This window comes from Paraeggerthella sp. Marseille-Q4926, from assembly GCF_916618935.1.
Taxonomy (GTDB): Bacteria; Actinomycetota; Coriobacteriia; order Coriobacteriales; family Eggerthellaceae; genus Paraeggerthella; species Paraeggerthella hominis.
In genome coordinates this window covers 634,388-749,730 of the sequence record NZ_CAKAKF010000001.1, presented here as the reverse complement: position 1 = coordinate 749,730, position 115,343 = coordinate 634,388, and the positions used below count along the sequence as shown (strand labels likewise).

Genomic DNA, 115,343 nt, shown 5'->3' with positions numbered 1-115,343 from the left:
ATCCTGAGCGTGCTTGCGCGCAACGCCGGCCGCATCATCACCATCGACGCGCTCTGCGAAGCATGCTGGGGAACGTCCTTCGGCTACGACAACTCGCTCATGGCCCACATTCGCCGACTGCGCGAGAAGATCGAAGCGGACCCGTCCGCACCCGCTTCGCTGGTGACGGTGCGCGGCCTTGGGTACAAGCTGGTGAAGCGCTGAGCATGGCTGCCTCGAAACACGAACGCCGACGCCCGCGCCCCGAGGGGTTCGCGCGATTCTTCACAAAGCAGCTGCTTCTCTTCGTAGCCTGCGCGCTGCTTGTCATCGTGGTCGACCTGGCGCTGTACATCGTCATCGCCTTTCAAGAATCGAACGCCAACTTCAACACCGGATCGCCGGCATCGCTCGTGCGCACGGTGGACGAGCAGCTTGCGCGCACGGACGATGGCACGTTCTCGCTTGAAGAAGAGGCGTCGCTGCAGTTGGCGAGCAAAGGCGCTTGGGGCCTGCTCGTCGACGAGGGCGGTACGGCGATCTGGTCCCAAAACCTGCCCGCGGACGTTCCCCGCTCGTACTCCCTGAACGACATCGCGATAGCATCGCACTACGCAGCCATCGCCGACTACCCCGCGTTCTTCTGGGATCGAAGCGACGGCCTGTTGATCGTAGGCCTGCCGAAGGGCGAGTTCTGGACGATGTCGCTCACCTACCCCGCTTCGACGATGCGCAATCTTCCGCTGTACATCCTGACCATATTCGCAGTGGACGTCGGCATCCTGTTCTTGCTGTACGCCCTGTCCCGTCGGCGAACCCAAAACGCCGTCGGCCCCATAGCAGACGCGCTCGACAAGCTGTCAGAAGGAAAATCGGCCCAGGTGGACCTCAAGGGCGACCTGCAAGGAATCGGACGGCAGATCACCGAGACGTCGGCGCTCATCGAGCAAAAAGACGCCGCGCGGGCGAACTGGATACGCGGCGTGTCGCACGACATCCGCACGCCGCTTTCGATGATCCTGGGATATGCCGACGGCATCGCGCAGGACGAGGAAGCGCCGGACGATGCGCGCGCGAGGGCACGCATCATACGCGCGCAGGGCCTGAGGATCAAGGACCTGGTCACCGACCTCAACACCGCATCGCTTTTGGACTACGCCGCCCAACCGCTCAACCTGGAGCGCGTACGCCTTTCGAAGCTTCTGCGCACCGTCATCGCCGCGCACATGAACGCCCAGATCGACGACGCGCACCCGGTAGACCTGCACGTCGATGAGCGCGCAGCCGACGCGACGGTTCTCGGCGACGAGCGCTTGCTGACGCGCGTGGTGGAAAACGCCCTGGCCAACGCACGGCTGCACAACGAAGCGGGCTGCCGCATACGCGTATCGCTCGCGCTTTTGAACAGGGAGGCGAACTGCGCCGTCATCTGCATTGCCGACGACGGCGCGGGCGTGACGCGCGACGAGCTGGCGGCCCTCGAAGCGCGCCTGGCGCGCTCGCGCACGGCGCGAAGCGCGGCGGGATCGTACGGAGAAGAGCACGGCTTGGGGCTTGCACTGGCAGATCGTATCGTCCGAGCGCACGGCGGCTCGCTTTCCCTGGAAAGCGAGCCTGCACACGGGTTCACCGTGAAACTCATGCTTCCGATTACCGAACCCAAAGCAGGTTCCGCAACGTAAGCGCTGCGGAACAGGAAGCCGCTGTCAAAACGGACGAGTTTTGCGGCGGTTTTCACCCTTCCAAGAGGGCTCGCTCCGCACGTGGTTTTTATTTTCCCAGGTCAGACGAACGGAACTTCGAATTATCCTGGTTCGAGGACCAGCAAAACTCGATCGTTTTGACACGACGGGCGAAACGCGTGCGCAAAACGGGCGCGATGGGGAGAGACGCCGGGCAGACGGGACGCGCGGCGCGAGGCGCCAGGCTGGACACAACGCGCGACGCGAGGCGCAGGCTGGACGCAACGCGCGACGTGGAACGCAGCAACCCCGCCCCTAGCACTCCCCCTGCACGCCTATGCCGATCAGGCCAGGACCGGTATGCACCACGAGAACCGGGCTGATCTGCCCCTCGTACCACGACTGCACGCCGCTCATCCGCGATGCAAGCTCGGCCTTCACCTCGACCGCCTCGTCCGCCGCATCCCCGTTCACCACGGCAACCGTGCTGCGAGGGAACTTCGCAGCGAACTCCTCGACGCACTGCATGGCCTTCTTGAGCGACTGCCGACGCCCCTTGGCCTTCGTAACGGTATAGTATACGCCCGCTTCGTTGCAGCTGATCACGGGACGCATGTCGAGCAAGCTGCCCACGCGGTAGGTCACCTCGCCGATGCGGCCGCCCTTGCGCAGGTACTCAAGCGTGTCGACGCAGAAGTACACCCTCGTATTCTTCGCTATCTGGTCGCCTTCGCGCTTGATGTCCTCGAACGACGCGCCCTCGGCCAGCCTTCGCGCAATTGCAAGAGCAACCAGGCCCGCGCCCATCCCGATGTTCTTCGTGTCGACCAAGCAGCAATCAAGCTCCGGCATTCCCGTCGAAAGCGAGCGCATCAACTCGTACGTAGCGGAAAGCCCGCTCGAAATGGTCACGATAACCGCGCGATCGTACCCGTCGGCCACCACGCGCTCGAGCACGTTTCGCGCAACGGCGGGAGTAGGCGTAGACGTTGTGGGAATTTCCTGAGAGAAGCGATCGTACACCTCTTGAGGAGTGATGGTCACCTTGTCCAAAAACGATTCGTGTTCGTAGTTCACCTGCAAAGGGACCACGTACATGCCGTACCGGTCGATATCCTCGGGAGGAACGTCGGTGCAGGAATCCACCACGAGCGCTATACGGCTTGCATTCATACTATCCTTCTTTCAAAGTTTCAATAGCTTTATGATATGGTTTTCATTACTAGATTATAAGGAGCATAGCACCGTGTCAAGCAACAACGAAGATTGACTGACCTCGTACGGATTGTTATTCTCATTCGTACGAATACCGTGGAAAGGAATCCATGAACCCTTCATCCATCAGCATGTCGCCCTACGCGCAAAAACTCGTCAACCTGCGCTTGCCGCGATACCAGGAGATACCCCGCATCGACCTGTACATGGACCAGCTCATCGGATACCTCGAGGAAACGCTCGCCCCGCTCTACCAGGAACACGAGAAGATCATCACGCGCTCCATGGTGAACAACTACGTGAAGCAGGGAGTCCTCTCGTCGGCTTCGGGCAAGAAGTACACGCGCTCCCATGTTGCGTACCTCATCGTTATATGCACGCTCAAGCAAACGTTCTCGATCGCCGAAATCGACCGCCTCATTCGCATGCAGATCGCAAGCTTCGACACGCATGTGGCCTACGATTACTATTGCGACGCGTTCGAAGCGGCGCTCGAAGCCCTGTTCTCCGCCGAACCCACCAGCCCGGCAGGCCTTACAAGCGGCGCGAACAAGGGAGACTTCGAACGGGACCTCGTGCTTTCAACAACATCGGCCATCGCCTACACCCTCTACGTGAAGGCAAGCATCTTGGCCACCGACGCCGGCGCACGTTAGGGCGCGCGCGAAGGACGTAAAACCCGACTTCCTAGCTTTCCGTTGAAATCGCGTGAAACATCGCCGTTGCGCCTATAAGGGTGACCTTATCCCGATACAATAAGGCGACCCGTTCGCTACAACGCAAGGAGATCGCCACGTGGAAGCCCTCATGTTCGCTCTACTCATGTTGGCAGCCGTCCTCGTATCCTCCATCATAGACCAGCTTGTCCCCAAGGTATCCTCCCCTCTTATCCAAATTGGACTAGGCCTGATCATCGCCGTGGTCGCAGGCGGTCAGATCGACATCCTGTTCGACGAAGCCGATTTGTTCTTAGTTCTGTTCATCGCCCCGCTGCTCTACGACGAAGCGAAAAGCGTCGACAAAGCGGCGCTCTGGCGCAACAAAAGGCCCGTCGTCTCGCTCGCCATCGGACTGGTGGTGGTCACGGCTCTGGTGGTCGGCTTTGCGGTCAACTGGGTCGTACCTTCCATCAGCTTAGCCGCCGCTTTCGCCCTGGGCGCCGCCCTGGGCCCCACCGACGCCGTTGCCGTCGCCTCGCTTTCCAAGGAAACCGACATCTCGCCCCGCGCCAAGAGCATTCTGGAAGGGGAATCGCTCATCAACGACGCATCGGGCATCGTTGCCTTCCAGTTCGCGCTGGCCGCAGCCGTTACCGGCACGTTCTCCCTGGTCAACGCAACCGTCGAGTTCCTGTTCTCTTTTTTGGGAGGCATTTTCATCGGCATAGCGCTGGGCTACCTGGGCAACTTCATCGTGCGCAAAGTGCGCTCCTGGGGCCTGGAGAACACCACATTCCACGTGCTGTTCGAGGTGTTCACGCCCTTCATCGTGTACCTGGTAGCCAACCAGGTGGGCGCGAGCGGCATTTTGGCAGTGGTCGCAGCAGGACTGGTGAACGTCATATCCCCCCGCACGCTGGGGCCTTCGATATCGCGCATGAACATCGTTTCGGCCAGCGTCTGGCAGGTGCTGTCCTTCACCCTTAACGGGATCGTGTTCGTTCTCTTGGGCACGCAGCTTCCCCGCGCCATGCAGCAGACCTGGGCTAACGTGTACATCGACAACGGCTTGCTCATATCCTATGTCCTGGGCATCACGCTCATACTCATCGCAGTGCGCTTCGTATGGATTCTCATCATGGAGCGCTCGCGAAGCCGCAAAGGCAAAAACAAGGAAGACGGCACGGCGAAGCAGCGCAGGCTATCGAAAACCGATATGCTATCGGCGGCCATCATGACGCTGGCAGGTCCAAAAGGAACCATCACGCTCGCCGTCATCCTCACGCTGCCGCGCGCCATCCCGCAGCAACAGCTCATCATGTTCCTGGCATGCGGCGTCATCGTGGTCACGCTTCTGCTGGCTACGTTCGTGGTTCCCCTGCTAGCTCCGCGCAAGCCGACCACCGAAGAAGATCAGCGCTGCGACGAAACGCAGGTGAGCCTTGAGATCCTGCGCAACGTCATCGAGGAGTTGTCGGCTCGCCAAACACCCGAGAACCGCGCTGCCACGCAAATGGTCATCCATTCTTACAACGACCGCATTGCGCGCATCAAAGAGCAGCACAACATCGACGACGAGCCGAACCTCGAGCTGCGCCTGAAAACGCTGCGCTGGGAACAGGAATTCGTCTTCGAGCTCATCGAGCATGAGGAAACGTATCCTTTGGTAGGCTACCAGTACTTAAGCCGGCTCTCGCATATAGAGAACCTTCTGCGCCACCACGCCGATCATTGGTCGCCGCAAAGGGCCGCCTTGCGCATGCGCACAGCGCTGAGGTCCGGATGGTATCGGTTCGTGCAGGGCATGCCCGGAGCGAATCTGACCGAAACCGCGCAGGCCATCCGCGATCTGCAGATACGATCGTGCGAATTCGTCATCGAGAAGCTGCAAGGGGAAATGGCTCCCGGCGTATCGGAGGAAAACGCCGAGGACCTATCGTCTCTGCTCCTGGAGTACCAGCGCACGTTGAGCGCATTGCGCTCGAAAGCCCCCTCCATCACGGCCATAACCAGCACGGCGGATGCCGCGGTCGACATCAAGCGACTTGGACTGCACCTGGAGCTGGAGCAAATACAAACGCGCTACGAGGAAGACGACCTGTGCCGCGCCACCGCGAAGCGCCTGCGCGAGAACGTGTACCTTATGCAGATCGACCTCGAAGACAACGTGTAACGCGCGAAGCACGGTTTTCGCAGCCTCGCTCCGCACCGCAACGCTCCCCTGCATAAAAAGGCCCGCAAGCTCTGCGACGAGCTTGCGGGCCTTTCCGTGTGCCGTATGAGCAGGAAGCGTTACATCTTGGCCGGAGCGCTCACGCCCAGCAGACCCAGCGTGGTCGCCAAAACAATGCGAGTCGCATCGGCAAGCGCCAGACGCGCGTTCTGAACGGCCTCGTCCTCGCCGATGATGTGGCAGTTGGTGTAGAACGAATGGAACAACGCCGCCAGATCCTGAGCGTAATGCGTCAGGCGGAACGCAGCGCGATCGCGCGCAGCCTGCGACACCAGGTCGGCGAAATCGTCCATCTTGCGCATAAGGGCCAGCTCGGACTCGTGCGTCAACGGGGACAGGTCCACGCCCGCAGGCACGACCTTAGCCGCCAGCTCGTCCATGGAAAGCTCGCCGGCCTCGGCGGCAGCCGCGTCGGCGGCGTCGGCGGCCTTGCGCAGGATGGAGCATATACGCGCATGAGCGTACTGCACGTAGTACACCGGGTTGGAAGCGTCCTTCTTCTTCGCCACCTCGATGTCGAAGTCGATGGGCTGATCGGAAGAGCGCGACAGCATCAGGTAACGCGTCGCGTCCACGCCCACCTCGTCGATGAGCTCCTCGAACGTGATCATCTCGCCGGTACGCTTGGACATACGAACGGCTTCGCCGTCGCGGAACAGGTTCACCAGCTGGCCGAGCATGATCTCGAGCGCGCCGGGACGGCCCCACGCCGCAAGCATGGCCTCGCAACGGGCGATGTAGCCATGATGGTCGGCGCCCCAGATGTTGATCAGGTGGTCGAAACCGCGCTCAAGCTTGTTGTAGTGGTAGGCAACGTCGCTCATGAAGTACGTGTACTCGCCGTTCGCCTTGATCAGCACGCGGTCCTTCTCGTCGTCGAACGCGCTCGACTTGAACCACGTGGCCCCGTCCTGCTCGTAGATGTAGCCCTTCTCGCTCATGGCCTTCAGGCTGCGGTCCACGGCGCTTTCGCCCGACTCGTCCTTCACGTACAGGGAGCGCTCCGAGAACCAGCAATCGAACGTGGTGCCGAAACGACCGGTCACGCGATGCTGCTCGGCGAGCATCATCTGGTAAGCGCGCTCGCGGAAGTTCTCCATGCGCTCCTGCGGATCGGCGTCAAGCCAGACGTCGCCGTCCTCGTCGATGATGACCTGCGCGATGTCGTTCACGTAGGAACCGGCATAGCAAGCCTCAGGCATTTCGACGTCGCGACCGAGGATCTGCTGATAGCGCACGGCCACGGATTCGCCGAAGTTGTCCATCTGCGTGCCGGCGTCGTTGATGTAGAACTCCTCGTACACATCGTAGCCGGCATGGCGCATCACGCGCGCCGTGGCATCGCCCAAAGCAGCCCAACGGCCATGTCCCACGTGCATGGGACCCGTGGGGTTGGCGGAGATGTACTCGAGGTTAATGTAGCGCTGACCCTCGGGGATGAACCCGTGACCGAAGCCTTCCTTCTCCTCGCGCACCTGGGAAACAACGCCCTGAAGCACGGTGGAGGACAGGCGGAAGTTGATGAAGCCGGGGCCGGCGATCTCGGCGGAGGCGATAATGCCGTTCTCCGGAAGATGGTCGACAATGATCTGAGCGATCTCGCGGGGGTTCTTCTTAGCCTGCTTGGCGGAACGCATGGCTACGGTGGAGGCCCAGTCACCGTTGCTCTCGTCGCGCGGGCGCTCCAGCGCCGCCGCGGGAGCCTCCTCGAGCTCGAGCGATCCGTCCTCGCACGCGGCCGCAACGGCTGCGTCGATCAGCTGTTCAAGTTGTTCGCGAATTTGCATGGTATGCATCTTTCTTTGTGGGACTCGTGTAAATACATGTTGGACAAGTCTACCACCTTTTTCCGGCGCGCGGGCACGCGTCGAGCGAACGAACGCCCCAAAAAAGGACGTTATGCAGAAAACGTACACACGACCTCGCAAAAAGCTTCTGCAGTTGGGCGCTTTTATGCTATTGTTCGCTCATTGTAGATTCCCGGGCACCCCCGGTTGCGAGAGAGGACGAAACCGCATGGCCATGATGTTCCAGCAAGGAAACTTCGACGACGCGCGCATCGTGCGCACGCGCGTGTTCATGGAAGAGCAGGGCTTCCAGGACGAGTCCGACGACATCGATCAGGATCCCCGCACCATCCATGTCACGTTGTACGTGGACGAAAAACTGGCTGGATGCGCGCGCACCTTCCCCGATTTCGAGCGCCCCGAAGAACCCGGCCGCTGGATCTTCGGTCGCCTGGCCGTCTTGCCCGAAGCGCGCAAAGGCGGGCTGGGAGCCGCCCTTTTAGCGGAATCCGAGCGACTGGCCCAAGCGGCGGGAGCCACGGAAATGCACCTGCACGCACAGTGCCGCGTCACGCCGTTTTACGAGCGTTCGGGATACCGGCAATACGGGCCCGTCGAACTTGACGAACACGTCGAGCATATCTGGATGAAGAAGGCCCTGTAAGGACCCCTCCCCCTCTCGCAGCATTCCAACCAAGCGAAGACGGCCCCCGCCGAAGCGGAGGCCGTCTTTTTCGCCTGCTTTGCGCCTATTGCCGAAAAACCGGAATCAGGATCAAGCAGCGCCTGGAATCAACATCATCGCAACGGTGAGGATGACCACGCAGGCAACGCCAAGCACGACGAACAGTTTGCCGCCGAACTTGAGCCACGTCGAGTACTCGATCTTCGCAAGCGCCAAGCCGCCCATGATAGCGCCGCTGGTCGGGGTGAACAGGTTCACCAAGCCGTTGCCGGCGCTGAAGATCATGATCATAACGTCGGTCGAGAAGCCCAGCGAGTTAGCCAACGGACCCATGATGGGCATGGATACCGTAGCCATGCCGGACGAGGACGGAATCAGGAACGACAGCACGATGTAGAGCAGGAACGACAGCGGAGCGAAGATGATCGCCGACAAGCCGTTCAGTGCAGCTGCCGCATTCTCGAGAATCCACATGTCCAGGCCGGTCTCGCCCATAAGCACCGTAATAGAACGAGCCATGGCGATGATCAGCACGACGCTCATCATATCGGCCGTACCGTTGATGAACGCTTTCACGAAACGGCTCTCGGACACGCCACCGACGATGCCGATGATGATAGCCATGATGAGGAACCACGTGGAAGCCTCGTCGAAGTACCACTGCCCCAGCGGAAGGCCCGTCAGGAATGCGGACCAGCCGTCCGAGATCTGCTCTTCAGTGGTAACCGTGCCCTCGACGTTGCCGTCGAACGCGATCTCGCCGCCAACCTTCTTGTCGACCCACTTAGCAGAGATGTCGTCGCCGGTAACCTGCGTCGTCACCTCTTCTGTAGCGGAACCAGCATCGAATATCTCGACGCCGAAATCGCCCCAGGGGATGAACCCGACGATCATGATTACAAACGTCAGCGCGAACACGACAAGCGTGGCTTTCTGACGCCCCGTCATAAGCTTCTCGGATGGATTCGCCTCGGCATCCTGCGTTTCCTGCTGAGCTTCGCCGAACTCGGCCTTCATGACTTCCTGCTCTTGCAGCGAAAGAATCGTGGAGCCCTTGTCGGCCTTGACCTTCTTCGCGTAACGCATCACGAACACGATGGATATGGCCAAGGTGACCAGCCACAAGATGACGCCGAGCATGATGATGGTGCCCTGGTTGATGGCAAGCCCCGTAGACGACAGCGAGTCAACGGCTGCGCCGACCGCGAACGGGTTAACCGTCGAGCCGAGCACGCCGCAACCGGCGCCCAGCAAAACGACCGCCGCGCCGACCACGCTGTCGAAGCCAGCGGCTACCATCGTGGCAGCCAGCAGCAGGTAGAACGGCACCGTTTCCTCGCACATGCCGTACGTCGTGCCGCCAATCGAGAAGATGAACATCAAGATGGGAATGAGTATGAGCTCGTTACCCTTGAGCTTTCTCACCAGCGCGGCAATGCCGGCGTCCAAGGCGCCCGTTTCCGTGACGATGCCCAGGAAACCGCCCAGGATCAGCACGAACAAGCAAACGGGGAGCGCATCGGTGAAGCCTTTGACGGGTGCCGTCGCCACATTGGCAACGGTAGCTCCCGTTACACCTTCCACACCCATGAACGACATGACAACCGTAATCAGCGCCAGTGCGATCAGGATGATCAACAGGATGGTGAACGAAGAGATGGAACGCTTCTTTCTGCTTTTTTCCTTTTCTTTCTCGGTCATACAAACCCTTCCTTTTTGAGGATCGAGGTGGATAGACAGGTGCGAACGAGAAATTGATAGACGAATCAGTGGAAGCATAACCGCATGATCCGACAGTACCCCAGTTAACGGCGACGCCCGCGCTACACAGGCGCCGCCGCTTAGAACAGTTTCGGATTCCCAAAGCCCTCAGCGGGCCTCAGTACTCCAAACGGCGGGAACTACGCCGTGATGATGGTGCCGGTCTTGCCCTCGAGGCCCGCGGCGGCGCACTCGAGGCTGGTGATGAGGGCCTTGCCCTCGGGGTAGGCGCGCACGTACTCGATGCAGGCCTCGACCTTCGGCAGCATGGAGCCGGGGGCGAACTGGCCCTGGGCGATGTACTCCTCGGCCTGGGCGATCGTCATGGTGGAGATCTCCTCCTGCTCCGGCTTGCCGAAGTTGATGCAGACCTTCTCCACGGCCGTGAGGATCACCAGCATGTCGGCGCCGAAGTCGGCGGCCAGCTTGGCGCTGGAGCGGTCCTTGTCGATGACCGCGGGGACGCCCTCGTACAGGCCCTCCTTCTCGAACACCGGCACTCCGCCGCCGCCCGTGGACACCACGATGTAGCCCGCGTCCATGAGGTCCTTGACCGCGTCGAACTCGACGATGCGGACCGGCTTCGGGGAGGCGACGACCTGGCGCCAGCCGCGGCCCGCGTCCTCCTTGTAGGTCCAGCCGGTCTCGGCGGCCTTGGCCTTGGCCTCCTCCTCGGAGAGGAAGGCGCCGACGGGCTTGGTGGGGTTCTGGAACGCCGGGTCGGCGGGGTCGACCACGGTCTGCGTCACGACGCAGGCCGTCGAGCGGTCGATGCCGCGCAGCTTCATGTCGTTGAGGATGGCCTGGGACAGCTGGTAGCCGATGTAGCCCTGGCTCATGGCGCCGGCCTCGGGGAAGGGCATCTCCGGGGTCTTGCCGTCGTTGGCGCTCGCGTAGGCGAACGCGTTGTTGATCATGCCGACCTGCGGGCCGTTGCCGTGGGACACGATGACGTTGGTGCCCTCCTCGACCATGTCGACGATGTTCTTGGCGGTGTCCTTGACCAGCTGGAGCTGCTCCTGGGGCGTGTTGCCCAGGGCGTTGCCGCCCAGCGCGATGACAACGGACTTGCCGTCACCCTTCTGATAAGGCATGCTAATTCACCTTGTCTTTCTTTAGGAGAGGGTGGCGTACATGACAGCCTTGATGGTGTGCATGCGGTTCTCGGCCTCGTCGAACACCTTGGACTGCTTGGACTCGAACACCTCGTCGGTGACTTCCATCTCGGTGACGCCGAAGCGCTCGGCGATGTCGGCACCGATGGTGGTGTTGGTGTCGTGGAAGGCCGGCAGGCAGTGCAGGAAGATGGCGTTGGGGTCAGCCACAGCCATGAGCTCGGAGGTCACGCGATACGGCTCGAGCAGACGGATGCGCTCGGTCCACACCTCGTCCGGCTCGCCCATGGACACCCACACGTCGGTGTAGATGGCATGCGCGCCCGTGCAGGCGGCCTTGGCATCTTCGGTCAGCGTGATGGTGCAGCCGTTCTCGGCAGCGATTTCCTTGCAGGTCTCGACCAGCTCGGCCTCCGGCATGTTCTCCTTGGGGCCGCAGGCAACGAAGTTCATGCCCAGCTTGGAGCACACGACCATGAGCGAACGAGCAACGTTGTTGGCAGCGTCGCCCATGAACACCAGGGTCTTGCCCTTGATGTCGTAGTTGAAGTTCTCCTGCACCGTCAGGATGTCAGCGAGCATCTGCGTGGGATGCCACTCGGTGGTCAGGCCGTTCCACACCGGCACGCCAGCGTTGGCGCCGAGTTCCTCGACGTCGGTCTGAGCATAGCCACGGAACTCGATGCCGTCGTAGAAGCGGCCGAGCACGCGGGCGGTGTCCTCGATGGACTCCTTCTTGCCCATCTGCGAGCTGCCGGGATCGAGGTAGGTCACGCCCATGCCCAGGTCCATAGCGCCAACTTCGAACGCGCAACGCGTACGGGTGGACGTCTTCTGGAACAGCAGGACGATGTTCTTGCCCTCGAGGTAGCGATGGGGGGTACCCGTCAATTTCAGGTTCTTGAACTCGCGGGACAGCTTCAGGAGGTACTCGATCTCCTCGGTCGTGAAGTCGAGGAGCCTCAGAAAGTTGCGACCGCTCAGGCTAGTAGGCATAGTTCATTCCTTTCGTCGTTACTGACAACAAACTTGAAAATCGGCAGGCGGCGCCAAGTTTTCCACCTGCCCCTTTTCGGTGCGCCTCGACCGCTTCGCACAGTCTTGGCGCACCGTAAAAGACAGAAACCGGATGGAACTAGATTATCGCACGAGCGAGGGTAAGACTAGTCCTCGCGGATCAGCGGCATGCTCATGCAGCGCGGGCCGCCACGGCCGCGGGACAGCTCGGCGGAGGGCATCTCCAAAACGTTGAGACCCTTCTCCTTGAGCAGCGCGTTCGTCACGTCGTTGCGCTCGTACACCACGATGGTGCCCGGAGCGATGCACAGCGTGTTCGAGCCGTCGTTCCACTGCTCGCGCTCGGCCGCGATGCGGTCGCCGCCGCCGCAGGGGATGAGCTCCACGGGGTTGCCGACGTACTTCGCCAGGATATCCTCAAGCGTGTCGTTCATTTCCTTGACCTTGATACCATCGCCTTCGGCGGTGATCTCGAACACGGTCAGCGGGCCCATGATGCCCGGGTGGATGGTGAACTTGTCAACGTCGATCTGGGTGAACACCGTGTCGAGGTGCATCATGGCGCGGTTGTTCGGGATGTAGAACGCCAGGATGGTGTCGACCGGGCTGGTTTCATCGTTGAAGATGTTGTGCGCGATCGCGTCGATGGCGTCGGGCTCCGTGCGCTGCGAGATGCCGATGGCCAGCACGTGATCGTTGATGTTGAGGATGTCGCCGCCCTCGATGTGGAACGTGTTGTAGCGGCTGTAGTACTCAGGGGTTCCCTGGAAATCGGGATGGTACTTGAAGATGTACTCGGCGTAGATGGTCTCGCGGTTACGCGTGACGGAGTACATGCGGTTAATGGACACGCCGTTGCCGATGGACGCGAACGGGTCGCGGGTGAAGTACAGGTTCGGCATCGGGGCGACGACCATCTTGGAAGACTCGGAAACCAGGTCAACCAAGGAGTTCGACTTGTCCGTATGCAGCTCGGTAAGGTTGATGCCCTCCATCGTCTTCATGACGAAGTCCTTGGCATCGGGGAAGTTCTCCTGCAGGTAGTCGAAGATGATCTTCTGGTAGCGCTCCGTGCGGATGCCGGCCTCTTCGATCCACTGCTTCAGGAACTGCTCGCGCAGCGCAGGGTCAGACTCGAGCACCTCAGCCGTGAGGTCCTCCAGGTAAACGACCTCGACGCCGTTGTCACGCAGAATCTGCGCGAAAGCGTCGTGCTCCTCCTGGGCGACCTTCAAGAACGGGATGTCGTCGAACAGCAGCTCTTCGAGCGTGTTCGGCGTCAGGTTCAGAAGCTCTCGGCCAGGGCGATGGAGCAGAACTTTCTTCAAGGGCTTGATCTCGCTCTTGACGTTCACGCCAGCCATAGCAACCCTCCTTTTCCTTTTATGCATTTACAGATTTTCGACTTGCGGCAGCGCCCGTTGCGCACCGGGCGTCCGTTCGACATCGCCAAAATCTCATGGTTCGAAATAAATTGCAACCACAAAACCGAAACAAAACGGACCCCCTCACAAAGGCACGTGCTTTTTCGGCGAATGGTAAGGTAAATCTACGCATTTCTTCACATTTTGAACACATTTACTAGCGCAAACTAAAGCGTTTGGACGCTCAAAAACGGCCTTATTCGCACAAAAACAAGCGTGCCTCCCCCCTTTCGCACCCGGACCTTGTTTCGTGTTTATGCATAAATATTCAAAAAGATGCAATTACCCTGCAAACAGGTCGACGCTTTGCGCTCCAGCGCGGGCGCTTTAGGAGCCATTCATGCTTTCGAATCGGGTCTGAGCTATATAAAACCCCTGGTCTACGGCTATTTTTACCACGAGAGAAGCTCTATTGCCCCATTGGCTCATAGTTTGTCCCGCCCGGCTTCATTTAAGGTATAATACCGATGCTCAATGAAACGCGCCCATGGCTCAATGGATAGAGCAACGGACTTCTAATCCGTCGGTTGCAGGTTCGAGTCCTGCTGGGCGCACCAGATTGCTCCAGCCGTTTCGCTTTCGCGAAACGGCTTTTTACTGACTCCATTTTAAAAAACTTTGAATTATTTCAAATTTCTTTTTCTATTGCAATAGTTTTCGCGCATTATTTTTCTTTCCAACAACAGGCTGGAAACCCCGCGCCCATTCGACGCCCGTTCGGGAAACCGATTGGCAACAGCTGCGTCGCAGGGCGCTTCCCCTAAAGATGATAAGTTAGAATAGTAATCTAAATCACCAACAGAAACGCTCGCCCTTGCTCAGCGCATCGAGAGGAGCCGCACATGCCCTACCTGGAAAACCACACGCTTTACTACAAGAAATCCTGCCCGTACTGCCAAAAAGTTCTACGATTCATGGACGCGAACAAGATCACCATGGACACGCGCGACACGCTGCAACCGGGAAACCAGAACGACCTTGTGCGCATTGGAGGCAAGAAGCAAGTCCCCTGCCTCGTTATCGGCAACCGTCCGCTGTACGAATCGGACGACATCGTCTCGTACCTGCGGGGCATCGTATCCTAAAGCGGTGCCCCGACTTCTCGTCTGCGCACTCAGAATCGCTTGCGCAGACGAGCGGCACGCTCGCACAAGTACTCCACCAGCTCGTCTTCAGCAGACGTGGGAGTTCGCGTTTTCAGACGAGACGCCCCGAATCCCCACGTAAATCCGCGTAAAGGCACGGCGCGCACGTCCTCGTTGCCCTTGAACACTTCCAAACACGCCAAATGAGGCAGCGTGAACCCGACGCCCCTCCCGTGCAGCACGAACTCGTATATCCAGAAAATCTCGGAGTACTTCACGATCTCGGGCGGATTCGCTCCGGCGCGCGCGAACCAATCCGACAGCGCGCGGTAGCATTTGAAATCGTCGCCGGGCATGGCGATGCGTCGGCCCGCAAGGTCCTCGGGACCGATGGATTCGCAATCGCCGAGCGGATCGTCGCGGCGCACCCAATACCATACGGGAGACGTGTACAGAAGCCGGGATTCGAACTCCTCGTCGCACGGCACGACGGTCAAAGCCATGTCGTAGAGACCCTCTCTCAGCGCGGCCTCGCACAGAGCGTCGGGCATTTCGCACAGCGATATGGACACGTCTGCATGGGTTTTGAGGTAATCCTGCAAGAAATCGCAGCCGAGAAAACCGGGGATGCCGAGCGAGCAGGCAATACGCAGCTCGACGTAGCCGCTCGAAGCTATGCGATCGAACGCAGCTGCCAGCAAATTGCGCTCGGCTCGCACGCGTTTGGCGTACTCGTAGAACTCATGGGCGTACGGCGTGGCAACGCGCGAGCCGTCCTCATCCATGGTGAACAGCGAAACTCCCAGTTCGCGCTCCATACTGCGAATAGCCTTCGTGAATCCCTGAGGAGACATGGGAACCTTGGCGGCGGCAGCGCTGAAGCTGGGCGATTCGTACGCCAGTATGAAGTAGTCGCACCTGTCCTGAAGCATGGAGCCCTCCCTCCCCTTCTCCAGATCGAACCTTATTGTACTACCAACCGCGTACGAACGGGTGAAACCAAACGTTTCAAGGGGCATCGGCTAGCTGGCTGCGAATCCATTGCGCAACCCGATCCCGAAGGGCCAAACTGAAGGCACGCCGCAGGAGGGCGGCTGGAATCGCTTCTCAGGGAAGCGACGTACAAGGAGGATCATCATGTCCGAAGCAACCAGCAACTTGAGTCGTCGATCGTTTCTCGCAGGGGCCGGCATTCTGACCGCAGGATTCGCCGGAGCCGCGCTGACCGGCTGCAGCCCGAGTGCGCCCGCCACAGGCAGCAAGGACCCGGCTTCCGCGCCCGAAGCGGGCGGCAACGAGCCTGCCGCAAACGGCAGCGACGCTTTGTGGAACATCCCCGAACTGGGAGAGCCGAAAGAAACCGTCAAGGCGGACGTATGCATCGTCGGTGCGGGAGGAACGGGCACAGCAGCGGCCATCCAAGCCATTGACCTGGGTCTCAAGCCAGTTGTGATCGAGCGTCTTTCCGGATACGGCGGATCGTTCATCGGAACCGAAGGCATGACGGCCCTGGAAACGCATTTCACCAAGGCAGACGGCGACATCATGTTCGCCGGCGCCTACAATCCCAACGCCCCGTACGATGTGAAGAACGCCACGAACACGTGCCTGAACTACCATCACTGGATTCCGCAGCACAAGCTGTACGAGAACTTCTTCGGGCAGACGTCCGAAACCATCGATTGGTTGGAAAGCCACGGCATCGAATTCGAAGGGAACATCTCCATCGGCGCCGGTCCGAAGGTATGGCACGTCTACGACAAGGGAGACAACGCCAGTCCCGGCGGCTACTTCATGCAGTGCTTCGGCAAGGAGGCCGAGAAACTAGGCGTTGAAGCTCACTTCAACACATTCGGCCGCAAGCTGATCCTGGAAGACGGCAAAGTGGCCGGCGTTCTGGCCGAAAAGGACAACGGCGACGTATTGAAGGTCGAAGCGCCCGTGGTCATGATATGCACGGGCGGTTACGCGAACAACCCCGAAATGCTCTACAGCGTATCCGAAACGAAAAACGAGAACATCCAGGCGCTTGGCATGGACTGCCGGGCAGGCGACGGATTGAAGATGGCCAAGGACGCCGGCGCCGAATTCGCCGAAGGCCTGGGCACCGTCATGTGGTGCGGACCCGTCACTATAGGAGCCGTTACGGCAACGTGGACCACCGACGCGTACTCCGTAGGCGTGCAGCCCACCGTATGGCTCAACGAAAAGGGCCAGCGATTCTGCAAAGAAGACCTCTGGCTGGACGACTTCTCGGGCGCTGGCATGTGCGTACGCAACCAGGATAAAACGTTCGCCCTGTTCACCGAAGCAGATATGAAACGCTGGGAAGCCGACGGCCCCGATGGGCAAGTGTTCTCGTTCGGCACGCCGGGAACGCCGCTGGCAAAAGCGCGCGAGGTCCTGCAAAAAGCCGAAGGCTGCCACGTGGGCGATTCGCTGGAAGACCTCTGCGCCAAAGTCGGGCTGGACCCCGCCGCCGTCAAGGCGACCGTCGAGCAGTACAACGCCTACTGCGACGTCGCGGCGGGCCTGGACGGAGAAGACCCCAGCGCCGACGAGGAATTCGGCAAGCGATCCAAGTTCATGCACAAGGTGGACGCAGGCCCCTATTGGCTGTGCGAAACCGCTGACGGGTTCTACACCACGTGCGGCGGCATCAAGGTGAACGAGAAGATACAAGTCCTCGACGACAAGGACCAGGTGATTCCGGGCCTGTACGCCGGAGGCTCCGACGCAGGCGGACTGTACGGCGACTCCTACGACGTCAAGTTCGCACCTGGCTCGCAAGCCGCCTGGGCCGTGAACTCCGGGCGCCTGGCAATGAAGGACGCCAAGGAGTACCTGGGCAAGTAAGCCGTTTCGCCCGGTGCAGACGATTTTGCAGCCGCCAAGCATCCCTTCCAAACGCTTGGCGTCGAACGCACCGGGCACATCTTTGCGCTGCGGCTTCGGCGCCGCCCCCTCCCCCGCGCCGAAGTCGCAGGACCCCGTGCACCGCGACCCGATCTCAATTCGACCGAGTCGCGGTGCGCTTTCGAGCAGGCGTTTCGCGACGATGGCTCTTGCGCGATGAATTGGGATGTTGCCGCAAACCGCTTCGCATGCGGTAAAAAGCATCGATTCCTGCCAAAATTTCCGGTTTCCACCGCACAGGACGGCAAGCATCGGGGCGAAAGCGGCTCGATTCCCGCTTTGGGTTTTCGCGTCAATGGCCGGGTTCGACCGGATTCGTGGATTCCCTGGGATAATTTTGCGCGCATCGGAGAAACTTGCGGTACAATAGGCGCCGCGCTTAATGCGATATGCGGGTGTGGTTCAATGGTAGAACCTGAGCCTTCCAAGCTCATGACGCGGGTTCGATTCCCGTCACCCGCTCCACGAACGCTCAAGAAGCCCGATCATCGCGATCGGGCTTCTTTTTTCCTTCGCTTCCCTTGAGTCAGCAAGGCTACAATTCCAGCATTGCGCGGAACCCGCGCGCCGCATAGTAGGAATCGGCTCCGTTGTGAAACGTGAACACGCGGTTGTAACGACGGTCGCAGAACAGCGCGCCGCCTAAAGCGCGCACGTCGTCAGGAGTATCTATCCAGCTCGACGTCTTGAGGTCGAACGCACCGACCTCCTGCAAGCCCCGGTATTGAGCTTCGGTGAGAATCTTCGCGCCCATGGCATCCGCCACGCCAAGCGCGCTCCCTTGCGGCTTGTTGCGCTTGCGAGCTTGAAGCGCTGCGTCGTCGTAGCACAAGCCTCTTCTCCCGGCAGGACTTTCAGGCGAGCAGTCGAAGAACGCGAGCGCATCGCCAGCGGCTCGATCGCGCACGACGTCAGGTTGGCCGCCGGATGCCTCCATGGCCTGCAAGACGGCCAGCTTCCCGGGAGCCGCCGCAAGGCGAAGACGCACGTCGTCCCATGACGCATCAAGATGACGCTCGGGATGTTGTTCGAAACGGACGCGCAAGGTTGTCAGCAGATCGCCGAACTCACGATCAGCTTCGGAATGGACGGATTCCATCGCTATCGCCCCTTATCTAGTCTCATGCTCATTTGAAAACATGGTAGGACAAGAAGGCGCGCGCGGCGCACAGGACGCGAAACGGGAAGGAAACGGTTGCCGACGGCGTTTGCGCTTGTGACGAGAATGCCGAGATCTTGCAAGATTGCGAGCCACTTGCACAGACGCCGATCCGATTCAAAAAGAAAAATGGTCGGGATGACAGGATTCGAACCTGCGACATCCTGCTCCCAGCGCCACGTGAATAATCTCATTCTGAAGCGGCATTATAACGCCTGATGGTAGCCTGTGTGCATAGTAGTTGCGCCGACTCGCTCAATTTGCACCCATGCAATTTTTCCCAATCGGCGAGGCTCCCACCTGCGTAAATAACTTCTCAAAAATGAAACCTGAGCCATTTTTGGCTAGAGAGATGCTTTGCGATTTCGGTTACGAGTTTTGCAATCAGAGTTTAGCGATTTCTCCAGCATCTGCAAAATCTCGGCGCATCTTTTGCATCCCTGGCGTTGTTGGTTGATAGTATATTTTCGTATTCTTATTGAATTTACCGACAACACTAAGCATCGATATACACGCTATCAAAACCAAGGGCACGGCAGCAACGCAGACCATGACCACGTCGCTGCTCTAATCTATCGACTTCTATGTAATTGCTAAAATCAATTTGCGACTCAATTGAATTCTAGCTTGCAATGTTTATTGCAATTGGCCTTCCGAATAATCAACTCTCATCGTGATTGCTACTGTATGGTGACAGGTTCCTATTGGCCTTTGACCGCTGATACGTTCACTAATTTCCACTTTTCAATACGTTTTTCGGCTGCTGCTTTATCGATTCTATCTTCACCGAGGCCATAACACTTTCCCTCAACTCCAATCGAAAAAGCTGCGACGCGCTCAATTAGGCCAATTGGCAATTCCCAGAACGATTCTTGCAGCACTGTCTTCGAAATGCCATCCAGAATCTCTTCTTCAGAAATGTATTCTTTGAAGCTTTCGTCGACAGTCCAACCATATGTATGCCCACCATACCACGTGGATGTAAAAAGCTGAGCAATAAGTGCTTTGCCCATCGGCAAACCGACGGCTTCTCTCAAACACTTTTCATAAGACTCGGCATCGAATTTCTCCCACAGATACATAGAGATCCGAATGCCCTCTTTCGTTAGAACTAAAAGACCATCCATACCTTCTTTCATCGTAGAAGCAAGTTTTCTTTCGATGTATTCAAGGGTATCTTGGTCAACGAGCTGTTTATACGAACCACCTCCTTTCAAACCATATCTATCGAAAGCACGCTCTTGCTCGCTTATAAATGGGGCAATCGCGATGAGGCCATCGATGTCTAATTCGGTGATAGTGTTTTTTGCTAGCTGTGAAGCTCCATCAACTCCGATAACTTCCAGCATTGCGTTCAATAAATCAATTGTCCGCGAGTTTTCGGAATACAAGCCACCAATGTCACAGGTCTTTCCTATATAAAACAAGAAGGAGTGGAAAATAATGGATGCTCTTGAAGCGCCAATTTCGTCCGCTATGCCGAGAAACCCTTCCAATAGCTCGCCATAATTGCCTTTTTCGAATGAGTTTTCAATTATTCCGGTTATTGCCTCCTGATCGTATTCAAAAGCCATATTCATAATTTGCGAATGCGGAAAGGTGTACGCGTCAATGGCTCCCTTAAAATAGGCATCGAATATATCACCGTGAGCCAGCATTTTTTTCATACGAAGAGACTCTTCGGAAATGATCGCATGAGAGAGGCCAACCGTTTGCCCAAAAACGGGAAAAAGCTTCGCAAGCGACTTCACGACTGTTGTAGCTCTGGATTGATCGCTTCGGAGAAGGTTAGCAAATTCAGCCTCATACTCCTTTTTTAAACCTTCAGCTTTTTGGGGGACGTAGCCACCTCCACTCCTCCCGCATAGCACCCCTTTACTGGCGACGATCCAGGGGATCAGTTCCGGTACAAACGAGGTAAATGACGCAATTGCGGCTATATCAAGGGGAGATACTTTGTTTTTTGACCCGGACAGCTCAAACTCAAGGACGTTCTTATATCGCTTAAGATCGCGCATCGTTTCAACATACGGGAAAACGCAATAGCGCAGCAATTCCGCTCTCTCCATCATGAAAGACAGTTCTTTCTCTGACGAAACGTATCTCAAGAGATTGCCAAGTTCTTCACTCAGCAAATCAGCTACTTTATTTCGATTTATCTCAGGTATTCGAATTGGAACCTGAATCACTTTCTCAAGATATTCTGAGCCATTGCACCCTTGAATCACTGAAAGAGCATTTTCAACAATATCCTTATCATAAGAAAGAAGATAATTCACACTAGGAAAATCAGCAATAGATGCTACAAGCTGAAATATTAAACGAATTTGAGCGTCGGAAAGGCGATCAATATCATCAATAACAATCAGAATTTTCATCTCGTATGCCGACAGAAGACTCGAAACTCTTTCTTTTCTCTCCTCAATGCTGCCAAACCACCTGCTAGATTTTTCAGCTAATCGCCTAGACATCCACCCCGCAAACGCTTTCTCTTTACCGCCTTTAAGCGTTGTTGAGTAATCATCTAATGCTTTGCTTAGCTCTTTGAGCCTCCTTCCCTTGTAGTTCGTTTTCTTCAGCTTCTTGTCGATGTTTTCTTTTAATACCTGAAAGTACTCCGTAGTAAGATTCGCATCCTCAATTCGATTCCACGGGTAAAATTGAACGATAAGAATATCAGGATCGAAGGACCCAAGCTCCTCGACTACCATATTTATCACGGAGGTTTTTCCTGATCCCCACGCACCATGAAGCCCGAGCACTATTGATTCATCAGTTTGTATTTCGGAAATTGCCCCAGCTATTCTCTTTGCGAAAACGTCTCTTCCAAGAAGATCTTCGTAGATATTACCGATGGGTCGATCTGAGCTAAACATTTGTCTCCTATTTTAATCTACTAAAAGTTGGGAGTAGCGCAAGCCTTTATCCATTTAGGACATGCAACAGCTAGCGAGTTACTGGATCGCTTCCCATCGACTCCCCATTTCTATCTGCCACCACAACACCCATCATATCATCAAGCCGCTTGCACTCTTCCGCTCTTCAAGGGTGATCTTCGCGAGGACACAATGGAGCCTCTCGGGGCAATCACAGACCTAACGCAAAGATTTGCCGAGCAGAAGCAAATAGGAAAATAGGTATATTTATGATGAAATGACCTGAAAAGTCCACGAGGTTTTGTCAGAAAACAAGACGAAAAATCAGGGCGGAACTGCTCAACGCAACCCCACCCCGCAAAAAGCGTCCGAAACGCTTTTTATCTGCTTTCATTATTGCATACCGGAACCACAAGCTAGATAACTTCTTCGAGATGACAGCAAGAACTGTGAGAGAGATTGAATGGCGCGGTCGAAATGATGCAGAAAGGACCGACACGTCGATTCTGAATCTCACACATGCTGTCCGTTAAACGATTCGGCTATATTCCTGCCCTCAAGTCGCATCTGCACGGCATATGATAAGTGTTTACGCATAAACCTTGGCGATAGTATTCAAGCAAAATATCGTTGTCTGAAAAGTTGATTTCATAATAGACCCCTAATACATACCTGCAAACATGCTCAGGAAACGAATACCCGTCATAAACCCACACATCATCGTACGAGTCTTTCGTTAATGCCCTTAAGCGTTCGCGATCTTTATCCTTGTCTTCCGGATGACCTGAAGACTTCTTCATTTCCATAGCGATTAAATTGTCTTGTTCCGGATGGTGACCCCGACTATGCAGAATCAAGTCACAGGTGATTCGAACTACTCCACCATCCGCCCCTCGCATAGTTTTGCATATAGTCTTAAGATCCCCCTCATTGCGATTATATTCGACATCGGCATAGTATCCGCTATATGCCCCATTCCGTGATATTAGCTCATGAATACATATCATGAGCGCACCGCATAATGTACGCTCCGACACTTCCACCTCGAATAGGTCTTGGTTAGCAAACAAAAAATCTTTGTTTGCCTGCTCGAATAGGGCTACCATTTCCTCAAACGTTTTCACAAGCTCCCCTCCTGTTTTCCCTGATTATTCCATTGCAGAGTAAATAAGCAGAGTCTCATCTGCGTGGATCCTTGGACATTCTTGTAGTATATTACTATTTGGTTGTAGAATTCACTATCACATGTTATCATCGCGGCATGGAAGACTTCGTCAACATACTCACACAAACTTTCGGAACGGACCGTCCCATCCTCCTCGACGAGATCAGGGATACCTTCCCGGAGATACCCGAGGCGACACTCTACCGTCATCTTCGCAGCGCCGTCGCCTCTTCGAGGCTGACAAAGCCCCGCAAGGGTGTCTACTACATCCCCACCAAGACGCGGTTCGGCCCGTCGACGATCAGCGATACAAAGATACTCGAAAAGAAATACCTGACGGACGGCGGCGAGGTGTATGGCTACGTCACCGGCCTGGCTCTCGAGAACCAGCTCGGCATCTCCAACCAGGTTCCCGGTACGCTCGAGATTGTCACCAACCGCGAGTCCACCCGCTCACGCAGGATAGAGCCGCACGGAGGCTACCGGGAGATCACCCTGCGCCGCCCAAGGATCCCCGTGACCGCCGAAAACGTCGAGGCGCTGCAGCTGCTCGACATCTTGACCTACGCGCCCGTTGACAGCCTCGCCTCGGACGAACTCGCACGCCTCAAGGAGTTCGCCTCGAAGGTGGACAGGCGAAAGCTGGTCGAATGCGCGAGATGCTATCCAGGTAAAACAGCCTTAAGACTCCTCGAAAGCGAGGCGAACGGTGTACTTGCATGAAAACCAGGAGGATTGGGGCGAACTCGTCGCGAGGGCGGCAAAACGGTACGCTCTCGCAGAAGCATTCGTCGTCAAGGACTACTTCATATACCTGGCATTGAAGCTCATCACGCGCGAGAACCCAGAGATCGTCTTCAAGGGAGGAACCTGCCTCTCCAAATGCCACAACGCCATATCGCGGTTTTCAGAGGATGTCGACCTCGGCCTGGAAGTCGAACACGCGACCGAAGGGCAACGCAAGCGCATGAAAGCCGCGGTCACGCACGCCGTCGAGGAGATGGGACTCGCCATCGAAAACCTCGACGAAACCCGCAGCCGCCGAGAATTCAACAAGTACCTCATTCCCCTTCCCTCGACAGGAATCGGATTCAGCAGCGACACTCTGATAATCGAGACAGCGGTCATGACCCCCGCATCCCCGGCAGTTGCCAAAACAGTTGACAGCTATCTCTACCGTCTTTGCATCGACGAAGGCTTCCACGATATTGTCTCGGAATATGAGCTCGAGCCATTCAAGCTCATAACGAACTCTATCGAACGCACCTTCGTCGACAAGGTGTTCGCCCTATGCGACTACTACATGGCAGGTCCAATCCCGCCCCGGCAGTCGAGGCACATCTACGACCTCTACAAGCTGTCGTCCATCATATCCTTCGACGAAACGCTCGCCGCCCTTTTCGATACGGTACGCCAACAGCGTAAGAGTGCGCACGGATGCCCCTCCGCGCAAGATGACGTAGATGTCCCACTCGTCCTCGAAGCCATCATCAAAGATGATGCGTATCGCAACGATTACAGGGACATCACTGCTCCCCTACTCTTCGAGGACGTCCCTTACGAGGAAGCGGCTATACCCCTTCAAGCAATAGCGAAATTCATGCGAAGTCATGCAACATCAGGGTAATTCAATCTCGTAAAACAATCGAGCAATTCCGACACGAATGAAGTAGCAAGTTTTTTCCTACACTCCGCTCCAACAAGGAGACTCAACACCTCTACAGGATACGGTCACACATGCAGGCCTGCGCAAACCCGTATATACACTATTGCAAAGTGGATAGTTGGATGCGAATCCAATATGGAATTTGCGCAATCTCTTTACGAATTGCACCTTTGATGTCTTCGTAAAGAGATTCGGAGGTGCCATCAAGCCTATTAAGGTAGTTTTCCGTAAGATATATCGAAGTCTCTCTAGGAATCCCTATTTCAATGAGTTTTCTTGTAACGGGCCTATATGCTCCGGATTCAATGAAAGTTAGGAATACCGACTCTTGCGCACGGAGGTCATAAATTGGCCTTAAAAGAACAGGCAGATCGAAAGCCACTGCATTCTGCAGAAGTGATATAGCGTCGTCAATATACTCGGGGTTGGTGTTGTAGTAATTTGTATCTAGTATTTTCTTCAGCGGCTTCTCACCAGCCCAGCTTACTGTCAGCGAACATAGTATAGATAACATTATATCGTTATGGTATCTACTTGGTATTCTATCAATGAAAAAGCTGGAGTATCGATCATTGTTTCTCAGATAACCAAGAAGCTGCTCCAACATCTTAGCATTGTTTCTATCACCAACCCTTGTAGGAACGGGAGGCAAATCTTGATCTTTATGCAAAGCGTCTAGCACAAGAGGATCCCAGTACCGATTTTTTGCACATATTTCCCGTGAAACCCCTATACCGCGTAGTGACTTGAGTGTATTTTCAAAATCCTCTTTCGGAAGATCAATCCCAATGGCGGAAAGCCTTCGCGCACCATCGCGGCCATACTTAAGAAGTGTTTGTCTCACATGTATCACAATATGCCTGTATGACTTCTCTAGACTATACGAGGGAGACTCGTTCGCGAGAGCCGCGACAATCTCTTTTTCATGTACCTTATAAGCGCCTTCATATGAAGAATCGAGCTCCTTGTATGTGTTTTCAAAAAGAGACTCCTGTTTATACTCTTCAGAGTTTTTCAGGAACTCATTTTCATCTAAAACGTAAGTGCGCCCAATAAAGTCTTTTAGCAACCTTCCAGCACGCCCGCGCAAGTTAGCCATCTCGTAGCTAGATAATTCCACCGAATTTTCTTTCTTGCTGATATATAAATGAGGGTTTCGAATAACTATATTTTGAGTGGGCAAGTTAACACCTTGCATTAATGTTGTTGTGCTGGAAACATTTTTTAGAATTCTCTCTCCTATAGCTTTCTCAATAACTTTTCGAGCATGATCAGGTAGAGCACCGTGATGGTAAGCAACCCCGTGATTAATAATTTCAGCCAAAATATAGTTGGAGTGAACCGTTTCTTTAAGATAGCTAGATAGGGTAGAGCAGCTTTTATCCTCTTCAAAAGCCTGCGCAATAGCAACAGCGGTTTTACGTGCTTGGTTCTTTGTCGGAGCAAAAATTATGTTCTGAGAATCGCGTCCCAAATTTTGTATCAACGATGTCAAGTATTCAAGAAATGCATCATCATAGCGCTTGCCTCCGTGTCCAACTATCTGGGAAGAATTAGCAATCAACTCCTTTCTGGGTGTTTCTAGAAGGGAGCAATACTGCTTAAAGTAAAAACTGTTTCCGATTTTCTCAATACTATATGTGATATTGAGAACAGGGCTTATTTCCGTTGAAATCGACAGCCTGTCTTCTTCGCCAAAGAGGTTCATGCCAAGTGTGTCGATCCCAGAAATGCGAGGTCCTGACAAGACAATTTTTTCTACACTAGGTGAAAATCTAAATTCGAGAATAGCGTCTAACAATATTTTTGAACGCATTTCTGAACTTCCTGCGGACACTCTTTCAATATTTTGGATTTCGTCAACTATAAGCACAAACGGCTTGTCAAAAGGTGCTTCTCTCATAGAGAATGCAGAAATTGCTCGCTCCTGCGTGAGCACGAATATTTGAGGCATTGCATCGGTTTTTAGTTCTGCATTGTAAGAATTGAATACTTCATAATCAAAATAATCTAACTGGCAGAATATATCGATAAAATCCTCAGTAACCTGATTAACTAGACTGAGTGTCGGCACAATATATACAATATCATTTTGCCCTTCGATCACCGCTTTTGCGCATTTCAATAAAAGGACAAAGGACTTCCCAGCAGAAGTTGGAGCAGATACCCCGACGAGTTTTTTGGTTTCCATCGATTCCCATATTTGTCGCTGATAATCGGTTAACAAAAACGAACGCTCATTAACCTCGACTTCATACTTCAACTGATTTGCAGTAGCACCCCACTGGAAGAGAATACTACTGAGCGGCTCAAACTTATGGTCATCTTTAAATGTGGGGTCAAGGATGATGCTTGATGGCGCGTATCCAATTCTTGAAAGCAAGACAATCAAGATATCTCTAAGTCCTGAATACTCGCTACGTGAATGTTCCCAAAGTAAAGCTGAGATAGCAATAAAACAATTCTTCGAAACTTCGTCGGTACATACAGAAAGGCGATTCAACACGCAAACCGCTTGATTCAGATCATCTTGCTCAAGAGTAACGTCACTAGATCCCATCAGTTTCAATTTTTTAGCAACATCATTCATGTCAATAGCTAGTAGCTTAAGCAGGGTTGCTTCTGTTTCGATATCCATGATAACTAACCCGAATTCTTCATTTCATTATGAGAGAGGCAAATTCATCTAGCAATTTGTCAAACTCCCATATAGGGAAAACAATGTATGTAATCCTGTTAAGAATCATATTTTCTCCTATTTTGATTTTGTTGTTATCAAAACCAACAAATCTATCTCGTATTATGGTCTCAATACATCTCTTTATATCAGCTTCGCACTCACCGGTTATTTCTTTAGTTTCATTGTAGGCAACAATTGATACAAGGTTCATTTTTGTATTTTTGAGGGTTCCGCGAACAAGTTGATCGACTACGGTTTGCAGTTCGGGCTCAATAAAGTCCTCATAAAGATATGAACGCAACTCCGTATCAAGGCTAGCATATGTACCTAAAATACTGGTAAGCGCATCTTCGAAAGCAACATTAAACTTATAGGGGCTTTTATAGCTTTTTGCTTCCCCAAGGTAAAAGGCGTGAGTGTCGCCAGATTTTTTATAGTGAATTGCATCTGCACCGAATCGTTCGTGCATAGCATCTGTAGCAATGGGCATCTTTCTGAGTACAGGTACAGCGGACATGAACCGCTGAATACAATTCGAAAGCAATAGTTCTCCAAATTGCCCATTAAGAAGGTTTGCGTTTTCGGACTTTCTAAATTTACTATGAGTACTCCGCACTAATTCCGCAGAAGCACTTCCAATCGATCTGCCCTCTTTTATTAGCTGTTGATATATAGCCTCTTGTTTGGCCTTCCCATAAACCCAGTCAACGGCAGTGTTAACCAATTCACAGATAAACCCCCTACGTTGGGGAGAAATATCCGTATAATTCACAGCCATTCCAAAATGTTTACTAGCCGGAACAATGTCAAATTCCTGCTCAATCACATGGAGATGGTTAAAAAGACTATCATTTCTTAGAAGCAGATTTTGGATGTCAATAGGATCCATGTGTTCCTCTATTTATGTGCAGTATAATCATGTAATTTTGTATTATAGCAGTTCACGACTTTCCAATAAAGTTTTAAGAACATAATGTCTCATCAGCACTTCTATCCCAAAATCTCAAATGACGAAAATGGAGCATCTTACAGAAAACGCGCTGCAGCGAGACGCAAGATATATATATGCATCAAGCACAACACGTCATACAAATTCCGGGACTAAACGACATCATAGAAAACAGAGCCGCCTGCACGCATTGCGTAATCAACCCGCAATCGGTGATTATCGGAAGATCCTTCGGTCGTTCAGTGATCCGTCCAGGTGTCCCTTGGATTATTACACCGCATGATCTCGTAGCTTGCTCGAGGAAACGTACGTGTATATCTGCATGGCCTTAAGTGAGCTGCGGCAGAGTTGGGTTTGTATGCGACGGATGTCGACGTCGTCCTCGAGGGCTATCGTGGCAAACATGCGCCTGAACATGTAGAAGAAGTCACGTGCGAAGAAACGCCGGTCAGAGAGGCGAGACCATTCACAACATTTCTGGCCGACTGCTCCGAGAGCCAAACTCCGAACCGATTGACGAAAAGAGACCTTCCTCCTTCGCCGATGACACCGACCTCGGAGAGGGGCACATGGAGCGCCACAGTGTACGACGGGAAGGCGACCAGAGTGATACTGCTCTCGATCCCGCTCCTTCGACCCTTTCCCCTTGATCAGGAGACTTTTACTCCGGGCATCGAAATCGCATTCGTCGAGGGAACAGAGCTCCGATACGCGGATACCGGCCGCGATGAGGAGCTCGGCGATCATCTTATTGCGCATGCGAATGCAGCCTTGAAGCCCCTCCCCTACTTGGCATCTTCCGCCGACGACGAGCGCCAAATCGTCCAAGGGGATAGTTCTTGGAAGTCTCTTCGGCTCTTTCATCCTGATCTCCACCAGGCTAAACGGATCCTTCAATCAATCCTTCAAATGCAGATGGGATGAGAATGTCCTAATTGAAGCGATCTTGCGCTTGGCGCTTCTTGGCGCGTACTTGTCGCTCATGAAAGCGACGTAGCCGAGGATGCCCTGATCGTCGAACGCCATCTCGTTTTCTTGGAGCCACTTCGCAAATTGAAGGAGGTCGCACCGGTAAGCCTTCAGCGTCTTGTCATTCAGCCTCCTGACCCGTCTGCAGTAGTCGAGGTAGCCATTTGCGCTTTCCATCAGATCATCCATCATGCCTCGCTTTCATCGAATCGTCGTGAAAGCGATTTTGGCATGGAGGCGAGGTTGGACGGGGGTCCCTCAGCACATTCGTTCCAAATGCGCCTGATTGCTCGTTGAATCGATCATTGAAACGCAAGAAAAAATCGAGGCGGAACTGCTCATCGCAACTCCGCCTCGTAAAAACGTCCGAAACGCTTTTTTTATCCACTCCCATTATTGCATATCAGAACTACAAATCAGCCGGCTTCTTCACAGGTTCGAGCGAAGGTCAGATAACTTCGTTTGATTGATACCGGGATCCGAATGTTCGCTCACTTCGACTCGAACCTCGAGAGAAGAAAGCATGCGTCTCCTTGCCGGAGGCCCTGCAACCTTCGGCTGAGGCGAAGTTGTGAGATCGTTATCACCGCCGCAACTTCGTGCACGCGATCGTTGTGAACCACGTCAAAACCTTGAAAAGAATTCGACAATAAAAGACTGTAGGTGCAGTTGAAGTGAATCAGAGAAGGACTGACACGTCGTCCAATAGGTGTCTCATGGTCGGGGCGGCCGGATTCGAACCGACGACTTTCTGCTCCCAAAGCAGACGCGCTACCAAGCTGCGCCACGCCCCGACAGAGTGCAACAGCGGCTATTATAGCAGAAGTGTCTCGCCCACATGTTAAAGACAAAATCAGAATCTACCGTCAAGAATCTTCGGTGTCACACATGGAGAGAGCGCTAGGCCGATGGGAGCTATCGATTAACCGAATATTACGCCGCGCATTAACGCAAGTTACATTCACTATTCGAGATCTCGTGACATCACGAGGCTCGCGTAATCCTGCGTTCGGCGGAACATGTGAGCACCACTACGCGGTCATCCCGAAGGGCGTACGAGAGGATGCCCTTGTTCGCAAAGAAGAAAGCCTGGTAGCCCAACGAGGCCAGCTCCGGCATGCGGGACAATGCGTGCAGGAGCGGGTTGTCGCACGCAATATCAAGGGTAGTCGTTTTGGGCGCCCCGGAGGATAATGTACTCATAAGCCATATTCGCTGCGCATCCTGCTCGTGAACTCCTTGCCGTCGACGAAATCGCCGGAAGCGTACTCGGCTTCGGCCCGAGATAACCTCGACAGCAACCGCGCTTGGGCCAATTTAACCTGCATAGCCTCGTAGTCCTCGCTGCGCATCATGACGAACGCATCGTAGCCGTTCCTCGTCACCGTGACGGGGGCTGAAGACTCCTCCACCAGTGTCGTGAACGCGGCCGTGTTCTTCATATCCCGAATAGGCACGCATCTCGATACGCGATGTAGCTCTCCCTGAATCTGGGACATTTCAAACCCCCTTCGTTTCGTAGCCCAATTATGCCACGGATACTCAAACGGAAATACAGACACATGGACTTGGTCCCGCAGCATCAACACATCCGCCGAGCGATACTGAAGAGGCAGTTTTAGAATAGACCCACGACGCGCCTACGCCTTCTTGGATAGAGAGACGATGGCGGTGGATGCCCCGCTTTCGTATGCGACAGGGAACGGATTGGATCGATACGGCGTAAGCTTACGAGCTGATCGACTGCAGAACCAACTCACGGCAAAGAAGAACGCTATTGTCTCACACGCCAATTTCGGGTTGATTTTCGCCTCTGATTCTGTATGCACGAAATCTATATATACGATTGCAAAAAAGTTTTACATGCCACGATGTAATCGCAGATGTAATCATTTTAAAAGAAGCATCTGAGCCATTTTTGAGGTTTTGTGCGCAATACGAAATTTTGACGGCAATCTGAGCAGGCGTTATTCGTCAGAAATCAGAGAGCACCAACCTGCGGCGGTTTTCTCCCAAAGCAGGCGCGCTACCAGGCTGCGCCACATCCCGACGTTCGGCTTGACGAAAGCCTATACATGATAAACGAACCGCATGATAATGGCAAACGCAAAGACGGCAAACGCCGGAGGGCAGCTCGAACGGCCCCGTACGACGTACGGCGCTTCAGCGAGCGGTTGCTAGCGCTTCGCCTCCAGCTTCGATCGCAGCTCGCGCAGGGCATTGCCGCGATGAGACACCGCGTTCTTCTCTTCGGGAAGCGCCTCGGCAAGCGTACGGCCATCCGCGAACACGTCCGGCAGGAACAGCGGGTCGTACCCGAAGCCGTTGCTCCCCCGCTCCTCATGCCCGATCCGGCCCTCCACGGTACCTCGCGCCACCGTCTCCGAACCGTCTTCGTCGATCAGCACGAGCGTGCATATGAATCGCGCCGTGCGGTCGCGATCGGGCACGTCCGCAAGCGCTGAGAGAAGCTTGGCGTTGTTGTCGGCATCGGTGGCGTCTTCGCCTGCGTAACGAGCCGAGTACACGCCGGGCGCGCCGTCGAGCGCATCGACCTCAAGACCGGAATCGTCGGCCAAAACGGCCTTCCCGCCGCTCGCTTCGTGCGCCGCGCGCGCCTTGATGCGCGCGTTGCCCAAAAACGTATCGGCATCTTCTGCAGGGTCGGATTGGATCCCCAGCTGACGCAGCGTGCCGAACTCCCAACCGGGAAAGTCCAGCGCCTCGGCGATCTCCTGAGCTTTATGAGCATTGTTGCTTGCGATGACAACCGTTTTCATGCGATGCCTTTCGTCTCTTTCATGCCAGCGGCCTGTAGCTGACGCAAAATGCCTAGGAGCACGGGGGAAAGTCCACGCGCCCGGCGGCGTCGATAGGATTGCGAAACACCCGGCTGCCGAACGTGCGGAACTCTTCGGCATCCTCTCCGGTAGTGTAGAACTCGTAGCGCGGCACATGGTCGCACGAAGCAAGGGCTCCGCGTCGACCGAGTATCTGCGTCACGTCGTTCGCGGCTTCCTTAGCCGACGAGATGAGCGTGACATCGCGCCCCACCACGCCGCCTATCAGCGCTTTCAGCAACGGAAAATGTGTGCAGCCAAGCACCAACGTGTCGATATCGCATCGACGGAGCGGCTCGAGATACTCCTTCGCGATTTCCTGAAACGCCGGGCGAATGTAGACCTTCGACGCAAGCGAGGTGTAGTTTTCAATGGGTCCCTCGGCCATGCGAATGCCCTGCTCGGCAATCTCGACGAAACGGGGCGTAGCCGTCGAGAACACGGTGATCCCCGCGTCGATATGGCGGATGGCGTCGGTGTACGCGTTCGAGTCCACCGTCGCCTTCGTTGCAATTACCCCGACCCGGCGACTCTTCGTAGCGTGAACCGCCGCACGAGCCCCAGGTTCCACCACGCCGATGACCGGCACGGGAAACGTCTTTTGAGCATGAGCCAAACCGGCAGCCGTCGCCGTATTGCACGCGATGACGATGAGCTTGACGCCGCGCTCCACCAGCCAGCCGCCGATCTGCTGCACGAATCCGTCAACCTCGGACAACGAGCGAGGCCCGTAGGGACAGCGAGCCGAATCTCCCAGGTACGTGATAGACTCGTGCGGAAGGGCCTTCGCGATCTCGCGCGCAACGGTAAGCCCGCCAAAGCCTGAATCGAACACGCCGATCGGCGCGTTGTCGTAAGGAATGCGCAATCCGCTCTCGCGCGACTCGGTAGATGTTCGAAGATCGTCCATGCATCCAAGTATACCGCAGGCTCGGTTCATGCACCGAATCGGCACCGGGCTGCCATAGTTTCTGCTAATCTTGCAGCTGCCCTAAAATCCGAACGAACCCCCGAAGAAAGAAGCCCATGAGCTTTCAAGCTATCGAATACCAGATGATCGTGCTGTTTTTAGCCATGGCGCTTGGATTCGTCGCGCGCAAGCTGCACGTCATGAGCGAGGAATCGGACAAGATGCTCTCGCGCCTGGTACTGACCATCACCCTTCCATGCACGATCCTGGCATCCGTCCTCACGCGCGACAGCCTGCCCGATCCCGCCACTATCGGAACCATCCTTTTGTTCTCGTGCCTCGCGTTCGCGCTGGTCCTTGCCATCGCCTTTGCCGTGCCGCTTCTGTTCGGGCTCAATCCCTCGAAACGCGGAACGTACAGCTTCATGCTGGCGTTCGGCAACACCGGCTTTCTGGGATACCCGGTGCTCGAAGCGGTTTTCGGCCGCGAGGCGGTTCTTTACGGAGCGATATTCAACATCCCTTTCAACATTTTGGTGTTTACCGTAGGCGTTATGATGCTCTCCCAATCCGAGCGAAGCCTGAAAGAACAGGTGCGCGAAGGCGCGCGCAACCTGATCAGCCCCAGTCTGATCGCATGCCTTGCAACCATGGCGCTCGCGCTTTTGAACGTGACGGACATCGGCGTGTTCGGCGAAGCCATCGACACCATGGGCTCGATGACCACGCCGGCGGCGCTGCTCATCATTGGATCGAGCCTGGCAACCGTGCCTGTAAAAACAATGGTCACGCACTTCAGAACCTACATCATGGCGGCGTTTCGCCTGCTGATCATTCCCGTATGCATCTGGCTTGCGTTCAGTCCCTTCGTTGCCGACCCGCTGCTGCTCGGCGTGCTGGTCGTGGTGAACGGAATGCCCGTGGCGACGAACGGCACCATCCTATGCCTGCGCTACGGAGGAGATCTGAACACCATCATACGCGGAACGTTCGTGACGACCGCGCTTTCGCTTGTAACCATCCCCGTTCTTGCCGCTTTGGTGGGCGGCGTGTAGGAGCGAACCATGTCCAAGCAACACGAAACGAAAACCAACGCCGTACGCGAACTGGAAGCAGCCCATGCCGACTTCGAAGCGCGCTTCTTCGACTGCCCCGAGGCCCTGTCGGGCGTCGAGGTGGCGCAGCTTCTGGGACTCAACCAGGACCGCGTGTTCAAAACCCTGGTCACGCAGGGAAAATCGGGGGAACACTACGTGTTCATGATACCCGTGGCCTGCGAACTCGATCTCAAGAAGGCAGCGGCGGCCGTGAACGAGAAAGCCGTAGCCATGATCAAAGCGCGCGAGCTTTTGCCGCTCACAGGCTACGTGCACGGAGGCTGCTCTCCCGTGGGCATGAAAAAGCAGTTCGTCACGACCATCGACGAAACAGCCGAGCTGTTCGAGCGCATCGCCTTTTCCGGAGGGCGTATCGGATGCCAGGTGGAAATGCCGCTTTCCGAACTGGCGCGCATGATGCCGCTTGGCATAGCGGATCTGACCGTGGTATAGCCTACCAGTGGCTAACCACCACGTCACCCGGCTGAATGATGCCGTACAAAGTCGCAGCAGACGAAGGCGGCAGGTTCACGCAACCGTGGCTTCCGCCGCCGTCCTGGTACCTTGTACCGCCGAAATACGGCTGCCAATCGGCATCGTGCATGCCGATCACGTTGCCGACGAACGGCATCCAGTACTGCACGGTGGACTCGTACTTCGAACCGTCCAGGTTCGTTCCCTTCAACACCGACGGAGAGGCCTTCGAGTTGAGCACGTACACGCCCGTGGGGGTATTGTGCGCGCCGTTAGGCGTGCCGCTCACGCACGGGGCCTCCCAGATCAGCGCGCCCGAAGCATCGTAGAAGCGAACGTACTGCTCGGACAGGTCGATGTCGCAGTACCGAGCGCCCCAGTCCTGGGCGCCAGCGCCATTGAACGCCGTGCCCGAAGAGAACGTGGGAACCTCCGCGCTCTGCACGCTTCCTGCAGCGACCGCCTCTTTCACCATGGCAAGAAGCGCATCGCGATCGACGTCCCATCCGTAAGGCCCGCCCTGGACGGTAATCACCTTGCCGTCGGGCCGCGTGTACGTACGCGCCGTGCCCACGGTGTCGCACGCGGCAACCACCCCGTCGACCCACGCGGTAAGAGCCTCTTCGTTCAACGTAGCGTTCACGTCTTCGCCGAGCACGACCCACTGAGAAACAAGGTCGGGATTAACAGCGCCCACCTGGGTTCCGCCCATAGTGAGCGTGAGGTTCGCCTTGATCATGGTGTTGGCCGAATCGGCCGCAGCTTTCAGTCGCTGATCGGAGGAGAGGACGGTCGGCTTCTTCAGATGGTCGGCCGTCAGCTTGGCCGTGGGGTCGAGCGCTACCAACGCCTCGTCAGCCGCCCGCACAACCGCATCGGCATCAAGGGCGGTTCCGGGGACCTCTGCTTTCACGACGAATGCGCCTACGGATTCATCGTAGGCAACCGTGGCATCCGTTGGCGGCGTAGCGGTTTCGTTGAACGTTTCCACAGCCTTACGTACGGCCTGCTCAAGGCCGGATTCGTTGAAGCTTGCAACCAATTTGTCGGTAGCATCGTGCGCGCGCGCCAGCTCAAGGGGCCACGCCCACGGGTTGACGTCCGCATGAGCTTGCTGGACGATCTTTTCGGAATCAAGCGACAGGCCGGCATCGGCAGCCGTCAACTTCAACGTGAACCCTTGCCCGGTCACGGTAAGCTTGTAATCCTCGACGGAGGATGCCAGAGAACGCTCGGCATCCGCGGAGGACATGAGCGACACGTCCACGTTGCCAATGGCGGAGTTCGGCATGAATCGATCGAAGAAGTACACCGACCCGCCGATGTATGCAGCAGCCGCCAGCGCCACGATCACGCCCAGCACGATGGCGAGCACCTTCAACGGCCTGCGCCGCCGACGAGGAACGGCCATCGCATCCGCAGAGAGCGTATGGAGCGAGTCGGGAGACGCGTACACCTGCTCGGAAGCGTACATCAACGGATAGTCCTCCGCCTTCGAAGCGGAAGCGGGCGGCATGGCGGCCGTCGCATCGGGAGCCGAAGAATCGGAGGGAACAGGAGAAACTACCTGCTCGGAATCGGTATCGTTCGGACGCTGCGCGCCAGCGGCATGACGGCCGTGCGCAGCCTTGTTATATTTCTTGTCGCTCATAATCTCTCTCATGAGGTCGGGGCGTCGCATTATTGTAGCAAGCAAAAGCTGCTTTTTCTGTAACAAAACGGCAGCAGCTACAACTAACGAGCCGTTCGGCGGCAGCGCGGAAGTCCCGGGGTTGGGCGCGAATCAGGGGCGTTTCCACGCGCTGGGTTGCCACCGACGCGTCCGAACCCGGGCTTCCGCTTGCCTGCGCACGCTTGAAGCAACAGCCCAACGAGCCTGCTCGCCCCATGCGAACCTGAAACAAAAAAGCCGCCCGATCTGCGATTTCGCACGATCTGGCGGCTTGCTTGTCTTGGTGGAGGCGCGGAGAATCGAACTCCGGTCCATACTACATAATCCATGAGGCTCTACAAGCTTAGTCGTTGGTCGGATTTCGGACGGGCGCGGTCCATCGACAAACGTAGCCCAACCTAGCCGGTTCGATCTTTGCTTGAGCCATACCGGCTACGTGCTCAAGCGCATTCCCCTTAGTTGATGCCGGACCGAGAGTCGGGGAAATCCCAAGGCCGACAGCCAGGTGCGATTAAGCAGCCATGGCGAGCGCCGGAGCGCTCTGAGTGTTGTTCTTGCCAATTAAATTGACGGTACCCCTGTTTAACGTGGCGAGGAGACCACGACCTGCTCCTCATTTCAAACGTACCATGTCGAAACCAGTCGCCCCCCTTGCATAAGGCAAGGCCGTTCGCCTGCTCGGCGAAACGTCCAGGGTCGATAAGCCCCACCTTGTCAAAGTTCACGCGACGACATCGCCTACCGGCGTATCGGAATGCCGGAGCGTCAGATGCATCGCGAACGTTCATTCTATCCGGTGATCCCGGTTTGTCAAGCGAAGGGCCTCCGAGCGCTTCCCCGAAGACCCTTCAGCTAGGCAACTAGGCAGTTCGGCAAGCAGCCGCTACTTCTTCAAAAGCGAGCTGAAATCAAGGGCGCTCTTGATGTCGTCGAACGCACCTTTCAACTCAGCCGCAACGGCGATGCCGTCCTTGTAGATGGCGTTGACGTCCTCGGTCGCCTGAGCAACGCCTTCCTTCGTGATGCCCAGGTCGAATTCGTTGTCCTCCTCGGCACCCTCTTCTTCGTCCTCGTCGTCTTCGACGTACAGGTACTCGGCCTCCTCGCCGTCCTCCATGAGCACGAAGCCGATGCGATTGCCCTCGTCGTCTTCGATATAGCGGACGATATCGTCCTCGTCCAGCTCGAGCTCCACCAATTCGTACCCGTCGTCTTCATCGGAAGGCTCGTCGATGAACTCCTCGTCATCGTCGCCCACGATATGAAAACCCTCCTCGGACAGATCGACTCCGGTCTTCTGCTCGACGACTGCCGCCAGGCCGCCGTCGTCGCCATCGGGGCTGGTCTCCCCTTCGCCGTCGGGCCCTTCTTCGGCGAAGAAGTCCTCGTACGCCTCCTCGAGGTTCGCTTCGTCGTCGCGCGGATCGAACTCTTCGTCGTCTTGGAATTCCTCGACGTCTTCGATCTCGGTTTGCTGATCGATCAGCTCGGCCTCCGTTTCGGCGCCGGCTTCCATGCTCTCCAGCTGTTCGTCCAAGCCCATGATGGCCTCCTTTTCCACTTCGTCGACCGGCGCGAGGCGCGGCTCGGCATCTAACGGTTGCGCTCCTTCAGTGCTCGCTCCACCTCGCGGCGAGAATCGCGGGCAGCCATGCTGGCTCGCTTGTCGTAGAGCTTCTTGCCGCGCGCGACCGCCAGCTCCACCTTCACGAGCGAATTCTCCTTGAAGTACATCTTAAGGGGCACGATGGCCATGCCCTTTTCCTTCACCTGCTCTTGCAGCTGGCGAATCTCCTTCTTATGGAGCAGCAGCTTGCGCTTGCGGTCCGGATCCACGTTCGCGATGTTGCCGTGCGTGTAGGGAGGAATGTGCACGTTGTGCAGCCACACCTCCCCGTTGCGGACGAGCGCGAAGCAATCCGTCAGCTGACAGTGGTTCTCGCGCAGCGAGCGCACTTCGGTGCCCGTCAGCTCGATGCCGGCCTCCAGCGTTTCGAGGATCTCGTACTCGTGGAACGCCTTGCGATTCTTGGCTATGGTCTGCGCTTCGCGTTTCATGAGCGTGCTACTCTCCTACTCCGCAGCGGCTTCGCGAAGCGCGTCGGCCGCAACGTCGGAGTCCGCCGGGTCCTGCGCGTCGCTCGCATAGCCGCCCATGCCCGGCACGAAGCTTGCGTCCTCGTCCAGATCCAGCGCGAAGCGAACCAGCAAGCGCACCGTGGCGTCCAGGTCGGACAGGCACACCACCTCGGTGGGCGTGTGCATGTAGCGCAGCGGCACGGACACGAGGCCCGTGGGGATGCCGCCGCGCGTCACCTGGATGGCGCGCGCATCGGTGCCGGTCACCGCAGGCTCGGCCTCGATCTGGTACGGAATGCCCTCGGCCTTCGCCGCAGCCACCAAACGCTCGAACACTTCGGGGTTGATGTTGGGGCCACGCGCAATGACGGGGCCTTCGCCGCACACGATCTTGCCGTACTTGGTCTTTTCGATGCCGGGGTAATCGGTGGCATGAGTGACGTCGAAGGCGATGGCCACGTCCGGGTTCTCGCCGTATGCGGACGTGGTTGCCCCGCGCACGCCGATCTCCTCCTGCACCGTGGCGGCCGCGATGAAGTCGCCTTGCGCACGGCCTGCCTTGGCCAGCTTCTCGAGCACGCGCGTGACCACCCACACGCCCGCCTTGTCGTCGAACGCGCGCGACACGGCCATGTTGCTGCCGAAGCGCTCGAAGCCCACGCCGAACGTGATGACGTCGCCCACGCGCACGAGCTTCTTCACGCGCTTGGCCGGCATGCCCAGGTCGATGACCAGCTGATCGATCGGCGTCACGTTCTTGCGCTCGTCGGCCTTGATCAGGTGGATGGGCTTGCGCCCCACCACGCCGCGCAGAGGCTCGATCGAGTTGGAGGCGTGCACGTCCACGCGCAAGCCGGGCAGGATGGCCGCGTCGACGCCGCCAACGGCAGACACCGACAGAAAGCCGTCGTCGGAAACGTAGGTAACCATAAGGCCGATCTCGTCCATGTGGGCGGCCAGCATGAGCGACGGACCCAGCCCGCGCCCGAACAGCCGCGCATGGACCGAGCCCATGACGTCGGTCTGAATCTCGTCCGCCGTGTCGGCAAGGCGCTCGCGGACAACCTTGGCCACCGCGATCTCGCTTCCGGTGGGCGACGGGGTTTCCAAAAGCCGCTTGAGGTATTTCACCTGGTTTTTCTTCATGATGCTCCTTATGAGACGATGCCGCTTTCGCGCGCGGCTACCACCATTCCTTCTTCTTCGCGCGTTTGCGCTCGGGCTTCGGCGCTCGGAAATCGAGTTCCAGCTGCTCGTCGCAGGCCACCGTGGTGGCTTTCTTGCGCTCGACCTTCACGATGCTCCACGACACGGCGTCTTTTCCGTACAGCTCGAGCATCTTCAGGCGCGCATCGCGCTGGTTGCCCTTGGTTCCCGCACGGGACTCGCTCTCGAATTCGAACAGGCCCTTCGCTCGAGCGTCGGAAGCGACGGGGGAAGAGTAATGGGCGATGTAGGTTTGCATATCCGTCCTTCTTGCAATGCTTGGTGCTTGTGAGCAATCTTACCATGAGCCGCACCGCTCGCGATGACGAGCGCGGGACTTCGAAGAACCGTCACGCCCTTGACACCGGACGACCCGAAATCAGGAGCCGTCGGCCTCCCCTTCATGGAAGGCATCGGGCAGAGCAGCACGAAGCACCTGGTCGAACGGCTCTTGAAAAGCCCGTCGAACCAGGCGCTCCTTTTGGGGTCGAGATAGGCGCTTGAAGCGGTACTCCGCGCTCATGGCCTCGCGCTTCGTTGCGAACGCGGCCTGCGCGACAAGGCGAACCGGCAGACGGGAGCGCGTGTACTTCGCCCCCTTGCCCGCGTTGTGCGTGCGCACGCGCTCGGCCACGTCAACCGTGTAGCCCGTGTACCACGTGCCGTCCGCGCATTCGATCACGTACAGGTAGTGGGCGGCGTCCGTCGAATCGGCCTGCACGGCGACGCTAGACCCGCACCTTCACGACGATCTTGCGCACATGCTTCGCCGCGCCGAACGAGCACCCGGGCTTATGCCCGTCTTCGGGGGCGAACACGGCAATCTGGCCCGCGCGCAGCACGATGCTGCTGCACCCCGGAGGCGTGCCGTACACGCCGAAGTCGGAATCTTCGTCGAACGAGCCGATCTCGATCATGCCTTCGAGCGGCGCGTACTGAATCAGCTCCTCGCCCGAAACCACGAACTGCACGTCGTAGTAGCGGCGATGGGCTTCCATGCGCTTGTCCGGCGCGGGAACGGTCTCGTACTCCTGCACGTTCGCGAACACGTCGTCGCCGTCGATGTCGACGCGTCCGAGCGGCAACGCGGCCAAGTCGTCGCGCGAGAGGAACTCGTAGGCTTTCCGGAAGCGTTCGGCCAGATAGTCGTTCTGCGCAGCATGCGCGAGCGGGGTAACGAGCATGGGTGTCCTTTCATAGCGGCTCGCGGCAACGCCGTGCTGTGGGCGCGCCGCTTCGTTCGGCATTGTTCGTGCAGCAGTATACACCTTGCCGCCGCCAACGGCGCCCGGCCCGCAAGCCCTGCGGCGCCGCATGCGCGAGCCCGCGAGCCGCACGCAGCAGGCCGCCCGGTCTCACGCCCGTTCGGCGCGCCAATCCTCCCTGGCCAAACAGTACAGCAGCAGGTCCTGAAGCATCCCGTCATGAGAAGGCTCCGCCGCATGCAGCACGCTCTCGCGCGAGAACCCGCACTTCTCGATGACCCGCCGGGAGCGATCGTTGAACGGGTAGCAGGTGCACGAGACGAGCAGCAGGCCCAGCTCGTCGAAGCCGTAACGGATCATCTCGCGTGCGGCTTCCGTCACGTAGCCGCGCCCCCACGCGCGCTTCGCCAACGCATAGCCCAGCATGAGGCAGTCGACGTTGCGCCGCTGAGGGTCGCGGATAAGGCCGATCGAGCCGATGCACGGCCCGCATGCACCGTCCTCGAAACGCTCGAATATGCCGAACACGTGCGGTGCCGAAGCGATCTCTTCCACGAAGAAGCGCGCATCCTCGCGCGTGCGATGCGGCGCCCATCCGGCGTCCGGCCCTATGGCGGGATCGCTGCAGTACGCGAACACGTCGTCGATGTCCGCCTCGGTAAGCGGGCGCAGCACAAGGCGCTCGGTTTGGAGCGCAGGGCACTGCGCGGACGACGACGCGAGCACGGCGGGCAGCGCGCCCGGATCGCGAGCGACACTGGCGGCGACGCACGCCCGTAGCTGGTTCTCGTCGAGCACGCGAATGCCCTCGGCGCGCAACGCCCGCGCAGCCACGCCGTACCCGGCAACGAGCGTGCCGGTGAACGTCCCGTCGTAGATAAGGCCGTTGCCGCAGGAGGGGCTTTTCGACTTCAGCACCGCAAGTTGGCAGCCTTGGGCGCGCACGCAATCGACCACGCTCTGCGCTCCGGCAAGAAACGCGTCGGTTCCGTCTGTGCCTTGACGGTCCACCACGCGCAGCGCGCGCTGTTCAGCCACGATCTCGAACGCCGGATGCGGCACGCTCAAACCGCCCGCAACCTCGGGGCACACGGGCGTCACCTCGTGGAAATCGCGCAAGGCCAGTACGTCCGCGCATGGCTTGGAGGCGCCGTCGAACCGGCACGGGGCGCCCAGCAAACACGCGCTCGCCGCTATCTTCATGAAGCACCGTCCGTTCCGTCGACTCTTTCACCGCCCCGTTTCCTTCTGCATTGTACCATCGGGCCGCGCGCGAACGGCACCAGCCGGGCGCACGGAGCTCGGCAAGGCCCGGCACGCTTGCGCTTTCCGATTGAAGACCCGGGAAGCACCCTCGACGATCCGGCCGGCAAGGCAGATAATGACCGTACCAGTCCGTGCGCCGCATGGCGCCGTCCCGTCGAAGGAGCTCCGGTATGATCAACAACTTCTGCAAGAAACCGCTCTGGGAATGCTCGAAGACGCTCGCTGCCGTTGCGCAAGGGCAAAAGCCGGCCGACGTCGTGATTCGAGACGCCAAGCTGGTGAACGTTTGCACCGCGGAGATCCAGGAAGGCATCGACGTGGCCATCGCGCAAGGGCGCATCGCCTACCTGGGAAGCGCCGAACACTGCATCGGCGAAAGCACGCAGGTCATCGACGCGCAAGGACAGTACATCGCGCCCGGATTCCTAGACGGGCACATCCACGTGGAATCGTCGATGATGGGCGTGGGCGAATACGCGCGCGCCGTCGTTCCCCACGGCACCACGGGCATCTACATGGATCCGCACGAGATCTGCAACGTGCTGGGACTCGACGGCGTGAAGGTGATGGACGAGGACGCCCATCGCACGCCGCTCAAAACCATGATCACCACCCCGTCGTGCGTGCCCGCGGTCCCCGGCTTCGAGGACACCGGCTCGTTCGTCGGCCCCGAAGACGTTGCCGAGACCATGAGCTGGCCGAGCGTCGTCGGGCTGGGCGAGATGATGAACTTCCCCGGCATCCTGGGCGGCACCGATCACGCGCACGGCGAAGTGGGAGCCACACTGGAAGCCGGCAAGATCGTGACCGGCCACTACTCCATGCCCGAAACCGACCGAGGACTGAACGCCTACATCGCCTCGGGCGTGCGCTGCTGCCACGAATCGACGCGCGCCGAAGACGCACTGGCCAAGATGCGCTTCGGCATGTACGCGATGCTGCGCTACGGATCCGCCTGGAAAGACCTGCCGGTGCTGGCCGAAGCCGTGACCGGCAACGACATCGACACGCGCTACGCAGTGCTCGTAAGCGACGACACGCATCCTCACACCCTGGTGGCCGACGGGCACCTCGACCACATCGTGCGCACGGCGGTCGAGCTGGGCATCGACCCCGTCACCGCCATCCAGATGGTCACCATCAACTGCGCCCAGTGCTTCCAGATGGATCACGACCTGGGTTCCATCGCGCCGGGCAAGTGCGCCGACATCGTGTTCCTGGACAACCTGGAAGACCTGCGCGTCACGCGCGTCCTGATCGACGGCGACGTTGTCGCCGAAGACGGCAAGCCGACGTTCGACCTGGAGCCGTTCGTGTTCCCCGCATGGGTAACGCACTCCATGCACCTGGGGCTCGACATCACGCCCGAGACGTTCGCCGTGCCGGTGCCCGAAGGAGCGTCGAACACGGCTGCGCGCATCCGCACCATCGAAGTCATACCGGGAAAGGTGGGAACGTTCGAAACGCACGTGGACCTGCCGGTGATCGAAGGGCTTCTGGAGTCCGACACCGGGCTCGACGTGCTCAAGACGTTTGTATTCGAGCGGCACCACGAAACCGGCACGTTCGGCTACGGCTTCGTGAAGGGCTTCGGCATCAAGCGCGGAGCCATGGCGTCCACGGTGGCGCATGACGCGCACAACCTGCTGGTAGTCGGCACGAACGACGACGACATGGCGCTGGCCGCGAACACGCTGGCTTCCTGCGGAGGCGGCATGGTGGTTGTAGCCGACGGCGAGATCCTAGGCTTGGTGGAACTGCCCATCGCCGGCCTCATGGACGCGCTTCCCGCCGAAGAGCTGAGCGCGAAGGTGCATGCGCTGGAAGGCGCCTGGGAAAAGATCGGCTGCACGATGCCCTCGCCGTTCATGACCATGGCGCTCATCCCCCTGGCCTGTCTGCCCGAGCTGCGCCTGACGAACCGAGGGCTGGTCGACTGCACCACGTTCCAGTTCGCAAGCCTGCTGGCCGCGCAGTAAACCCGATCGCAAGAAAGCCCGGCACGCCGAAGTGGCCGGGCTTTCTCTTTTTTATTGGGAAGCAAAAGGCTCGGCTAGAGAACCGCGTCGTCTTCCTTGAGGTTAATGCTCATCGATACGCTCATCATCATGAGCATCTTCTCGACCAGGAGGCTCTTGCACATTTCCTTGAGCTCTTCGGGGTCATCGGGAATGAGATCGGCCTCCATTTCATCGACCATGTCGAAGGCGAACGACTCGTTCAGGCCGAAGACGTCGAAGAACTCGGGGTCGAAATCCGCGCCGCTCTCGTAACCGGCCCAATCGAGCATTTCCCCGTGCGCAGGATCGGAGGGATCCGCCAAGATGCGGCACAAGTCCTCGTACCCGCCCACGCCGCCGCAGTCTTCCGGCGGGGCGAGGCGCGCGCCGTCCACGCATATCGGGAAGAAGGGAACCAGGATGTCGGCTTCGGGAACCTCGTCCTCGACCTCCAGCTCTATCTCCCAGTTGTCCCCCAAGTCGTAGGTGTACAGAAGCTTGTCTCCCGGACGCAGCACTTCGGCCGCGCCCTTCTTCTCCGCATTGTAATGCGCGCCGCTTCCTGCGGGCTTCGTCGCCATGTCGTCGTAGAGCTGCGGAGCGTCGTAGGAGACGCCGTCCTTCTCGAACAGGTACAGATGATAGCCGGCCCAGTCGAACGACTTCGCAATCGATTCATGGAGCAGGCCCATGTCCACTCCGGAGGGAACCAGGATCCTGCGCCAAATAGGAGGCTCCGATTCGAGGATTGTGGCTTTGATCTGGTAAAGAGTGGGCTCCTGCGCCGATGAGGAGCCGTTGTCGCCCGGAAACTCGATGATTTTGGCCGTCATGGAAGGCCTCCTTCTTGATTGTCGTTCAGCAAGGTGAAGTGTAACAGAAAGCACCGTGGAATCGTCTGGCGCCCGCGTCCGGCTCGCCGTACAATGTCCTCGTGACGCTCATCGACGACATACGCGCGTACCGGCCCTTCAACCAGCAGGAGGCCGCGGACCGAACGACCATCCTTCAGCGACTGGAGGCCGATCCGCATGCGTTCGACCGCACATCGCCCGCGCATGTGACGTGCTCGATCTGGACGGTCGACCCCTGCGCAGCCAAAACCCTCATGGTCTACCACCGCATCTACGATTCCTGGTCGTGGATCGGCGGGCACGCCGACGGCGAGCGCGAGCTGGCGCGCGTCGCGCTGCGCGAACTGGAAGAGGAGACGGGCATCGCGCGGGCGCGCTTGGTGCCCTGCGGGCCGGGCGGCATCTTCTCGCTGGAAGTTCTTACCGTGAACGGCCACGAGAAGCGCGGCGCGTACGTCGGCTCGCACCTGCACCTCAACGTCACCTACCTGGCCGTCGCATCTCCCCGCGACCCGCTGCGCAGCAAGCCCGACGAGAACGCGGACGTGCGCTGGTTCGACCTTGCCGAAGCGTGCGAAGCCTCCACCGAGCCGTGGATCCGCGACCGCATCTACCGCAAGCTCGTCGAAAAGCTGGCCCTCGTCGATCCCGATGCGCTGCGCAGCGCGCATCTATCGGCTTCGCATGGAGAAGGCCCCGAATGAGCGCATTCCGCGAGCAAACAAACGTTCCCGCGATATACAATGGACGTTTGATCGCGAAAGGAGCGCGTCCATGATCTCAGAGCACGAACTCGGCAGCCAATGCGCATCCCGCACGCTTGCGCGGGCGCGCTCGATTGCGGAATCGGATCGCAACATCCTGACGAAGCAGGTGCGCTACGACGGCAACGAGACCACCTTGAGCGCGTTCGTGGCAAGCAGCAGCGGATGGGACGACCGCTACCGCACCTCCGTGGCGATCAACGAAAAGGACGACGCCATCCTTGACTACGCTTGCACCTGCCCCGCCTACCGCGAGTACGACGGCATGTGCAAGCACTGCGCGGCGCTGCTGCTGGCCTACAACGAGGAGCCCCAGAAATTCATGGGGTACCACGCCAAGAAAACCGCGGCCACGTCGAACTGCATCGCGGAGTTCATGAAGCGTACCGAACAGCTGACCAGCGACAACGACCTGCAAGGCACCATCGACATCGAAACGACCGTGGCCTACGGCTACCGCGACTGGTCGGCTCACTTCAAGATAGCGGGCCCGCAGGGATCCTACGTCATGAAGAGCATCTCGGAGTTCGTGGATCGCATGCGCACAGGCGAGCGGTTCTCGTACGGCAAGAAACTCGCCTTCACGCACGCCCCTGCCCTGCTCACCGAGCACGCACGCGACATCGCGCAGTTTCTGGACCGCGCGGTCTCGCTGCGAGAGCGCGCGAACGGAGCGGCCTTCTGGCGCTACCGCGGGCGCGACGAGGTGGGACGCGACCTTCAGCTTTCGGACATCGAGGTGATCGAGCTGCTCGACCTTCTGCACGACCGGCCGTTCGTCGTGCAGGGAACGGACTACGGAACGCGCTCGATCACCCATGCCCGCATCATCGAGGCCGATCCGAGCATAGACATCAACCTGCGCGCCGCCGACCAGGGAGGCTACCTCATCTTGCGCGGCGACGACATCGTGCTTGCCGCACAAGGAAGCCGCATGTACGTTTGGCAAGACGACGTCTTCTACCGCTGCTCGCCCGAATTCGCGCAATGCGCCGACTTCTTGCGCAACGTCTACGACAGCGACGAGAGCAAGCTGTTCATCGCCGAGGCGGACATGCCGCTGTTCTGCGCCGCCGCGCTGCCCGCCATCGAGCGGCATCTGCACGTGCGCGCGCCGCGCGAAGTGGAGGCGTACCGGCCCGTACCCTGCCAGCTGGAGTTCTTCTTCGACAAAGACGATCGGGGCGTGACCTGCGACGCCTGGGCCGCCTACGGCGAGAAGCGCTACCTGATCTGCGGATTCACCAACGATGAAACCGCCGAGGAAACAGCGGGGCCCCTGCGCAACGAGCGCATGGAGGCGAAGGCGGTCGACCTGATCAAGCGCTACTTCAACCCGTTCGACGCTTCCATCGACATCGATGACGACGAAGCCGTGGCAGCCCTCGTGTTCGGCGGCCTTGCCGAGTTCCGCGAGCTGGGCACCGTGTTCACCACGCCCGCGTTCGACCGGCTCACCCGCGACGGCAAGCCGCAGGTAACGCTGGGCGTGTCGCTGACGGGCAACCTGATCGACCTGACCGTGTCCTCCGAAGACCTGCCCGCGCGTGAGCTGAGCGCGCTGCTGGCCAGCTACCGCAAGCGCAAGCGCTTCCACCGCCTTCGCAGCGGCGCGTTTCTGGACCTGCGGGACTTCGATCTGTCCCAGCTTGACCGGCTTGCGGCCGACCTGGGCCTGACCGCGAAGCAGCTGACGTCCGGCCACGCCCAGCTGCCCGCCTACCGCGTGTTCTACCTGGACGAAGAGGACAACCTCGAGCGGGATCGGTCGTTCACCCGCTACGTGGAGAGTTTTCGCCACGTGGACGAGCGGTCGTACCATGTGCCGGACAGCCTTGCCGACACGCTCAGGCCCTACCAAGCGGAGGGCTTTCGCTGGCTTTCGGCGCGCTGCGACGCCGGGTTCGGAGGCATCTTGGCCGACGAGATGGGCTTGGGCAAATCCGTTCAGCTGATCTCGCTTCTGCTGGCCCGACGAGACCAGGCCTGCGAAACCGGTCCGAGCCTGATCGTCTGCCCCGCCTCGCTCGTGTACAACTGGCTTGCCGAAATCGAGCGCTTCGCGCCCGAGCTTCGCGCGCAGGCCGTGACGGGATCGAAGCGCGAACGAGCGCGCATCCGCAATGCCGCGTTCGACGGGCAGAGCGCGCGAAGCGATGGGCACGCGCCCGCCGATCAGCCGATCGACGTCCTGGTCACCTCGTACGATCTGCTGCGCATCGACGTGGCGGATTACGTGGGGCGTTCGTTTTTCTGTTGCGCGCTCGACGAGGCGCAGTACATTAAGAACCCTGCCACCCTCACGACGCGCGCCGTCAAGCGCATCGACGCCGCGCACCGCTTCGCCCTGACCGGCACTCCCATGGAGAATCGCCTGAGCGAGCTTTGGAGCATCTTCGACTTTCTGATGCCCGGCTTGCTCGGCCCGTACGCTCGCTTCCGCGAGCGGTTCGAAGCGCCCGTCGTAGGCGGGGACGAAGCCGTGGCCCGACGGCTGCAAGCCGTCGTGGGACCCTTCATGCTGCGCCGTTTGAAGACCGACGTCCTTGCCGATTTGCCCGACAAGCTCGAGTCCATCGTCTACGCGCACCTGGAGGGCGAGCAGCAGCGCCTGTACGCCGCGCACGAGCAGCGCCTGCGCGAAGATTTGACCGAGCAGCGCAACAACAGGAAGAACAACGATTTCGGAAAGCGGAAGGTGGAGGTACTTGCCGAGCTTACGAAGCTGAGGCAGCTCTGCTGCGATCCGCACCTGCTCTACGAGAACTACGGCGGCCAGGCGGCGAAGCTCGACGCCATCATGGAACTGGTCGACTCCGCTATGGACGCCGGCGAAAAGACGCTCGTGTTCTCGCAGTTCACCAGCTTTTTGGAGCGCATTGCACGGCGCCTGAGCGCAGCGGGCGTTGCCTACTACACCATCACGGGAGCCACGCCCAAGCAGAAGCGCCTGGCCCTGGTCAATTCGTTCAACGAGGACGAGACGCCGGTGTTCTTGGTGTCGCTCAAGGCCGGAGGGACGGGCCTTAACCTGACCGGCGCATCGGTCGTGGTGCATGCGGACCCCTGGTGGAACGCAGCCGCGCAAGACCAGGCCACCGACCGCGCCCATCGCATCGGCCAAACGCGCGTGGTGAGCGTGCAGCGCGTGATCGCCAAGGACACCATCGAGGAGCGCATCGTGCGTTTGCAGCAAGCGAAAAGCGAGTTGGCAAGCCAAGTCGTTGGAGCGAGCGGCGTTTCGCTTGCGAACCTGACCCGCGACGACCTTATCGACCTGCTGCAAGGATAAAACGAAGGCGGGGCCGGTAGGACAGCGATCGCCACCCCACCGGCCCCGCCGGCCGTCTTGCTCGCCCTAGAACTTCATGAAGCGCTCGTAGCGCTGCTTCAGCAGATCGTCCAGAGGACGCTCGCCAAGCTCCTCGAGCGTTTTGACCACGTAGGCCCGAACGCCTTGAGCGGCCGCTTCGGGGTTTTCATGGGCGGGGCCGGCGCCTTCGGGAAGAACGGCGTCGACGATGCCCATCTGGCAGGCCTCGTGCGCGCTCATCTTCATGACGGCCGCCGCTTCGGGGGCGCGCGTGCGGTCCTTCCAAAGGATGGAAGCGAACCCTTCCGGCGAGAGAACCGAGTACACGGCGTGCTCCTGCATGGCCACGCGATCCGCAACGGCCAGGGCCAGAGCGCCGCCCGACCCGCCTTCGCCCAGAAGCACGCTCACCACCGGCACGCGCATGCCCGCCAGCGCTATGAGGTTGTCCGCAATCGCGTTGCCCTGCCCGCGTTCCTCCGCTTCGGTACCGCAGAACGCGCCCTGCGTGTCCACCAGGCACACGATCGGACGCCCGAACTTCTCGGCCTGGCGCATGATGCGCAGCGACTTTCGATAGCCTTCCGGCTGCGGGCAGCCGAAATTGCGCTTGATGCGCTCCTTCAGGTCGCGGCCCTTTTCCTGCGCGACCACGGTGACGGCGTGCCCGTCGATCCAGCCCAGCCCGCACACGATGGCGGCATCGTCGCCGAACGCGCGATCTCCGTGCAGCTCGATGAAGCCGTCGACAAACGACTCGATGTACGACAGCGCCGTGGGACGATGCACGTTACGCGCCAGCTGCACGCTTTCCCATGCGCGGTTCGAGCGCGTCGAGAGCGCAACCTTGCCCCGAGCCGACGACGACGGCGCGCCGTCTTCGAGGGGCAGCCGACCGTCCGCGTCGAACCCGCCTCGCTTGAGCGCACGCTCCAGACGTCTGCGCGATGCCGCATCGCTGCGCGCGAAACCGCCCATCAAGCCCGCGACGCGATCCCTCAACCGTGCCGGTGCCCAAGTCGCCTCGGTCAACGACGCGCCCTCCGGAGTGAGGTTCCCGTACGTCACGGTATTGTACGTATGCGTGCCGTTCGCCAGGTTGTCGCGCACGGCTTCGTAGCTGACGAATATCTCCCGGTCCCCTGGTTCGTGCCCGCTCTTCCCCGCGCCCGCAGGAGAGGTTGCCAGATGAATGGCCAGCACGTGCGCGAGCGCGCTGCGCAGGTTTTCGCGCTCGACGATCGCGTCGATCAGCCCGTGCTCGAGCGCGAACTCGGCGGTCTGGAAGCCTTCGGGAAGCTCCTGCTTGATGGTGTCTTTGATCACGCGCTGGCCGGCGAACCCGATGAGCGCCCGCGGCTCCGCCAAGATGACGTCGCCCTGCATGGCGAACGACGCGGTCACGCCGCCCGTCGTGGGATCGGTGAGCACCGAGATGTACGGAAGCTTGGCCTCGGCATGACGGTCGAGCGCGAACGACACCTTCGCCATCTGCATGAGCGACACCAGGCCCTCCTGCATGCGCGCGCCGCCCGACGCGGTGAACACCACCACGGGCAGGCGCTCGTCGGTTGCGCGCTCCACGAGCCGCGCCACCTTCTCGCCCACGACCGATCCCATGGACCCCATGAAGAACTGCGACTCCATGATGCCGATGGCAACGCGCAAGCCGGCGATGCGGCCCTCGCCCGTGCGCACGGCCTCGTCCAAGCCGGTTTTATCGCGCTGAGCGGCCAGCTTCTCCTCGTAGCCGGGAAATCCCAGCGGATCGGTTTCAGGCACCGATCGGCTCCATTCGACGAAGCTGCCCGCGTCGAGCAGGTCGTCGATGCGCTCGGCCGACGACATGCGCAGGTACGTGCCGCACGACGGGCAGACGTAATGCCCTGCGGCCACGCTGGCTGCATCGAACTTGAGGCCGCACGCATGGCAAGCCCGCCAGGCTTCCGTGCCGTTTGCCGTCTTTTCCGTGGAGCAGAGCACCCAGCCGAGCAGAGGGGACTCGACGCTGAGCGGTTTGAACACGCGCACGCCGCGCGCTGCAGCGCGCGCCAGGAAGCTGTCGACTTCCGAAAGCGCAACGGCTTCGTCGCAGAGCAAGATGCAGGACGCCTGGCACTCCGAAGCGGCCTGCAACACGGCGTGCGCGTTGCTGAACAGGGCGTCCGTATACTTTTCGCCCAGGCAAACGCTCAGCGCAGCCGCCTTCACGTGCGGGTCGTAGCGACGATCCTGCGTATACGCCGCGCACGCCGCGAACCCGGCCTCGACCACCGCGGGAAACAAGCGGCGCGCCGTCTTCGCGCGGGCCATGACAAGAGCCACGGGAGCAGGTCGATCAGCTGCGACGTCAACCCCCGAAGCGCATCGGCCCGCGCCGACAGCCTCGGAGAAAACGGACGCGTCCACCGCGTCGAGCGCGTTCGGAGCATCCGGGAAAGCTCCCGCCGCCTCGGCCGCCATGCGCGTCAGGCGATACACGACGTCGGCGGAACCCTCCGCCGCTCGGACCGCCGGCATAGCACCGCTCTGCGACAGCATCGCCCCGTCGGTTGCGATGGTGATGTAGTTCTGCTTACGCTGTTTCATCGAACGACCTTCCGCTTGCCGGACACGCGACGCTGTCGCGCGCTACGCCTCGGCCTTTGCCAGCACATACTTCTGCGTCGCCGTCGCGCACACCTGGCCGTCGACGCTCGCCTCGACCTCCGCCACGCACAAGCGAGACGATGATTTCACGATACGCCCCTTCAAGACAAGCGTGTCGCCCGGCTCCACCTGACGGCGAAACTTCGCGTTGTCGATGCCCGTCAAAAACCCGATCGACCCCTCGGCCCCGCGCTCTACGAGCACGCAGAACGAGGCGGCCTGGGCAAGCGCCTCCATGATGATGACGCCCGGCAGCACCGGGTGCCCCGGGAAATGGCCCGCGAACAGCGCCAATCCGGGATCGACGTCAAGCTCGGCCGTCACTTCGACGCCCGGCTTGCAGGAGGTCACTCGGCTCACCCAGCAAAACGGGTCGCGGTGCGGCAGCACCGCCTCGACGACGTCCTTGCCGCAGGGATACTCGATATCCATAGGTTCTCCTTTCAACGGCGCGCTCTTTGCGCGCCATGCGCCCGCGCGAGACGCCAAGGCGTCTCGCGCTCCGACGGCCGTCAGGCCAGCGGGGTCCGGTACGGCGAGATGGCCAGCGAGGCGTTGTGGCCGCCGAAGCCCAGCGAGTTCGAAAGCGCCACCTTCTGAGGGTAGTTCGTCTTCGCCTCCACCACCACGTTCACCGGGCACGCAGGATCGGCTTCGGCGAACCCGGCCGTGGGAGGAACGCAGTCGTCGGCCACGGACAGGGCGCACACGATAGCCTCGATCGCACCCGCGGCCCCCAGCGTATGGCCCGTCGTGCCCTTCACGGAAGTGACCGGCACCGTACGAGCGAGCTCTTCGCCGCACACGGCGGCAAGCGCCTTGGACTCGGTCGCGTCGTTTGCGGGCGTACCCGTCCCGTGCGCATTCAAATGCCCCAGGTCGGCAGGCGCGAAGCCCCCTTCCGAAAGCGCCTGCAGCATCGCACGCGCCACGCCGTCGCCGCTCGGCTCGGGAGCGGTCATGTGGTAGGCATCGCCCGTCGAACCGAAGCCGACGACCTCGGCCAGCACGGTTGCCCCGCGCCCGAGCGCATGTTCGAGCGACTCCAGAACCACCGCGCCCGCGCCCTCGCCCGCCACGAAGCCCGCTCGGCGCGCGTCGAAAGGCAGCGACGCCTTGCAAGGATCGGACGACTTCGAAAGCGCGCCCAGGTTCGCGAACCCAGCCAAGCAGATGGGAGACACGGACTCTTCCGAGCCTCCGGCAAGCGCCGCGTCGATGTAGCCGTGCCTGATGTCGCGCACGGCCGTGCCGATGCAATGGGCCCCCGTTGCGCAAGCGGTCACCACGTTCAGGCACTCGCCCTGCAAACCGTAGCGAATGGACAGGTTGCCAGCGGCGATGTTGCCGATCATCGTGGGGATGAACAGCGGGCTCACGCGCTTGGGGCCCTTCTCGGCCAACGTGGAGAACCCGCTTTGCAGCTCGTCGATGCCGCCGATGCCCGTTCCGAACACGCACGCGATGCGCGTGGCGTCCTCCGCTTCCATATCGAGCCCCGCCTGAGCCATGGCCTCGTCGGATGCGACGATGGCGTACTGCACGAACCGCTCGAAACGGCGCGCCTCCTTCTTGGAAAGGCCGTGCTCGGTCGCGTCGAAATCGCGCACCTCGGCAGCGATGCTCACGTCATGGTCGGTCGCGTCGAAACGCGCGATCGGACCTATGCAGCAAGCGCGGCCCATGACCGCGTTCCAAAGCGCCTCTACGCCGACGCCGGCAGGAGACACCGCGCCCATGCCGGTGATGACCACGCGATGCGTGCCGTCGGGACGGCGCGTGGCGATATCCTGGGCACCCGAATTCGCGTTCTTGCTCATAGCGACATACCTCCATCGATGCAGATAACTTGCCCGGTCACGTAACCGGCCTCCTCGCTCGCCAAAAATCGAACGAGCGCGGCAACGTCCTTCGGCTCGCCGAAGCGTCCCGATGCGATGCGTCCCAGAATCGCATCGCGCTGCTTGTCCGACAGCTCGTCGGTCATGTCCGTGGATATGAAGCCCGGGGCGACCGCGTTCGCCGTGACGTTGCGGGCGGCCAGCTCGCGCGCGAGCGATTTCGTCAGGCCGATAACCCCCGCCTTGGAAGCCGCATAGTTCGCCTGACCCGCGTTTCCGGCCACGCCCACCACGCTCGACAGGTTCACGATGCGACCGTAGCGCTGTTTCATCATGCGCTGGGCCGCCGCTTTGCAGCAGTTGAACGTACCCTTGAGGTTCACATCGATAACCGCATCGAAGTCCTCCTCCTTCATGCGCACCAGCAATCCGTCGCGCGTGATGCCCGCATTGTTCACCAGCACGTCCACGCGCCCGAACGCTTCATAGGCGGCCTCGATCAATCCTTGCGCCTGATCGACATCGGCAACGTTCGCCGCCACCGCAACGGCGCGCACGCCGTACTCGTCGGCCAAACCATCGGCCAGCTCCTGAGCTGCGGCAAGCCCGCGTTCGCTCGAGCAGTTCACGCACACGTCGAAGCCGGCGCACGCCAGCTCTTCGGCCACCGCACGGCCGATTCCGCGGCTCGATCCGGTAACGACCGCGCTTCGGCGCAGGGTTTCGGGTTGGTTGGTCACAGTGTCTCCTCTTCGGAATCGGAGGCGCAGCACGTTGCCGCGCACGCTTCAAGGCTCGTTCGATCCTGTACGCAGCAACGCGTGAAGCTCCGATCGATGCGCTTCACCAGGTTCGCAAGCACGCCGCCGTAACCCGCCTCGACGAACGTGTCCGCACCGGCGGCTGCAAGCGCCTCGATGCTTTGCTGAAAGCGAACGGGACCGGTCAAGTGCTCGACCAGACGCGTCCGCGCACGCGCCGCGTCCAGGGGTGCGGCGGACAGGTTGCAAATGAGCGGCACGCGAGGCTCGGCAAACTCCACGCCGTCCAGGTACCGCGCGAGCTCGACTGCGGCGTCGCTCATCAAAGGGCTGTGGAACCCCCCGGACGTAGCCAACCGCGAGAAGCGCCCCCCTTGGTCGGCCCATGCGGCCTCGATGCGCTCGATCGCCTCCGGCGTTCCGGAAACAACGATCTGGCCAGAGCAGTTGTAGTTTGCCGGAACCAGAACGCCGCCCTGCGCGCATTCCGCGCACAGCGCGCGCACGCTCTCCTCGTCGGCCTTGAGCAAAGCGCTCATGGCGCCCGGTTGCGCGGCAGCCGCCTCGGCCATGAGGCGGGACCGCTCGCGCACGAACGCGAAAGTCGCCTCGTCCGACAGCATGCCCGACACGGCGAGCGCGCTCACCTGGCCCAGCGAGAAGCCCAGCACGGCGATCGGCTCCACGCCGCGGGCTTCGAGCGCACGCGCCGCGCCGATCGACAGCGCGCACAGCGCCGGCTGGGCGTAGCGCGTGTCGTTGAGCTGATCGGCGCTTGCATTCGAAACCAGATCGGCTACGTTGTAGTCCAGCACGTCGGACGCGCAGGAGAACACCTCGGCCACTTCGGGAAGATCGAAAAGGCTCTCCCCCATGCCGGGCTTTTGCGAACCCTGGCCCGAGAGCATGAACACGGGACGCCCGGGAAGCATGCGCGGAACCGAAGGCGCGCCGGTACGCGGTCCTTCCGCGAATTGCGTGTCAGCCACAGCGCACCCCTTACCGAACGCGTGCGCGCCGAGCGTTCAACTGCGCCAGCGCCTCAAGATCGAGTCCGCCGAGAGCCTGCGCCTCGGCGATCATCGAAGCAACCACGTCCGCTGCCGTCCTGCGCTCGCTCACGAGCGCAGCCGACTGCCCCGCCATCATGGTCCCGTTGTCCACGTCGCCCTCGACGGCGCGCCTGAGCGAACCCACGTACATCGCCTCCAGCTCGTCGCCGTGCGCAGCAGCGTCGCCTTCCAGCTTGCGCACGGTGCGCGCGAACTTGTTCTTCAAACAGCGAACGGGATGCCCGCTGCCGCGGCCCGTGACTATGGTGTCGGAATCTTTCGCAGCGATGACCTTGTCCTTGTAGGCATCGGCGATGCAGCACTCGTCCACGGTCAAGAAGCGCGTGCCCACCTGCACCCCTTCGGCCCCAAGGGCGAACGCGGCAACAAGCCCGCGTCCGTCGGCTATGCCTCCCGCCGCGATCACGGGGATCGAAACGGCATCGCATACCGCCGGGACGAGGGCCATCGTGGCAAGCTCGCCGATATGGCCGCCCGCTTCCGTGCCCTCGGCCACCACGGCGTCGGCTCCCAGGCGCTCCATGCGCACGGCGAGCGCGCTCGAGGCGATCACGGGAACCACCTTGATGCCGGCGCCCTTCCACAGATCCATGTAGTTCGCCGGGCTGCCCGCGCCCGTGGTGATAACGTCCACTTCAAGCTCCGTCAAAAGCTTGGCGACCTCCGCAGCGTTCGGATCCATGAGCATGACGTTCGCGCCGATAGGCTTGTTGGTTTTCGAGCGGGCGATGCCCACCTGCTCCTCGATCCACGACAGCGGCGCGCCGCCGCATGCGATGATGCCCAAGCCCCCCGCTTCGCTGACCGCTGCGGCCAGATTCGCGTCGGCGATGCGAGCCATCGCTCCTTGGATGATGGGCACCTCGATGCCCAACGTGTCCGCTACCCGCGTTCTCATGCTCCGATCCTCTTTCTCGAACTAGCTCGTCATGCCAAAAGCGGGCCCCGAAGGCCCGCGTCTTCAGCCCCTCTACTTCAAGGAATCGATATGAGCGACCAGCTGGCCCACCGTTTCGATGCCCTCCGGCTCGCCGAATTCGACGTCGCACTTCTCCTCGAGATCGCAAATGAGCTCGACCATGTCAAGCGAATCGATGCCCAGCGAATCGAGCGTGGCGTCTTCGACGATACCGTTGGCATCCAGGTCGAGGTTTTCCACAAGTACGTCTTTCACGATGTCGATCGTAGCCATGTTGATCCTTCCGCTTCCAAATTAGTTTGATAATCAAAGTATTTAGGCATAGACGATGATAAGGAGACTTCGCCTCGATTGCAAGTGCCTTGTCGGCCCCTCCACGATTTCTGCGCGCTACTCCTGCGCGTCGAAGAATGCCTTGACTTTCGCGAGGGCAACGGCGAACACGCGCTCTTCTTCCTCGCTCAGATCGGCTAGCGCCTCGTCGATCATCTGATGATGGAACAGGTTATGGGCGCGCAGCACCTGACGGCCCTTTTTCGTAAGCGAGACCAGTACTTTGCGCCGGTCGTCCTCCGCGCGCTCGCGCTCGACGAAACCCTTCTTGACCAGCTTGTTAACGGCCGTGGTCAGCGTTGCCAGCGTCACGCCCAGGCGCGCGGCAACCACGTTCATCGGACTGTGCTCGTGAAGGCCCACGGCCACGATGGTGTGCACTTCGGTAATGGTGAGCCCCTGCGTCAAACGGTTGTCCAAAGATCGCTCTTCGATGCGCAGGATGGAGTTGAACGTGCCCGACAGCAGGTCGTCGATCTCTTGCCGACGTGCGCGCACGGCATCGTCGGCCCCTGCCCGAGGCCTGCTCGAAAAAGATCGATCAAGGTCGCTCGATCCATGTGCCGTTTCCATAGCCGTCCCCTTCCCGCGCCGTCGATGCCCGCATCATACCGTATTCGCTTTGATCATCAAAGCGAATACTCGATCAGCAATCGGAGCCTCGGCGACCGCCGGACGAACTCGGCCACGGAACAAGCCTTTTGACGATGGATCCCGAACCCTTGCTTTTGAGGTAGCGGTACCCGATAACCGAGAACACGATCGCGCCGATCAGGTTCACGAACAGATCCTCCATCGTGTCCATAAGCTCGATATCAAGGTAGCCCCCTACCCCAAGCTCCTGACCGTTCACGACAACCTCTTCTATCCCGTCTATGCGCACAGGGTGCTGCGATCCCGTGGAATCCAAGAGCGCGCTCGCGATGCTGGTGACCACCGCATCCTTTTGCATGTCCAGGCCGAACACCCGATCCATGCCGAATTCGAAGAACTCCCAAAGCACGCCGATGGTCATCGAGAAGCAAAACGCCACCACCACGCAGAAAAACGGCGAGAGCGAGAAGGCGATGCGGTCCGATCGATTGAGGATGGACACGAGAGCAAGCCCGATCGCAGCAGCTAGAAACCCGTTGAACGTATGCAGAAGCGTATCCCAAAACGGAAAGATGGTATAGAAATGCAGAAGCTCGCCCAAGATCTCGGCAGCGAAAATGAACAGCACGATGATCACTTCGAGCGTTTCGGGGATGGTGATGCTGAAGTTCACTTCAACGAACGCGGGCACCAAGAACAGCACCAGCGTGAGAAGGCAGAGAAAGAACGCCTCGTAATTGCCGAAAACGAGCGCGGAGGCCGCGCACGCGACCACGATCAAGCGCAGCACCACGTACACGGCGAACGTTCTCTTGTTGCTGTGCATCTGGCGCGCCATAGCTTGCGCCGTCTCCCTCATGCGCCCCATAGCCCCGGCTACCGCCCTTGTTGAACGGGGCGGAAATCCAGCCGCCTGGCGCGCGGGTCGGCGGACGTCAAAACCACGGCAAGGCGCTGCCCCAAGCGATAGGTTGCGCCCGTATCCTGACCGGTCAGGCGATGCTGAACCGGATCGAACGCGAAGTACTCAGGCCCCAGGTTCCTCACGGGCACCAAACCTTCGGCGGTGTTGTCCAACCGCACGTACAGCCCGTACGTGGCCACGCCCGACACCACGGCGGAAAACGACTGGCCCACGAACGCCTGCAAGTACTCGATGATTTTGATTTCCTGGGATTCGCGCGCCGCCTTCTCGGCCACACGCTCCATATCCGAGGAATGCTCGGCTATCCAGGGAAGCGCCGCAACCTCCTGATCGAATCGCTCCGACCGCTTCGTCAGCTGCGCCTTCAGCATGCGATGCACCACCAGATCAGGATAGCGCCTGATAGGGGACGTGAAATGCGCGTACGCGCTGCTGGCAAGCCCGTAGTGGGGCTCGCACGCGGGCCGGTAAACCGCCCGCTTCATGGAACGAAGCAGCAGCGACGAGACCAGCTCCCCTTCCGCGCGGGAAGCACTGGCCTGAAGAATCTGCTGCAGCACCCGGGGGTCGCCCGCCACCAGCTTGTCCTGATCGACCAGGTCGAACCACGAGAACTCCTGAAACACCGGGATCAGAGCTGCCAGGCTGTCGGACGACGGCTGCTCGTGCACGCGAAACAAGCTCGGGAACCGAGCGTCCTCCAAGTGGCGAGCCACTGTTTCGTTCGCGAAGATCATCGCCTCTTCGATCAGCGAGGTCGCGTCGGTCTTGCGCCTGAGGTCTATGGCAACGGGATGCCCCTCCCGATCGAGGCGCACGCGTGCTTCCACCGTGTCGAAGTCCAGCCCTCCCGCCGCTTCGCGCGCCGCCGAGCGCCTGTGCGCAATGAGCGAAAGACGGGCAAGGCGCCAGGCAAGCTGGTCGTCGGCTTCGGTCTGGGCGTCGAGCATGTCCTGCGCCTCGTCGTACGACAAGCGCGCGTTCGAGCGAATAAGGGCGGGGTACAGATCGTACGAAACCAACCGCGCATCGTCGTCGAGGTACAGATCGACCGTCATCGAGCGCCGCACTTCGTTCGGGCGCAGCGAGCACAGATCGCCCGACAGCTCCTCCGGCAGCATCGGAATCACCCGATCGACCAGGTACACGCTTGTTGCGCGGCGCCGCGCATCCAGGTCAAGCGACGAGTTCCACGGCACGTAATGCGAAACGTCCGCGATATGCACGCCCAACCGCCAGCGTACGGCCTCCGCCCCGCGCCCGTCCACGAACCGCATGCCGCGAGGAGCTTCCTCCCGGCGCGCCGGTTGGCTCAGCACGATTTCGCCGTTCGTCAAAACGACAGGATCCAAGGAGATCGCATCATCGAAGTCGCGCGCATCCGCAGGGTCGATGGTGAACGTGAAGCGCTCGCGCAGATCGCGGTACCCTTCGGCCAGCGCGGCATCCTCGTCGACCGTCGCAGCGCGCGCCTCCGAAAGCGCGCCTTCGGAAAACGTCGTCTCGAGCTTGTGCCGCGCGATCACCAAATCTATCGCCGCGGCCTCCTCGTCGGCCTTGCCGAGCACTTCTTCGATAACCCCCGTCGCCGCCGTGTTACGGGAGGGAAACGTGGAGATGCGCACGCGGACAAGCGAGCCGTCCTCGATACCAGGGTATTCTGAGCGCATCGTGAAAATGTCGTAGGGGATGCGCGTATCCTCCGGAACCACGACGCCGAAAGGTTCGGCTACCTCGTAGCGGCCCACCAGCGTATCGTGCGCGCGGTCGATCACGCGCAGCACGCGCGCAGCCGGCTTCTCCGTCGCAGGGGATCCGTGCCGCTCGTGCGGCTGCTTTCCACCGCCCTTCGGCGCGGGGAGAGGGGCCAGCTCCACCAGATCGCCGTCGAACGCGCCCGCCATCTTCGACTCCGGCACAAAGAACTCGCCCTCAGCGGTCTGCACGAAGCCGAAGCCGCCCGCGCGAACCATCAGGACGCCTCGAGGATGAGCGCGGGGTGCGCGCCGCGTATGCGAACGGGAACGAGCCACGGCTCTACTCCCTCACAAGCGACTGAGCGGTTTCGATGGCAAGCGCCTTTTGATTATCGACCCCTTCGGACAGACCCACCGCGATGTCGGGCACCACGCCCACCTGGTCGATGTTGTGGCCGAGCGGGCTCTTGTAGTACGCGGCGGTGTAGCGAAGCGCTCCGCCAAAGCTGAGGTCGCGCGTGACCTGGACCGAACCCTTCCCGAGGGTGGTCGATCCCACGAGCGTAGCACGCTGGTTGTCTTTGAGCGCGGCGGCCAGCACCTCGGCGGAAGCCGCCGTGTTCCCATTGACCAGCACCACAAGGGGCTTGTCGGTCGCAATGGTGCCGTTCGCGTTCTTCGTGGTTTCCTCGGCTTCCTTCGTCTGGATCTTGACCACGGTGCCGCTCTTCACGAACAAGCTGGCCACGTCCACCGACTGAGTCAAGAAGCCGCCGGGATTGTCGCGGATGTCCAGGACGAACGAAAGCGCCCCTTGCGATTCCAGATCGGAAATCGCGCTGCTCACCAAGCTGGACGCGTTCTGGGTAACCTGCTTGAGCTGGATGTAGCCCACGGAACCCGAAAGCTCGGTGACGACGTTTTTCACGGTGTAGCTCGAGCACGAAAGCGTGGTAGTGAATTCCTCGCCGCCTTCGTCTTCAAGGGACGCGGCCCGCCGCCAGGTTATGACGGCGTCCTCCCCTTCGTCGCGACGCAGGGCCGCAGCCACTTCCGTGGTGGTCCAGTCATGATCGCGATCGCCGTCGATGGCCACGACGAAATCGCCTTGGCGCACGTCGGCGGCCTGAGCAGCGGAACCCTCGAACACGTCCACGGCGTACGCGCGCCCGTTGTATTCCGAGAACAGCACGCCGATGCCCGCATAGCTTCCCGCGCTGTCCTTCATAAGCGCGGCATAGCGGTTCGCATCGTAGTAGCGCAGGTACGGATCCTGCGTGGTCTTGGCGAACGCCTCGAGCACGTTCGAGGTTGCCGTATCAAGATCGTAGGAGTCCAAGCTGTCGTTTTTGAGGATGTCCTCCACTTCGCCGACGCGCGCGCCCAACGATCCGTACGCGTCGCGCGACGAGTCGCTTCTCAACGAGGTTTGGGAATCTCCGGGAAGCCCGCCCATCCCCAAGGACTCCAGCAAGGGAATTTCGCCGCGCACGAAAAAGCCGCCGACAAACGCCAGGCACACTACGGCAAAGAAAGAGAACGCCTTGATAAGGCGCACGTTGCGCGCCCGCGCTTTACGCGCGGACGCGGCAATCTTCGAACTGTCAGTATGCTTCGCCATGACCTTCCACGCGAAACGCTACACCTTGAGGTAGCGACGCATAGCCAATGCAGAGCCGACCAAGCCGATGAACAGGCCGGAAACGATCAGCACCGCATAGATGAGCAGGAACATGTTCAAGGAGATGTCGAAGTTCAAGAACATGAGCGCGCTTTGCAGGCGCGGCAACGCGAAGTTGCGAAGCAGCTCCAAGCACCCGACCGCCAAAAGCGAGCCGATGATAGCGTGCAGCGCGCCTTCCATGAGGAAGGGCCCGCGGATGAAGCCGTTCGACGCACCCACCAAGCGCATGATGGCAATCTCCTTGCGACGGGCAAGAATGGCAAGGCGAATGGTGTTGTTGATGAACACGAGCGCGATGAACACGAGCAAGCCAACCAGGGCTATGCCCACGTAGCGCACGTAGTTGGTCAGAGCGAACAGCCGCTCGACCGTCTTCTCGCCGTACTTGACGGAATCGGCAGGATCGCTGGGATCCTCGCTGATCTTCTGGTACGTCGTATTGCCCAGCAGCGACGAGGCAACCTGCTCGACCAACTGCGGGTCGGACAGCTCGATGTCGATCGAAGCCGGCAAGGGGTTCTGCCCGTCGAGCGTGTCGATGATGTCGGAGCTCGACGTAGAGCGGAATTTCTCGAGCGCCTGGTCTTTCGTCGTGAACCCAACCGAGGCCACGCCCTCAAGACCCTTGACGTAGCTCGAAACGCTCTGGATGTCGGCTTCGGGAGCGTCGTCGGCCACATACGCCGTGATGGACACCTCGTTCTCGACCGACGAAACCACGTTTTCGACCACAAGGCCGGCAACGAAGAAAATGCCGATGATCAGAAGCGACAGGAAGATGGTGACGATGGAGCCCAGTGCCGTTGAAAGGTTACGCGTGAAGCCGGTGAGCGACTCGCGCAAGAAGTAGAAGAAACTAGACATCGAAACCGTACACCCCCCTATCCTGGTCGCGGGTCAGGTTGCCGCGGTCGAGCGCGATAACGCGACGACGCATGTTGTCGACCATTTCGCGGTCGTGCGTGGCAACGAGCACCGTGGTGCCCGTACGGTTGATGCGCTCAAGCAGGTCCATGATGCCGCGCGAGGTCTGCGGGTCCAGGTTTCCCGTGGGCTCGTCGCAGATGAGCAGCGGCGGGCGGTTCACGATGGCGCGCGCGATGGACACGCGCTGCTGCTCGCCGCCGGAAAGCTGATCGGGGCGCTTGTTGAGCTTGTCCTGCAGGCCCACCAGGCGCAAAACCTCGGGGACCTGCGTTTTGATGACGTGACGGCTCTTGCCGATTACCTCAAGGGCGAACGCAACGTTCTCGAACACGGTCTTGTTCGGCAGGAGCTTGAAGTCCTGGAACACGCATCCGATGTTGCGGCGCAAGTACGGCACACGCCAGTTGCGCATGGTGGACAGGTCCTCGTCAGCCACGTAGATATGACCCTGCGTGGGCTTCACCTCGCGAATGAGCATGCGGATGAAGGTCGACTTGCCCGAACCGGAATGGCCTACCAAGAAGATGAACTCGCCCGCGTAGATCTGCAGGGAGATATCGTTGAGAGCCGGCTTGTTCGGCTGCGCGGGGTACACCTTCGTCACATGGTCGAACGTGATGACCGGGGTGCCCGTTTGCTGGGGAATGTCATCGACTTCCAGCACCGGCAGCGACGCGGACAGCTGCGACGCAGTTTGCCGCACCGGCGCCGCATGGGCACCGCCGCGCCGCTGCGGGCGCGGCGGAACCCCTTGGCTGATGTCGTTCGTCACAGAATGCTCCGTTCAAATAGTGATGTACTGAGACGGCCTGATTCTAGCAGAACCGCTATCGGGCCATAACCTTCTTCACAGCTTCGACAATCGCCCGCGAACCCAGGTTGAAGTAGTCAAGAAGCTCCTCGAACTCGCCCGATTTGCCGAACTGATCGCGCATGCCCACGAACTCGACCGGCGTCGGATTCGTGCGCGCAAGCACCTCCGCGACAGCCGATCCCAAGCCACCGTAGACGCTGTGCTCCTCGGCCACCACCACGCGGCCCGTCTTCGCCGCGGACGCCACGACGGTCTCCTCGTCGAGGGGCTTGACGCTGAACGCATCGATGACCTCGACCTGAACGCCCTCTTCAGCGAGTATGTCCGCCGCCTTGAGCGTCTGCTCGACCTCGACGCCGCACGCCACGATGGTGGCGTCGGATCCTTCGCGCAGCACGTAGGCGCGACCCAGCTCAAGCTCTACGCCGTCGGCGTAGACGGCGGGGACGGACGCGCGGCCCATGCGCACGTAGACCGGGCCGGGCGTGGTCGCGGCCAGGCGGATCGCGGCGCGCGCCGCCGCATAGTCGGCCGGCACCAGCACGCGCATGTTGGGAAGCCCGCGCATGAGCGAGACGTCCTCGAGCATCTGGTGGCTGCCGCCGTCGGGTCCGACGGAAATGCCCGCATGCGTGGGGGCGATCTTCACGTCCAGCTTGCTGTAGCACACGGTGTTGCGGATCTGGTCGTAAGCGCGGCCCGTGCCGAACACGGCGAACGAGCCCGTGTAGGCCACGTGCCCCGTGATGGCCAGGCCCGCCGCCACGTCGACCATGTTCTGCTCGGCGATGCCGCAGTTGAACAGGCGATCCTCAAAGCCAGCGTCGGCCAGCTTCTTGGTGGTGGTCGAACCCGTCAGGTCGGCGTCCACGGCAACAACCGGCAAGCCCTCGCCGGCAAGCTCTGCAAGCGTCGCTCCGTACGCTGCGCGCGTTGCGCGCTTGACCTGGGACTGCGTTTCGTCTGCCAGCTTAACCACGGCAGGCCTCCTTCTCCTCCAGCGCCGCCAAGTCGGCCAACGCGGCCTCGGTCTGCTCGGGCGACGGCGCCTTGCCGTGCCAACCCGCTTGATGCTCCATGAACGACACGCCCTTGCCCTTCACCGTGCGAGCGATGAACGCATGGGGCTTGCCCTGACGATCTGCCTTCGCAGCCGAAAGCGCTTCGACGAGGGCGTCGATGTCGTGTCCGTCGACCTCGCGCGCGTCCCAACCGAACGCCTGGAACTTCGCCACCAGATCGCCCGGATCGCACACGTCGGCCGTGTCGCCGTCAATCTGCAGGCAGTTGCGGTCCACGATGGCCACCAGGTTGTCCAGATTGCGGTGAGCCGCGAACATGGCGGCTTCCCATACCTGGCCCTCCTGGCACTCGCCGTCGCCGAGAAGCGCGAACACCGTCTGGTCCTTCCCGTCAAGCTTCAAGCCGGCGGCAGCGCCCGCCGCAACGGACAGCCCCTGGCCGAGCGAGCCGGTGGACACCTCAACGCCGGGAACCAAGCTGGAATCGGGATGGCCCTGCAAACGGCCCCCCAGCTTGCGCAGCGTCAGCAGCTCCTCGCGCGGGAAGTAGCCCGCATGCGCGAGCACGGCGTAGAGCGCCGGCGCAGCATGGCCTTTCGCCAGGATGAAGCGATCGCGCGCTTCGTCGTCGGGATTCTGGGAGTCGTGCTCGAGGACGCCTCCAAAGTACAGCGCGCATAGGATGTCGGCGCACGAGAGCGACCCGCCCGGGTGCCCACTGCCCGCTTCCGCGATCATGCGCACGATGTCCTTGCGCATCTCGTTCGCCCGCCGTTCAAGCTCGGTCATTCCTGTTCCTTTCATTATTGGGACACTCTCCAACGGTGATAGCCCACCACGAACTCGTCCAGATCGCCGTCGAGGACCGCGTCCACGTTGCCGGTCTCGATGCCGCTGCGGACGTCTTTAACCATTTGATAGGGATACAGCACGTAATTGCGAATCTGGCTGCCGAACGTGGAGTCCATGCGCTCGCCGCGCAGTTCGGCCAGCTCCTGAGCCCGCTTCTGCTCTTCGCGCTCGTAAAGCTTCGCCTTCAGCACGCGAAACGCGGCTTCCTTGTTCTGCAGCTGGGATTTCTCGTTCTGGCACGTGACCACGATGCCGGTGGGCACGTGCGTGAGGCGCACGGCCGAGTCGGTGGTGTTGACGCACTGACCGCCCGGGCCGCTCGATCGGTACACGTCCACGCGCACGTCGGAAGGATTGAGATCCACCTCGATGTCGTCGGGAAGCACCGGAAGCACCTCCACGCCGGCAAACGTGGTGTGTCGGCGCTTCTTGTCATCGGTTGGGCTGATGCGCACCAGACGATGCACGCCGTTTTCGCTTTTCAGCATGCCGAAAGCGTTGCGGCCCTCCACCTGGATGGTGGCCTTGTCCAGTCCGATGCCCTCGCCCGGAACCACGTCGAGCACGGTGACCTTCCACCCTTTGCCCTCGGCGTAGCGGGCGTACATGCGATACAGCATCTCGGTCCAGTCCTGGGCTTCCAAGCCGCCCGACCCGGGGTTCACCGTCAAAATGGCGTCTCCCCCGTCGAAGCGCTCGGAGAACCACGAGCTGATCTCCAGCTTGTCCAGCATGCCGTCGAGCGCGTCGAGCGCGGATTGGGCCTCGTCGGCGAACAGCTCGTCTTCCGCGGCCAGCTCGAACGCGGCGCGCGCGTCCTCTAGAAGGGCCGCCGCTTCGTCGTACTCGCCGATCGTGTCGCGCAGCACGCTGGCCTGCTTCGACACGCTTTGGGCATGGGACGCGTCGTCCCAAAAGCCCGGCGACGCGATCTCGGCATCGAGCTTTTCGAGCTCCGCCGTTTTGTCTTCGATGTGCAGGTACCCGCGCGCGTCTTCCACGCGACGGGCCACCTGCTCTAAGTCTTTCAAGTCTCTATCAGCCATGTTCCTACAGATTCTTACCGTGGCACTTCTTGTACTTAAGGCCCGAGCCGCACGGGCACGGGTCGTTGCGTCCTACGTCGGCGAAGGGATCGTCCTTGTCCTTGACGTAGGTTTGCGGCTTGGCCGCCGCAGGCTTGGGAGGCCTTGCCGGCTGGTCGTCGGCAGCCGGAGCTCCAGAAGCCGCAGCCTGCCTGCGCGCCGCTGCGACGCCCGTTTCCTCGAGCACCTGCTCGGGCGACGAATAGCTCACCTTGCCGTCAAGCGGGCTTTTTTCCTCGGCCAGTTCGGGCTGGTCTTGCTTCACGGCCACCTGAAGACGCAAGAGCGTGCGCAGGTAGTCTTCGTACATGCCCGCCGTCAGGCTTTGGAAGGCGTTGTACGCTTCGTTCTTGTACTCGACCAGGGGGTCGCGCTGACCGAACGCGCGCAAGCCGATACCGGCCTTCAGGTAATCCATCTCCTGCAGATGGGCCATCCAGCGCGTATCGATGATACGCAGCATGACCTGGCTCTCGAGCATCTTCATGACCGACTCGCCCAACTGCTCGGACTTCTCGTCGTACACGCGCTCGAGGTAGTCCGTCAAGCCTTCGGCCAGAACCGCCGGATCGTCGTCGTGGTCGACTTCGCTTACGCGGAAGTCGTCGCGGCCCGTCATGTTGGCGGCCCACGCCTCCACGGCCTTGCTGTCCCAGTCGTCGCTGGGAGCCTTGGCGGGGCAGTTCTCCTGCACCGCGGCCTCCGCCGCGTCGCTCACGATCTGGGGAATGCGCTCGTCCATGTCCTTGCCGTCCAAGATGGCGTTGCGCTCTCCGTAAATGGCCGCGCGCTGCAGGTTCATGACGTCGTCGTACTCAAGCACGTTCTTACGAGCGGCGAAGTGCATGCTCTCCACCTGGCGCTGCGCGCCCTCGATGGCCTTCGACACCATGCCGGCTTGAATGGGCATGTCGTCGGGCATGTCGGTCTTCTCCATCATGCGCCCGATGGAGTCCATGCGGTTGCCGCCGAACAGGCGCATGAGGTCGTCTTCGAGCGACAGGTAGAACTGCGTCACGCCCGGATCGCCCTGACGGCCGGCGCGGCCGCGCAGCTGGTTGTCGATACGCCGGGACTCGTGGCGCTCGGTGCCGATGACGGTCAGGCCGCCCGCAGCGATCACGGCGTCGTGCTCTTTGGCGCAAACCCGCTTGGCCTCGGCGAGCGCATCCGCTCGCTGCTCGGCGGTAGGCGCGGGCGGCTTGCCCTCTTCCACCTCGGCATCGGCGTCCAGCTCGGGGTCGAAGCCCCGCGCGCGCAGAACGTCGTCGGCCATCACGTCGGGATTGCCGCCCAAAAGGATGTCGGTACCGCGACCCGCCATGTTCGTGGCAATGGTCACGGCGCCTACGCGGCCCGCCTGCGCGATGATATGGGCTTCGCGCTCGTGGTTCTTCGCGTTCAGGGTCTCGTGCGCGATGCCGCGCTTGTCCAGCAGGCGCGACAGCTTCTCGGAGCTTTCGATGGACACCGTGCCGATAAGGCAGGGCTGACCGTTCGCGTTGCGCTCGGCAACGTCGTCGGCCACGGCGTTGAACTTCGCCTCCACCGTGCGGTAGATCAGGTCGTTCTCGTCCTTTCGAGCAACCGGGCGGTTCGGCGGAATGGCCACGACGGGCAGCTTGTAGATCTCGCGGAACTCGGCGTCCTCGGTCATGGCCGTACCGGTCATGCCGGACAGTTTCTCGTACAGGCGGAAGTAGTTCTGCAGCGTGATGGTGGCCAGCGTCTGGTTCTCCTCGCGCACGAGGACGCGCTCTTTCGCCTCGAGCGCCTGATGCAGGCCCTCGGAATAGCGCCGTCCCTCCATGATGCGGCCCGTGAACTCGTCGACGATCTTCACTTCCCCGTTCACCACCACGTAATCCACGTCGCGATGGAACAGGAACTGGGCCTTCAAGGCTTGCTGGAGGTGGTTCGGAAGCTGCCCGGACGGGTCGGCGTAGATGTCGTCGATCCCCAGCATGGCCTCGATTCTCTCAAGGCCGCTCTCCGTGGCGTTGATGGTCTTCTTCGCCTCGTCCATCTCGAAGTCCTCGTCAAGGCGAAGGCCGGCCATGACGCGGGCGAACTTGTTGTACGTTTCGGCCGCCTGCGTGCCCGCGCCGGAGATGATGAGCGGGGTTCGCGCCTCGTCGATGAGAATGGAGTCCACCTCGTCGACGATGGCGAAATGATGCCCGCGCTGCACGCGAGCCTCCGCACGGGTCACCATGTTGTCGCGCAGGTAGTCGAAGCCGAACTCGCTGTTCGTGCCGTACGTGACGTCAGCCAAGTACGCGGGCTTCTTCTTGTCCGGGCGCATGCCGTTTTGGATGAGGCCCACCTCCATGCCGAGGAAGCGGTACACCTGCCCCATCCACTCGCTGTCGCGCCGGGCCAGGTAGTCGTTCACGGTGACCACGTGCACGTTGTTGCCCGAAAGGGCGTTCAAGTAGCCGGCCAACGTGGAAACGAGGGTCTTGCCCTCGCCGGTTTTCATCTCGGCGATCTGGCCGTCATTCAAGGCCATGCCGCCGATCAACTGCACGTCGAAATGCCGCAGGCCCAACGTGCGCACGGACGCTTCGCGCACGGTGGCGAACGCCTCGGGCAGCAGGCTCTTGAGGTCTTCTCCTCCTTGAGCGCGCTCGCGGAAAGCGGCGGTAAGCGCGCGCAGCTCTTCGTCGGTCTTCGCCTGCATCTGGGTCTCGAGGGCGTTGACCTTGGCTACGGTCGCCTCGTAATTCTTCATCTGCTTGCCCTCACCGAGCGTTAGCAGCTTGGATAGGAATCCAGCCATGTATGCGCCATCCTTTTCGCGGCCGGAACTGCGCCGGTCGCGCGGTCGAACGTTTGAATACAGCACGAACCACTCTAACATAACGAACCCGCCGCCATCGGCCGGTCAATAATCTCAACAGCATTTTCGCACCGCCGGCCCCGATGCGGGCGACAACGCGCGGGGCTGCGGAAACAGCGTTTTCCCCTGCGGTCGACGGCCGGTCATTCAAGCTCCTCTTCGCTCTCGATGATACTGCGGTACAGGCGCGTGGTCTCGATGGACGGATCGATGCCCAGTTCGTTCACCAAGTAGCGGCGGCATGCGAAGTACGTCTCGAGCGCCGCGCTGCGCTGCCCCGCCCCCAGCTGGGCCTCCATGAGCGCCACGTACGCATCCTCCCGCCCGCCGTCGCGCTGCAGCGCAGCCCGGGCGAACCACAGCCCCTCGCGCACTTCGCCCGCTCCCACCAGCCGCGTCGAAGCCGCCACCAAGGCGTCCACCAGCTTGTCGCGGCATTCGGCCCGCCTGCCCACAAGGGCGTCATTGTTATTCTCGCTGGGAAGGATGTCGTCTGAGAACCTGTCGTTCACCTGCGAAAACAAGTATGCCCACCCCCCGTATCCCGGCTGTTCGAACAACAGCTTGTTGCACACGTCGTCCAACTGAACAACGTCGCTGTCCAGCAGGTCGGCATCAAGGCGCAGTCCACGTTGCTGCCGAATCAGGTACGGACAGGTGCCGTCCGGCGTTTTGAGCGCACGCCGCAAAAGGCTCCAAACCCCGTAGAAATTCTTGCGCGCCGCTTCCAGCGGGCTTTCCGGCCACAGCAGCGAAACCAGTTTGTCGCGCGAGAATTCGCGCCCCCGGTTGAGCACGAGAAGAGCCAGCAACGTTTTGACCTTCTGCCTCCTGAACAGCGCATCGTCGACCCGCTTGCCCCCTATGCGCACGTCCAAGCCGCCGAACAGATTCACCGTGAGCCTCGGCGCCGCCCCGATGGCCGCAGACGGCGCGGGCATGCAAGACTGGCTGCTGAGCGCATCGGGATGGGTGGCCGAGAACACGAAGCGGCGCTCGGCGCGCTCTCGCTCGATGCGCTCATGATCCGCGCGCTGGGAGAACAGGGCCATCTCGACGCGGCGCACGGCCAAAGACGAGCGCGCGTCAAGGGAAGGCACCGACACCGCTCCGCTTTCGCATGCGCGCTCGAGCCCCGCGCCCGCCATTCCGTCGAAAAGCCGCAATGCGTCCTGCGCAAGCGTCGAAACACGCGCTCGCACCACGACAGCCACCTGGTCGACCGGTTCCGAGGGCAAGGCCTCGGCCCGCGATCGCCCGGCGCGCGCTTCAAGCTCCGCGCAAGAGAGCACCCAAGCTGCAGCATAGGCCATCATGCGCCCGCGAACGCCGCCTTCGTACCAGGCCAACCACGCTTTCGCTCCTTCCGTGCACGACGTCTCAAGCGCGTCCTGCACGGCAGCTGCCGCCGCAAGAGACCGTCCGTCCGTATCCGGCAAAAACCCGTCATCCTCGCGCGCGGCTTCGGGAGCAAGGGCCAGCGACGAGGCCAGGCGAATAGCGCGGCGGCGCTCCCCTTCTTCGGCGCATCGGCCCAAGACGAGCGCCGCGGCGGCTCGCAATCCGACCGCGGCGGCAGAAGACCCGCTCACCCGTCGCGCAACGGCGCAGGCTGAGTCGCGATCCCCCAACAAGGCGCGCCGCGCGGCCTCCGCGGCATCGAGGAAGCAGGCCAGACCGGCTTTCTCCCCGCCGAGCGAGCGGTACACGTCGCACGCGGGGACCAGGCAGGCCCCGTCGGAAAGCTCGCGGCCCCGGCTTGCCAACCATACCGCGCGCGCCTTGCGCGATGCCAGCAAGCGAGCCGCATCGCACGCACGCGCAAGCTGCTCGCGCTTCAGCAACGCGTCCGCAATGTGCGTCGCGAGCGCATCGGCGTCGGAAAACACCGACCTCTCCGCAAGGCCGGGCAATGTCGGCGAAAACGCCTCCGACAGCTCGTCCATCGAAAAAGAGGCGGCGTCGAAGCGTTCTTTCCTACAATCGATTCCCAGGTAAGGATACTGCTCCGACAAAATCGCAATCGAATCGTCCTCGCAGGAACCGAACGCCGCAAGGTCGGCAAGCGCGCCGTTTTGCAGGCACAGCATCGAAAACAAGGGGAGCATCAAATCGGCGGGAAGCTCCTCTTTCGCAACCGACGCGAGAAACGCTGCGCGATCGTCGGGCGTCCCCCACACAAGCGTCGCGATGCGACGAGCCGTCGGCATGAGGGCGGCGGGTTCGGCCTCGCGCTCGGCAGCCGTGCGCAAAGCATCAAGCTCGGCATCGGTCAACAGCAAGTCCGCGGCCCCCAGCTTGAGGCGGTCCCGCTGCCCATGGAAGGCATCGCGCATGGGCAGGCAGGTGACCAGAACCTCGCAGCCACGGTCGATCAGCGCGTCCACCTCACGAGACAGCAACTCGACGCGCTGGGGGTCCAGCGAGGGCACGTCCTCGACAACGGCCAAGAACGGAGCGCGGTCTTCCGAAGAAAGCGTCTTGGCAATGCGCCCGTCATCGAGATCGCGCAAAAAGCACGGGCTTTTCGCGTCGATCCAAAACACGTGCTCGAACCGGAAAACCGTTTCCGCGTACTCCAGCGCTACGAACGATTTGCCGAATCCCTCGGGCGCAACGATGAACCGGGGAACATGGCGCTCCCTCAGCAACTTCGCAATGAGGTCGGGGCGCCGGTAGTGGCGGGCCGAGACGAATCGCTGCGGACGACGTCCGCGACAAGCGGTCTTGGTCAGAAAATCTGGCATGCGAATCACTCCCATCGTAAGGGAGGGATGCAGCGGTTTGAAAGGGTTTCCACCGTATCACTGCGAAGAGGGCGCCGCAAGCCGACATAAGTTCGATCCCGGCATCTTTCCACCGGCAAGCCGAAGCCGGTGCGGCCCGGTTGCGCCCTTCGGCAGCGAAGGCTCCTTCAACGGTGTACAATGCGACTACTGCATGACCAGTCTCCTCAGGAAGGAACCGCTATGCTCCAGCCCGCTTCCCTTTCCGACCTGCCCGCGTTCTTGTGCGGCCACGCGCACGATGCCGCTGCGGCAACGGGCTGCACCGTGGTCATCGCGCCCGAAGGAGGCGTCTGCGGCGTCGATGTGCGCGGAGGCGGTCCCGCCACGCGCGAGACCGATCTGCTCAAGCCGGAGAACATGATCCAAGCCGTGCACGCCGTTGTCCTTTCGGGCGGCAGCGCTTTCGGCCTAGCCGCATCGACCGGCGTGATGGAGGAGCTGGCGGAACGCGGGATCGGCTTTCCCGTCGAAAGCGCGCGGGTGCCGATCGTATGCGGAGCATGCCTGTTCGACCTGCTCGTAGGCAAAAACGCGCATCCCGATGCGGCCATGGGCCGCGCCGCCGCCCGCGCAGCTTTCGAGCGTAAAGCAACCGAGCCGCTTGAAGAAGGAAACGTCGGCGCCGGATGCGGGGCCACGGTCGGGAAGCTCCTGGGCGGCGATCGGGCCATGAAGGCGGGGCTGGGCATCTGCGGGCTGCGCATGGGAGACGTGGTGGCGGTGGCCATCGTCGCCGTGAACGCGCTCGGCAACGTCTGCGAAAGCGACGGCACCTGGATCGCCGGATGCCGAGGAGCCAACGGCCTTGTCATGGAGCCGCTCGATGCACTGACCGAGCTTGCAAGCCGCGTCCAAGACGACGGAAGCCGCGCGGTCCCAAGCGAAGGGCCCTGCCCGAACACCACCATCGGACTGGTCCTCACGAACGCCCGCATAACCAAGGCGCAGGCCACCAAAGTATCGTCCACCGTCCACGACGCGTACGCCCGGGCCATCAAGCCCGTCCACACGTCCGGCGACGGCGACACCGTGTTCACGTTCTCCTCGTGCGAAGCAGAGGCCGACTACGACCTGGTGGCCATGCTGGCCACCGAAGCCATGCAGGGCGCCATCGTGCGCGCCGTGCAAACGGCGCAAGGCGCGCACGGCCTGCCCTGCGCCCGAGACATCGCCACGCGTTAGGAGTCCATCGTGAAGGCAGCGAAGTTCGCAAACCGTTTCCTGTTCGTCGCGTCGGTCATCGTGACCGGCGCCATAGCGGGAGCGTTCGTGTGGTTTCTCCTCTTCGTCATGAACCTGGGCATCTCTTTTATATGGGAGAAGATGCCCGCGCATTTCGGGCCGTACTTCCCCCTGGCGGCCTGCCTGGTGGGAGGATTGATCATCGGCCTGTTCGCCAAGCGCTTCGGCCCTTACCCGGAAGATCTCAACGAGGTCATGGCCAAAGTGAAGCAAGACGGTCGCTACGAATACGACAAGCTGGGAACCATGTCCATCGCGGCGCTTCTTCCGCTGTTCTTCGGCGGCTCCGTCGGCCCCGAAGCAGGCTTGACCGGGGCGATCGCCGGCATTTGCACCTGGGTAGGCGACCGCATGAAGCGCTTCGGATCTGACTTCAAACAGCTCACCTCGGTCGGCACCATGGCTGCGCTTTCCGCCATATTCACCGCACCCCTGTTCGGGTTCGCCGCACCGCTGTACGGCGGAGAGCCCGAAGGGTCCGAGCAGACCATCACCCTTCCGAAAACCTCGAAGCTGGTCGTGTACTTCTGCGCGATAGCGGGCGCGCTCGGCGCGCTTATGGGCTTGTCGTCGCTGTTCGGCGGGGGTATGTCGCTTCCGCATTACAGCGACATCCACGTCGGCGCAACCGAAGCGGTCTGGTTTCTGCCGCTTGCCTTGATCGGCGCGGCAGGCGGGTGGCTGTTCTGCGCGTTCGACGGCTGCTTCAAGCAGGCGTCGGACAAGATGGGAGATCGCCCGGTGCTGAAAGCGATCATCGCGGGGCTTGTCCTTGCAACCATGGGCATCGCGTTGCCGTTCACGATGTTCGCCGGCGAAGTGCAAACCGAGCAGCTTAACGAAGTTTGGATGAGCATGGGAGCGGTCACGCTGCTTGCGACGGGATTCGTGAAAGTGGCCGTCACGCCCCTGTGCATCCGCTTCGGCTGGCGCGGCGGACACTTCTTCCCCGTCATCTTCGCCGGCGTCTCCATCGGCTACGGCATGGCTACGCTCACGGGAGCCGACCCCGTGTTCTGCCTGTGCACCTGCACGGCAGCGCTCGTCGGCGGCGTCATGCGCCAACCGCTCATGACCGTGCTGCTGCTGTTCCTGTGCTTCCCGGTGAAAGGCGTCGTGGTGATGATCGCCGCAGCCGCATTAGGAGCAGCCCTTCCCCTTCCGAAGGCGCTGCGGACGACTACCGAAAAAAGCCATGCGTAAACCGCACCGCTTCCAATCGTTTCCGGCCGGCCTATGCGTCAGGAACAACCTCAAGCTTGAAGCCAAGAGCCGAAAGCACGTCGACAACGGTGCCGAACCGCGGGTTGCCCTCCGCCGATAGCGACTTGTACAAGCTTTCGCGACCGACCCCTGCCTGCTGTGCTACCTGCGCCATTCCTCCGCGCGCCTTCGCCACGTCGCCGAGAGCCCTTTGGAAGAACTCGGGATCGCCCTCGGCCAGCGCGGCAGTGAGGTACGATGCGATCGCGTCCTCGGAGTCCAAATAGTCGGAAACGCAAAACTCCTTGACCTTTAGCGGCCGTCTAAACGGATTCTTCATCGAAAGCCCCTTCCTGCCGTATGCGCCGAGCAAGCCGCTTCGCTCGCGCGATATCGAAACGCTGAGACCCTTTGTCTCCGCCACACAAAAGCAGAACGACCTTGCACCCATGCCGCATGCCGTACAAACGATAGCCCGGCCCCTGCATGACGCGGAATTCGACCACCGCATCCCCGATCGAGCGGACATCGCCCCAAAGCCCGTCCTCCAGGCGAGCGATCCTCGCAAGAATGGCCACGCGAGCGCTTTCGTCCTTCAACCGCCTGAGCCACCGAGCGAACGTCGCCGTGCTGAAAACCTGAACAGAACCGTCTGCCATCTTTGCTCCTTTGTATCTTATAGGATACAACTTGCCGCGTCAAGCACCTTGGCAAAAGCATAGCGAGGCAATCTAGCGCGCAGATGGCGCATATCCGACAAGGATCCAACCCGACCTGCCGCGGATCCAGCAGCTTCCCAGCAATAATCCAGCGCGCTCCTGACGCGAATCCAGCGCGGACCGCGCGAAAATCCAACACGTTTCCCACGCGCATCCAGCGCGCATCGAAACAGCCTGGTCAACGAGAAACGGGGCCGAAGCCCCGTTTCTCGCTATAAGCCGTATGGCGTGTGGACGACCGCTAGTTGCGCCCGAGCATCTTCGCAATGCGATCGGAATACTCGATCTCGGTCAGGCCCGCTTCCTTCGCCAGATCCACCACGGGCGCGTCGTTCCAGAGCGCCTCCAGTCGGTAGTAGTCGCGCGTTTCGGGCTGGAACACGTGCACGACGAAGCTGCCGTAGTCGAGCAGCGACCAGGTGCCGTCCTGCGTTCCCTCGCGATGCAGGGGCTTCAGGTGGCCCTGCGTGCGAACAGCCTCCTCGATCTCGTCGATGATAGCCTCGACCTGGCGGTTGTTCGACGCGGTTGCAATCACGAAGTAATCGGTTACGCCGATAAGATCGCGCACCTCCTGCACCATGATGTCGGTGGCCTTCTTCTCATCGGCGGCGCGCGCGGCGATGAGCGCGCATTCGCGAGAGGTCACCTTGGGGGTCTCGTTCTTCGTTTCGGTCACGCTATTCCTTTCTTCGGTGTTTCGCCTGCGGCTTCTCGCGCGCGGACAAGGTAATGGTTCCATATTTCGAGCGTTCGCGGATACACCCGCTTACGCCGATCGATAAGGTTGAGAAGAACATGTTGAAAGGTTGCCAAGAACAGCTCTTCGAGCGAGACCTGGCCAACCAGCGCGCGCAGCTTTTCCAGCCCATCGTATTTTCTACCGGGCTCGACGGCATCGGCAACGTACACGACCATATCCAAATCGCTCATGCCGATAGCGCCCGTCGTATGCAGCTCGATGGCCCGCACGATATCGCACGGGATGCAAGGATACGCCCGCGAAAGCGCGAGCGCGGCCGTGGGACCGTGCAAAAGCGCCGGAAGGTCCCCGATCGCAGAGGAATCGACGTCGAGCCCCAGCTCTTCGGCCCGTCGAAGAATTCCCTCGTCGTCGAAGCTCTTGTCCCAGTCGTGCAGCAGCCCCGCCAAGCGCGCCTTGCGCTCATCGACGCCGTACAAACGCGCAAGCCGCACGGCGGTGTCGGCCACCCCCAGCGTGTGCTCGTATCGAGAGCGCTTGAGCCTTGCCTTCAAATCCTGCCTGCGCGCTTCGAAAAACGCGTCGGAAAGCGCGTCGTCCCCACAAGGAGCAGGCGCGCACGACGTATCCCGTTCGCTCATCGCAACGACCCTCCTTCCGTACCGCCGCATGCGGCGCAGCCTTGCGCGCGATACAGCGCATGCGCTTGAATATAGTCGAGAACGCCCTGCATGGTCAAATAGCGAATCGACCTTCCCGCCGCAACCCGGTCCCTCAGATCGCTCGAGGAGATGGCAAGCGCCGTAACTTCCAGATAGTCGACCGTGAAGCTCCCTCGCTCGGCGATGGCCGCGCGATGCGATTCGGACAGCGCGTAGCCCGGCCTTGTAACCGCGATCAAACGAGCTAGATCGGCGATGGCCGCGCTTTCCCGCCATTGCAGGATGTGGTACACCGCATCGGCCCCGGTGATGAAGCACAGCTCCACGTTGGCGGGATAATGCGCGCGCATCTGGCGCAGCGTGTCCACCGTGTACGTGTCGCCGCCGCGGTCGATCTCGATCGAGCTCACATCGAACGCAGGATTGCTGTCCACGGCAACGCGGCACATCTCAAGACGGTGCGCGGCAGGAGTCACGTTCCTGTCCTTCTTGAACACCGGATTGCCTGCGGGAACGAACACCACGCCGTCCAGCCCGTAAGCCTCGCGCGCCTGCTCGGCGCACGCAAGGTGCCCGATATGGATGGGGTCGAACGTGCCCCCCATGATGCCCAGCCGAGCAGGACGCCCGTCCATGCCCAGCTGATCGAACCTATCGCAGATGACGGCCACTTACGCGCGCACCTGCCCCGTACCGCGCAGCACGTACTTGTACGACGTGAGGGCCGCAAGCGCAAACGGGCCGCGCGCATGAAGCTTCTGGGTGGAAATGCCGATCTCCGCGCCCAAGCCGAACTGCCCGCCGTCCGTGAACGCCGTCGAAGCGTTCGCGTACACGGCAGCCGCGTCAACGCGATTGAGAAACGCCTCCAGCGCCGCCGCGCCCTCTGCATCGGTGGGGTCGGCGACGATAGCCTCGGAGTGCCGCGTGCCGTACCGGTTCACGTGATCGATGGCCTCGTCGACGCCGCCAACGCATTTCACGGCCATCTCGGGCGCCAGGTATTCGGTAGCCCAATCCCGCTCGACAGCGGCTTCTGCCTTGACGCCATGAGCGCGCGCCACGCGAAGGGCGCATTCGTCAGCATGCAGCAGCACGCCCTTTGCCTGCAGGTCGGCAAGCAGTCGAGGCAGCATGACCTCCGCCGCAGCCCCATCGATCAGCAGCGTTTCGGCCGCGTTGCACACGCCGTAGCGGCGACATTTCGCGTTGAGCACGATGGCGCGCGCCATCTCCAGGTCCGCGGTGGCGTGCACGTACACATGGCAGTTGCCCGTGCCCGTTTCGATGACGGGAACCTTGGAATGCTCGACGCAGTGGCGGATAAGCCCCGCCCCGCCGCGCGGAATGAGCACGTCGATCACCCCGTGAAGCTGCATGAGCTCGTCGGCCGCAGCGCGATCGGTCGAGGCGATCAGCCCGATGCAACCCTGCGGCATGCCAGCGCTCACCGCAGCATCGTGAAGCACGCGTGCGACGGCCTCGTTGGAAGCGGAGGCTAGGCTGCCGCCGCGCAGCACCGCGGCATTGCCCGACTTCAGGCAAATGCCGGCTGCATCGGCCGTAACGTTCGGACGAGCCTCGTACACCACGGCGACCACGCCCAAGGGCACGCTCACCCGGGTAAGCTCGATGCCGTTGTACAGCTGGCGCTCATCCTGGACGCATCCGAGCGGATCGGGCAGGACGACCAAATCCTCAAGAGCGCAGGCCATAGCCTCGACGCGGCTTTCGTCAAGCATAAGGCGGTCGAGCAAGCTCTCCTTGGTGCCGGCCTCGCGCGCCGCGTCCATGTCGCGTCCGTTGGCAGCGATGATGTCCGCCGCATGCTCGCGCAGAGCCCGCGCCATTGCAATGAGCGCCCGATTGCGCTCCCCTGCAGTGGTCTGCCCCAGCGCCGAACTTGCGGCCCGAGCAGACTCAGCAACGCGACGCACCTCGTCGCGCACGGTTTCGTCGATCATATCGTTGCCTCCTTGTCCCGCCTTGCCTATAGCCGAACCGGCCTACTCGAACACCACAAGCTCGTCACGGTGAACAAGCGGGCGCTCCGCCAAGCTTGCCAGCAGGCGATTCGCCTGCAACTGCGAGCGCGTGCGCCCTATGGCAAGCGCGGTCTCGTCACTTGAAAACGCCGCTTTGCCCCGCGCGAACAGATGCCCTGCACCGTCTTTGATGTCGACGATGTCGCCCGGATCGAAACGACCTTCCACCGCGCGCACCCCCACCGACAAAAGCGAGCTGCCCTTGCATGTGAGCGCCGCCTTGGCGCCGTCGTCCACCACCAGCGATCCGCGTGCTGAATCCCCAAGCGCAATCCACAGCTTCTTCGGGGTGATCTCGTGCGGCTTCTCAGCCGCGACGAACCGCGTCCCCACGTCTTCGCCGGCAGCCACGTCGACGATGACGTTCTCGCGACGGCCATGGCAGATGACCATGGGGATGCCCGCAACCATGAGCACGCGCGCCGCCTTGATCTTGGTGATCATGCCGCCCGACCCTACCGTGGTGCCCGCGCCGCCCGCCACGGCCATAACTTCCGGGCCGATGGCCTCGACGCACGAGATAAGGCGCGCGTCGGGATGATGGTGCGGGTTCGCATCGTACAAGCCCTCGATATCGGACAAGATGATCATGAGGTCCGCGTCGATGAGGCACGCCGTCAAAGCGGCGAGCGTGTCGTTGTCGCCAAAGCGAATCTGCTCGACCGAGATCGTGTCGTTCTCGTTCACAATGGGCACGACCCCCAGGTCGAGCAGGCGCAGCAACGTGTCGCGCGCATGCAGGTACGCGTTTCGATCCGCCGTGTCGCGACGCGTGAGCAGCACGGTCGACGTCGTGATGCCATGGGGCGCGAACGCTTCGGCGTAGGCCGTCGAAAGCGCGCTCTGCCCCACCGAAGCCGCAGCCTGCAAGCTGGGCATGTCCGAAGGTCGCTTGGCAATGCCGAGCGCCTCCAGACCGCACGCGATGGCGGCCGACGTCACGATGACGGGCTGCCAGCCGACGCTCTTCGCACGGGTTATCTGATCGGCCAGCTTCTGCAGGTACGCATAGTCGATCGAACTTTCCGAGGTGGTGAGCGTCGACGACCCTATTTTGATAACCAGGCGCTTCCCTTGCATCGGATGCGCCGCATCGGCCACACGGTCTGCTTTCATTACAGATCAAGCTCCTTGTACAGGTCCTCCGCCGTGCGCGCCGATTCGAACTCGAAGGCGCGACCCACGATGCGGATCTCGTCGCCGTCCACAGCTCCTGCGCGCTCGAGCGCCTGCTCCACGCCAAGGCGCTTCAGGCGATGCTGCAGAAACAGAATGGCCTCTTCGTTTTCCCAGTCGGTCTGCACGACCATGCGCTCGACGCGCGGACCCTCCACGCGGAACACGCCGCCGCCCAGGGGAACCACCTTGAACCTTCTGTCGCGTGCTTCGCGCTTGAGCTCCCACACGTGCTCGTACTGCACGTCCTGCTCGGCATGGGCGCGCGCCGCTTCGCGCAGCTCGTGCACCTTCGTGGCGATGGCGGCCTTCAAGCCGTCGACGCCTTCGCCGGTCAACGCGCTGATGCAGTACAGCTTCGGATCGATGGAACTCTGTCCGAACTCGTCGCCGTCGGCCGCAGCAAGCGAGTCCTCGCGCACGCGCTGCGCCAGCAGCTCGCACGCCTCCTCCACGCCCGGCACGTCGATCTTGTTGGCCACGACGATGCGCGGGCGATTGGCCAGCTCGTCGGCGTACAGCGCAAGCTCGCGGTTGATGATCTCGTAATCCTCGAGAGGATCGCGGCCTTCCCAATCGCCCGTCAAGTCCACCACGTGCACGATGAGCGCCGTGCGCTCGATGTGGCGCAGGAACTCATGGCCGAGGCCCTTGCCCTCGTGAGCACCTTCGATCAGGCCGGGGATGTCGGCCACGACGAAGCTCAGGTCGCCCGAACGCGCCACGCCGAGGTTCGGAACCAGCGTGGTGAACGGGTAATCGGCGATCTTGGGGCGCGCGGCGCTCATCTTGGCGATGAGCGACGACTTGCCCGCCGACGGCATGCCCACCAGCGCAGCGTCGGCCATGAGCTTCATCTCGAGCTCGATCCAACCCTCCTGTGCGGGCTCGCCCAATTCGGCGAAGGCTGGAGCGCGCCTTCTGGACGTGACGAAGTGAATGTTGCCGCGCCCGCCCATGCCGCCTTCGGCCACGGTCACGCGCTCGCCGTCGTGGGTCAAGTCGGCGATGAGCTCGCCCGTTTCCTTTTCGTCTTCGAAATACTCGTGAACCACCGTGCCGACGGGCACCTTGAGAACCAGGTCTTCACCCGTAGCGCCGTGCATGCGGCTTCCCTTGCCGTGCGTGCCGCGCTCGGCCTTGAAATGATGCTTGAAGCGGTACTCGATAAGCGACGACAGACTTGCGTCGGCTTCGACCACCACGTTGCCGCCATGCCCGCCGTCGCCGCCGTCGGGCCCGCCCTTGGGTACATGGGCCTCTCGGCGAAACGACATGCAGCCGGCACCGCCGTTGCCGCCCCTTACATGAATGCGTACTTTATCGATAAACACGAAAGCGTTCCTTTGTATTCGTTTCGCATCTCGCGTTTTGGAGGTGCGATCTACCGGTATCCAACCCAAAGGATTGTATATGAAAAAGTGCCCCCTGACGAACAGGGGGCACCGCTCAACATAAGAATGTTATGCTGTCGTAGTCAGCAGACCCTTACGCCTCGGGGCGCACGTGGACCTTGCGCTTGACGCCGCGCGTGAACTCAAGCGTGCCGTCGCACAGGGCGAACAGGGTGTCGTCCTTGCCGCGGCCGACGTTCTCGCCCGGATGAAAATGCGTACCGCGCTGACGAACGATGATGTTGCCCGTCTTCACAGTCTGACCAGCGAACATCTTCACGCCCAGTCGCTGCGCGCGGGAGTCGCGGCCGTTACGGGTAGACCCGAGACCTTTCTTGTGAGCCATGGTGTTCCCTCCTTGCGCTTACTCGGCGTCGTCCGACGCAGGCTTTTCGGCGGCCTTCTTGGCAGCCGGCTTCTTCTCAGCGGTCTTCTTCTCGGCGGCCTTCTTGGCAGAACCCACCGACTCGATCTCGACGCGCGTCAGCTGCTGGCGATGGCCGCGCAGCTTCTTGTAGTTCTTGCGCTTCTTGAACTTGAAGACCAGCTGCTTCTCGCCCTTGAACTGCTCAAGAACGATAGCGGTGACCTTCGTGGCAGCTGCCTTCGTAGGATCAGCCTCCACCTTTTTGCCGTCAACGACGCAGATTGCCTCGAGTTCAACCTTTGCGCCGACCTCGGCGTCAAGCTTTTCGATGTTCAGCTTGTCGCCAGGGGCAACCTTGTACTGCTTGCCGCCCGTTTTTACGATTGCGTACATGAGTGTCTCCTTGATATAAATAAACGCAAGGCGATATCTTAACAGCGTGACCGTAGCAAGTCAATGTGATCTTATGCACAATCTCCGCGTATCATCGCACTCTTCCTACGCTGTGCCTCCACAGAGCACAACATTTATATGATAGCAGAACTTTCGTAGCTACGCACGGCGGCGTGGTGTGAATTTTTTGTTAGTTGCAGCTCTCACGCGGGTCCAGAAGAGCCAGCGAGGGCCGGCCCGGTGCCACAGATTCGCGGGATCCTGCAAGCGACGCGTACTTCGGTACGCAAGCTTGCGGGATCGCGGGAAGATGGGGTGCCCGGACGGCCCGCAGCATCGGCGAGGGCCGGCGGCTGGCAAGCCGCCAAAACCTAGTGCGACTCCGCCCAGCTGTCGCCGAAGGATACGTCGGCCACCAGCGGAACGCGCAGCACGGCCACGCCTTCCATGACTTCCTTCACCATGGCCGACAGGCGCTCGATCTCATCTTGCGGCACGCTGAAGTCCAACTCGTCATGCACCTGCAAAAGCAGCTTCGCCTGGAAGCCCTCGTCCATCAACCGACGCTGGACTTCGGTCATTGCAAGCTTGATGATGTCGGCCGCGCTGCCCTGCATGGGATGGTTCATAGCCGTGCGCTCCCCGAAGCCGCGCTGGTTGGCGTTGCCGGCCTTGAGCTCGGGGATATGACGCTTGCGCCCGAACATGGTTTCCGCGTAGCCCTTTTCCTTGGCCACGGCGATCGTCTCGTCCAGGTACGTCCGCACTCCGGGGTACGCCTCGAAGTATCGTTCGATCATCTCCTTGGCTTCGCCGAAGGGGATGCCCAGGCTTTGGGACAGGCCGAACGCCTGCTGCCCGTACACGATGCCGAAGTTCACGGCCTTGGCGCGGCTGCGCAGCTGAGGCGTGATCTCCTCCACCGGCAGACCGAACACGCGGCTGGCCGTAGCGGCATGGAAGTCCGCGCCGGAGCAGAACGCCGCCACCAGATGCTCGTCGGCGGACAGGTGCGCCAGCAGACGCAGCTCGATCTGCGAATAGTCGGCCGAGAGGAACTTGCTCCCCTGCTCAAGGGGCATGAAGCACTCTCTGATCTTGCGGCCGAACTCGGTGCGAACCGGGATGTTCTGAAGGTTCGGGTCGGACGAGGACAAGCGCCCCGTGGTGGTGACCGTCTCGTTGAACGTAGTATGCACGCGACCGTCTTCGGCGCGCATGCGCGGCAGCGCATCGATGTAGGTGGACTTCACCTTGGAAAGCTCGCGGTAGCGCAGCACGAGCTCGGGCAGCTCGTGCTCCTTCGCCAGCTCCTTGAGCACTCCCGCATCGGTCGAGTAGCCGCGCTGGTTCTTCTTGAGCGGCTTGAGGCCCAGCACCTCGAACAGGATGTGCGAAAGCTGCTTGGGGGAATCGAGGTTGAACTCCTCCCCCGCCATCTCCACGATGCGGCCCCGCAGGTCGTCGAGCTCCACCTGCGTGCGCACGCCCAGTTCGAACAGGCGATCGTAATCGACCGCCGCGCCCGTGCGCTCCATGATGGCCAGAACCGCCACCAGCGGCAAATCGATGTCGAAGTACGCGCGTTGGCTGCCCTCGCGCCGCAAAGCCTCGGTAAGCGGCTCGACCAGCGCGCGCGCCGCAGCGGCCTGAGCGGCCGCCAAGGATGCTTCGTCCTTCGTATCGGGCAGCACGCCGCCGCAGTACGCGTCCAGCAAAGCGTCGTAGGAGTACTCCGCAACCGAGGAATTCAGCACGTAACCGGCAAGCCCCAGATCGAACGCGCGCATGCTCGAAAGATCGCCGTCGGAAACGAGCGCGCGCTTGGCCGTGTCCGGCGGGTACACCCGATGAACGTCCAGCTTGACGTCGAGCGAGGCGAACGCCCCTTCGCGCACGATCCGCGCGAATGCCTCCAGCCCGGCCTCGTCCTCGTACAGCGCGGTTCCCTCGCTCGTGCTGACCGCGCAATGCAGCCCCGCGCTGAACAGGGACGCCTGCTTGGGCTCGACGAACGACACGCCCAGGGTCTCGCCGCGCTCCAAGGCGGCGGTCACCAGCGCGTCAGCCTCGGCGGCGAAGAGCACCGGCTCGACCACGAGGGGCGCCGCCTTCTTTTCAAGCTCTTTGCCGACCAGCTTGAGCACGCGGTTCAGGTGCGCGTTGAACCGCACGCCCTCGAACGCCGCGGTCACGGTTTCCGGGTCGAAGTTCGGGAAGCTGCACGACTCCAGATCCAACGGGAAGTCGAGGTCACGCACGATGGTGGCCACCTCGCGACTGGCGAAAGCGGCGTCCTTGTTCTCGACGATGCGCTCCTTCTGCTTGCCCTTGAGCTCGTCGACATGCTCGTAGAGCCCTTCCAGGCTGCCGTACGCCTGCAAAAGCTTCGCGGCGGTCTTCTCGCCGATGCCGGGCACGCCGGGGATGTTGTCGGAAGAATCGCCCTTCAGGCCAAGGTAGTCGGGCACCTGCTCAGGACTGATGCCGTAGCGATCCAGCACCTCGGCCGGCCCGTATATGGCCACGTCGGTGATGCCCTTTTTCGTGGTGACGATGCGCGTCTTGTCGGTAGCCAGCTGATAGGCATCCTTATCGCCGGTCACCAGCAGCGTTTCGTAGCCCAGCGCCTCGTCGCGCGCGGCGATGGTCCCCAGCACGTCGTCGCCTTCCCAGCCTTTGATGCGTACCACCGGCACGCCCATGGCCTCCAAAAGCTCCTCGATGATGGGAAACTGAACCTTCAGATCGTCGTCCATGGGAGGGCGCTGCGCCTTGTACTGCTCGAGGGCCTCCATGCGAAACGCCGGACGGCCCGCATCGAACGCGCAGATGAGAGCGTCGGGAGCCGCGATGTCGATGAATTTCAGCAGCATGGACAGAAACCCGAAGACCGCGTTGGTGGGACGCCCGTCGGGGGCGTTCATGGTGGGGGGAACCGCATGGTACGCGCGATGCATGAGCGAGTTGCCGTCGATGACTGCTATCTTCTTCGACATGAATACCTCCGTCGGCGAGTGTTTTGAGGGCTTAGTATAGCGCAAGCGCTCGCGCCGCGCAGTCCACCGGGAAACGACCACGCGCCGCCTACAAGCCGAATCGCGCAGGATGCGCGCGAAGTCCGGCGATCACGCGCTCCAAAGATAGCCGACCCCGCGAACCGTCTCCAAATGCTGCGCGAGGTCGGGCCCCAGTTTCGCGCGAACGCGGCGAACGTGAACGTCCACCGTACGGCTTCCCCCGTAGTAGTCGAAGCCCCACACGCGGCGCAGCAGGGCGTCGCGCGAATACGTGCGCCCGGGATGCGTAACCAGAAATGCAAGGAGCGCGTATTCCAGATACGTCAGATCAAGCGGGTCGCCGCCTATCGTCACCTGGTACGTGGCAAGGTTGATGGTCATGTTGTCAACCGCAAGAACATCGGAGGTGGTTCCTTCGTTTCCCGGCCACAACAGCTGCCGAATGCGCGCGGCGCACTCGTCCGGCCCGGCGCCGTGCACCACGAAGTCGCTTTTCACCTGCACGGGAAGGCGGAAATCGGCCAACTGGTCCTCGTTGACGATGACCAGCAGCGAAGCCGTTCCCTCCTCCAGCATGAGCGACTCGACCTGGGACACGTTCGACAAAGAGCCGCTGCGCGCCTCGTAGATAACCAGGTCGCACGAAGCGTGCTGCGAGAGCAGCTTTTTGAACTGCACGGACGAACCGGCCACAACCGCCACGTCCAAGCTTGAAAGGACCTGTTGGAACTTGTGGGCGTTGTCCAGGCTGTCGGCTATGAATATGACGGTCTTTCTCATAGGAAACCCCTCCGATTCCCCGCAGGCCGCACGGCGCCCATGCTACAGCACCGCCAGATACCGATCGCGCTCCCAAGGGGAAACATGGGCCAGGTAGTCGTTCCATTCGGCGCGCTTCGACGCCACCAGGTAGCCGTGAATGTGATCGCCGAGCGTCGCGCGCATGAGATCGGATGCGGCGAACAGCTCGATGGCCTCCCCCAAGCTTTCCGGAAGCGTTCGAACGCCACGCTGCCGCAAGTCTTGGCGCGAGAGCGCAAGAAGGCTCTGGTCTTCAGCAGGATCGGGCAGTTCGAGCGTTTCCTCGATACCCGCCAAGCCGGCGGCCAGCATGACCGCGAACGCCAAGTACGGGTTCGCGCCGGGATCGGGGCTGCGCAGCTCCAAGCGGCACGCCATCTCGCGATTCGGACGGTACCCCGGCACGCGGACCAGCGTCGAGCGATTCGCGCGCGCCCAGGAAAGGTAGATGGGAGCCTCCCCGCCCGCCACCAGGCGCTTGTAGGAATTCACATGCTGGTTGGTGACCGCGCAGAATTCGGGCGCGTACTTCAAGAGCCCGGCAAGGTAGTGCTTGGCAACCCTCGACAGCCCGTAGCCCTGCGGATCGGAGGGATCGAAAAACGCGTTGTTGCCGTCGAGGTCGAACAGGCTCTGATGCACGTGCATGCCGCTGCCCGGCTGGTCGGCCATGGGCTTGGGCATGAACGACGCGTACACGCCGTGCTTCATGGCGATCTCTTTGACGACCAGCTTGTAGGTCATGACGGCGTCGGCCATGGACAGGGCATCGGTGAAGCGCAGGTCGATCTCATGCTGGGACGGGCCGTTCTCGTGGTGCGAGTACTCCACGGGGATGCCCATCTTCTCAAGCGTGAGCACGGTGTCGCGGCGCAAATCGGACGCGTAGTCGAGGCTGGTCAGATCGAAGTAGCCCCCTCGATCGAGCACTTCGGTGCCTTCGGCGTCCTTGAAATAGTAGAACTCCAGCTCGGGTCCCACGTTGAACACGTACCCCATATCCTGGGCCTTCGCCACGGTGCGCGCAAGCACGTGACGAGGATCCCCCTCGAAAGGCGCGCCGTCGGGCGTGCGGATGTCGCAGAACATGCGCCCCACCGCATTGGCCTCGGGGCGCCAGGGAAGCACCTGGAACGTCGAGGCATCCGGATAAGCCAGCATGTCCGATTCCTGCGTGCGGCAGAAGCCTTCGATGCAGCTGCCGTCGAAGCCCATGCCGTCCGCGAACGCATCCTCCAGCTCGCTGGGAATGACGGCGAACGATTTCATGGTGCCCAAAACGTCGGTGAACCAGAACCGGACGAAGTGGACGTCGCGGCCCTTGATGGTCTTCAAGACGAAATCCTGCTGGGGGTTCGCGGTCATACGCACCTTCCTCGTTTGTGGCTCGCCGCTGCAAGCGACGCTGCGTTTTTCGGTCGAGCTTTATTATACCGCCGCTTGTTGCAAACGCGTTACGGGCTGCACCCGGGCGCGAATCGCCGCACGCCGGCATGCCAGATAACGAATCGAGGGCACGTTGTTCGCGCCACGCGAAACGTACGGCGCCCATGGTACACTCAAGCCATCGGACAAGCCACCAACCAGGAGGTGCCGCATGAAATTCACCAACATCCTCGTGCCGTTCGACACGTCGGAGCATGCCCTGCGCGCGCTCGAAATCGCAAAGGGCCTTGCCGAGGAAGATCCCGCCATCAAGTTGCACGTTATCGACGTCATGTACGTATCCGAGTTCCCGCCCGCCATGGGCCTTGACGCGAACCCGTACGAAAGCCTTCCCGAGCCCATCATCGATCCCAACACGTACGACAAGCTGGTCGAAAACGCCTGCGCGCGCGAGAAGGCCAACATGGACAAGGCCATCGGCTCTATGCTTGACGGCCTGCCCAACGACGTGACCGTTGCCGCCGTAAACGAACCGTCCGTGGTCGACGGCATCAATCGCTACGCGCGCGAGCACGGCTGCGACCTTATCGTGATGGGATCGCGCGGCCTTGGCGTGCTGCGCGGCATGCTGGGCAGCGTGAGCTACGGCGTGCTGCGCTCAGCCGAAGTGCCCGTGCTGGTGGCGAAAGACGCCGAATAGCTGAGTAGATTGCACGGACGAGCGGGCCGCTTTCGCATGCGCTATACTCTTCTGCGTCGAAAGGAGGGCGCATGGCGAAGCGGCCCGCAAGCATTTGCGCCGTAGTAACGGCGCACAACGTAGAAGAATGCCTGGGAGAATGCTTGGCATCTCTTGCCGCGCAGACGTTTTCCGACTTCGAAGCCATCGTGGTAGAAGACGGATCAAGCGACGAAACCGCACGCATCGCCAACGAATTCGCCCTGCAAGACGATCGTTTCCGCGTGGTTCATACATCCAATCTAGGAGCCGCCGGCGCTCGCAACCATGGCCTTGCCCTTGTAGATTCCCCGTACTTCATGCTGCTCGACGGCGATGACGTGTTTCTGCCAACCATGCTGGAAGCCCTGCATGGCCAAGCGATACGTTGCGAAGCCGACGTTGTCGTATGCGACATCGTGCAGTTCGATCACAATTCGGGAGAGCGCACCGCCGCCCCTTGGGCGCTCAAGGAAAGTCAGCTTCCCAACCTTGCCGAAACCCCCTCGTTCTCATGGCGAGACGTGCCCGGAAACGTGTTCGCAGCGTTTATGGGCTGGCCGTGGGACAAGCTCTACCGCACGGCTTTCGCGCGCTCCGCAGGTTTAAGCTTTCCCGACGATCTATCCAATAGCGAGGACATGCTGTTCACCTACCAGGCCATAATCCTGGCGCAGCGCATCGCCGTAGTCAACGAAGTGCTCATCGAACACCGCATAGGCCGCGGCGGGTCGGTGTCCAACTCGCGCACGCGAGACCCTTTCGCTTTCTACGAAGGGCTGTGCCGCATGAAGCGCTTTTTGCAGGAGCAGCCCGACGGCGCATGGCAAAGCCTTCGCCAGCCCTACCTCAACTGGGCGCTCGATTGGACGCTGTGGAATATCGAGACCATGTCCGATCAAGCCATTCGCAATGAACTAGCGCGGCATCTCGGCGCGAACGGTTTTCCGGAGCTGGAGCTGGCCGGCCACGAACCCGCCTACTTCACCGGCTATCCGCGAAACATGGCGCGCTACGCCTCCGCTTTGAACGACTGGTCCGGCAACAACCCCGATCAGGGGCCGCTGGGGCCCTTGGCCGACCTTCCTTACGGAAAGTTCAAGCCCTGGTGCCAGGCAAGTCTTTCCGAAAAGATCGCCATAAAAAGACGCATGCGCAAAGCCCTCCCCACCGAATGGTGAGAGAAGATCTTTCTATTCCTGGTCTTTCCTTTTCGCCTGGGGCATGATCACGCGGCTCTTCACCCAGCTGGGAAACGCCAGGAACAGTCGCCCCAGTCGATACGTGCGCGACCCTTCAAGTTCGTCGTACACCCCTTTAAGGACCCTGTGCAGCTCCAGGATATGCAGGTCGAAATCAACGCGGTCTTGCAGGTCGAGCCCCTCGCGATAAGCCTCCCTGTCCGCTTCGGAAATCTCGAACAGGTAGCGCGCGGCCACTTCGCACGTATGGAAGACGCGCGCGGCGTACGCATCGCAGAAATCCTGGGATTGCCCGGACGCATGCTCCAAGATCCATGCGCGCAAGGCCTGCTGCACGCGAAACAGCCCATCGACGTTGCGCATGCTGAAGGCGGAAGTCATGGTAGACCCCTCGCGCATCCGCCGGCGATACAGAGGCTCGTTGAAAAACGCCGCACGTCGAGGCAGCGGCATAAGCTCCATGAGAAAAAGCAGGTCCTCGTGAATGATCCCTTCGCGAAAGCGCAAGCGAGCGTCCTCGATGACGGAACGTCTGACGGCATACAGGCACGACGACGGCCGAAACGCCTCCGTCTTTTCGAACGCCACGTACAAATCGACCCCTGACATAACCCCATCGATGGAAACGCGGCTCTCCTGATCCTCGTAACGCGTGCGCCTCAGCGTGCGATTCTCGTAAAACGTCTCCGCTGCGAAGTAAAGCTGATCCAGATCATCACCCGCTATACGGTCGGCGATCGCCTGCAGGGCATCGTCGCGATAGTAGTCGTCGGAGTCGAGAAACAACACGTAGTCCCCCGTCGCATGAAGAAGCCCGACGTTGCGCGCAGCAGACTGCCCGGCATTTTCGGACTGCTCGAAAAACAGGAAGCGCTCGTCGTCCCCGGCATGAAGCCTTGCAACCTGCAGCGTCTCGTCCGTCGAAGCGTCATCCACTACGATAGCTTCAAAATCTCGATACGTCTGACGTTTCAGCGACTCGATGCAGTCGGCGATGTAGGGTTCTACATTGAAGGCAGCAACAATAACGGAAAACCTCATCGGAGCGGTCCCTTCCTTTGGGAGCAGTTCGACCATTATAGCGAACGCGAAGTCCTGAGATTATAATGGTCGAACACCTCCATCTCAAGCGAACAGGACCCTTCGTGAAGAACACCCGCGTACACGCCCTGGCCTTCGGCTTCGGCGCCGCTCTCGTGCTGACCACGTTTGCGTTTCTCTATCTGAACCTGGAAAGCATCGAAGCCGATGCGGGGGCGAGCGAGTTCTTCCTCTCCTGTGCAACAAGGCTCGCCCTCGTGCACAACCTCGTGCTCGTTGGCGTAGGCTTGATAGCGGGAACGGCTGCGGCAGCCCTGATCTTCTCGCACCGAATACGCTGTACGGAGTTTCTGTACAGGTATCGTTGGCCGATTGCGCTCGGGGCGATCGGAATCGGGACGTGCCTGGGAATATCGGGTTCATCGCTTGGCATGTGGTACGACGGAAGCGGATGGGACGGGACCCTGTTCGGAACCGCGCGCTCGTGCCGTTCGGACGAATTCCTGGTCAACACGCCCATGGCATTCGCGCAAGGCTTCGATGACACGGGAGCATGGCCCTACTTCGGAGAAACGTTTCGCGGCACAACGAGCGACATGTTCATCGTGTACGGGCAGCCCGTTGCCGACCCAGCCGTGATCTTCCGGCCCTTCCATTGGGGCTACCTGCTGCTCGGCGCGGAACGAGGCCTTGCTTTTTTCTGGTGCGCACGCGTGGTCATGCTGTTCATGTGCACGTTCGAAGTGGGAATGCTCGTTGCGCGGCAACGCCGTGGCTTGGCGTGCGGGCTCGCGCTGCTGGTGACGTTCGCGCCGGTCATCAGCTGGTGGCTGGATGTCAACGGATACGTGGAGATGATCGTATCGTGCGAGGTCATGCTGCTTATCATCGCCGGATACCTGAAAACGTCCTCGTACCGGGTGCGCATCGCATTAGGGTTGCCGTTCGTCGTATGCGGAGGATGCTTCGTCCTCACGTTCTACCCGGCCCTTCAGGTGCCGATGGCGTATCTTTTCTTCACGATGGCAGCCGTCTACATCGCCCTGCATTGGCGGGCGGCCCGCCTGAGCCGCAAGGACGCGCTTATCGTTGGAGGGTTCTTCCTTCTGTTCTGCGTCGGCATGGCCTACGTGTTCGGAAAGTCATGGGACACCGTGCAAACGGTTCTGAGCACCGCTTATCCGGGCCATCGAGCCGACTGCGGCGGCGGAGCCCTGCCCTTGCTGGCTCAATACCCTCTAGACGCGCTCACGCCCTTGCGATCCTTCGCCGACAGCCTGCGCATCGACGCCTTCGCCTCGGTATACGATTTCTTTCCCCTGGGCATCCTGCTGTCGCTTTGGGGGGTGCCCGGGGAACGCACGCGCGATGCGTACCTCATCGCTTTGCTGGCGCTGAGCGCATTTCTGGGCTGGTACTGCTTCGTCGGCTTCCCCGAATTTCTGGCAAAGCTTACGCTCATGAGCCTGAGCACGGGAGGGCTGTACTCCAAGGCGTTCATCGCGTTCGGATTGACGAACCTGCTCCTGCTCATACGGGGCCTCGCGCTCCTGAAGGCCAGGCCAAGCCGTATAGCCGCGGCAGTTGTCGCGATCGTCGCAAGCGGCGCGATCATGACGGGATCGGCCGCAGCGTTTTCCTGGTTCTACAACAACGCGAGCTTCGCCGCATGCGCGCTCGTGCTGATCGGAGGAATGTACCTGTTGCTGCGCAGCAAGGCCGGAGCCGACGGAGCCCTCGTAGCTTACTTGGCCACGATTGCGCTGTTTATGGGCGTGCTGGTGAACCCCGTGCAAATAGGGGCTGCCCCCATCTTGGAAAATAAAACGCGCGCAGCCGTGAGCGCGATCAACGATGCGAATCCCGGCTCTCGCTGGGCGGTGACCGGAGAGGATAGCTCCGCTTACGCCGATCTGGCAGCCACGAGCGGCGCCGCAGTCATCAACACGTGCAACGTCTATCCCAACTTGAGCCTATGGCGAGCCTTCGACCCAACAGGCTCGTACGACGACGTCTACAATCGCTACGCGCATATTTCCATAGAAGTCGTGCACGGCGAAACTCACTTCGGAGACGCCGCATTCGACAGCTTCACGCTGTACGTCAATCCCTCGGATGTCGCATTGCTGGAAGCAGACTATCTGGTATCTACGCAGGACCTTGGATTATTCTCGACCGACGAAGTGTCTTTTGCACCCTTGGGAGAAGCCGTAAACGGACGCACTGTCTACGAAGTGCATCTGCAGGATCAAAGAAGCGCCGTATAGCCGCGGCGATTTCCCCTACTCCTTTGCTATACTTGCGACCCATGGATACCACACAAAAACAAGCGCGCACGCGCAACCGCAACTGCAAGCGCATCGCCGTTGTCACCATGGGCGTGAAGCTCGGCGACGAGACGCGCGGCTACACGCGATTCCGCTTCCTTTCGGATCTGCTCGTTCGCGAGGGGTTCGAAGTCGACCTCATCACGTCGTCGTTCCAGCATTGGGAGAAAGCGCATCGAGACTGCTCGAAGGCGTGCTACCAGGATCTTCCGTACCGCATCGTGTTCATCGACGAGCCCGGGTACACGAAGAACCTGGACTTGGCGCGCATTCGCAGCCACCGCGTTGCCGCAAAGAACCTGCGCGCGCATTTTGATCGCACGGCAGGCGAATACGACCTGATTTACGCCGAAATTCCCCCGAACGACGTCGCGCGCGCATGCGCTGAATGCGCCGACAAGATGGGGATCCCCTTCGTTGCCGACATCAACGACCTTTGGCCCGAGGCCATGCGCATGGTGGTGAACGTTCCGGTGGTGAGCGACATCGCGTTCTACCCGTTCGCACGCGATGCGCGGATCGTCTACCGTCTGCTGTCGGGAGCCGTGGGCACCTCCGACGAGTACGCCGCCCGCCCCGCCGCAGATCGAGAGCGACCCTACCCCAAAGCCACCGTATACGTGGGAAACGACCTGGCCGCTTTCGACGAAGGCGCACGCGCTCATGCGCACGAGATCGTCAAGCCCGACGGCGAAGTGTGGGCAACGTACGCGGGAACCCTGGGCGCCAGCTACGATTTGGCCACCCTGATCGAGGCGTCGGCGCTTCTTGAGAAGGATCGCCTGGAGCACGCCGCCCGACATGCATCCGAGCGCACCACGTACGGCCCGGCTCAAGAGCGGCCCCACCCGCCGGTGCGCGTGAAGATCCTGGGCGACGGGCCGGATCGCGCCAAGCTGGAGGCCCTTGCCAGCCAGTTGGAAGCGCCTGTCGACTTCCTGGGCTACCAGGACTACGCAAGCATGGCTGCATACCTGTGCGCGTCCGACATCACGGTGAACTCGCTGGTGAAGTCGGCGGTCCAGAGCATCGTCACCAAGATCGGCGACTACCTGGCAAGCGGAAATCCCCTGATCAACACCGGATCGAGTCCGGAATTCCGCGCAAAGGTAAGCTCCGACGGAATCGGCCTCAACGTCGAAGCGGAAAACGCAGCCGCCCTTGCGCACGCCATAGGAGAACTGGCCGGCAACGCGTCGCTGCGCAAGATCATGGGCGCGCGCGGACGGGCCGTAGCCGAACGCGAATTCGACCAGCCGCAATCCTATCGGGAAATCGTAACCCTGCTGCGCAATTTGCTGTGATGTTTAGTTGAGCGCTCTCGCCAAATAGGCAAGGTCGCGTCACAATAGGGTTTCTCGCGCCCAATCGCACCAGCGCGCGAGGGATCGCACGGAACACGAGGAGCACGCTCTTGACCGAAAAGAAGCATATCCCGTTCTCTCCCCCCGACATCACGGATGCGGAGATAGCCGAGGTAACGGACGCCTTAAAAAGCGGCTGGATCACAACGGGACCCAAAACCAAGCAACTCGAACAAGATCTGGCATCGTACGTGGGCACCCCTCGCGCGGCCTGCTTGGCATCGGCCACGGCTGCGCTCGAGTGCGCGCTGCGCGCGCTGGGCATAGGGCCGGGCGACGAAGTCATCACCTGTGCCTACACCTACACCGCATCGTGCTCCCCCATCTGCCACGTAGGTGCGACTCCCGTATTGTGCGACACCGCCCCCGGTTCCTACGAGATGGACTACGACGCGCTTGGCAGCCTGATCACGGATCGCACCAAGGCGATCATCCCGGTGGATATAGCCGGGCGCATGTGCGATTACGACCGTTTGTTCCAGGCGGTCGAGAGCGCAGGCGCATCGTGGACGCCGGCGAACGACCGGCAAGCCGCCATCGGTCGCATTGCCGTAGTAGCCGATGCGGCTCACGCTCTGGGCGCACGCTACCATGGCGAAAGCTGCGGCTCGGTCGCGGACCTCACCACGTTTTCATTCCACGCCGTGAAGAACTTCACCACGGCGGAAGGCGGCGCGCTCTCCTGGCGCCCCGGCTTGTTCGATGATGACGATTTCTACCACGGACTTATGCTCCAATCGCTTCATGGCCAGACCAAAGACGCCCTCGCGAAAACCAAAGCGGGCGCTTGGGAGTACGATGTTGCTTTTCCGGGCTGGAAATGCAACATGACCGACATCCAAGCCGCCATGGGGCTTGCCCAGCTTCGCCGATACCCCGGGATGCTGGAACGTCGCCGCGAACTGATAGGTTTGTACGAACGGGCTTTCGAGGGGATGGATCTGGATATCCTGCAGCACTACGGAGACGACTTCGCATCGAGCGGACACCTTATGCTGGTGCGCCTGACGGGCAAATCGCAGGAATTCCGCAACGCGCTGATCGAGCGCATGGCCGAAGAGGGCGTGTCCACCAACGTTCACTACAAGCCGCTGCCGCTGCTGACCGCCTACCGCAATCTGGGATTCGACATCGCCGACTTCCCGAACGCGTTCGCTCAATTCGAAAACGAGGTGACGCTGCCGCTGCATACCTCGCTTTCGGACGACGACGCACGCTATGTCACGGAAACGTTCAAGTGCTCTTACGAAGCCCTTGAAGCAAAGGGCGCCGTCTGATGTACGCACGATTCGGAAAACGAGCCTGCGACCTGGTCGTAGGCATAATCGCCCTGCCCTTCGTCCTATTGATCATCGCCATCTTGGCGCCGTTCATTCATTTCGAAGACAAAGGACCTGTGTTCTACAACGCCCCGCGCGTGGGAGTTGGCGGACGGGATTTCAAAATGTACAAGCTGCGTTCGATGAAGGTGAATGCGCCCGATCTGGTCATGGAGGATGGTTCCACGTACAACGGAGCCGACGATCCGCGCATGACCCGCGTAGGCGCATTCATGAGGAAGACGTCGCTTGATGAAATGCCGCAGTTTCTCAATGTGCTGAAGGGCGACATGAGCGTAGTGGGGCCCCGTCCCGACTTGCGCCGCGAAACCGAGCTTTACGTTGGCGACGAGCATTTGAAGCTTACGGTCAAACCGGGCGTGACCGGTTACGCAGCCGTGTACGGTCGCAATTCGCTGCCGTGGCACGATCGCCTGGCGCTTGACGTCGAGTACGTGCGCACCATGAGCTTTCCGTTGGACGTGAAGATCTTCTTCAAAACGTTTTCTGCAGTATTCAAGCAGGAAGGCGTGTTCGTGGAAGACGAGCGTGAGCAGTCATAACTACCCGCTGGTCGCATTCCAGCAACGTTCGCATGACAAATAACGGATAAGATCCCCCTGATCAGCTGCTTAAAGGTATACTTCCTTCCTTGCAAAGCCGAACGCGACGCGATGGAAGGATGACGAGCATGGCACTTGACAACACTGAACTTGCCAAAAGCGGCATCGACTATGTCGAGGCCATGGAGCGCTTCGGCAACAACGAGGACCTGTATCTTCGCCTTGCTGTGAAGTTTCTTGACGATCCTCATTTCTCAGAACTTCAAAAAGCCATGGATCGCGAAGACATCGAAGGATCCCAGCGAGAGGCGCACTCCCTCAAAGGGGTGGCCGGCAACCTCTCGTTCAAGGACCTGTACCGAGCAGCCTGCAAGATGAACGAAGTCCTGAACGCAAGCGATATGGACGGTGCTTGGGAGCTGATGCCCGACACCCAAGACGCCTACGACCGTGTGTGCGATGCGTTGAGGAAGATTTCCTAAACCGAAACAACCACTTCAATAAAACAAGGGGCGGGTTTGACGACCATCCTTCTAGCCTACGACCGAAGAAGAGTCGCCAAACCCGCTCCACCTGAATCTTTTACCGCACGTCAGCCTTTTCCTTACGTCCAAACAATTCGTTCCAATCGCTTGCAGCCAACACCGTGCCCACTAAAATAACAATGCAGCACACAATGGATATCGGGGTGGGAACCGCACCCTGCAGTACAAGCGCAAACAGAACAGCCCAAGCTGAATAACTGATGTTAAGGGCCATGGACTTCGCTGCGCCAATAGGCGAAGAGATGCTCTTGTAATAGAACAGGTACGAAATCGTACCTGCAAGAGCGGCTAGCGCCACAACGCCGGTCGCGAAGCTAGGAGCTGCCATCGCCGTAAAGCCCCAGGCACCGAACAGGGGCAGCACGACAATGGCGTATGCAAGAGCCGATGTCGTCTCACGAATCTGCAAAGCCGTCTCGTTGTCAACCACATCATCGCGCATTCCCCAAGCGCAGATGACCGCTTCGGAGCCCCACCCCAAAACACATAGCAGTGCGCCGAACAACCCCAACAGCGGATTTCCCAACTCGGAACCGCCAGATGACACGTATCCCATCACGATGATGCCAGCAAGAGCCGCCAGCAACGCGACAAACTGCTTGGGGGCCATTCGCTCTTTCAGAAACACGAAGGCCAGAAAGGCGCCGACAGCAGGATAGAACGACGAGATAATAGCTGTATAGCCCGCACCAATGTTGTTAATAGCAATAACGTAGCCGGTCATGCCCACTGGACCGCCCAGCAACGCTCCAAGGACAACCGCTTTGCCGCTACGCGTCTTAAGAGCAGCAACCGTATCCCCCAAGCGACCCTTAACCCCCATGTATACAAACATCCAAATTGCGCAAAATATATCATGAAGCGCAGCACTTGCTATGGCTGCAAACGCAAGCGCCTCAGCAGTGCCGACGTAGGGCGCCATAGACAAGCCCATGCCCAGAATCACCGTGTCAAGGCCCCAAAGCAAACCGCTTGTCAAGCCAAATTTCATATTCCCAAAGCCCTTCATGACACTCCCCCTCGATCGCTCCCCCGACGATACCAACCCAGCACCTTATCCAAATAATCTTTCGCATAGCGGTAGTAAATATAAAGCCATTCGCCCACCATGTCGCCCTCGGCTTCTTTAAGCAACGACCATACGTACCAGCACCATCCAGCAAGGGCAACGAAAGCAAAGTTATGCCTCCGCTCCTCCGCTGAAGGCTCGCGCCCAAAGTAATAGGAAAGAGCACGAGCAGCCTCAGCCTCATCAAGCTGGCAGCACACCACGAAAGTCCCGAAATCGCTGGCATAATCGGACATGCCCGAATACTCCCAATCGATAAGCGACATCTCGTCCTGCTCGTCAATCAAAAAATTCAACATGAAGAAGTCGTTATGAGTCAAACATACACGCGTATCATCTTTATCAACGAAGCGCTTGAGCTCTTCCGCCTTTGCAGCCATTTCGGCATAACCAGGCACTTCTATTCGACTTACCTTCTGCTCAAGCAGATGCTCGTAACGCTTTCCCTCTTCAAAAAAGTCGAACGACCGGCCAACACTCGCGCCTGACCCATGGAGGCGCCGCGCCATTTCCATGGCTCGTTTAACTTGCGCAGGGTCACGAGGATCAAGTTCGCGACAATTCGGAATGAAGCGAGACAGCTTCCATCCCTTTTCAGGGTCTTCGACAATAAACGTGCTATCAAGGCCCAGATCACGCGCCACTCCTTGAGCAACTACCTCGGCCCGACGATCGATGATGCCCTCAGTGCCAATGCCTGGATGGCGGTACACGTATTCGGCATCCCCGACGCGAATATGGCATGAAAGGTTGGTGAGCCCCTGTTTCAGCGGATACACATCGCGAATGTCGTCTTTACTGCATCCGAGCGCAGACACGATATTATCGAACGCCTCGGAGTCGACGTTCCTGAGAAAATAGGGATCGAATTCGCGCAGTTCGTCAAGCGTATCAAACTCGAATACGGTACCAGCGGGGTATTCGCGCGCAACCATATCCAACTCTGCAATATGATCGACATAAAGTTCTTCCCACAGCTTGTCCACCGTAGCAGGGGCGTCGTACTCGTCTGAAAGAATGCGGGCAAACGTACCGGAAAATTCTTTGTCGAAGTACACATGTCCAAGCATAATGAGCGCATCACGACCGCCTATTTCAACCGACACAATGCGATTACCAGACCCTAGACGCATGCACCATTCCTTTGTAGGACCCGATTGATACTGAGCCGCGTAATATGCCTTCCATACATACAGTTCGAAGGGATTTTCGGCAAAGTAATTATCAGACGAACAGATGAACGTGTTACGCAAACGCTCGCGAACCACCATGAGAGACGAATGATTGTTGCGAGAAGCATACTCGTCGTTGACCACGATGGATACGCCGAACTTCTCCTCAAGATAGAAGAAGTACTCCTTCTTATACCCTACTACTACCGTTATGTTATTGATGCCAGACTCCTGCAGTTGGCGAATCTGGCGCTCGATCAGTATCTCTCCGCGAACATACAGTAATCCTTTGGGCTTTTCGTAGGAAATAGGCGCAAACCGCGACGAAAGACCCGCCGCCAAGATGATGGCGTTGTCAACCTTATAAGGCAATAATGCTTCTCGACCCGCATCGGTAAGTGCCCCAGCCTCAATCAAGCCCCTGTCCGAAAGTGCTTTATACGCTGTGTTAACCGACCCCAACGACAATCCTGCATGAGCAGAAATTGCACGTTGACTCATGTCCGGCTTCCTATCGAGTGCAGCAAGCACCGAAAACTCATTCTTTGTGATCAACCGTGCATCCTCTCATGCATACCCGTGAATTAATTCATTCAATGTTCATTTTTCAAGATAGTATAAACGATTTGAACGGTATGTTCAGATAATATGTGCTTTCATAAAATTTGAACACAAATTGTAATGAAGCCCTCCGAAAAGGAAGGCTTCATTCGCGAATAAGCAATACTCGTTTGGAATTAGTTCAATCAGTAGGAAAGCAGCCTACCCAAGGAGTCCATGATTTTTGCTCCATACGTCTTATCTGCAGCCCACGTACCCGATAGCTTGTCAACCGTCGGCGCTGATCCGCGCTTATCGGTCAAGTACTTGAACCGAGGATCGACACAAGGTTGATTAAGCGGGTCGGTCGAAGCATACCCTTTCAGATGCTGGGCCTGGGCTAAAAGTCCGGTCTTCACATCAGGGAACGAGTCCCCGGAAACGCCATTACCCGTTGCGCCGATTCCCCCAAAATTGCACTGGATCCTCCCGTCCTTGTCCACATCGCCTCCGAACTGCAGCCAGCCTGTCTCTAACATAGCCTGAGCAAACAGCACCTCCGCGCGAACGTTCTCGGCTTTTGCCTGATCAAGAAGAACCTGGCAGAAATCGGAAATGGTGGGAGCTCCTCTTGTGGCGTACTTGTACGAAGGGTACGCAACGCCCTGCGCGCTGTAGTATGCAACCATCTGCTGCACCGTAGCGGATGAAGGCCCCATGACAGAATCCGAAGGAAGCAGCGCTCCCGATGCATCAAAGCGATATGTTTTGCCATCGATGGTCACGGCTCCGATGGCCATCACACCGGATTCATTCAGATAATAGCGCTTATCCCCCAGATCGAGCCAGCCGGTCTGCATGGCGCCGGAGGCGGACAGGTAGTACCAGGCCCCGCCGTCCTTGAACCAGCCGCCGGACCTCATCGCACCGGAACTCTCAAAGAAGTACCGCTTGCCGTCCGATGCCTCGGCCCAACCCGTGGCCATCCTGCCGGACTCGGGGTCGAGCCAGTACCAGGCCCCGCCCTGCTTGAGCCAGCCGGTCTGCATGGCGCCGGAGGCGGCCAGGTGGTACCAGGCCCCGCCCGAGCTCATCCAGCCGCCGGACCTCATCGCGCCCGAGCCGTCGAAGTAGTACCACGTCCCGTCGGGCGTCTTCGCCCAGCCCGTGGCCATCCTGCCGGACTCGGGGTCGAGCCAGTACCACGTCCCGCCTAGGCTCAGCCAGCCGGTCTGCATGGCGCCGGAGGCGGCCAGGTGGTACCACGCCCCGCCGGAGCTCATCCAGCCGCCCGCGCGCATGGCGCCCGACCCCTCGAAGTAGTACCACGTCCCGTCGGGCGTCTTCGCCCAGCCCGTGGCCATCCTGCCGGACTCGGGGTCGAGCCAGTACCAGGCCCCGCCCTGCTTGAGCCAGCCGGTCTGCATGGCGCCGGAGGCGGCCAGGTGGTACCACGCCCCGCCGGAGCTCATCCAGCCGCCCGCGCGCATGGCGCCCGACCCCTCGAAGTAGTACCACGTCCCGTCGGGCGTCTTCGCCCAGCCCGTGGCCATCCTGCCGGACTCGGGGTCGAGCCAGTACCACGTCCCGCCCAGGCTCAGCCAGCCGGTCTGCATGGCGCCGGAGGCGGCCAGGTGGTACCAGGCCCCGCCCGAGCTCATCCAGCCGCCCGCGCGCATGGCGCCCGATCCCTCGAAGAAGTACCGGTGGCCGTCCGATGCCTCGGCCCAACCCGTGGCCATCCTGCCGGACTCGGGGTCGAGCCAGTACCAGGCCCCGCCCTGCTTGAGCCAGCCGGTCTGCATGGCGCCGGAACCCGCTAAGTAGTACCAGGCCCCATCCAGCTTCGACCACCCGGTCTGCATGGCGCAAGAATCGTTAAAGAAGTACCGTTTTCCTTCTATTGTCTGCCAGCCAACAACCGCATACGAATTCGCGTCGAACCAATATCTCTTCCCTTGAACCTGCTGCCAGCAGTTCGTAGCATACGTTCCATCCGCCAGCCTCAGCTTCCAGCGACCGCCATCAAGCTCCCAAGCCGAAGAAAGTTTGTACGTCTCGGCGATCCCCTCGGCATCGGCGTAACCGAGCTTCCTCAAGAACGACTCGTCCTTCAGCTTGGCACTGTCGTCCCCGTTGGATAAGAAGGCGTGCTCCACGATGATTCCCACGATGCCGGCCTCACGGCTAGCCTCGATAACAGTGTAGTAATCTTGAATGCTTCCATCCGGATAATAAAATGGCCCTTCGCCATCCACGCGTTCGGAATCGCGCACCTTAATGCCACGGTCAGCCAATCCGAGCGCGGTCAACTTCTCCAAGATCTTGCTAGAAAGACGCCCGCCCTCTTCATGGAGCTCCTGGCGATACGTGCTGTCGTTGGGATACCACACCTCAGCCCCCTGCGCCGAAGAAGCGGTCGAGGAATTGGCATGCAGGCTTACGAACACATTAGCGCCCGCCGCAACCGCACGATTGACGCGCTCGGTGAGACCCACCCTCTCGTCCTGTCCGCGCGTCAGATAAACCTCGACGTTCGCATACGCCCCAAGCGCTTCCTTGCAATACTGCGCAATTTTCCAAGTGACGTCCTTTTCGACCAGACCGCCACCCGAAGCGCCGGGCTCACTTCCCCCATGGCCAGGATCCAGGGCGACAACGAACTTTCCCGAAGGGGCACGACCTACGGGAACCGCAGACCGCCCCGTAACAGCAGGAGAGCCCTCGGCGGACAGCTGGACAGCCTCGTCGAACGAAGCCGCCTCCTCAAGCTGACCGTCTTCGGCAAGCGCAAAAACAGACACGTCCGCAGCATCCCCTTCTCCGCCACGCGAGGACACCGAAGCATTCGAAGGCTCGACCGTAAACGCGTACGGCTCGCCTTCCCATGAAGACAAATCAACAGCCAACGAACGACCGTCGGACATCGTCGAAGCCCCCATCCGATCAAGTCGATACTCACCCGATTCCGCAAGCCCCACAGAAAAAAGCGCTGCGTTTCCAACGAATTCCGAAGCTGCCACCTTAATCGATTCGCCTGAAGGAGCAATCAGGGTTAATTCCGCAGACGACAGCGCAATCGACTCATCGTCAAACGCCACAACAACAAGCTGGGAGTCCCCCACACACGGAGAGCTTTGGTCGAAATAGACAAAACCTACGCGTTGATACTCAACGGAGTCGACCGCGACCGCCTCGGACGACTGCACGCCCAATCCGCCGTCTTCAGCCTCAGGAGTCGCTACAGTTCCATCCGCCCGCGAGTCCAAAGCACCCGACAAGTCCTCAGAAACGCCCCGTTCACCCGACGCCTCCTGATCAACAGCACCCGATGCGGCTTCGCCATCCTGAGGACGAGCGGACGCCAAAAGAGGCGCAACCGGAACAAGCGCGCAGGCGAGAGCCAAAGACAAGGATAGTTTTGCCAACTTAGATACAACCTGGTGCATAGCGCACCTCCGTACTTTAAAACAACGGTGGACCCTTTCATAAATTCCGCAATGACCGAGTATACCAGCAAACGACGCGCCAATTCCAAAGCACCTTTTAGATAGCGTATACTTAACGTGAACGATAAGAATAAGCGGAAGTCACACGCAAACCGACAAGGCAGGAAACCGTGAACCGACCCCTTCATCCCGTCTCTAAAAAATCTCAACTCGTGAGCATCGCTATAACCTTGGCTCTTTTGTGGCAACTCGGACTCTCGGCATTCACAACACCTCAAGCTGCATTTGGCACGCAAGCACCTGCGCAGAACATCACGCGAATCCACATCCTACCATTCCCTTACACGGACGCCATCGTGCTAGAAAGCAATGGTCGTTTCGGTATAGTCGATTCCGGGGAAGACAACGATTACCCAGACGGCACTGATGTCCGCTACCCGCTTCGCCCAGGCGTCACAAGAGGAGAGGGCGTCGAGAACAGCGTGATCTCGTATCTAAAAAGCCTTGGGGTGAATTCGGGCAACCTCGAGTTTTACCTGGGAACGCATCCGCATAGCGACCACATAGGCTCCGCCGACGAGGTCATCCGGGAATTCAACCCCCGACGCGTGTATATACCAGAGTATCAGGATTCGTTCATATCAGACGAAACCCGGCTTTGGGACAATCAATACGTCTACGACAGAGCGATCGCGGCGGCGAAAGAAACCGGAGCCGTCCTCATTCAGAACCTCAACCCAAGCGCACCTATTGAACCATCGTCCAACGAGTCTGGCGAAGAAAAGGGCACTCTCAGCACCATTGGGAGCACGCCCGAAGCCGACGTGCTGGACGCCGCTGCAATCATCGAAAGGTTCGGAATAGACCCCACCGACCAACGAGATCCCTACAACTCCGAAACTTTACCCGAAACCGGCATCTCCGTAACCCGCTCGAATGACTCCAACCTTATACACGAGCACGAGCCCAACCCATCAACCACGGGAAATCCCTGCTTCGCACTGGGAGACATGAACATCGAAATCGTTAATTACGGGGACGATTACAAGTTCAATCCGGTTCCCGATGCAAATTACTTTTCCTGGGGCGTTAAGGTACAGACGTACGAATCGACCGCATTCCTTTCAGGAGATATCAATAACTACGACGGGGACGAAGACCGGCTTGCAGGCGCGATCGGTCATGTCGACCTGCTCAAGCTAGCCCACCACGGATCCGTCGGATCGAACACGCCTCGCTATGTGGCGGCGCTCTCCCCTACATACGCTGTCCAAACCGGGTACGGCGCCAATCTTCCCGAATACGTAACGAGTACGCTTGACGCGCTCCGCATCCGGTATTTCCCCGCACCGGAAGCCTCAGCAAGCGGTCTCGAAGCCGTAATAGCAACGTTCACTCAAAACGGCATCAAGCTCAACACCATGCAGGACGGCACAACGTTCCACTCATTTAACCATTCCCCGTACATGGCCGCCTATCATCAGGGTCTCAAACAAAAGCAGCAGGGATGGAGAGACGTTGACGATTCATGGTACTGGTTCGACAACAGCGCAGCGGCATCCGAAAGCACATGGCTGAAGCGGAACGGAGCATGGTACTGGCTCACCGAGTCCGGCAGGATGGCCACGGGCTGGGCGAAGGATTCGAGCGGGACGTGGTACTACTTCGAGGGGTCGGGCGCCATGCGCGCGGGCGGCTGGATGAGCTCGGGCGGGGCCTGGTACCACCTGGCCGCCTCCGGCGCCATGCAGACCGGCTGGCTCAAGCAGGGCGGGACGTGGTACTGGCTCGACCCCGAGTCCGGCAGGATGGCCACGGGCTGGGCGAAGACGCCCGACGGGACGTGGTACTACTTCGACGGCTCCGGCGCGATGAGGTCCGGCGGCTGGCTCAAGGACGGGGCTTCCTGGTACTACTTGTCCGCCTCCGGCGCCATGCAGACCGGCTGGCTCAAGCAGGGCGGGACGTGGTACTGGCTCGACCCCGAGTCCGGCAGGATGGTAACGGGCTGGGCGAAGGATTCGAGCGGGACGTGGTACTACTTCGAGGGGTCGGGCGCCATGCGCGCGGGCGGCTGGATGAGCTCGGGCGGGGCCTGGTACTACCTGGCCGCCTCCGGCGCCATGCAGACCGGCTGGCTCAAGCAGGGCGGGACGTGGTACTGGCTCGACCCCGAGTCCGGCAGGATGGTAACGGGCTGGGCGAAGGATTCGAGCGGGACGTGGTACTACTTCGAGGGGTCGGGCGCCATGCGCGCGGGCGGCTGGATGAGCTCCGGCGGGGCGTGGTACCACCTGGCCGCCTCCGGTGCCATGCAGACCGGCTGGCTGAGCCTGGGCGGGACGTGGTACTGGCTCGACCCCGAGTCCGGCAGGATGGTAACAGGTTGGCTCCAAGACCGAGAAACATGGTACTATTTTGACCCTTCGACGGGCGCTATGGCTACAGGCAGCGTCATCATCGATGAGACACAGTACGTATTCGACGCCTCGGGCGCATGCACCAATCGCTAACGAGAGAAGGAAAGACCCTCATGCATAACGCGAACAACGAGCTGGTCTCCGTTATCGTCCCCATCTTCAACGCGGGGCCGTACCTCGAGCAGTGCCTGGACAGCATCCTGGCGCAAACGCATCGCAACCTTGAAGTTATCTGTCTGAACGATGGCAGTACAGACGACTCGTTGAAGACCATGCAAGCGTACGCCGCCCAAGACGACCGCGTTCGCGTGATCGACAAGCAAAACGAAGGGTACGGAGCAACGTGCAACCGCGGCCTCAGGGAAGCGACCGGAACGTGGATCTCCATCGTGGAGCCCGATGACTGGATCGAGGCCGGCATGTATGCCGACATGCTCGCATTCGCCAACGGGTTCAACGAGGAACTCGACATCGTGAAAACTCCCTATTGGCGCATTTGGATGCCCGACACGTCTGAGCAGCGTAAGCTGAACTGCAGTTACCGCAGCCGCATCAAGCCGGCACGCCAGCCTTTCGCCATACGAGAGGCAGCCCACCTGCTCTCGCACCATCCTTCCATCTGGTCAGCCGTCTATCGCAAAAGCTTCCTGGACGATCGGAGCATACGCTTCCGCGAATATCCAGGAGCTGGCTGGGCCGACAACCCGTTCCTACTGGAAACCCTATGCCAGACCGACCGTATCGGGTACCTGGACACGCCCTACTACTGCTATCGCGAAGAAACGCCGGAGAAATCGAAGGCGTTCGCCCTCAACAACACGATGCTGCCCTTCGCGCGCTGGAACGACATGATGGATGTGCTGGAAAACCTGCATGTTCACGACGAAAGTATCTTGCGCGCGCACAACAGCCGTGGATTCACGTATCTGGGAGGGGTCCTGGAAGAGGTAAGCCTCGACAATCCCGAACTGCGAGCCGAAGCAGCCTCCATGTTCGCACGCATGAATGCCGATCTGGTACTGTCCGATTCGGAAATATCTCCCGGCAGCAAGCGCTTGTTCGCAGAGCTCCGCGGTTTGCCCGACCCCAATCCAAGCAAGCTCCCCTACGCATGGGGTCTCGTGAAGCAGGGCTGCTACAACCTCAAGAACGTCGGACCCGTATTCACTTGGAAGACGACGCGCGAATATCTGACGAAGAAAAGCGACCGAGAGGGACGGTAACCGCCCTTCTCGGTCGCTTCGGCCGCCCTTCGTCAAGCAAAGGGTTTAGTTCTTGGCAATAATCTGAGGCAAAGGAACTACGGTGGCGGGATCCTCTCCCGCCTCGACTGCCTGGATGACTTGCTTCCACGCAGCCTCGTCACGCGTAGCAAGCCATATACCACCAGCCGCTTCATCAATATCGCCGTTGTACGGCCCCGTTCCGGACACAAATGCAATCTTATCCGCATTCGCAGCAAAGTCCGCTACGGTCTTAGCCAAATCGTCGGCAGGCCAGTTCGTATCCACATTGGACATGAGCGCCTGCACGTGCGCCGCAGCACCCGCAGGGTCAGCCGCTACTTTCTTAATGCCAACCTCCACCAGCTGGCGATCCTGGATCTGACGACAAGCATCCTGATCAACCTCGTACACCTTGCGAGAGCGCGCCAGAACAAGCGATTCCGCGCCATCGAGATCCTGCACGCCCGCGGAAAGCGAGATTTTGCTGCCGGACACAATATCTTGCAACCCCATATCGATGGGCACATTTGCCGTCAGCCCGCCAAGCTCATTCACGAATTTCTCGAACTGGACGAAGCTCATGTCCATATAGTACAAAGGAGAGACGCCGGTAAGCAATTTGACCTGATGCAAGGTTTCTTCGATGCCGGCAGCATGATAGGCTTCGTTGAACTTCATGGTCTGCCCATTAAGCGAGACAGCGGTATCGCGAGGAATCGTGACGATCCCCACTTGATAGGTGGTAGGGTCGACACGCACAAGCATCGTAGTGTCCGACCGGCCGGATCCGTCTGCATAATCAGGTTTGTCGATTTCAACAGTCCCGGTGCGCGAATCGTTGCCCACCACCAGAACGTAGAACGGCTGATCCATGCGCGTATCGCCCGCATCCTGCATCAATTGAACATCCGTTGGCTCAGGCTCTTTTGTCTCGCTTTGCTGACATCCGACCAGCGAGAATGCGAGAGCCGCACACCCTAGAAGCGCGACAGCCTTCTTCTTAATACTCATATAATTCCACCCTTCGTACAAGCAACCGGATCAGGTTATCACTCTACGCCCTTTCGGGCGAGACGCTTTTCGCCTTCATTTCACGGCGCCTCAAATTCTTCGCCGACTCATTCGGGAACGATCGCCGTCGCGTTCACGTCCATTCCCTCAGGATTCCTGCCAGAATCAACCACCACCATAAGATCGGCCCATCCTTGCGGATTCTCGTAACACAGCCATATTCCGCCTGCGCTTTCGTTGATGTCCCCCTTGTCCGGCCCTGAACAGCTGTACATAACCGGAGCGCCCGACCCTTTCGAAAAAGCCAGAGCAAGCGACACTATATCGCCAGTCTTCATGTCCGTGCCAACGTACGAGGCCAGATCCAGCACCGTGCCCGGAAGCTCGTAAGCAGGCCGGTCGAGAACCTTCTTCACGATAGCCATCGCCAACGACCTCACATTGTTTTGACGATGGGCATCTTGGTCGGTAACGTACTCATGCCGCGCACGAGCAAATATCTGCGCTTGCTGCCCGGTGATAGTCTGGACTCCTGGAGAAACGGTAACCTTCTCGCCCGTAAGAGCATCCTTGTACGACAACTCCACATCCACGTTCACCGTCACGCCGCCCAGCTTATCAACAAGGGACTGAAGCTCGGAAAAATGAATTTCAGCATAATGGGAGACGGGAACGCCCGTTATCTTGGAAACCGCCTTGATGGAAGCAGCAGCTCCTCCTATGTTGTACACTTCGTTAACCTTGACGACTCTGCCATCGTCGAGCGCATACGGCGTATCACGCGGGATCGACACCATAGTGACTTGATTTGCACGTGCGTCCACACGCAGCAAAATCATCACATCGGAGCGTTGATTACCACCCGACTCCGCCTCTTTGCTGGACGTGCCAGACCCTTCACGCGAGTCCGACCCCAGCACAAGCGCGTAGAACGGCTGATCGGCCACGCTGGGGGAAAGCGCCTCGTCCACGGAAGCATCTTGCTCGGAACCCATAGACAGAGCGCTATCGAGCGCCGACGAATACCAAGCCGCGTAGCCGCCCGTCGCGCAAACGACCGCCAGCAGAATCGCAAGCACGCACAAGGAGATCCGCTTTGCAATCCTCCTCCGCTTGCGCTTCCTTATGTAGTCGGGATATAGAACTCGGGCATTCGGCCGATAAGGCATCAGCGCATGGCGCGAGGCCCCCTGCGAAACACGCGAAGATTCTTCGAGCCGACGCTCTTCTCGAGCGCGGTTCAACCCCGGAGATCCAGTCGTCATCCGGTACTGCGTCCTCCTCGACCCGTTGTCCGAACCAGACAAGCACGCACCCCTCTCGCATTTCCCGATAACCGACGAACCATAATAGCATGGGGATCCTTGCTGCTTTTCGTTTTGGATACAGTCTCCAGAACGAAAAGAGCAGACAGGATCCATGGGAGCATCTATAATGGCTTTCTGTCTCGCCTATTCCTACGATCGAGACCGAACGTCCCCTCAAGGAGTCCCGTCATGTGGTTTACGCTTGCCCTTGCCATCTTGGCTTACGCCATCGCACTGTACGTACCCGGCTTCATGCTTGCGCGAGCATTCTCGATCGACCGATTTGCCGCCGCCGTTATCGCCCCCGCCCTATCCATCTTCGTTTTTACGGTGTTAGGCGTTGCTCTCTTCGAACTGGACGTTGCGTCTTCCGGCTTCGGCCTGCTTACAATGACAGCGGGTATCTGCTTAATCGCGATGCTCGGTGCGAGGTGCTTGAGAAAGGTTCGGGGCGTCGATAATCGAGAATGTCTCGCAACAGTCGGCGATACCAAAGAAGCATGCAAAACAGCAGCCCTTTATCTGACCGTGGCCTTCGCGATCGCAACCCTAACGTTTCTTTTGCCCATCGATGGCCCGGAGTCGTTCTCCAGAAACGACGACACCACTGTGCATCTTTCCGTGGTGCGCTCGTTTCTAGACACGGGAACCTACTCCACCCTCCATGTCAGTTCGTATTTAGCGCAGAACCCCGATTCTTGGTACTACCCGGCCGGATGGCACGTCGTAACAGCTGTTGTCGCATCGCTATTCGACAACAATGTCGCGCTGGCCGCGAACGCCTCGGTCGTGACGTTCGTCGTTATCGTGTTTCCTTTGGGCATGTGCCTACTGCTCTTGAAGATCTTCGGGCAACACAAATGCACCGTCTTGACAGGGTCGCTCTTCACCGTAGCGTTCTGCGGGTTCCCTTGGGGATTCATCGTATTCGGTCAATTGTTTTCGAATATGGTCTCGTTCATGCTCATACCCCTAGCGTTCATCCCCTTCGCAGAAGCAATTGAGGCGAAGCGCGCGTCCGATAAGCTCAAACTCGCCGCAATATCGACCGCAGGACTCGTAGCCGTTGCGCTCTGCCAACCAAACGGAGCATTCACATTCGGAATTTGGGTCGTGCTGTACTGCGTGAATCGAATCTTTTACGCACCCGGCAGCGAACAGCCGAACCTATCTCGCAAGCGCATTGCAGGTGCCGTTGCGCTTTTCACCGCGGCATGCGCCGCCTGGGCGATCCTGTACCTCGCTCCCTTCATGCAAACTGTTGTTCAATACACCTGGGAAGCGACCTTGTCTCCTGCAGTGGCGCTTGCAAGCGGCCTGAGCTTCATGTTCATGTCAAGAGGCGGCGTGCAGCCCTTTCTCAGCGTCGTCGTGCTTGCTGGCATCATCTACACGTGCAGGAGCAAGCGGTACCTCTGGCTTAGTGTAGCTTATGCGTTCGCCTTGCTATCGTATCTTGTCAGCGTATCGACCGATGGCGTGTTCAAGCATGTGATTGCGGGGTTCTGGTACACCGACTATCACCGTTTGGGGGCCATGGCTGCGTTCTTCGCCATACCCCTTGCCGCTTTGGGATTCTCTTGGATGCTGAAAACCTTGAAAACCTGGCTAGGAATAGTATTCAAAGGCAGCTCCGCAGACATGAACGCGGGCCTGTCTCTGGGCATGCTGCTCATCCTGTTCGCAGTCTGCCAGTTCATTCCCGGTAACGTGAAGCTGACTGAAAAAGTAGACCTGGCAGCAGGCTTGACAAAGATTCGCAGCGAAGTGGCCGCCCGCTATTCCTGGGATCGTATTCTAACCGGCGAAGAAGACGCGTTCATCAAGGAAGTCATGAGCCAGATTCCCGAGGACGCGCTCGTCATCAACGTGCCAAGCGATGGCAGCTGCTGGAGTTATGGCGTGGAAGGGATCAATACCTATTTCCGCCGCTCGGCAAACACCGGCATGAGCGGAGCGGAAGACAGCAAGATCATCCGAACGCAACTTTGCGACATCGACACATCCGACGAAGTGCGCAGCGTTGTGAATCGACTGGACGCACGATACGTCCTCCTGCTGGACGAAATCACAAGCAACGACCGCACGACCACCGGCATGCGATACAAAAAGGAGAACTGGGAAGGCATCGAATCCATCGACGAGAAGACCCCCGGCTTCACGCTCCTTATGAGCGAGGGAAACATGCGGTTGTACGAAATCGATCGATAGAAAAACGAGCAGCGCGCGTAACAAAACGATAGCGGGCAGAATCTCGCATTCCCAGAAATTCCTTTACACCATCGGGAAGCGAAAACTGCAAAGGACGCTGGGGCACTTTCGTAACAAGACCGAGCGCCTCAAGCCTGGAGACGCGCTTTCTCGTCATCTGCTTTCTCAGCTCTATGCCACGCGAAAGATCGTCCAAGTCAGCTGCCCCAAACATCCCGAACAGTTCATATTGCGCCATCGCGAACATGACGCACGTTTCCTTTTCCGAAAGCTCGAATCTCGACGCTAGCGCATCCATGTTGCCAACAACAACATCGAGCGCAGCTTGCTCCTCTCTATACCGCCCATCACGCTCTCTTGCGCCATTCCCACGAGCGTCAGCATGTCGTACACGAAAACAGCCTTGATAGTTCCTCGCACTCCATCTGGCTCCAATATAATTAAGACCGCAAGCTTTGTAGTTTTAATCATGCTAAATGCGAGAAAGTATAAATAAGGCTATGGAAAATTAAAGCCCTATTTACACTTTCACTTAGCCATTACTATCAGAACCCTGCGATCAATTCATGAAATTTGCCATGCCTTTGCTCGTAAGCGTAGGACTGGATCCAATCAACACAACATCTTTAACAGGATTTTCGTTTAGAAAATCGCTGAGGGTTCCTTTGTATTTACGTGGATCCAACACGAAAGTTTTATGATACGTAGATGCCAGCATGGGAATGCAGGGGGTCGCAAACGAGTCCCCGATCACAAGCAGGTTATCCGCTTCGGGGCGCGATGCGTTCACGTACACCTTGCGTGCGATATCCGACCCAAAGAATTGAGCGTATGCGTCGAATTTCGCCTTCCCCTCTTCTAATTCTTTGCCTATATAAGCCTCCCGCTTATTAGGTTCAATCACCTCGCCTGATACGTAGACGGAATACTCCGGATACGGCAAACTCATGTCCATCATCGTATCTGCCACTTCAATGCTCAGTCCTCCGCGAGCGTACGAACCATAGCAATCATAGTACGCGTTGCACTCCCCTTCGGGCAAAACGTCGTTTCCGAGCGCCTGAGCAATAGCACTGTAGCCCCTATACGCCCCTTTGATATTCCAATGGTGATCGGCTTTAGAAAAGGAGTCCAGATACTCTTCCGTGTCTGAATAGACGTCTTCGCAAGAAATCACCGACCCGGAAAGACGATTGGAGTAGTTCTCGTCGACGAACGCACGTCCTTCAGCATTAGTCACCACATCGAACAGCGGATTCGCATCACTTGTGAACCCCCGATCCGGAACAAACGAAACAAAACGGATTTCCGGATGAGCGTCGGAAATTGCAGAATACGACTTTGCAAGATTCTGGAATTTCCGAGCATGATCCTCCGATTGCTTTAATGGAGCGGGAAACAGCGCTTCATCGGAAGCAGAGTAATAGTATCCCGACCCATAGAACGTAGGATAAAGACCATACCCAAAACCCCTGGCCGACAGCTCTATAAGAGATCTCTCAATCGAAGCATTAGTCAACAAAACCATTTCACGCGCCGGGAAGTTGTCGCGGCAATACGATTCTACATCTTTCTGAAAATCCGCTTTCAAGTAGGAATCGGTTGAAGGCAGCGGCATTTTCGTCAAAGCGCGACCATCCAAATAAGACCGCTTGCCATTGTCCATAACCTGCGGAAGCACATCAAGCTTATCAGCGATCTTGTAGCCGAAAACAGCGCAGCAGACGAACAGCACAACCGACACGAAAAATATATTTTGCACTTTACGCAATTTTCCCGCCTTAGAACTGGAAGTAAATAAACGGGCTATACGCCCCTGAAACTATTGACATAACGCAAAGCGCAAACACTCCAAGCAGAAGGAGATCGCCGAGAGCGGCTACGACCAAAGCAATCCCCTGACGCAAAGCAGGAGCGTCCGACGAAATAGCGAAACTCGCAACCGGTGCCGCCTCGTTTCCCCTGGAAGGGGCGCTTTCCCCTACGAACCGCTCACCTTGCAAAGCGCATTCCAAATGAACGCGAAGCCAAGGAACAACGGGCATCGAAGCGACAACCGCAATAACAAACAACGGCAAGTAAGCCCATATGGAAAGCTCCCAGAAAGTGGATGTTCCTAGCAAGCCATTCGCACCGAAAAGTGCCGCGAAATACTGAGCGAGGTGATTTGGATCGGAAATCCAGAACAAACACCACCCTAAAACAAATACAAACACGGTATACAAATGCTGCAGAAAAGCAGGCAGCTTCTGCAGAAAATCACCTATAACGAATTTCTCAACTACAAGCAAAACACCATAGTAGACACCCCACAGTACGAAATTCCAAGCAGCACCGTGCCATAATCCCGTTACAGCCCACACAACGCCAAGGTTGAATATCTGACGCGGAACACCGCATCTACTTCCCCCTAGCGGGATATAGATATAATCGCGGAAAAACGACGACAGCGACATATGCCAACGGCGCCAAAATTCTGTGACGCTTTTCGAAATGTAGGGATAGTTGAAATTGCGCAAGTATTGAAAACCAAACATGCGCCCCAACCCAATAGCCATATCGGAATAACCCGAGAAATCAAAGAACAACTGAAAAGAATAGGCAAGCAAGCCTCCCCATGTGCCAATCGCTCCGATATCAGAAGGAGACGAAGCCAACATGCTATTAGCCAACAATGCTAGGTTGTCGGCGATTAGCACCTTTTTTCCCAAGCCGATTACGAACAAACGCAAACCGCTAGCAAATCCCTCGAGCGTTTCTCTACGGTTTTCAACCTGGTCTTCTATAGTTTCGTAACGCACAATAGGACCAGCGATAAGCTGGGGGAACATAGCAATGTACATACCGAGATTCAACAGGCTCTTCTGTCGTTTCACCTTGCCCCAATACACATCTACGATATAGGAAACAGCCTGAAGAGTAAAAAATGAAATGCCGATAGGCAGGGGCAATTCCAAATCGGGAATAAGTTGACTACCAACAAGCAGATTGATATTTGCCGCAAGGAAGCTTTCATATTTGAAGAAACCGAGTATGAGCAGGTTGGCCACAAGCCCCATCACAAGAACAAAACGTGCCCGGCGCTTCCCGTCTTGAGAGAGGCACTTCGAGATTCCAATGCCGACAAGCCAGTTGAATGCAATGGAGCAGATCATCAGAACGACGTAAACAGGCTCGCCCCAAGAGTAGAAAATCAAAGACGCTACAAGAACGATGATGTTTCGTATTCTCCGAGGAGATGCGAAGTAAGCAACCAATACAATCGGAAAGAACAAGAACAGGAACGCTGCACTAGAAAAGACCACACATACCCCTTAGACGACCCAACGAAATAGCCCCAAGCAGCCAGCAAGTTTGGCGAAAGCGTTTCGGCGGTTGCATAAGGCCAAAGCCTATCCGCCCCCACCAACTGCATGCACAGCTGTCCTCAAGTACGCCAACGATTACGTACTCAGCCGTTTTACCGGTTTACCCCCCACGGCCGATAGAAGGGTATCATAAACACAACCGTTTTGATCATATGAAATGGAATACGCCGCCATCCAAAAGCGGAAGAAGCACACCACGGCCTACCTCCTCTTTCTCGGTTGGCAAATTCAATGTGCTAAAATCAACAACACACACGAAAACAATGCAGTTCAAAACCTTTGCATTTTGCGAGAGCGATTGCAGCCAATGAAGTTTTCTGCTGCATAGAAAGACAAGCTGCGCGTGCGGAGGGCATAATGGGACAAAAAACGAAAAAGCTGAAAAAGAAATTGTTCGGAAAAGCCAAGGAGGCGCTCCCCGACTCAATAGTCTTGAGAATCCAACGCCAGCGGCTCGAGGGAGCAATAGCCTACTCGAAACCGGGGTCCTACACCCCCGCCTCCACCTATGCGGTAGTGTCAGCGGTTTACAATGCAGCACCCTACCTTGACGATTTTTTCGAAAGCCTCACTTTGCAAACAATAAATCCCGCCTCACTCAAAGTAATTATCGTAGACGACGGATCCACCGACTCTTCGCTCGACGTGACACGCGCATGGCAAGAGAGATTTCCAGAACTTATCGAATATGTCTCTAAAGAGAACGGCGGACAGGCAAGCGCTCGCAACCTCGGCATGTCAATGACGGGCGATTCCGAATGGGTGACTTTCATCGATCCAGACGATTTCGTGTCCCACGACTACTTCGAACAAGTGGATAGAACCACCCGGGCATGTGAAAATTTGAAAATGGTATCCTGTAAACTTGTTTTCTATCAGGAAAAAATCCAGCGAATTCAAGACTCTCATCCTCTTGACTATCGGTTTGGAAAAGAAACTCGATTTTACAACGTGCAGGATGATAATCATCCCATGCAGCCATCAATGAGCACGGCGTTCTTCAAAATGGACGAAATAAGGAAAGCGGGCATCAAAGCTAGTGAAACCATTCGACCAAGCTTTGAGGATACTCATTTTGTCAATCGATACCTTCTGAGCCTGAATCACGGAACACTGGCCTTTTGCCCTAAGCCAAAATACTACTACCGAAAAAGAAGCGCCAAGACATCGACTCTCGACAGGTCGTGGTCAACTTCGGACAAACTTCTCGTCGAAACGAAACACGGCGTGCTCGACCTGCTCAAATGCGCCCAAGACAAAAAAGGATACGTTCCAGGATACGTCCAAGACACGGTCCTCTATCACCTCGCCTGGTATTTTAAGTGGTTCATCGGACATAAGGAAAGATCCGAGCGATTCATAAACGACGGGTCGGCAAAAGAGTTTCAGATCCTTCTCAAGGAAATCTTCTCCTATATCGAAGAAGATGCAATGCACCGCGTCCAAGGCTCTCTGCTAAGGTTCGAGTGGAAGAAAGCCCTCTTGGAAAAATACAAGTCCACATCCCCCTCTTATCACATAGCGTATATTGAGCAGGTGCATCCATCTCGTAAAACGATCCTCATGAGAACAAGTGACCCGAAAATCGAATTATACGCAGGAGGCGAGAAGCTAAGCCCCATCGAAACCAAACGCTGCAACGTGGATTTTCTCGGAGAAACCCTCTTGCAAACCTTCCATAGCTGGTATCGATACGATGATACAATGCTCGGCAACCGTTTATCATATCATGCAGCCACCCATAAACCCATGAAGTTGACGGTACGAGCGAAGCAGTACCCCAATTCAGTTGAAATATCCACCCTAGTCAACACGTTCACGGCAAACTGGTCGCATTACCCGCAGGACGGCTCTTGGGTTGTCATGGACAG

General features: G+C 59.6%; 94 protein-coding genes, 3 tRNA genes and 1 other RNA gene (2 of these 98 running past the window's edge). 29 read left to right on the top strand and 69 right to left on the bottom strand.

The window, feature by feature from the left end; all coding sequences use genetic code 11:
• Both LG373_RS03085 and LG373_RS03080 read left to right on the top strand, forming a co-directional pair.
• Window positions 1-204 carry the 3' end of a response regulator transcription factor gene (locus tag LG373_RS03085; protein WP_370632838.1) on the top strand. The gene continues 522 nt to the left of window position 1, outside the view, so only the last 204 of its 726 coding nucleotides appear in the window; the start codon falls outside the window, past its left edge; its stop codon occupies window positions 202-204.
• Between the two features lie 2 nt (window positions 205-206).
• Window positions 207-1,661, top strand: coding sequence for a sensor histidine kinase KdpD (locus tag LG373_RS03080; protein WP_225748955.1), 1,455 nt, complete (start codon window positions 207-209; stop codon window positions 1,659-1,661).
• A gap of 315 nt (window positions 1,662-1,976) precedes the next feature.
• On the opposite strand, the gene LG373_RS03075 is transcribed toward LG373_RS03080, so the two are convergent.
• A complete protein-coding gene (locus LG373_RS03075; RefSeq protein WP_225748954.1) occupies window positions 1,977-2,834 on the bottom strand; it encodes a DegV family protein in 858 nt (285 codons plus the stop codon).
• A gap of 152 nt (window positions 2,835-2,986) precedes the next feature.
• Between LG373_RS03075 and LG373_RS03070 the strand changes: the two genes are divergently transcribed.
• Entirely contained in the window at window positions 2,987-3,532 is a 546-nt protein-coding gene (locus tag LG373_RS03070) for a DUF1836 domain-containing protein (RefSeq protein ID WP_225748953.1), read from the top strand.
• Window positions 3,533-3,671: 139 nt separating this feature from the next.
• Complete coding sequence (locus LG373_RS03065; RefSeq protein ID WP_225748952.1) at window positions 3,672-5,708, top strand: sodium:proton antiporter; 2,037 nt, start codon at window positions 3,672-3,674, stop codon at window positions 5,706-5,708.
• Window positions 5,709-5,827: 119 nt separating this feature from the next.
• On the opposite strand, the gene argS is transcribed toward LG373_RS03065, so the two are convergent.
• Window positions 5,828-7,555 (bottom strand): arginine--tRNA ligase, encoded by a 1,728-nt coding sequence (gene argS, locus LG373_RS03060; protein ID WP_114567983.1) that lies wholly within the window; start codon window positions 7,553-7,555, stop codon window positions 5,828-5,830.
• Window positions 7,556-7,784: 229 nt separating this feature from the next.
• Here argS and LG373_RS03055 point away from each other — a divergent pair, with 229 nt between their 5' ends.
• Window positions 7,785-8,219: a GNAT family N-acetyltransferase gene (locus tag LG373_RS03055; RefSeq protein WP_225748951.1), complete on the top strand. Its 435-nt coding sequence runs from the start codon at window positions 7,785-7,787 to the stop codon at window positions 8,217-8,219.
• A 111-nt stretch (window positions 8,220-8,330) separates the two neighbouring features.
• On the opposite strand, the gene LG373_RS03050 is transcribed toward LG373_RS03055, so the two are convergent.
• From LG373_RS03050 to arcA, 4 genes are all read right to left on the bottom strand, one after another.
• Window positions 8,331-9,941, bottom strand: coding sequence for a YfcC family protein (locus tag LG373_RS03050; RefSeq protein WP_114567985.1), 1,611 nt, complete (start codon window positions 9,939-9,941; stop codon window positions 8,331-8,333).
• 200 nt (window positions 9,942-10,141) lie between these two features.
• Complete coding sequence (arcC, locus tag LG373_RS03045; RefSeq protein WP_114568045.1) at window positions 10,142-11,095, bottom strand: carbamate kinase; 954 nt, start codon at window positions 11,093-11,095, stop codon at window positions 10,142-10,144.
• 21 nt (window positions 11,096-11,116) lie between these two features.
• The gene (gene argF / locus LG373_RS03040) at window positions 11,117-12,112 is read right to left on the bottom strand and encodes an ornithine carbamoyltransferase (protein ID WP_114567550.1); all 996 of its coding nucleotides are present in this window, start codon (window positions 12,110-12,112) and stop codon (window positions 11,117-11,119) included.
• 167 nt (window positions 12,113-12,279) lie between these two features.
• On the bottom strand, window positions 12,280-13,497 hold the full coding sequence (gene arcA / locus LG373_RS03035; protein WP_114567551.1) for an arginine deiminase: 1,218 nt from the start codon (window positions 13,495-13,497) through the stop codon (window positions 12,280-12,282).
• 541 nt (window positions 13,498-14,038) lie between these two features.
• Here arcA and LG373_RS03030 point away from each other — a divergent pair.
• Window positions 14,039-14,114 (top strand) — tRNA-Arg (locus tag LG373_RS03030).
• 285 nt (window positions 14,115-14,399) lie between these two features.
• Complete coding sequence (locus LG373_RS03025; RefSeq protein WP_114567552.1) at window positions 14,400-14,642, top strand: glutathione S-transferase N-terminal domain-containing protein; 243 nt, start codon at window positions 14,400-14,402, stop codon at window positions 14,640-14,642.
• A gap of 29 nt (window positions 14,643-14,671) precedes the next feature.
• On the opposite strand, the gene LG373_RS03020 is transcribed toward LG373_RS03025, so the two are convergent.
• Window positions 14,672-15,574, bottom strand: a complete 903-nt coding sequence (locus tag LG373_RS03020; protein ID WP_114567553.1) for a LysR family transcriptional regulator — start codon at window positions 15,572-15,574, stop codon at window positions 14,672-14,674.
• 205 nt (window positions 15,575-15,779) lie between these two features.
• On the opposite strand from LG373_RS03020, the gene LG373_RS03015 reads away from it, so the two are divergent.
• Window positions 15,780-17,498 (top strand): FAD-binding protein, encoded by a 1,719-nt coding sequence (locus LG373_RS03015; protein ID WP_114567554.1) that lies wholly within the window; start codon window positions 15,780-15,782, stop codon window positions 17,496-17,498.
• A gap of 451 nt (window positions 17,499-17,949) precedes the next feature.
• A tRNA-Gly gene (locus tag LG373_RS03010) sits at window positions 17,950-18,023 on the top strand.
• Window positions 18,024-18,093: 70 nt separating this feature from the next.
• Here LG373_RS03010 and LG373_RS03005 read toward each other — a convergent pair.
• The 3 genes from LG373_RS03005 to LG373_RS02995 all read right to left on the bottom strand — a co-directional run bounded on the left by LG373_RS03005 (window position 18,094) and on the right by LG373_RS02995 (window position 22,717).
• A complete protein-coding gene (locus tag LG373_RS03005) occupies window positions 18,094-18,657 on the bottom strand; it encodes a DUF4256 domain-containing protein (RefSeq protein ID WP_216529646.1) in 564 nt (187 codons plus the stop codon).
• A gap of 761 nt (window positions 18,658-19,418) precedes the next feature.
• Window positions 19,419-21,593 carry a P-loop NTPase fold protein gene (locus LG373_RS03000; RefSeq protein WP_225748950.1) on the bottom strand — a complete coding sequence of 725 codons (2,175 nt, stop codon included), beginning with the start codon at window positions 21,591-21,593 and terminating at the stop codon, window positions 19,419-19,421.
• Between the two features lie 542 nt (window positions 21,594-22,135).
• Entirely contained in the window at window positions 22,136-22,717 is a 582-nt protein-coding gene (locus LG373_RS02995; protein ID WP_225748949.1) for a hypothetical protein, read from the bottom strand.
• Between the two features lie 137 nt (window positions 22,718-22,854).
• Here LG373_RS02995 and LG373_RS02990 point away from each other — a divergent pair, with 137 nt between their 5' ends.
• Together LG373_RS02990 and LG373_RS02985 are read left to right on the top strand one after the other, a co-directional pair.
• Window positions 22,855-23,481 carry a hypothetical protein gene (locus tag LG373_RS02990; protein ID WP_225748948.1) on the top strand — a complete coding sequence of 209 codons (627 nt, stop codon included), beginning with the start codon at window positions 22,855-22,857 and terminating at the stop codon, window positions 23,479-23,481.
• Complete coding sequence (locus LG373_RS02985; protein ID WP_225748947.1) at window positions 23,468-24,385, top strand: nucleotidyl transferase AbiEii/AbiGii toxin family protein; 918 nt, start codon at window positions 23,468-23,470, stop codon at window positions 24,383-24,385. The genes LG373_RS02990 and LG373_RS02985 overlap by 14 nt, the downstream gene beginning before the upstream one ends.
• 139 nt (window positions 24,386-24,524) lie before the next feature.
• Here LG373_RS02985 and LG373_RS02980 read toward each other — a convergent pair whose 3' ends face one another.
• The 8 genes from LG373_RS02980 to murI form a co-directional block, all read right to left on the bottom strand.
• Window positions 24,525-27,062: a DEAD/DEAH box helicase gene (locus LG373_RS02980; RefSeq protein WP_225748946.1), complete on the bottom strand. Its 2,538-nt coding sequence runs from the start codon at window positions 27,060-27,062 to the stop codon at window positions 24,525-24,527.
• Between the two features lie 19 nt (window positions 27,063-27,081).
• The gene (locus LG373_RS02975; protein ID WP_225748945.1) at window positions 27,082-27,993 is read right to left on the bottom strand and encodes a DUF1837 domain-containing protein; all 912 of its coding nucleotides are present in this window, start codon (window positions 27,991-27,993) and stop codon (window positions 27,082-27,084) included.
• A gap of 330 nt (window positions 27,994-28,323) precedes the next feature.
• Window positions 28,324-28,812: a tyrosine-type recombinase/integrase gene (locus LG373_RS12295; RefSeq protein ID WP_225748992.1), complete on the bottom strand. Its 489-nt coding sequence runs from the start codon at window positions 28,810-28,812 to the stop codon at window positions 28,324-28,326.
• Between the two features lie 138 nt (window positions 28,813-28,950).
• Entirely contained in the window at window positions 28,951-29,214 is a 264-nt protein-coding gene (locus LG373_RS02965) for a site-specific integrase (protein ID WP_225748944.1), read from the bottom strand.
• Between the two features lie 525 nt (window positions 29,215-29,739).
• Window positions 29,740-29,816 (bottom strand) — tRNA-Pro (locus LG373_RS02960).
• A gap of 405 nt (window positions 29,817-30,221) precedes the next feature.
• On the bottom strand, window positions 30,222-30,521 hold the full coding sequence (locus LG373_RS02955) for a type II toxin-antitoxin system Phd/YefM family antitoxin (protein WP_225748943.1): 300 nt from the start codon (window positions 30,519-30,521) through the stop codon (window positions 30,222-30,224).
• 678 nt (window positions 30,522-31,199) lie between these two features.
• Entirely contained in the window at window positions 31,200-31,802 is a 603-nt protein-coding gene (gene rdgB / locus LG373_RS02950; RefSeq protein WP_225748942.1) for an RdgB/HAM1 family non-canonical purine NTP pyrophosphatase, read from the bottom strand.
• A gap of 52 nt (window positions 31,803-31,854) precedes the next feature.
• A complete protein-coding gene (gene murI / locus LG373_RS02945; protein ID WP_225748941.1) occupies window positions 31,855-32,772 on the bottom strand; it encodes a glutamate racemase in 918 nt (305 codons plus the stop codon).
• A gap of 116 nt (window positions 32,773-32,888) precedes the next feature.
• Here murI and LG373_RS02940 point away from each other — a divergent pair, with 116 nt between their 5' ends.
• On the top strand, window positions 32,889-33,827 hold the full coding sequence (locus tag LG373_RS02940) for an AEC family transporter (protein WP_225748940.1): 939 nt from the start codon (window positions 32,889-32,891) through the stop codon (window positions 33,825-33,827).
• A gap of 9 nt (window positions 33,828-33,836) precedes the next feature.
• Window positions 33,837-34,322: an aminoacyl-tRNA deacylase gene (locus LG373_RS02935; protein ID WP_225748939.1), complete on the top strand. Its 486-nt coding sequence runs from the start codon at window positions 33,837-33,839 to the stop codon at window positions 34,320-34,322.
• 1 nt (window position 34,323) lies between these two features.
• Here the strand turns inward: LG373_RS02935 and LG373_RS02930 are convergent, their stop codons facing one another.
• The 9 genes from LG373_RS02930 to LG373_RS02890 all read right to left on the bottom strand — a co-directional run bounded on the left by LG373_RS02930 (window position 34,324) and on the right by LG373_RS02890 (window position 41,708).
• Entirely contained in the window at window positions 34,324-35,994 is a 1,671-nt protein-coding gene (locus tag LG373_RS02930) for a L,D-transpeptidase family protein (RefSeq protein ID WP_225748938.1), read from the bottom strand.
• A 302-nt stretch (window positions 35,995-36,296) separates the two neighbouring features.
• Window positions 36,297-36,665: a transfer-messenger RNA gene (ssrA, locus tag LG373_RS02925) on the bottom strand.
• A gap of 233 nt (window positions 36,666-36,898) precedes the next feature.
• Window positions 36,899-37,558: a hypothetical protein gene (locus tag LG373_RS02920; protein ID WP_114567561.1), complete on the bottom strand. Its 660-nt coding sequence runs from the start codon at window positions 37,556-37,558 to the stop codon at window positions 36,899-36,901.
• Window positions 37,559-37,608: 50 nt separating this feature from the next.
• Window positions 37,609-38,073, bottom strand: coding sequence for an SsrA-binding protein SmpB (gene smpB / locus LG373_RS02915; protein WP_114567562.1), 465 nt, complete (start codon window positions 38,071-38,073; stop codon window positions 37,609-37,611).
• Between the two features lie 15 nt (window positions 38,074-38,088).
• Window positions 38,089-39,240 (bottom strand): M42 family metallopeptidase, encoded by a 1,152-nt coding sequence (locus LG373_RS02910; protein WP_225748937.1) that lies wholly within the window; start codon window positions 39,238-39,240, stop codon window positions 38,089-38,091.
• 37 nt (window positions 39,241-39,277) lie between these two features.
• The gene (locus LG373_RS02905) at window positions 39,278-39,559 is read right to left on the bottom strand and encodes a hypothetical protein (protein ID WP_114567564.1); all 282 of its coding nucleotides are present in this window, start codon (window positions 39,557-39,559) and stop codon (window positions 39,278-39,280) included.
• A gap of 120 nt (window positions 39,560-39,679) precedes the next feature.
• Window positions 39,680-40,021 (bottom strand): GIY-YIG nuclease family protein, encoded by a 342-nt coding sequence (locus LG373_RS02900; protein ID WP_225748936.1) that lies wholly within the window; start codon window positions 40,019-40,021, stop codon window positions 39,680-39,682.
• Between the two features lie 7 nt (window positions 40,022-40,028).
• Window positions 40,029-40,484 carry a YhcH/YjgK/YiaL family protein gene (locus tag LG373_RS02895; protein WP_114567566.1) on the bottom strand — a complete coding sequence of 152 codons (456 nt, stop codon included), beginning with the start codon at window positions 40,482-40,484 and terminating at the stop codon, window positions 40,029-40,031.
• A gap of 171 nt (window positions 40,485-40,655) precedes the next feature.
• On the bottom strand, window positions 40,656-41,708 hold the full coding sequence (locus tag LG373_RS02890; protein ID WP_225748935.1) for a GNAT family N-acetyltransferase: 1,053 nt from the start codon (window positions 41,706-41,708) through the stop codon (window positions 40,656-40,658).
• A gap of 233 nt (window positions 41,709-41,941) precedes the next feature.
• Here LG373_RS02890 and ade point away from each other — a divergent pair, with 233 nt between their 5' ends.
• Window positions 41,942-43,750, top strand: a complete 1,809-nt coding sequence (gene ade / locus LG373_RS02885; protein ID WP_225748934.1) for an adenine deaminase — start codon at window positions 41,942-41,944, stop codon at window positions 43,748-43,750.
• A gap of 74 nt (window positions 43,751-43,824) precedes the next feature.
• Here ade and LG373_RS02880 read toward each other — a convergent pair whose 3' ends face one another.
• Window positions 43,825-44,604, bottom strand: a complete 780-nt coding sequence (locus tag LG373_RS02880; protein WP_225748933.1) for a plasmid pRiA4b ORF-3 family protein — start codon at window positions 44,602-44,604, stop codon at window positions 43,825-43,827.
• 101 nt (window positions 44,605-44,705) lie between these two features.
• Between LG373_RS02880 and LG373_RS02875 the strand changes: the two genes are divergently transcribed.
• Window positions 44,706-45,329, top strand: a complete 624-nt coding sequence (locus LG373_RS02875) for an NUDIX hydrolase (RefSeq protein ID WP_225748932.1) — start codon at window positions 44,706-44,708, stop codon at window positions 45,327-45,329.
• 70 nt (window positions 45,330-45,399) lie between these two features.
• Window positions 45,400-48,681, top strand: coding sequence for a DEAD/DEAH box helicase (locus LG373_RS02870; RefSeq protein WP_225748931.1), 3,282 nt, complete (start codon window positions 45,400-45,402; stop codon window positions 48,679-48,681).
• 66 nt (window positions 48,682-48,747) lie between these two features.
• On the opposite strand, the gene LG373_RS02865 is transcribed toward LG373_RS02870, so the two are convergent.
• The 18 genes from LG373_RS02865 to LG373_RS02780 form a co-directional block, all read right to left on the bottom strand.
• Window positions 48,748-51,291, bottom strand: a complete 2,544-nt coding sequence (locus LG373_RS02865; protein ID WP_225748930.1) for an acetyl-CoA carboxylase carboxyltransferase subunit alpha — start codon at window positions 51,289-51,291, stop codon at window positions 48,748-48,750.
• Window positions 51,292-51,333: 42 nt separating this feature from the next.
• Window positions 51,334-51,783 carry a 3-hydroxyacyl-ACP dehydratase FabZ gene (gene fabZ / locus LG373_RS02860; RefSeq protein WP_225748929.1) on the bottom strand — a complete coding sequence of 150 codons (450 nt, stop codon included), beginning with the start codon at window positions 51,781-51,783 and terminating at the stop codon, window positions 51,334-51,336.
• A gap of 80 nt (window positions 51,784-51,863) precedes the next feature.
• Window positions 51,864-53,171: a beta-ketoacyl-ACP synthase II gene (fabF, locus tag LG373_RS02855; RefSeq protein ID WP_225748928.1), complete on the bottom strand. Its 1,308-nt coding sequence runs from the start codon at window positions 53,169-53,171 to the stop codon at window positions 51,864-51,866.
• Entirely contained in the window at window positions 53,168-53,932 is a 765-nt protein-coding gene (gene fabG, locus LG373_RS02850) for a 3-oxoacyl-[acyl-carrier-protein] reductase (RefSeq protein WP_225748927.1), read from the bottom strand. The genes fabF and fabG overlap by 4 nt, the downstream gene beginning before the upstream one ends.
• Entirely contained in the window at window positions 53,929-54,942 is a 1,014-nt protein-coding gene (locus tag LG373_RS02845; protein WP_225748926.1) for an ACP S-malonyltransferase, read from the bottom strand. The genes fabG and LG373_RS02845 overlap by 4 nt, the downstream gene beginning before the upstream one ends.
• Window positions 54,943-54,952: 10 nt before the next feature.
• Window positions 54,953-55,924, bottom strand: a complete 972-nt coding sequence (locus tag LG373_RS02840; RefSeq protein WP_114567576.1) for a nitronate monooxygenase — start codon at window positions 55,922-55,924, stop codon at window positions 54,953-54,955.
• A 72-nt stretch (window positions 55,925-55,996) separates the two neighbouring features.
• Window positions 55,997-56,218, bottom strand: a complete 222-nt coding sequence (locus LG373_RS02835) for an acyl carrier protein (protein WP_114567577.1) — start codon at window positions 56,216-56,218, stop codon at window positions 55,997-55,999.
• A 117-nt stretch (window positions 56,219-56,335) separates the two neighbouring features.
• Window positions 56,336-56,851, bottom strand: coding sequence for a MarR family winged helix-turn-helix transcriptional regulator (locus LG373_RS02830; protein WP_225748925.1), 516 nt, complete (start codon window positions 56,849-56,851; stop codon window positions 56,336-56,338).
• 73 nt (window positions 56,852-56,924) lie between these two features.
• Window positions 56,925-57,740: a hypothetical protein gene (locus LG373_RS02825; RefSeq protein WP_225748924.1), complete on the bottom strand. Its 816-nt coding sequence runs from the start codon at window positions 57,738-57,740 to the stop codon at window positions 56,925-56,927.
• 8 nt (window positions 57,741-57,748) lie between these two features.
• The gene (locus LG373_RS02820) at window positions 57,749-59,830 is read right to left on the bottom strand and encodes a ribonuclease R family protein (RefSeq protein WP_370632829.1); all 2,082 of its coding nucleotides are present in this window, start codon (window positions 59,828-59,830) and stop codon (window positions 57,749-57,751) included.
• Between the two features lie 4 nt (window positions 59,831-59,834).
• Window positions 59,835-61,115, bottom strand: a complete 1,281-nt coding sequence (locus LG373_RS02815) for a S41 family peptidase (protein ID WP_216529666.1) — start codon at window positions 61,113-61,115, stop codon at window positions 59,835-59,837.
• Window positions 61,116-61,133: 18 nt separating this feature from the next.
• A complete protein-coding gene (gene ftsX, locus LG373_RS02810) occupies window positions 61,134-62,042 on the bottom strand; it encodes a permease-like cell division protein FtsX (RefSeq protein ID WP_216529667.1) in 909 nt (302 codons plus the stop codon).
• The gene (gene ftsE, locus LG373_RS02805; RefSeq protein ID WP_211328403.1) at window positions 62,035-62,724 is read right to left on the bottom strand and encodes a cell division ATP-binding protein FtsE; all 690 of its coding nucleotides are present in this window, start codon (window positions 62,722-62,724) and stop codon (window positions 62,035-62,037) included. Before ftsE ends, ftsX begins: the two co-directional genes overlap by 8 nt.
• A 208-nt stretch (window positions 62,725-62,932) precedes the next feature.
• Window positions 62,933-63,898 carry a transketolase family protein gene (locus LG373_RS02800; protein WP_225748922.1) on the bottom strand — a complete coding sequence of 322 codons (966 nt, stop codon included), beginning with the start codon at window positions 63,896-63,898 and terminating at the stop codon, window positions 62,933-62,935.
• Window positions 63,891-64,745: a transketolase gene (locus LG373_RS02795; RefSeq protein ID WP_255616270.1), complete on the bottom strand. Its 855-nt coding sequence runs from the start codon at window positions 64,743-64,745 to the stop codon at window positions 63,891-63,893. Before LG373_RS02795 ends, LG373_RS02800 begins: the two co-directional genes overlap by 8 nt.
• Window positions 64,745-65,839, bottom strand: a complete 1,095-nt coding sequence (prfB, locus tag LG373_RS02790; RefSeq protein WP_114567585.1) for a peptide chain release factor 2 — start codon at window positions 65,837-65,839, stop codon at window positions 64,745-64,747. The genes LG373_RS02795 and prfB overlap by 1 nt, the downstream gene beginning before the upstream one ends.
• Window positions 65,840-65,843: 4 nt before the next feature.
• A complete protein-coding gene (gene secA / locus LG373_RS02785) occupies window positions 65,844-68,660 on the bottom strand; it encodes a preprotein translocase subunit SecA (protein WP_225748921.1) in 2,817 nt (938 codons plus the stop codon).
• Between the two features lie 203 nt (window positions 68,661-68,863).
• Window positions 68,864-71,467 (bottom strand): BTAD domain-containing putative transcriptional regulator, encoded by a 2,604-nt coding sequence (locus LG373_RS02780; protein ID WP_225748920.1) that lies wholly within the window; start codon window positions 71,465-71,467, stop codon window positions 68,864-68,866.
• A 222-nt stretch (window positions 71,468-71,689) separates the two neighbouring features.
• On the opposite strand from LG373_RS02780, the gene LG373_RS02775 reads away from it, so the two are divergent.
• Both LG373_RS02775 and LG373_RS02770 read left to right on the top strand, forming a co-directional pair.
• The gene (locus LG373_RS02775; protein WP_114567588.1) at window positions 71,690-72,691 is read left to right on the top strand and encodes a P1 family peptidase; all 1,002 of its coding nucleotides are present in this window, start codon (window positions 71,690-71,692) and stop codon (window positions 72,689-72,691) included.
• A 9-nt stretch (window positions 72,692-72,700) separates the two neighbouring features.
• The gene (locus LG373_RS02770; RefSeq protein ID WP_225748919.1) at window positions 72,701-73,954 is read left to right on the top strand and encodes a chloride channel protein; all 1,254 of its coding nucleotides are present in this window, start codon (window positions 72,701-72,703) and stop codon (window positions 73,952-73,954) included.
• A 31-nt stretch (window positions 73,955-73,985) separates the two neighbouring features.
• Here the strand turns inward: LG373_RS02770 and LG373_RS02765 are convergent, their stop codons facing one another.
• The 13 genes from LG373_RS02765 to LG373_RS02705 form a co-directional block, all read right to left on the bottom strand.
• The gene (locus LG373_RS02765) at window positions 73,986-74,294 is read right to left on the bottom strand and encodes an addiction module antidote protein (RefSeq protein ID WP_114567590.1); all 309 of its coding nucleotides are present in this window, start codon (window positions 74,292-74,294) and stop codon (window positions 73,986-73,988) included.
• Complete coding sequence (locus LG373_RS02760; protein ID WP_114567591.1) at window positions 74,278-74,613, bottom strand: type II toxin-antitoxin system RelE/ParE family toxin; 336 nt, start codon at window positions 74,611-74,613, stop codon at window positions 74,278-74,280. The genes LG373_RS02765 and LG373_RS02760 overlap by 17 nt, the downstream gene beginning before the upstream one ends.
• A 301-nt stretch (window positions 74,614-74,914) precedes the next feature.
• Window positions 74,915-75,352 (bottom strand): ribosome silencing factor, encoded by a 438-nt coding sequence (gene rsfS / locus LG373_RS02755; protein ID WP_225748918.1) that lies wholly within the window; start codon window positions 75,350-75,352, stop codon window positions 74,915-74,917.
• Window positions 75,349-76,017 (bottom strand): bis(5'-nucleosyl)-tetraphosphatase (symmetrical) YqeK, encoded by a 669-nt coding sequence (yqeK, locus tag LG373_RS02750; RefSeq protein WP_225748917.1) that lies wholly within the window; start codon window positions 76,015-76,017, stop codon window positions 75,349-75,351. Before yqeK ends, rsfS begins: the two co-directional genes overlap by 4 nt.
• A complete protein-coding gene (gene nadD / locus LG373_RS02745) occupies window positions 76,014-76,709 on the bottom strand; it encodes a nicotinate-nucleotide adenylyltransferase (RefSeq protein ID WP_114567593.1) in 696 nt (231 codons plus the stop codon). Before nadD ends, yqeK begins: the two co-directional genes overlap by 4 nt.
• The gene (locus LG373_RS02740) at window positions 76,710-78,002 is read right to left on the bottom strand and encodes a glutamate-5-semialdehyde dehydrogenase (RefSeq protein ID WP_225748916.1); all 1,293 of its coding nucleotides are present in this window, start codon (window positions 78,000-78,002) and stop codon (window positions 76,710-76,712) included. It lies immediately after the preceding gene.
• 42 nt (window positions 78,003-78,044) lie between these two features.
• The gene (proB, locus tag LG373_RS02735; protein WP_225748915.1) at window positions 78,045-79,199 is read right to left on the bottom strand and encodes a glutamate 5-kinase; all 1,155 of its coding nucleotides are present in this window, start codon (window positions 79,197-79,199) and stop codon (window positions 78,045-78,047) included.
• Window positions 79,199-80,593, bottom strand: a complete 1,395-nt coding sequence (obgE, locus tag LG373_RS02730; protein ID WP_114567595.1) for a GTPase ObgE — start codon at window positions 80,591-80,593, stop codon at window positions 79,199-79,201. Before obgE ends, proB begins: the two co-directional genes overlap by 1 nt.
• A gap of 154 nt (window positions 80,594-80,747) precedes the next feature.
• A complete protein-coding gene (gene rpmA / locus LG373_RS02725; protein ID WP_114567596.1) occupies window positions 80,748-80,999 on the bottom strand; it encodes a 50S ribosomal protein L27 in 252 nt (83 codons plus the stop codon).
• Between the two features lie 18 nt (window positions 81,000-81,017).
• On the bottom strand, window positions 81,018-81,413 hold the full coding sequence (rplU, locus tag LG373_RS02720) for a 50S ribosomal protein L21 (protein ID WP_225748914.1): 396 nt from the start codon (window positions 81,411-81,413) through the stop codon (window positions 81,018-81,020).
• Window positions 81,414-81,784: 371 nt separating this feature from the next.
• Window positions 81,785-84,412: a DNA polymerase I gene (gene polA / locus LG373_RS02715; RefSeq protein WP_225748913.1), complete on the bottom strand. Its 2,628-nt coding sequence runs from the start codon at window positions 84,410-84,412 to the stop codon at window positions 81,785-81,787.
• Window positions 84,413-84,541: 129 nt separating this feature from the next.
• Window positions 84,542-85,213, bottom strand: coding sequence for a winged helix family transcriptional regulator (locus tag LG373_RS02710; protein ID WP_114567599.1), 672 nt, complete (start codon window positions 85,211-85,213; stop codon window positions 84,542-84,544).
• A 42-nt stretch (window positions 85,214-85,255) separates the two neighbouring features.
• The gene (locus LG373_RS02705) at window positions 85,256-86,599 is read right to left on the bottom strand and encodes a glutamine synthetase family protein (RefSeq protein ID WP_225748912.1); all 1,344 of its coding nucleotides are present in this window, start codon (window positions 86,597-86,599) and stop codon (window positions 85,256-85,258) included.
• Between the two features lie 232 nt (window positions 86,600-86,831).
• Between LG373_RS02705 and LG373_RS02700 the strand changes: the two genes are divergently transcribed.
• Complete coding sequence (locus LG373_RS02700) at window positions 86,832-87,320, top strand: universal stress protein (RefSeq protein WP_114567601.1); 489 nt, start codon at window positions 86,832-86,834, stop codon at window positions 87,318-87,320.
• 71 nt (window positions 87,321-87,391) lie between these two features.
• Entirely contained in the window at window positions 87,392-88,519 is a 1,128-nt protein-coding gene (locus tag LG373_RS02695) for a glycosyltransferase family 2 protein (RefSeq protein WP_225748911.1), read from the top strand.
• Window positions 88,520-88,531: 12 nt separating this feature from the next.
• Here the strand turns inward: LG373_RS02695 and LG373_RS02690 are convergent, their stop codons facing one another.
• Complete coding sequence (locus tag LG373_RS02690; protein ID WP_225748910.1) at window positions 88,532-89,581, bottom strand: glycosyltransferase family 2 protein; 1,050 nt, start codon at window positions 89,579-89,581, stop codon at window positions 88,532-88,534.
• A gap of 104 nt (window positions 89,582-89,685) precedes the next feature.
• On the opposite strand from LG373_RS02690, the gene LG373_RS02685 reads away from it, so the two are divergent.
• The 5 genes from LG373_RS02685 to LG373_RS02665 all read left to right on the top strand — a co-directional run bounded on the left by LG373_RS02685 (window position 89,686) and on the right by LG373_RS02665 (window position 95,636).
• On the top strand, window positions 89,686-91,848 hold the full coding sequence (locus tag LG373_RS02685) for a hypothetical protein (RefSeq protein WP_225748909.1): 2,163 nt from the start codon (window positions 89,686-89,688) through the stop codon (window positions 91,846-91,848).
• 41 nt (window positions 91,849-91,889) lie between these two features.
• Window positions 91,890-93,212 carry a glycosyltransferase gene (locus LG373_RS02680; RefSeq protein WP_225748908.1) on the top strand — a complete coding sequence of 441 codons (1,323 nt, stop codon included), beginning with the start codon at window positions 91,890-91,892 and terminating at the stop codon, window positions 93,210-93,212.
• Between the two features lie 110 nt (window positions 93,213-93,322).
• A complete protein-coding gene (locus tag LG373_RS02675; protein WP_225748907.1) occupies window positions 93,323-94,549 on the top strand; it encodes a DegT/DnrJ/EryC1/StrS aminotransferase family protein in 1,227 nt (408 codons plus the stop codon).
• Complete coding sequence (locus tag LG373_RS02670; protein WP_225748906.1) at window positions 94,549-95,154, top strand: sugar transferase; 606 nt, start codon at window positions 94,549-94,551, stop codon at window positions 95,152-95,154. Before LG373_RS02675 ends, LG373_RS02670 begins: the two co-directional genes overlap by 1 nt.
• Before the next feature lie 128 nt (window positions 95,155-95,282).
• The gene (locus LG373_RS02665; RefSeq protein WP_114567607.1) at window positions 95,283-95,636 is read left to right on the top strand and encodes an Hpt domain-containing protein; all 354 of its coding nucleotides are present in this window, start codon (window positions 95,283-95,285) and stop codon (window positions 95,634-95,636) included.
• 100 nt (window positions 95,637-95,736) lie between these two features.
• Here the strand turns inward: LG373_RS02665 and LG373_RS02660 are convergent, their stop codons facing one another.
• From LG373_RS02660 to LG373_RS02650, 3 genes are all read right to left on the bottom strand, one after another.
• Window positions 95,737-96,708, bottom strand: a complete 972-nt coding sequence (locus LG373_RS02660) for a DMT family transporter (RefSeq protein ID WP_225748905.1) — start codon at window positions 96,706-96,708, stop codon at window positions 95,737-95,739.
• Window positions 96,705-98,495: a phosphotransferase gene (locus LG373_RS02655; protein ID WP_114567608.1), complete on the bottom strand. Its 1,791-nt coding sequence runs from the start codon at window positions 98,493-98,495 to the stop codon at window positions 96,705-96,707. The genes LG373_RS02660 and LG373_RS02655 overlap by 4 nt, the downstream gene beginning before the upstream one ends.
• Before the next feature lie 191 nt (window positions 98,496-98,686).
• The gene (locus LG373_RS02650; RefSeq protein ID WP_225748904.1) at window positions 98,687-101,929 is read right to left on the bottom strand and encodes an N-acetylmuramoyl-L-alanine amidase; all 3,243 of its coding nucleotides are present in this window, start codon (window positions 101,927-101,929) and stop codon (window positions 98,687-98,689) included.
• A 170-nt stretch (window positions 101,930-102,099) separates the two neighbouring features.
• Between LG373_RS02650 and LG373_RS02645 the strand changes: the two genes are divergently transcribed.
• Entirely contained in the window at window positions 102,100-104,442 is a 2,343-nt protein-coding gene (locus LG373_RS02645; protein ID WP_370632827.1) for an MBL fold metallo-hydrolase, read from the top strand.
• A gap of 20 nt (window positions 104,443-104,462) precedes the next feature.
• Complete coding sequence (locus tag LG373_RS02640) at window positions 104,463-105,572, top strand: glycosyltransferase (RefSeq protein ID WP_225748902.1); 1,110 nt, start codon at window positions 104,463-104,465, stop codon at window positions 105,570-105,572.
• 45 nt (window positions 105,573-105,617) lie between these two features.
• Here LG373_RS02640 and LG373_RS02635 read toward each other — a convergent pair whose 3' ends face one another.
• Together LG373_RS02635 and LG373_RS02630 are read right to left on the bottom strand one after the other, a co-directional pair.
• Window positions 105,618-106,586: an LCP family protein gene (locus LG373_RS02635; RefSeq protein WP_225748901.1), complete on the bottom strand. Its 969-nt coding sequence runs from the start codon at window positions 106,584-106,586 to the stop codon at window positions 105,618-105,620.
• A gap of 107 nt (window positions 106,587-106,693) precedes the next feature.
• The gene (locus tag LG373_RS02630; protein ID WP_225748991.1) at window positions 106,694-107,665 is read right to left on the bottom strand and encodes an LCP family protein; all 972 of its coding nucleotides are present in this window, start codon (window positions 107,663-107,665) and stop codon (window positions 106,694-106,696) included.
• A gap of 285 nt (window positions 107,666-107,950) precedes the next feature.
• Here LG373_RS02630 and LG373_RS02625 point away from each other — a divergent pair, with 285 nt between their 5' ends.
• The gene (locus LG373_RS02625) at window positions 107,951-110,104 is read left to right on the top strand and encodes a DUF6541 family protein (RefSeq protein ID WP_225748900.1); all 2,154 of its coding nucleotides are present in this window, start codon (window positions 107,951-107,953) and stop codon (window positions 110,102-110,104) included.
• On the opposite strand, the gene LG373_RS02620 is transcribed toward LG373_RS02625, so the two are convergent.
• The 4 genes from LG373_RS02620 to LG373_RS02610 form a co-directional block, all read right to left on the bottom strand.
• On the bottom strand, window positions 110,061-110,351 hold the full coding sequence (locus LG373_RS02620; protein ID WP_225748899.1) for a hypothetical protein: 291 nt from the start codon (window positions 110,349-110,351) through the stop codon (window positions 110,061-110,063). The genes LG373_RS02625 and LG373_RS02620 overlap by 44 nt on opposite strands.
• A gap of 38 nt (window positions 110,352-110,389) precedes the next feature.
• Entirely contained in the window at window positions 110,390-110,524 is a 135-nt protein-coding gene (locus LG373_RS12235; RefSeq protein WP_255616268.1) for a hypothetical protein, read from the bottom strand.
• A 139-nt stretch (window positions 110,525-110,663) separates the two neighbouring features.
• Entirely contained in the window at window positions 110,664-111,866 is a 1,203-nt protein-coding gene (locus LG373_RS02615) for a DHHW family protein (protein ID WP_225748990.1), read from the bottom strand.
• A gap of 19 nt (window positions 111,867-111,885) precedes the next feature.
• On the bottom strand, window positions 111,886-113,409 hold the full coding sequence (locus LG373_RS02610; RefSeq protein WP_225748898.1) for an MBOAT family protein: 1,524 nt from the start codon (window positions 113,407-113,409) through the stop codon (window positions 111,886-111,888).
• Window positions 113,410-113,829: 420 nt separating this feature from the next.
• Between LG373_RS02610 and LG373_RS02605 the strand changes: the two genes are divergently transcribed.
• On the top strand, window positions 113,830-115,343 hold the 5' portion of the coding sequence (locus tag LG373_RS02605) for a CDP-glycerol glycerophosphotransferase family protein (RefSeq protein WP_225748897.1). The gene runs 1,093 nt beyond the window's last position; the window shows 1,514 of its 2,607 coding nt (coding positions 1-1,514); its start codon is at window positions 113,830-113,832; its stop codon lies beyond the right edge, outside the window.

Excerpts from the sequence above, each read along its gene's own strand:
- LG373_RS02670 (WP_225748906.1), top strand. The coding sequence starts at position 94,549 with ATGTACGCACGATTCGGAAAACGAGCCTGCGACCTGGTCGTAGGCATA.
- LG373_RS03000 (WP_225748950.1), bottom strand. The coding sequence starts at position 21,593 with ATGTTTAGCTCAGATCGACCCATCGGTAATATCTACGAAGATCTTCTT.
- LG373_RS02825 (WP_225748924.1), bottom strand. The coding sequence starts at position 57,740 with ATGGGGCGCATGAGGGAGACGGCGCAAGCTATGGCGCGCCAGATGCAC.
- LG373_RS02920 (WP_114567561.1), bottom strand. The coding sequence starts at position 37,558 with ATGGGCTTGGACGAACAGCTGGAGAGCATGGAAGCCGGCGCCGAAACG.
- LG373_RS02775 (WP_114567588.1), top strand. The coding sequence starts at position 71,690 with ATGCTCCAGCCCGCTTCCCTTTCCGACCTGCCCGCGTTCTTGTGCGGC.
- secA (WP_225748921.1), bottom strand. The coding sequence starts at position 68,660 with ATGGCTGGATTCCTATCCAAGCTGCTAACGCTCGGTGAGGGCAAGCAG.
- LG373_RS02835 (WP_114567577.1), bottom strand. The coding sequence starts at position 56,218 with ATGGCTACGATCGACATCGTGAAAGACGTACTTGTGGAAAACCTCGAC.
- LG373_RS03015 (WP_114567554.1), top strand. The coding sequence starts at position 15,780 with ATGTCCGAAGCAACCAGCAACTTGAGTCGTCGATCGTTTCTCGCAGGG.
- LG373_RS02780 (WP_225748920.1), bottom strand. The coding sequence starts at position 71,467 with ATGCCAGATTTTCTGACCAAGACCGCTTGTCGCGGACGTCGTCCGCAG.
- LG373_RS03055 (WP_225748951.1), top strand. The coding sequence starts at position 7,785 with ATGGCCATGATGTTCCAGCAAGGAAACTTCGACGACGCGCGCATCGTG.
- LG373_RS12295 (WP_225748992.1), bottom strand. The coding sequence starts at position 28,812 with ATGCGCAATAAGATGATCGCCGAGCTCCTCATCGCGGCCGGTATCCGC.
- rdgB (WP_225748942.1), bottom strand. The coding sequence starts at position 31,802 with ATGAAAACGGTTGTCATCGCAAGCAACAATGCTCATAAAGCTCAGGAG.
- smpB (WP_114567562.1), bottom strand. The coding sequence starts at position 38,073 with ATGAAACGCGAAGCGCAGACCATAGCCAAGAATCGCAAGGCGTTCCAC.
- prfB (WP_114567585.1), bottom strand. The coding sequence starts at position 65,839 with ATGGCTGATAGAGACTTGAAAGACTTAGAGCAGGTGGCCCGTCGCGTG.
- LG373_RS03075 (WP_225748954.1), bottom strand. The coding sequence starts at position 2,834 with ATGAATGCAAGCCGTATAGCGCTCGTGGTGGATTCCTGCACCGACGTT.
- LG373_RS02795 (WP_255616270.1), bottom strand. The coding sequence starts at position 64,745 with ATGAAAGGAACAGGAATGACCGAGCTTGAACGGCGGGCGAACGAGATG.
- LG373_RS02700 (WP_114567601.1), top strand. The coding sequence starts at position 86,832 with ATGAAATTCACCAACATCCTCGTGCCGTTCGACACGTCGGAGCATGCC.
- LG373_RS02990 (WP_225748948.1), top strand. The coding sequence starts at position 22,855 with ATGGAAGACTTCGTCAACATACTCACACAAACTTTCGGAACGGACCGT.
- LG373_RS02975 (WP_225748945.1), bottom strand. The coding sequence starts at position 27,993 with ATGGATCCTATTGACATCCAAAATCTGCTTCTAAGAAATGATAGTCTT.
- LG373_RS02650 (WP_225748904.1), bottom strand. The coding sequence starts at position 101,929 with ATGCACCAGGTTGTATCTAAGTTGGCAAAACTATCCTTGTCTTTGGCT.
- LG373_RS02765 (WP_114567590.1), bottom strand. The coding sequence starts at position 74,294 with ATGAAGAATCCGTTTAGACGGCCGCTAAAGGTCAAGGAGTTTTGCGTT.
- argF (WP_114567550.1), bottom strand. The coding sequence starts at position 12,112 with ATGCCTACTAGCCTGAGCGGTCGCAACTTTCTGAGGCTCCTCGACTTC.
- LG373_RS02690 (WP_225748910.1), bottom strand. The coding sequence starts at position 89,581 with ATGAGGTTTTCCGTTATTGTTGCTGCCTTCAATGTAGAACCCTACATC.
- LG373_RS03020 (WP_114567553.1), bottom strand. The coding sequence starts at position 15,574 with ATGCTTCAGGACAGGTGCGACTACTTCATACTGGCGTACGAATCGCCC.
- LG373_RS02680 (WP_225748908.1), top strand. The coding sequence starts at position 91,890 with ATGGATACCACACAAAAACAAGCGCGCACGCGCAACCGCAACTGCAAG.
- LG373_RS02870 (WP_225748931.1), top strand. The coding sequence starts at position 45,400 with ATGATCTCAGAGCACGAACTCGGCAGCCAATGCGCATCCCGCACGCTT.
- proB (WP_225748915.1), bottom strand. The coding sequence starts at position 79,199 with ATGAAAGCAGACCGTGTGGCCGATGCGGCGCATCCGATGCAAGGGAAG.
- fabF (WP_225748928.1), bottom strand. The coding sequence starts at position 53,171 with ATGAGCAAGAACGCGAATTCGGGTGCCCAGGATATCGCCACGCGCCGT.
- murI (WP_225748941.1), bottom strand. The coding sequence starts at position 32,772 with ATGGACGATCTTCGAACATCTACCGAGTCGCGCGAGAGCGGATTGCGC.
- arcA (WP_114567551.1), bottom strand. The coding sequence starts at position 13,497 with ATGGCTGGCGTGAACGTCAAGAGCGAGATCAAGCCCTTGAAGAAAGTT.
- LG373_RS02705 (WP_225748912.1), bottom strand. The coding sequence starts at position 86,599 with ATGACCGCGAACCCCCAGCAGGATTTCGTCTTGAAGACCATCAAGGGC.
- LG373_RS02930 (WP_225748938.1), bottom strand. The coding sequence starts at position 35,994 with ATGAGCGACAAGAAATATAACAAGGCTGCGCACGGCCGTCATGCCGCT.
- LG373_RS02665 (WP_114567607.1), top strand. The coding sequence starts at position 95,283 with ATGGCACTTGACAACACTGAACTTGCCAAAAGCGGCATCGACTATGTC.
- LG373_RS02895 (WP_114567566.1), bottom strand. The coding sequence starts at position 40,484 with ATGCTCGTTACCCCGCTCGCGCATGCTGCGCAGAACGACTATCTGGCC.
- LG373_RS02965 (WP_225748944.1), bottom strand. The coding sequence starts at position 29,214 with ATGATGGATGATCTGATGGAAAGCGCAAATGGCTACCTCGACTACTGC.
- LG373_RS03050 (WP_114567985.1), bottom strand. The coding sequence starts at position 9,941 with ATGACCGAGAAAGAAAAGGAAAAAAGCAGAAAGAAGCGTTCCATCTCT.
- LG373_RS03025 (WP_114567552.1), top strand. The coding sequence starts at position 14,400 with ATGCCCTACCTGGAAAACCACACGCTTTACTACAAGAAATCCTGCCCG.
- LG373_RS02640 (WP_225748902.1), top strand. The coding sequence starts at position 104,463 with ATGCATAACGCGAACAACGAGCTGGTCTCCGTTATCGTCCCCATCTTC.
- ade (WP_225748934.1), top strand. The coding sequence starts at position 41,942 with ATGATCAACAACTTCTGCAAGAAACCGCTCTGGGAATGCTCGAAGACG.
- LG373_RS03070 (WP_225748953.1), top strand. The coding sequence starts at position 2,987 with ATGAACCCTTCATCCATCAGCATGTCGCCCTACGCGCAAAAACTCGTC.
- LG373_RS02940 (WP_225748940.1), top strand. The coding sequence starts at position 32,889 with ATGAGCTTTCAAGCTATCGAATACCAGATGATCGTGCTGTTTTTAGCC.
- LG373_RS02935 (WP_225748939.1), top strand. The coding sequence starts at position 33,837 with ATGTCCAAGCAACACGAAACGAAAACCAACGCCGTACGCGAACTGGAA.
- LG373_RS02635 (WP_225748901.1), bottom strand. The coding sequence starts at position 106,586 with ATGAGTATTAAGAAGAAGGCTGTCGCGCTTCTAGGGTGTGCGGCTCTC.
- yqeK (WP_225748917.1), bottom strand. The coding sequence starts at position 76,017 with ATGAGCGAACGGGATACGTCGTGCGCGCCTGCTCCTTGTGGGGACGAC.
- ftsX (WP_216529667.1), bottom strand. The coding sequence starts at position 62,042 with ATGTCTAGTTTCTTCTACTTCTTGCGCGAGTCGCTCACCGGCTTCACG.
- rpmA (WP_114567596.1), bottom strand. The coding sequence starts at position 80,999 with ATGGCTCACAAGAAAGGTCTCGGGTCTACCCGTAACGGCCGCGACTCC.
- LG373_RS02890 (WP_225748935.1), bottom strand. The coding sequence starts at position 41,708 with ATGAAGATAGCGGCGAGCGCGTGTTTGCTGGGCGCCCCGTGCCGGTTC.
- argS (WP_114567983.1), bottom strand. The coding sequence starts at position 7,555 with ATGCAAATTCGCGAACAACTTGAACAGCTGATCGACGCAGCCGTTGCG.
- LG373_RS03080 (WP_225748955.1), top strand. The coding sequence starts at position 207 with ATGGCTGCCTCGAAACACGAACGCCGACGCCCGCGCCCCGAGGGGTTC.
- LG373_RS03005 (WP_216529646.1), bottom strand. The coding sequence starts at position 18,657 with ATGGAATCCGTCCATTCCGAAGCTGATCGTGAGTTCGGCGATCTGCTG.
- LG373_RS02660 (WP_225748905.1), bottom strand. The coding sequence starts at position 96,708 with ATGAAGGGCTTTGGGAATATGAAATTTGGCTTGACAAGCGGTTTGCTT.
- arcC (WP_114568045.1), bottom strand. The coding sequence starts at position 11,095 with ATGCCTTATCAGAAGGGTGACGGCAAGTCCGTTGTCATCGCGCTGGGC.
- fabZ (WP_225748929.1), bottom strand. The coding sequence starts at position 51,783 with ATGGATATCGAGTATCCCTGCGGCAAGGACGTCGTCGAGGCGGTGCTG.
- LG373_RS02760 (WP_114567591.1), bottom strand. The coding sequence starts at position 74,613 with ATGGCAGACGGTTCTGTTCAGGTTTTCAGCACGGCGACGTTCGCTCGG.
- LG373_RS02815 (WP_216529666.1), bottom strand. The coding sequence starts at position 61,115 with ATGGCGAAGCATACTGACAGTTCGAAGATTGCCGCGTCCGCGCGTAAA.
- LG373_RS02695 (WP_225748911.1), top strand. The coding sequence starts at position 87,392 with ATGGCGAAGCGGCCCGCAAGCATTTGCGCCGTAGTAACGGCGCACAAC.
- LG373_RS02710 (WP_114567599.1), bottom strand. The coding sequence starts at position 85,213 with ATGAGAAAGACCGTCATATTCATAGCCGACAGCCTGGACAACGCCCAC.
- LG373_RS02980 (WP_225748946.1), bottom strand. The coding sequence starts at position 27,062 with ATGGATATCGAAACAGAAGCAACCCTGCTTAAGCTACTAGCTATTGAC.
- LG373_RS02620 (WP_225748899.1), bottom strand. The coding sequence starts at position 110,351 with ATGTTCGCGATGGCGCAATATGAACTGTTCGGGATGTTTGGGGCAGCT.
- LG373_RS02865 (WP_225748930.1), bottom strand. The coding sequence starts at position 51,291 with ATGAAACAGCGTAAGCAGAACTACATCACCATCGCAACCGACGGGGCG.
- LG373_RS02955 (WP_225748943.1), bottom strand. The coding sequence starts at position 30,521 with ATGTCCCAGATTCAGGGAGAGCTACATCGCGTATCGAGATGCGTGCCT.
- LG373_RS02840 (WP_114567576.1), bottom strand. The coding sequence starts at position 55,924 with ATGAGAACGCGGGTAGCGGACACGTTGGGCATCGAGGTGCCCATCATC.
- LG373_RS02740 (WP_225748916.1), bottom strand. The coding sequence starts at position 78,002 with ATGATCGACGAAACCGTGCGCGACGAGGTGCGTCGCGTTGCTGAGTCT.
- polA (WP_225748913.1), bottom strand. The coding sequence starts at position 84,412 with ATGTCGAAGAAGATAGCAGTCATCGACGGCAACTCGCTCATGCATCGC.
- LG373_RS02830 (WP_225748925.1), bottom strand. The coding sequence starts at position 56,851 with ATGGAAACGGCACATGGATCGAGCGACCTTGATCGATCTTTTTCGAGC.
- LG373_RS02880 (WP_225748933.1), bottom strand. The coding sequence starts at position 44,604 with ATGACGGCCAAAATCATCGAGTTTCCGGGCGACAACGGCTCCTCATCG.
- LG373_RS02910 (WP_225748937.1), bottom strand. The coding sequence starts at position 39,240 with ATGAAGAAAAACCAGGTGAAATACCTCAAGCGGCTTTTGGAAACCCCG.
- LG373_RS02905 (WP_114567564.1), bottom strand. The coding sequence starts at position 39,559 with ATGCAAACCTACATCGCCCATTACTCTTCCCCCGTCGCTTCCGACGCT.
- rplU (WP_225748914.1), bottom strand. The coding sequence starts at position 81,413 with ATGTACGCAATCGTAAAAACGGGCGGCAAGCAGTACAAGGTTGCCCCT.